Annotated in this window: 64 protein-coding genes (2 of these 64 running past the window's edge); 18 read left to right on the forward strand and 46 right to left on the reverse strand. The window is 48.5% G+C overall.

Annotated elements, in window-relative coordinates; translation table 11 throughout:
- The 14 genes from HPS57_RS08495 to HPS57_RS08560 all read right to left on the reverse strand — a co-directional run.
- On the reverse strand, positions 1-614 hold the 5' portion of the coding sequence (locus HPS57_RS08495) for a glycoside hydrolase family protein (RefSeq protein ID WP_172182133.1). It extends 1,456 nt beyond the left edge of the window; the window shows 614 of its 2,070 coding nt (coding positions 1-614); the start codon lies at positions 612-614; its stop codon lies off the left edge, out of view.
- Positions 615-808: 194 nt separating this feature from the next.
- On the reverse strand, positions 809-1,747 hold the full coding sequence (locus tag HPS57_RS08500; RefSeq protein ID WP_172181993.1) for a hypothetical protein: 939 nt from the start codon (positions 1,745-1,747) through the stop codon (positions 809-811).
- Between the two features lie 28 nt (positions 1,748-1,775).
- Positions 1,776-3,041, reverse strand: a complete 1,266-nt coding sequence (locus HPS57_RS08505; protein ID WP_172182135.1) for a glycoside hydrolase family 5 protein — start codon at positions 3,039-3,041, stop codon at positions 1,776-1,778.
- A gap of 134 nt (positions 3,042-3,175) precedes the next feature.
- Positions 3,176-5,326, reverse strand: coding sequence for an endo-1,4-beta-xylanase (locus tag HPS57_RS08510; protein WP_172182137.1), 2,151 nt, complete (start codon positions 5,324-5,326; stop codon positions 3,176-3,178).
- Positions 5,327-5,342: 16 nt separating this feature from the next.
- On the reverse strand, positions 5,343-6,374 hold the full coding sequence (locus HPS57_RS08515) for a DUF5627 domain-containing protein (RefSeq protein WP_253946515.1): 1,032 nt from the start codon (positions 6,372-6,374) through the stop codon (positions 5,343-5,345).
- Positions 6,375-6,419: 45 nt separating this feature from the next.
- Complete coding sequence (locus tag HPS57_RS08520; protein ID WP_172182139.1) at positions 6,420-8,222, reverse strand: RagB/SusD family nutrient uptake outer membrane protein; 1,803 nt, start codon at positions 8,220-8,222, stop codon at positions 6,420-6,422.
- Between the two features lie 41 nt (positions 8,223-8,263).
- The gene (locus HPS57_RS08525; RefSeq protein ID WP_172182404.1) at positions 8,264-11,053 is read right to left on the reverse strand and encodes a SusC/RagA family TonB-linked outer membrane protein; all 2,790 of its coding nucleotides are present in this window, start codon (positions 11,051-11,053) and stop codon (positions 8,264-8,266) included.
- 192 nt (positions 11,054-11,245) lie between these two features.
- Positions 11,246-13,195, reverse strand: a complete 1,950-nt coding sequence (locus HPS57_RS08530) for a RagB/SusD family nutrient uptake outer membrane protein (protein ID WP_172182141.1) — start codon at positions 13,193-13,195, stop codon at positions 11,246-11,248.
- A gap of 32 nt (positions 13,196-13,227) precedes the next feature.
- Complete coding sequence (locus HPS57_RS08535) at positions 13,228-16,329, reverse strand: SusC/RagA family TonB-linked outer membrane protein (protein WP_172182406.1); 3,102 nt, start codon at positions 16,327-16,329, stop codon at positions 13,228-13,230.
- Positions 16,330-17,754: 1,425 nt separating this feature from the next.
- Entirely contained in the window at positions 17,755-21,792 is a 4,038-nt protein-coding gene (locus HPS57_RS08540) for a hybrid sensor histidine kinase/response regulator transcription factor (protein WP_172182143.1), read from the reverse strand.
- Positions 21,793-22,032: 240 nt separating this feature from the next.
- Positions 22,033-23,364, reverse strand: coding sequence for a sialate O-acetylesterase (locus HPS57_RS08545; protein WP_172182145.1), 1,332 nt, complete (start codon positions 23,362-23,364; stop codon positions 22,033-22,035).
- Between the two features lie 24 nt (positions 23,365-23,388).
- Positions 23,389-25,878, reverse strand: coding sequence for a family 43 glycosylhydrolase (locus HPS57_RS08550; RefSeq protein ID WP_216653393.1), 2,490 nt, complete (start codon positions 25,876-25,878; stop codon positions 23,389-23,391).
- Between the two features lie 369 nt (positions 25,879-26,247).
- Positions 26,248-27,666, reverse strand: a complete 1,419-nt coding sequence (locus HPS57_RS08555; RefSeq protein ID WP_172182147.1) for a hypothetical protein — start codon at positions 27,664-27,666, stop codon at positions 26,248-26,250.
- Between the two features lie 24 nt (positions 27,667-27,690).
- Positions 27,691-30,456, reverse strand: coding sequence for a TonB-dependent receptor domain-containing protein (locus HPS57_RS08560; RefSeq protein ID WP_172182149.1), 2,766 nt, complete (start codon positions 30,454-30,456; stop codon positions 27,691-27,693).
- Between the two features lie 800 nt (positions 30,457-31,256).
- Here HPS57_RS08560 and HPS57_RS08565 point away from each other — a divergent pair.
- A complete protein-coding gene (locus HPS57_RS08565; RefSeq protein WP_172182151.1) occupies positions 31,257-32,459 on the forward strand; it encodes an ATP-binding protein in 1,203 nt (400 codons plus the stop codon).
- A 171-nt stretch (positions 32,460-32,630) separates the two neighbouring features.
- On the opposite strand, the gene HPS57_RS08570 is transcribed toward HPS57_RS08565, so the two are convergent.
- The 7 genes from HPS57_RS08570 to HPS57_RS08600 all read right to left on the reverse strand — a co-directional run bounded on the left by HPS57_RS08570 (position 32,631) and on the right by HPS57_RS08600 (position 52,796).
- Positions 32,631-34,670, reverse strand: a complete 2,040-nt coding sequence (locus HPS57_RS08570) for a leucine-rich repeat domain-containing protein (protein ID WP_172182153.1) — start codon at positions 34,668-34,670, stop codon at positions 32,631-32,633.
- Between the two features lie 807 nt (positions 34,671-35,477).
- Positions 35,478-39,692: a beta-d-glucuronidase/beta-L-arabinofuranosidase gene (locus tag HPS57_RS08575; RefSeq protein ID WP_172182155.1), complete on the reverse strand. Its 4,215-nt coding sequence runs from the start codon at positions 39,690-39,692 to the stop codon at positions 35,478-35,480.
- Between the two features lie 114 nt (positions 39,693-39,806).
- A complete protein-coding gene (locus tag HPS57_RS08580; protein WP_172182157.1) occupies positions 39,807-42,647 on the reverse strand; it encodes an alpha-d-galacturonidase in 2,841 nt (946 codons plus the stop codon).
- Between the two features lie 283 nt (positions 42,648-42,930).
- Positions 42,931-47,001, reverse strand: a complete 4,071-nt coding sequence (locus HPS57_RS08585; RefSeq protein WP_253946518.1) for a family 78 glycoside hydrolase catalytic domain — start codon at positions 46,999-47,001, stop codon at positions 42,931-42,933.
- 75 nt (positions 47,002-47,076) lie between these two features.
- Positions 47,077-48,852 carry an exo-alpha-sialidase gene (locus tag HPS57_RS08590; protein ID WP_172182159.1) on the reverse strand — a complete coding sequence of 592 codons (1,776 nt, stop codon included), beginning with the start codon at positions 48,850-48,852 and terminating at the stop codon, positions 47,077-47,079.
- Positions 48,853-48,855: 3 nt separating this feature from the next.
- Complete coding sequence (locus tag HPS57_RS08595) at positions 48,856-50,331, reverse strand: glycoside hydrolase family 140 protein (protein ID WP_172182161.1); 1,476 nt, start codon at positions 50,329-50,331, stop codon at positions 48,856-48,858.
- 2 nt (positions 50,332-50,333) lie between these two features.
- Complete coding sequence (locus HPS57_RS08600) at positions 50,334-52,796, reverse strand: glycosyl hydrolase family 95 catalytic domain-containing protein (protein WP_172182163.1); 2,463 nt, start codon at positions 52,794-52,796, stop codon at positions 50,334-50,336.
- 489 nt (positions 52,797-53,285) lie between these two features.
- On the opposite strand from HPS57_RS08600, the gene HPS57_RS08605 reads away from it, so the two are divergent.
- The 3 genes from HPS57_RS08605 (at position 53,286) to HPS57_RS08615 (ending at position 55,004) form a co-directional block, all read left to right on the forward strand.
- On the forward strand, positions 53,286-53,624 hold the full coding sequence (locus tag HPS57_RS08605) for a HipA N-terminal domain-containing protein (protein ID WP_172182165.1): 339 nt from the start codon (positions 53,286-53,288) through the stop codon (positions 53,622-53,624).
- The gene (locus tag HPS57_RS08610) at positions 53,617-54,552 is read left to right on the forward strand and encodes a HipA domain-containing protein (protein WP_172182167.1); all 936 of its coding nucleotides are present in this window, start codon (positions 53,617-53,619) and stop codon (positions 54,550-54,552) included. The genes HPS57_RS08605 and HPS57_RS08610 overlap by 8 nt, the downstream gene beginning before the upstream one ends.
- 188 nt (positions 54,553-54,740) lie before the next feature.
- The gene (locus tag HPS57_RS08615; protein WP_172182169.1) at positions 54,741-55,004 is read left to right on the forward strand and encodes a hypothetical protein; all 264 of its coding nucleotides are present in this window, start codon (positions 54,741-54,743) and stop codon (positions 55,002-55,004) included.
- 94 nt (positions 55,005-55,098) lie between these two features.
- Here the strand turns inward: HPS57_RS08615 and HPS57_RS08620 are convergent, their stop codons facing one another.
- From HPS57_RS08620 to HPS57_RS08660, 9 genes are all read right to left on the reverse strand, one after another.
- Positions 55,099-55,533: a hypothetical protein gene (locus HPS57_RS08620; RefSeq protein ID WP_172182171.1), complete on the reverse strand. Its 435-nt coding sequence runs from the start codon at positions 55,531-55,533 to the stop codon at positions 55,099-55,101.
- Between the two features lie 537 nt (positions 55,534-56,070).
- Complete coding sequence (locus HPS57_RS08625) at positions 56,071-59,163, reverse strand: beta-glucosidase (protein WP_172182173.1); 3,093 nt, start codon at positions 59,161-59,163, stop codon at positions 56,071-56,073.
- A 358-nt stretch (positions 59,164-59,521) separates the two neighbouring features.
- Entirely contained in the window at positions 59,522-62,545 is a 3,024-nt protein-coding gene (locus tag HPS57_RS08630; protein WP_172182175.1) for a helix-turn-helix domain-containing protein, read from the reverse strand.
- 24 nt (positions 62,546-62,569) lie between these two features.
- Positions 62,570-64,066 carry a xylulokinase gene (locus tag HPS57_RS08635; RefSeq protein ID WP_172182177.1) on the reverse strand — a complete coding sequence of 499 codons (1,497 nt, stop codon included), beginning with the start codon at positions 64,064-64,066 and terminating at the stop codon, positions 62,570-62,572.
- Positions 64,067-64,227: 161 nt separating this feature from the next.
- Positions 64,228-65,787, reverse strand: a complete 1,560-nt coding sequence (locus HPS57_RS08640; RefSeq protein ID WP_172182179.1) for an ATP-binding protein — start codon at positions 65,785-65,787, stop codon at positions 64,228-64,230.
- A 654-nt stretch (positions 65,788-66,441) separates the two neighbouring features.
- On the reverse strand, positions 66,442-68,631 hold the full coding sequence (locus HPS57_RS08645) for a TonB-dependent receptor (RefSeq protein WP_172182181.1): 2,190 nt from the start codon (positions 68,629-68,631) through the stop codon (positions 66,442-66,444).
- Positions 68,632-68,750: 119 nt separating this feature from the next.
- Entirely contained in the window at positions 68,751-69,479 is a 729-nt protein-coding gene (locus HPS57_RS08650; RefSeq protein ID WP_172182183.1) for a helix-turn-helix domain-containing protein, read from the reverse strand.
- A gap of 46 nt (positions 69,480-69,525) precedes the next feature.
- On the reverse strand, positions 69,526-70,800 hold the full coding sequence (locus tag HPS57_RS08655; protein WP_172182185.1) for an SH3 domain-containing protein: 1,275 nt from the start codon (positions 70,798-70,800) through the stop codon (positions 69,526-69,528).
- Positions 70,801-70,921: 121 nt separating this feature from the next.
- Entirely contained in the window at positions 70,922-71,206 is a 285-nt protein-coding gene (locus HPS57_RS08660) for a PDDEXK nuclease domain-containing protein (RefSeq protein ID WP_172182187.1), read from the reverse strand.
- A gap of 534 nt (positions 71,207-71,740) precedes the next feature.
- Between HPS57_RS08660 and HPS57_RS08665 the strand changes: the two genes are divergently transcribed.
- On the forward strand, positions 71,741-72,847 hold the full coding sequence (locus HPS57_RS08665) for an AAA family ATPase (RefSeq protein ID WP_172182189.1): 1,107 nt from the start codon (positions 71,741-71,743) through the stop codon (positions 72,845-72,847).
- On the forward strand, positions 72,844-73,539 hold the full coding sequence (locus tag HPS57_RS08670) for a hypothetical protein (protein WP_172182191.1): 696 nt from the start codon (positions 72,844-72,846) through the stop codon (positions 73,537-73,539). Before HPS57_RS08665 ends, HPS57_RS08670 begins: the two co-directional genes overlap by 4 nt.
- 265 nt (positions 73,540-73,804) lie before the next feature.
- Here the strand turns inward: HPS57_RS08670 and HPS57_RS08675 are convergent, their stop codons facing one another.
- The gene (locus HPS57_RS08675) at positions 73,805-74,650 is read right to left on the reverse strand and encodes a PDDEXK nuclease domain-containing protein (protein WP_172182193.1); all 846 of its coding nucleotides are present in this window, start codon (positions 74,648-74,650) and stop codon (positions 73,805-73,807) included.
- Positions 74,651-75,004: 354 nt separating this feature from the next.
- Between HPS57_RS08675 and HPS57_RS08680 the strand changes: the two genes are divergently transcribed.
- The 9 genes from HPS57_RS08680 (at position 75,005) to HPS57_RS08720 (ending at position 87,314) form a co-directional block, all read left to right on the forward strand.
- Positions 75,005-76,252, forward strand: a complete 1,248-nt coding sequence (locus HPS57_RS08680; protein WP_172182197.1) for an efflux RND transporter periplasmic adaptor subunit — start codon at positions 75,005-75,007, stop codon at positions 76,250-76,252.
- Positions 76,253-76,271: 19 nt separating this feature from the next.
- Positions 76,272-77,570 (forward strand): ABC transporter permease, encoded by a 1,299-nt coding sequence (locus tag HPS57_RS08685; RefSeq protein ID WP_172182201.1) that lies wholly within the window; start codon positions 76,272-76,274, stop codon positions 77,568-77,570.
- A 24-nt stretch (positions 77,571-77,594) separates the two neighbouring features.
- Positions 77,595-78,899 (forward strand): ABC transporter permease, encoded by a 1,305-nt coding sequence (locus HPS57_RS08690; protein WP_172182204.1) that lies wholly within the window; start codon positions 77,595-77,597, stop codon positions 78,897-78,899.
- A 37-nt stretch (positions 78,900-78,936) separates the two neighbouring features.
- A complete protein-coding gene (locus tag HPS57_RS08695) occupies positions 78,937-79,608 on the forward strand; it encodes an ABC transporter ATP-binding protein (RefSeq protein ID WP_216653394.1) in 672 nt (223 codons plus the stop codon).
- A gap of 31 nt (positions 79,609-79,639) precedes the next feature.
- Positions 79,640-80,929 carry an ABC transporter permease gene (locus HPS57_RS08700; RefSeq protein WP_172182206.1) on the forward strand — a complete coding sequence of 430 codons (1,290 nt, stop codon included), beginning with the start codon at positions 79,640-79,642 and terminating at the stop codon, positions 80,927-80,929.
- Between the two features lie 9 nt (positions 80,930-80,938).
- Positions 80,939-82,177: an ABC transporter permease gene (locus tag HPS57_RS08705; protein WP_172182209.1), complete on the forward strand. Its 1,239-nt coding sequence runs from the start codon at positions 80,939-80,941 to the stop codon at positions 82,175-82,177.
- 191 nt (positions 82,178-82,368) lie between these two features.
- Positions 82,369-83,862: a TolC family protein gene (locus HPS57_RS08710; RefSeq protein ID WP_172182213.1), complete on the forward strand. Its 1,494-nt coding sequence runs from the start codon at positions 82,369-82,371 to the stop codon at positions 83,860-83,862.
- Between the two features lie 711 nt (positions 83,863-84,573).
- On the forward strand, positions 84,574-85,884 hold the full coding sequence (locus HPS57_RS08715) for a sigma-54-dependent transcriptional regulator (RefSeq protein ID WP_172182216.1): 1,311 nt from the start codon (positions 84,574-84,576) through the stop codon (positions 85,882-85,884).
- A gap of 284 nt (positions 85,885-86,168) precedes the next feature.
- Positions 86,169-87,314, forward strand: coding sequence for a sensor histidine kinase (locus HPS57_RS08720; RefSeq protein ID WP_253946519.1), 1,146 nt, complete (start codon positions 86,169-86,171; stop codon positions 87,312-87,314).
- Between the two features lie 187 nt (positions 87,315-87,501).
- Here HPS57_RS08720 and HPS57_RS08725 read toward each other — a convergent pair whose 3' ends face one another.
- From HPS57_RS08725 to ybiA, 3 genes are all read right to left on the reverse strand, one after another.
- A complete protein-coding gene (locus tag HPS57_RS08725) occupies positions 87,502-88,830 on the reverse strand; it encodes a family 43 glycosylhydrolase (RefSeq protein ID WP_172182220.1) in 1,329 nt (442 codons plus the stop codon).
- Positions 88,831-89,060: 230 nt separating this feature from the next.
- Positions 89,061-91,136, reverse strand: coding sequence for a TlpA family protein disulfide reductase (locus tag HPS57_RS08730; RefSeq protein WP_172182223.1), 2,076 nt, complete (start codon positions 91,134-91,136; stop codon positions 89,061-89,063).
- 84 nt (positions 91,137-91,220) lie between these two features.
- A complete protein-coding gene (ybiA, locus tag HPS57_RS08735; RefSeq protein WP_172182225.1) occupies positions 91,221-91,763 on the reverse strand; it encodes a riboflavin biosynthesis intermediates N-glycosidase in 543 nt (180 codons plus the stop codon).
- Between the two features lie 228 nt (positions 91,764-91,991).
- Here ybiA and HPS57_RS08740 point away from each other — a divergent pair, with 228 nt between their 5' ends.
- Positions 91,992-92,738, forward strand: coding sequence for an SDR family NAD(P)-dependent oxidoreductase (locus HPS57_RS08740; RefSeq protein ID WP_172182228.1), 747 nt, complete (start codon positions 91,992-91,994; stop codon positions 92,736-92,738).
- An 8-nt stretch (positions 92,739-92,746) separates the two neighbouring features.
- Here HPS57_RS08740 and HPS57_RS08745 read toward each other — a convergent pair whose 3' ends face one another.
- Positions 92,747-92,914 (reverse strand): hypothetical protein, encoded by a 168-nt coding sequence (locus HPS57_RS08745; protein ID WP_172182231.1) that lies wholly within the window; start codon positions 92,912-92,914, stop codon positions 92,747-92,749.
- Between the two features lie 92 nt (positions 92,915-93,006).
- Here HPS57_RS08745 and HPS57_RS08750 point away from each other — a divergent pair, with 92 nt between their 5' ends.
- Together HPS57_RS08750 and serB are read left to right on the forward strand one after the other, a co-directional pair.
- Positions 93,007-93,996 (forward strand): Rpn family recombination-promoting nuclease/putative transposase, encoded by a 990-nt coding sequence (locus tag HPS57_RS08750; protein ID WP_172182233.1) that lies wholly within the window; start codon positions 93,007-93,009, stop codon positions 93,994-93,996.
- Positions 93,997-94,079: 83 nt separating this feature from the next.
- Positions 94,080-95,312, forward strand: a complete 1,233-nt coding sequence (serB, locus tag HPS57_RS08755) for a phosphoserine phosphatase SerB (protein WP_172182235.1) — start codon at positions 94,080-94,082, stop codon at positions 95,310-95,312.
- A gap of 130 nt (positions 95,313-95,442) precedes the next feature.
- On the opposite strand, the gene HPS57_RS08760 is transcribed toward serB, so the two are convergent.
- The 11 genes from HPS57_RS08760 to rpoB all read right to left on the reverse strand — a co-directional run.
- Positions 95,443-97,407, reverse strand: a complete 1,965-nt coding sequence (locus tag HPS57_RS08760; protein WP_172182237.1) for an Omp28-related outer membrane protein — start codon at positions 97,405-97,407, stop codon at positions 95,443-95,445.
- A gap of 50 nt (positions 97,408-97,457) precedes the next feature.
- Entirely contained in the window at positions 97,458-98,162 is a 705-nt protein-coding gene (locus HPS57_RS08765) for a T9SS type A sorting domain-containing protein (protein WP_172182239.1), read from the reverse strand.
- 11 nt (positions 98,163-98,173) lie between these two features.
- On the reverse strand, positions 98,174-98,989 hold the full coding sequence (locus HPS57_RS08770) for an Omp28 family outer membrane lipoprotein (protein WP_172182241.1): 816 nt from the start codon (positions 98,987-98,989) through the stop codon (positions 98,174-98,176).
- A 6-nt stretch (positions 98,990-98,995) separates the two neighbouring features.
- Positions 98,996-100,642, reverse strand: coding sequence for a DUF6029 family protein (locus HPS57_RS08775; RefSeq protein WP_172182243.1), 1,647 nt, complete (start codon positions 100,640-100,642; stop codon positions 98,996-98,998).
- Positions 100,643-100,671: 29 nt separating this feature from the next.
- The gene (locus HPS57_RS08780; RefSeq protein ID WP_172182414.1) at positions 100,672-101,163 is read right to left on the reverse strand and encodes a TlpA family protein disulfide reductase; all 492 of its coding nucleotides are present in this window, start codon (positions 101,161-101,163) and stop codon (positions 100,672-100,674) included.
- A gap of 90 nt (positions 101,164-101,253) precedes the next feature.
- Positions 101,254-102,519: a hypothetical protein gene (locus tag HPS57_RS08785; RefSeq protein ID WP_172182245.1), complete on the reverse strand. Its 1,266-nt coding sequence runs from the start codon at positions 102,517-102,519 to the stop codon at positions 101,254-101,256.
- 684 nt (positions 102,520-103,203) lie between these two features.
- Positions 103,204-104,178: a 5-dehydro-4-deoxy-D-glucuronate isomerase gene (kduI, locus tag HPS57_RS08790; RefSeq protein ID WP_172182247.1), complete on the reverse strand. Its 975-nt coding sequence runs from the start codon at positions 104,176-104,178 to the stop codon at positions 103,204-103,206.
- 126 nt (positions 104,179-104,304) lie between these two features.
- Positions 104,305-105,681 carry a PTS galactitol transporter subunit IIC gene (locus tag HPS57_RS08795; RefSeq protein WP_172182249.1) on the reverse strand — a complete coding sequence of 459 codons (1,377 nt, stop codon included), beginning with the start codon at positions 105,679-105,681 and terminating at the stop codon, positions 104,305-104,307.
- A gap of 92 nt (positions 105,682-105,773) precedes the next feature.
- A complete protein-coding gene (locus HPS57_RS08800; RefSeq protein ID WP_172182251.1) occupies positions 105,774-107,021 on the reverse strand; it encodes a DUF4861 domain-containing protein in 1,248 nt (415 codons plus the stop codon).
- A 181-nt stretch (positions 107,022-107,202) separates the two neighbouring features.
- Positions 107,203-111,543, reverse strand: coding sequence for a DNA-directed RNA polymerase subunit beta' (gene rpoC, locus HPS57_RS08805; RefSeq protein ID WP_172182253.1), 4,341 nt, complete (start codon positions 111,541-111,543; stop codon positions 107,203-107,205).
- 91 nt (positions 111,544-111,634) lie between these two features.
- Positions 111,635-115,343 carry the 3' portion of a DNA-directed RNA polymerase subunit beta gene (gene rpoB / locus HPS57_RS08810; RefSeq protein WP_172182255.1) on the reverse strand. Its footprint extends 104 nt past the window's final position, so 3,709 of the gene's 3,813 nt are visible here — the last part of the coding sequence; the start codon falls outside the window, past its right edge; its stop codon occupies positions 111,635-111,637.

A 115,343-nucleotide genomic window follows, 5' to 3' on the forward strand; every position in this document is an offset into this window, starting at 1 on the left:
GCGCGGAAGCCCTTGTCGTAGTCAGGGTCTTTTGTGTCCTCTATCTGTTCTACATAGACAGAAGGGTCAAAACCTATGAAGCTGCCGTCGAGAGTCTTCTGTCCGTCCTTTGTCATGTTAATCGGAGTGAACGGACCGTCAGGGCGGTCGCCTTTGCAGACCATAGCCTCACGCCCCCAACCGCGTGAGTGTGGGTAGAGGTAGTAAGTCTTCTTGCCATCCTTTCCCTTCACGCATACAAGGTCGGGAGCATACATCACGTCCCACTGGTTGTTGATGCTGTAAGTGAAAATCGGGCCGTCGTCACGCCATTGGCTGAGGTCTTCCACCGGTGCTGACCACGCGCGGATGTCCGGACCGCAATAGCTGTCGTAGCGCACATCATGCGAACCGATGATGTAGACACGGTACTTGCCGGGATTGTCCGGGTCTTCAAACACTCTTGGCTCACCGTCCGGCACATGCTCCCACAATGGCAGATAAGGGTTGCCGGTGCTATGGAAAACATACTTATTGCCTTGGTTTGGCACCTTGCCGTCAGCGGCAGATGCCGGCAACGACGCTCCACAGAGTGCAGCTGCCAAGAGAGCGTTACATAATAGTTTTACATTCATAATTTATATATTGAGTTTGGTTTCATTCTGACTTAAGAAACCGTACCATCAGACCGCAAACGGCAGTCGCTCGCAGACCTCCGGCTTTAGGTTTCAAAGAGAGACGTTTCCTCACGGAAGCGTCTCTCATGACATGCTGCTATTGGCAAAAGCATTATAAGGACTATTACAAACAGCATGACTAAATAATCCAACTACCTGATGATTTTTTTGCCGTTCTTGATGAGTATGCCCTTTGCATTGTCCGCAACACGCTGACCGGCGAGGTTGTAGACAGCATCAACAGTTGCATTTGCATCAGTATTTACAGAGCTGATTGAAGTAGATCCACCCTTGACATAAGCTGTCACGCTTGCCACATCAAGAACGAGAGGAAGTTCTTCGGCTGGATTTTCTCCTGCATACTGGAGAACAATCTCTTTTATGGTTTCACCACTTGCACAATCCTGTGTGAGGTCAACTGTATACGTTGTTTCTCCTGCAGGAAGCCCCTTGTACATAGTCTTTTCAGAAGTAGTCACCACAAGATTTATCAAGACAGCAGGAATAGGGGCATTTGTAGTAAGAACGATCTTCTCCACCTCTTTGCCTTCAACGCCCTGACAAGCAACAGAGCCCCACTTGTCCTTGACATACTTGATGACACCACTTGTTACAGGAGTCACCACCTCGGCAGACCATGACTGTGGCATCTCGTAATTTGTTTGTTTCCTCTTACCGTCCTTGTCTATAAGGTTGCAAGCGATAATCTCAACCTTTCCGACATCAGGGATGTTGCAAGCCTGAAGACCAATCTTATTGATTGTCTCCACTCCATCAGGAACAAAACCTTCCAAAGTAGTTGTCCCTTGTGCAAAACCACCTCTCCAATAAGCATCGTTAATGCAGAACTGAAGTTTCTCGACGGGAGTGTCCGCACTGACAACAACCTCGTAGGAAGGATAGTCTGCCACGTTGAACGGCTCTGTAATCAGGTTGACCATCGCATACGCATTCGTGTAGTTAAACTCGACATTGCCTGTCAGGACAGCCTGCAGTTCGGCATTCCATTTCTGAACAAGAGACAATTTTGTCTGTGCGTTAACTGTCACAGCTGCAAGAAGCAGCACCATTGAAAGTAAATTCTTTTTCATGAGTAGTTTGATTATTTAGGTTAAACAACTATTTCTGTTCGGCATATTCCTTGAACCAGTGGTACATCTGCCATGGACATGCCTCCGGGTCATTGAGGAATGTGTAGCTGCCTTCTGTGCCTGGCTCTTCCTTGAAGTTGGCAAGGTCTTCCGATGTTGTTGTGAAGTAAAGCCATGAGACGTTGCCAGACTCATCGGCAATCTTCTTGAAGTTCGCACCGAAGCCCATGCCGCCGGCTGTGCCTGTGATGCCTTTGCCCCATGTATGCTTATAATGTGCCGGTGCCCAGTCAATCTCTGTGACCATGATAGGGTTTGTCTTTGCCACGCAGCCTACGAGGTCATCCCAGCCTGCCTTGAATTCACCATAGCCCTTTGTCGCAACACCACCGCCTTCGCCGGTGTCACCCTCACTGTCTGAGCCGTACCAGCCCGGATAGCAATGAACAGCGAAACCGAAATTGTTGTCCTTGATAGGATGAGCGACATAGCCCTGATAGTTCTGCTGCCAGCACTGTCCCGGCACCCAAATCACATTGGCTTTCGCACCATTGTTACGTATCACGTCGATAACCTCCTGGAAGAACTTTGTGGCATCAGCCTTGTTTGCTGCCGGCTGCCAGTGGTCTCCGCACACGTTGACCGGCTCGTTGGCAAGCTCAAACATGATGTCGGAATTGTTCTTCACAAACTCATGGTTGGAAACATAGCCCCACACCTGCTTGAGATACTGATGGTAGGAGTCATTCAAATCTATTCTCTCAGGGCATACTCCCGGCGGGCGCATAACGACATAGCAGCCTTTAGAGATGTAGTACTTAGCCATTGCAAGGAACACTTCATCGAAATATTTCTTGAAACGCTCCATACTGAAAGCTGAGATGTCCGCCTCTGTACCGTCTGTCTTCTGTCCCGGTATGTTGCTCCAATACGGATCCATGTGCAGACGGACAAAATTCAGTTTCCAGCCTGCCTTCAGGATTCCGTCAAAGATGTTCTGCTTGTAATTGAGACATGCCTTCACGTCATAATTATCCCACGTGTACTGGTCAAAATAAGGCGAATAAGTGTCAGTGAAGCCATGGAGATTGACTGTCTTGCCTGACTGATCAGCAAGGAAGCGTCCCTGCACAGACAGTTGTGGCAGTGCCCCAATGGATACTTCCGGAATTTCCGGTCCTTTAGGTAACTGTGGATTCTTAGGTGCACTGCCCTGCATGAAGTCCGCCTCATACTTTGAGCAGGAGGCAAGCGCCAGACATGCAGCAATAACGCAATATAAGATTTTTTTCATTTGATAGTTATATTTATACTGTGGTTATAGGTTTACGGTTGTAGGTTATTGGGGTAAGGTGGCAGTGGCTATGGATTGTCAGGATAATCACCAAACCTTCAACCAATAACCCAAGACCTACAACCGTCAAAGAATTATTTTCCGCTCAGACCGTCAGCATAGCCTGCATAAGTATGCTTGCGGTGATAGTTGATGTCCCATGCTCCGATAGGCTCACCTGCACGCCATCCGGAGTTGGCAGGGCTGTCGGTCAAGCCCCATACGCAGATGCCCCACTGCTGCTCGACAGGGATTATCTCGAGATACTTCTGGACAATCCACTTGTAGAACGCAGCCATCTTGTGGTGCTGTTCCTCAGTGACATTCTCAGTCTTGATGCCTTCACCGAAAGCCTTCGGCACAATACCCATATCCAGCTCGGAAACGCGGATGAGCTTGCCTGAAGCTGCAAGGATGCGGAACATGTTTTCTATAGATTCCTCCTGTCGCTTCTGGTCATTCTCGTCAAGCATGAACGAAACGTGCATCTGTGTGCCGATACCGTCAATCTTCGCGCCGGCATCCTCCCATTTCTTAATCCAGTTGACCATACTCTTCACTTTCTTGTTGCCATCCCACCAAGACTCGAGGTTGTAGTCATTGATGAACAACTTGAGTTCTTCAGGATTGCCGCCTGCCTCTTCGAAGTATTTGCGTGCCTTCTTCTCGGCGAGGACAACGAAATCAATATCGCCAAGGATGTCCTGCCAATAGAAGTTATCGCCCTTCACACCGTTGTCGTCAGGATTGTCGGCGTGCTGCAGCGCATAGTTGCCCTGACCATCGTCACCGGCACCACCGATAGGCTCGTTGACAAGATCCCATGCTTTGACTCTGCCTTCAGTAGCATTCATCATGCCCTTAATCCAGTTGTCCATAGCCTGTGTGAGAGCTTCCTTCTTCTCTTCAGGAGTGAGAGGGATGGAGTTAGCAGATTTCTCATAGTAAACTTTGAGGTCATCAATCCAAAGTTGACCGGCATATTGACCGACATTCAAGTTGATATTAGAGCGTGCATCTGTCGGAGTGATTGAGAGGTTAACCTCTTTCCAATCTGTCGTCACATTGACATTTCCTGCACCAGACCATCCCGGAGACTCATAGGATAGTCCGAAAGAACCTGCCACAGAGCCTTTTACCTTCATTGAGATTTTGTAAGCAACATCAGGTGCATAGCCGGCAATCAGCTGTGGCTGTACATCCCAAGGATTCGCAGCTGCAGAAGGGTTGTCGATAAGCATGCACTTAGAGCCGTCAGGACCTCCGTCAACAATAGAGAACTTATCTGCACCGTTACCTCCCGGCAGTTTTCCGTCATCAAATGTGTATTCCACCATATTAACCGGGATTGTGATTGCAGGAGCACTTTTATAGTATACGGTATAGTCATCAATGTAAATTTCCCCTGCAAAAGCACCGATGTTCAAGAGAAGGCGTTTTGCGTTGTCACCATTACATATTGTACGCACTGTGACATCCTTCCAATCAGTTGTGAAATTAATTGGTTCGAAATCACCACATCCTGCGTAATTGTCTGGATTCTGGAGAGCCGCGGAGATTGAGCCTTCAGCAGACCCCTTGATTCGCATCTTGAGAAAATACTCCTTACCATTCTCGTAGACATAGCCTGTCTCACAGTTAACCTGTGCCTCCCAAGGATTAGCCTGCTTTGGGTTATTGATAATCATCACACCGTTTTCTACGGTACGCGTATGGTCGTTACCCCATCCTCCGAGAGACACACCATCTGAAAAATCGGTTGTGAAGACATTGGTAGGAATGTTATCATCAGGGTCTACGTCCAGCTCCTTATCCGCCATAAGGCTTGTCAGGTACTTGATGTTCTGCTGTGAGTGCCATACGAGAGTATGTCCGTAAGGCAGAAGACCTGCACCGACAGCATTGTCGGTGAAGTCTTTTACTGTAGAGAAATTCATCACACCCTTGTCATCCACCACTGATGCATACTTGAAGGCATTGCCTGTCACTACCTCATCGAAGTTGGAGACTGCAAGAGCATAGACAAGTTGTTTCTGGTTGAACTCCGAAGCCGGAACTGCGCCCGCCAACTTGAAGTTGGGATATTTGGCACGGTCCACGTATGTCTTCAGATGGTCGTAACTGTTGAGATACTCATATTCTTCTCCCTGGTTTGGGTTAGCGGTTGTGAATACCTCATATTTATCGTCTGCACAGGACATCATTGTCATTGCTGCCAGTGCATATAATACATGTATCTTTTTCATACGTTTTCAGAGTTTTTTATTTTTTGTAAACCGGAGAGAATGTGCCGGCACCATTGCCACGACGCTGCCATACAAGAGTGTCCTCTGTTGCCACTTGTACACCACCGAAGTCTACATTATATTTCAGATACAATCCGTCGCGGTCTTTGTTGCCCCATGCCTTTATCTCTGCCTTGTCCTTATACTCACCGTTGCCTGTTGCGGTCACACCCTGTGTGTTGGAAGAGATTGTGCACTTCTTGTCATCACCGAATGTGAGCAGCAACTCGCATTTATGGATTGTACCGTCAGAGAGTTTCACCTCAACCGGGCAAGTAACACTGTTGAGAGACTTTGTCGTTGTGGCATAGACCTCATCTTTCTCCACATTCTCCTTATGGCGGATGTTGGTTGTTGTTGTACCATTCACGGTTATTAAGTCTTTACCGCGACGGAGCCAGTAAGCATGGTAAGGGTTGATGTACTTCACGCAGTAGAGCACATAGTCCTGTGGCAGGACTTTCCATGCGGAAACATCTGTGCGTGCCGGTGTCTCACCTGCATTGAACGGAGTTCCGGCAAGGATGCGGCTAGCACCAACCTGGTCGGTCATGCGCAGAGGTATCACGTATGACGCTGTCAGAGCCTCCGGGTCAGCGAAAAATGCGTCAGTGAACTGAACATTCACGCGTCCCATGAATGAGCCGCCGTAATCAAGAGTGTTTGTTGACAGTGAGTAGTAGTTCTGCGGCATTGGCTTTACCGGAGTGACGCCATCCTCGAAATACAGTTTGTCGCACAGGCTCTCGTCAACAGTGACGTTCACCTTTATGTCGCCACCATTGTATGAGCCGCCCATTGTAGAGATAATCTGGCATTTGTGCTGATTGTCCATATCATTAAGCCCACCCTCGTCATATCCAAGGATGAGGGTACGCACAGGATACTGTTCAGCGAAATATACTGAAGTTCCGCCCTCGTAGTCCGCAAATTTCTGGTCACCGTTCTCACAAGCGGCAAGAGAAAGCATCAGCGAAGCGAGTCCCATATATAAAATATTCTTTTTCATAAACATTTTTTCTATTAGAGGTTTTCAATTTTAATTTACCACAACTTATTCCCAGCCTTTGTTCTGTTCAAGAGCACTCCATTTGAGAATCTCAGAATAAGGAATCGGGCCGAAGTACATATACTCCTTGTATTTGCGCTCTTCCACAGAAGGAAGGACAACATACTGCAGTTGCTCATTAGCCTTGCTCACCTCCATACCGCGTGCTGTTTCGTTGAGCTTGCTGAAAGGAACATCCCAACGGCGAAGGTCATAGAAGCGTTGGTTCTCGAAGCAGAGTTCCAGACGGCGCTCGTTACGGATAAGCTCACGCATCTTGAGTTGGTCATTCTTGCACTCCTCAAGATAAGCGTCGCCATTGTCCAAGCCAATGCCTGCACGCTTGCGGAGAGCCTGCACCACTTCGTAAGCCGAGTAGCCGTGGCGCTTGTCCATAGGACCATAAGCCTCGTTGGCAGCCTCTGCAAATGCAAGGAACAACTCTGTATAGCGGATACGTGCATCATAGTGGTAAACCTTTGTTGAGTTGGAAGGGTTAAGGTTCACGTCTGAGCGAAGCATCTTACGGAGATAGTAGCCCGTACGTGTTGACTTTCCGTTCTCCTTGTTCACTACGTCACTGTTTGTGCCGTAAGTGCCGGTGATGATTTCCTTCTTCTCTGCGCCGTAGTCTTTCACACCATTATATATAATGTATGCAGCGAAACGCGGGTCACGTCCTTCATAAGGATTAGCCTGGTCATATCCGCCTCTGTTAGCAGCGTCATCGATAGGATAACCATTCTTCATCGGGAAAGCGTCAACAAGGTTCTGTGTAGGGTTAACAAGACCGTTGCCATAGAGTGACGGAGCATAGTTTTCTTGCTCGATGTCGTTGCTCTCGCCTTTTGAGCCACGCCAGATGATTTCTTTCGGGTCTTCCTCACGCTTCAGATTGTTCATCTCCTGTATATTGTCGTACCATGTCCATCCGTTGTCAGACATTCCTGACACACCACCGATATGGTCAAGGACTGTAGCAGCTGCCTTGGCAGCATCCTCGTAAGTGTAACCTGACTGCTGGCTGTAGGCAGGGCTGGCAGCAAACAACAGAACCTGTGCGCGGATAGCCTCAACGATTTTGCCGTTGACCTTTCCTGCAAGGTGGCTGCCGAAAGCACGGTTGTACTCACCCATGTCAGCACCGATGGCAGCATATTTTGCAGGCACCTGGCTATTGCTTGTTATGTCACGATCCTCATACTGGAGAAGTTCCAGGGCTCTGTCGCAATCTTCAACTATGGATTTCACGCAATCAGCAAACGGTGCGCGTGCTATGTTGAAGTCTGTGTTCGCATCCTGGTATACCGGATGAATCTGCACACCCATCAGTGCACCACCGGCTGTATATCCGGAATGAGCACGGAGCAGATAGTACATGTTAAGTGCGCGCAGTCCATAGCTCTCGCCAAGGAAATGGTCGCGGAACATGATTCTCAGTGACTCAGAGTCCGCCCATTTCACTTTATCTGCGTTCTCAATCATGATGTTGCAGTACTGTATTGCGCTGTAACGGCTCTGCCACTGTGACATCGGGTCATTGTTTGATGCCCATGAGCCTGTCGCCATACGGCTGAAGGAGTTTGTCGCCACATTACTTACAGCATCATCCGTCGCCATGTCCGAACCCGGCTTACTGCTGTAAGGCAGGAGCATGTATGCGTTGGCAATGATACCCTGTGCGAACGTAGGCTCTTGATACATTGCATCAATGTCACGCTGGTTTTCGATAGCAGGGTCAAAAAGGTCGTCGCAAGCTGTCAGGGCAGGCAGCAACGCTGCTGCTATGATTATATTTCTTATCTTCATTGCGAATTACAATTTATAGTTGGTTCTGTTATGATTTTCCCTTAGAATGTCATCTTCACACCCATGTTGTAGAATCTTGTCTGTGGTGCAGAACCGACATTCATCTCAAGTATCTTGCGCTCAGGAGCTATGGTCAGGAGGTTGCTGCCGCTGATGTATGCGGAGACACCCTTAATCCATGTGTTCTGGAACAGATTGTTTGCGAAATCGTAAGTCAGCTGGACTTTTGACAATCGCAGTGCGTCTGTGCTGTAGAGCCAATATGTAGATGTTGTGTTGTTATTGGCACCGTCCTGAGTTGTCAGACGAGGGTAAGTGGCTGTGGCAGCAGTCTCTTCTGTCCAAGCTCCGCGAACAACCTCTGAATACTTGTTCTCGCCGGAAATCCAGTAGTAAGAGTTGTTCTTCACGCCTTTGCCGCCCCATCCGCCTGTGGCGAGGACAAACAATGTGAATCCTTTCCACTTAGCAGACAAGTTGACACCGATGGTGTAAGGAGAGCCGTACCATCCGCCCTTGCCGAGACAAATCTGGTCCTTAGTGTCGATGATTCCATCATTGTTCTGATCCTTGTACTTAAGATCACCCTTCTTAATGTTTCCGCTCAATGCTGCCTGTGAAGGAGAGTTAAGCACATCCTCAGGACTTGTGAAGTAGCCGATGCACTCATATCCCCAGATAGCGTCCAGAGGTTTGCCCTGACGGTACTGATAAGTATCAGAGAAAGAAGAGTCATCACGCTTTGTAGCCTCTGTATTATAATATGTGAAGTTGGCTCCTGCCATGAATTCAACCTCGCCAAACTTCTCCTTATAGTTCACAGAGATGTCAAAACCGTTGCGCTTGTCATTGTCATAGTTGACGTATGGAATGAAAGATGCTTCCGGCCAGTATGTGAACATGTAGTTAGGGTACATGTTTGTAGGTCTGATTACCTTGCCATTGAGCGTGCTTGTAAACCAAGAGAGGTCAGCAGTGAGCCTATTGTCAAGCATTGACGCACGAAGATTCACAGAGAACTCCTTACGCTTCAGGAATGTGAGGTTCTCGTTAGCACCACGGTTGACTATTGCAGGGTTAAGGCTGATGCCGTCACGCCATCCCCACCATGCGCTGCTGTTCTGTGTGTAAGAGCCTGAATACATGTAGTACTCATCGATACCGAGGTCAGTGTTCAACTGGCTAAGGCTGGCACTGAGCATAAGGTCGTTGAAGATGCTGCCCTCCATAAATTTCTCCTTCGCAATGTTCCATCCCAAAGTCATTGAAGGTGACAACGCTTCACGATGCCCCTCGGCAAGCTTTGCCGAATGGATTGCTGCCATACCGAATGTAGCGAAATACTTCTTGGCATAGTCGTAAGACAGGTTCAGACCAAGGTTGGCATTGCTTGTACGGTGGTACTCTCCCGACACAGTCTGCTGGTAGCCATTTGCAAGCAGCATTGCACTCACGTTATGCACCCCACCGAATGTACGTGCATAGTCAAAATGAGCATTGAAATTGATTGTCTGTGTGTCAGCTGACCCACTGATATTCTGTGTAGCAGTTCTTTCGTCAAGACCATACTTTTCAAGTCCGACAATCACCTCCTTGCCACCATAGCTGCTCCATATCGGTGAATATGTAGCATAGCTATTGTTATACGATGTGGTGTAAGAAGTGGCGTAATCCACTGCGAACATCGTGTGAAAAGACAGACCTTTCACCAATTTGTCAAGGCTGAAATCCAAACCCACATCAAAGGTGAAGTTACGGCTTGTGTACTTCGCATTGCCGGCAGCGTAATAATTTCCGAACATGTTGGTCATGTCATTCTGAGTACCACCGAGGAAGCAACCATTGAAGATATTCTCGGAAGAGCCAAGCATTTCCCAAACGGAAGATGCGTTAGGGTCAATCAAGCTCGTAGGGATGAGCGGAGCCACACGGTTAGGGCGGAAAGAAGCCGCTGCTTCCCAATAGCTGCCGCCATTCGCAGAGCGTGAATCATAGAACGATGCCGTTGTGTTGACATAAGCAGAGATGTCATCATTGAGGCGCATATCCACATTACCACGCACATTCAGACGCTGTGTGAAATTGTCCGCAGCCTCTCCGAACTTGAAATAATCGCCGGCACGCTCATAGCCTATGTTTGCATAGTATGTCGCGAACTTTCCGCCACCCTCTATCTCCGCAGTGGCATTGGTAGTGTTTTTCACCTTGCCGATATATTCGCCGGAATAGAAATTCACATCCGGATAACGGTAAGGATTGAGTCCGCTGCCATAGTTATAGATGTCTGTCGCGGAGTAAAGGTCACCAAGACCATCATTCTGACGTGCCTTATTGTAATAAGTCATGTACTCTGCTGCGCTGAGGTATGTAGGGAAGCTCTTTGCCACATCCCATCCTGTGTTAGCCCTCACATTGATGCGCATGTCACCGCGCTGTCCGCGCTTTGTGGTGATAAGCACCACACCATTCGCACCTTTGGAGCCATAGAGCACAACAGCCTGTGCACCTTTCATGAACGTGATGGTCTCAATCTCGTCAGTCTTCACATTGTTGGCACTGCGTGGCACACCGTCAACAAGAATCAGCGCATCACTGTATCCCCACAATGAGGCACCGTTCCAGCCACCGACGTATCCCTGCATGTTGTCCATGCTGTAAGTGGTGAAGTTCTTCTTTGTCAGTTCCTTTACATCTACCACAGACACGCCGCCAAGCAAGTCGTCCTTTTCCACCTCGCGGAAAGCCACATGCACCTTCTTGCCATCTTCATCGGTAGTGGCAGCCTCTTCGCCGTTCTGTGCATAGGTCAGTATCGGCGATGCGGCAAGCATTGCGCAGAGGAACGTTTTCGCTAAGCCAAATGAGCAGAGCGAAACCTTTTTCGGCTCTGCCATGGCGAGAAAAGGTCGGGTGGAACCCAGATATTTTGTATGTATATGTTTCATTGTTGTTTTGTTTTTATGATTAATGATTCGTCAAGCCTTAAGAACGGCTTTTTTCATTTATCATTTGCCATTAATGTGTTACCATCCCTCATTCTGTCCGAATCCCTCGTAGATGTTGACAACAGACTCCGGCAATGGCAGCCAGTAATGCTTAATACTGTATCGGCGGGTGAGTATGGTCTCCTCTTTCCATCCTGTCACAGTAGCATCGCGTGGGTCATTCTCCTCAAACCATGCTCTGTCAGTGCCGTTACGGTAGAACTCCTGTGAAGTCTTTGTGTTGTATGGCGCAACGGTAAGCAGGAGCCAGCGCTGCAAGTCGTTCCAGCGGAAACCCTCAAAGGCAAGCTCGCAAGCACGCTCACGGCGAACCTCATCCATGAACAGCCTTGGGTCGGCAGTGTACTTCTCGTTGACAGGTTTCACACCTACGCGGTCACGAAGCACATTGATAGCCTCCTCTGCAGTTTTTGAGAATGTAGCGGACTTTGTCTTTGCTCCGCCAATAGCGGCACATGCCTCTGCATACATCAGGTACAGGTCTGCCACACGCATATATGGGAGGTTACAGTGGAGACTGTGTCCCCAGCCATAATAGTCATCAAACTCGTTGCACTGGTGAGGTACAAGTTTCTGGCAGTAGTAGCCTGTACGGCTGCCAAGTGATATGTCACGTGTGGAACCACCGGTGTAGAGATTGCAGTATTCCTCTTCCTTGCGCACATCGCTTGCAGGCACAGAGGAGCTGATGTACTTGAATCCATCGAAGATGATGTCATGATAGAAGCGTGGGTCACGGTCCTTGAACGGTTGTGTTTCATCGAAGCCTGAATCCGGGTCATCGAGTGGCAGTCCGTTTGCCATTCCGTAAGCATAGTTTATATAGTTTGCTGTCGGGAGATGAATGACCTTATCGTGGCCTACAACGTTGTTAATCTTGGTGCCCCATGTCTTGGAGAAGTTCCAGTTTGACGCGTTAGGCGACATTGACGGGTTTCTGAACATAGCCTCGGTAGAGCCCGGAATCTGCCAGTTCTGGTTCACTGTGTAGAAGATGTCCGAATAGCAGGAAGGTGCGCCGGATGAACGCTCGTGATTATAGACATTGGTGTAGTCGAACTTTGCCAAAGCATAAGGAGTCTGTCCCCCTTCAATCAGTGCCAGGACTTCTCCAAGAGCATCTGCAGCACGCTGTGCATATTCCTTGTTATAGTCATAAGTATGCGCACCGTCAGTTGACGCACCATTCTCCATCAGTGGTGATGACGCCCACAGCAGGACTTTGCCAAGATAGCCAAGTGCAGTAGCCTTTGTCAGACGCAAGCCGTTCTTTCCGAGAGTCTTCTGTCCTACGAGTGTCTTGTCCCAGTCGTTAGGAAGGAGGTCGGCAGCCTTGCGGAAGTCTGCTGCACACTTGTCGGCACACTCCTGGAAAGAGAGTCTCGGGTAGCGCATTTCCTCCAATGGGTCAAGTGCTTTCTCAATATATGGCAGACCGCCAAAGAACTGCATCAGTTCCTCATACCACCATGCGCGGAAGAAATAGAGCTGTCCGGCAATGATGTCCTTCTCCTCCTGGCTGCCCACAAGCTTGTCAAGGTTCTCAAGTCCGAGGTTAGCCTTGCGGATGCAGTACCATGCACCCTGCCACAGAGGGTGGCGTCCACGGTGGTCCTTGTCACCGGTAAGTGTAGGGTCGAACCTGTCGCCGTCCCAAAGGAACGACTGGTTGTTGGAGTACCAGTTGCGGTAGTCACCATTATCGAAATAGCGTGTCACAAGACCGTCACCAAGACCGGCGTTCATGATTTCGTCATCACCCCAGTTGAATGACACACAGTAGTTGTGCTTCTCCTTGTCAGGAATTGTGTTGTAGATTTCCTCAATGAATCCCTGGAAATTGTTGAAATTCTTGAAGGATATGGCAGGGTCGAGCGTTGCTTGCTCGTCCTTCTCCAAATAGTCGGTGCAGGAGCCGAAGGTCAGCGTCATTCCGAATATTATCGCATAAAAGATATTCTTTTTCATATATATGCTTTCTTTCTATTATTATATATGTATTAGAAATTCACACGCATGCCCAAGTTAACACGCTTGACCATAGGGTAAGCACCCTGTGAGCCCCATCCTGAGTAGTTGCTCTCACGGTCGTCAGGCAGACGTGACCACATCCAGAGGTTGTTGCCGTTGAGATAAACGCGGAGACCATCAAGTCCGAGGTTCTTGACCCACTTCTGGCTGAATGTGTATGCTATTTCAGCATTCTTGAGTCGGATGAAGCTGCCGTCGTAGAGGTAGCGTGTGCCACGTGCATATCCCGGCATGTTGTTTGTCCAACGTGAAGCAGGGATGTCTGCCGTTGTTGCTTCTGCTGCCGACCACCATGTGCCCTGGTCGAACGCAACGTTCATCTGTCCTCCAAAGTCTGTAAGGGTAACATCACGTGTCACGTTAGTCACACCGTAGAACTGCACGAAGCAGCTGAAGCCCTTATAGTCGAAACCAAGTGTGAGGTTGTAAGTGTTCTCCGGAGAACCGGTGTAACCGTAAGGAGCCTGGTCGTTAAGGTCCACCACGCCGTCGCCGTTAAAGTCAACGATGTAGTAGTCACCCGGCAGGCGCTGGTCGTTGCTGACATCAAACTTAGGAGCACCGATGAGTTCGTCATAAGTGCCGATGAATCCGCCGTCAATGTAAGTCTTTGTCTGTCCGATGGCATAGCCCGCATTCTTACGGTGTGCCTGGAGCAGGGCTGCATCATCATAAACAAGAATCTTGTTCTTGGCATGAGTCATGTTGGCATCTGCCCAAAGGCGCATGCTGTTAGGGAACACCTTGTTGAATCGCAAGGCAATCTCGTAGCCCTTTGACTCCACAGAACCGAGGTTTGCCGGTACAGGAGTAGCTCCAAAATAGATAGGGACAGCACGTTGCTTGCCACCGATGATGACATCGTCACGCTTGTCCTTGAAGATATCCACGCTACCTCTGATCAGTCCGTCAAGGAAAGAGAAGTCGGCACCGTAGTTCCATTTCTTCACTGTCTCCCAATGGATGTCAGGGTTACCGACAGATTTTTCTCTATAGAAATGGTAAGGGCTGTCGCCACGTGTGACATCCAAAGATGTTGCTTTGTCGCTGAGATATTTCCAATCATCCATGTACATCCAGCGTTCGTTGTAGCTGTCGTCACCGATTTCACCGTAGCTGACGCGGAACTTCAGCATGTCAACGTATTTCTTGATCGGCTGCCAGAACTTCTCTTCGGAGATGGTGTAGCCGATAGCCCCTGAATTGAAGAATGCGAAGCGGTAGTCGCTGGAGAACTTCTCAGAGCCGTTGTAAGCACCGTTGTACTCTGCGAAATAGCGTCCGCCGAAGTTGTAGGTCACACGGAAAGCCCAGTCCTCACGACGGCGGGCAATCTCGCTGCCTGTTGCATACTCGTCACGTGCGAACACTCCCATCGCCGTAACGTCATGCTGTCCGAACTTGCGTGCATAGTTGACCTGTGCCTGGTATCTGAGTTTGCGAAGTGTGCTCCAGTTCTGCACCTCACCGCCTTCTGTAGCCCATGTCACAGGCTGTGCGAAGTCAAACTTGTTGTTCTGCTCATAAGGAGACTTATGCTGCAGGATACCTGTCACAGGGTCTACCCAAGTGTGCTGCGCGTCATTGTTCTTGTCGTTGACACCGCGCTTCCACTCCTTGAAGTTGTTATCCCAGGAAATCATGGCGTTTGCGCTCAAGCCCTTGGTGATGAAATCAAGTTTCTGGTCGATGGTGAAGTCGGTGTTGATACGTGTGATGGTATTCTTGTTCACACCACCGACAGAAATTATTTCCGCAGAGTTGGAAACGTTTGTACTCTTTGGGTAATAGCCCCATCCGCCGTCACTGTAGACAGGGAGGAACACGTCAGGAGCAATATTGTAGGCACCTGCCCACTGCTGTGCAACGCTCCAATCGGAGGAACTGCTGGCGTCTGTATTATTATAAGGTGTCTTCTGCATACCTGTGCTTCCTGCAAGGTTGACTTTGAAGACTGTTGTCTTCGTGATGTTGAAGTCAAGGTTGCTTCGCACGTTCAGACGGTTGTAGGAGTAACCGCCGTCGTAGCCACGGTTGTTAGGATAGACACGGAAAAGGTCGCCCTCGTTATGGAAGTCGACACTGGCGAAATACTTGACCAGCTTTGTACCACCGCTGACATTGACGTTGGCATTGTAAGCCATGGCTGTGCTCTTGAAGAGAGCGTCCTGCCAATCGACGTTAGGGTAGCGCTCGTACTCCTCCAATGTGCTTTGGCCACGGTAGTGGTTGATGAAGCTCTGTGGGAGGATGTCTGCCCAGGAGTCAGGAGTGGCGTTAAGCTCGTTGCCAATGGCAGTGTTACGACGCATCATGGCATCGTAGGCATCATATTTGTTAGGGAGCTTTGAGACAATCTTCATTGTCGCCTGCGCTGTGGCAGTGATTCTTGCACGGCCTTCCTCACCACGCTTTGTTGTCACGAGGATGACACCGTTGGCACCCTTGACACCGTAAACGGCTGTTGCGGAAGCATCCTTCAATACGGAGATGGAGGCCACGGAACTGATGTCCACAGAACTCATAGGACGCTCGACACCGTCGACAAGGACAAGTGGGGAGTTGTTGTTCCATGATGTACCGCCACGGATGACAATCTGTGGCTCCTCTTCACCCGGCATGCCTGATGACTGTGTGGTCACCACGCCCGGAAGGTTACCGGTCAGCGCAGCACCGATGTCTGAGACACCACCTGCACGCTCCAGGACTTTGCCCGTAGTCTGAGTGATGGCACCCACAACCGATGCCTTCTTCTGCTGTCCGAAACCTACGACAACTGCTTCCTCAAGCATGTTGACGTCGTCCTCAAGTGTAATTTCCAGAGGCTTGCCCCCTCCTTTTGCCACTTTCACGTCTTTTGTCTTCATACCGACGTAAGAGACTACCAGGACAGATTTGTCACTGGGAACAGAAAGAGAGAAATTACCGTCGAAGTCTGTCACTGTCGCTGTCGTCGGCTGACCTTTGACTGCCACTGTCGCGCCAATCAAACCTTCGCCTTTGACATCAACAACATGACCGTCCACCTTGATGCCCTGCGCCTGCACAACCAATGCTGTGCAGATGAGCATCATCGTGAAAGCCGCTCTTGCAAGAAACCGACTTTTGTCGCTTGCAAAAGCAAGAATTTCTTTTGCATTTTTCATCTGTTTGTTGTTTGTTAAAGTTAAATAGTTTTATCGAATAAATTTAGTTCCAATGATGTGTTGGAAATCCCTGTTAGGTTTTATGGGCACAAATTTATACAATATTTAAGGAAGAGTCCTTATGCTATGTTACACATACATTGCCGTATGTTACATTTTGCAAAAAAGCCCTGAAACACGCGCTTTCTACGAGATATTTGTTACATGCGGTATCATTGTTTTTATATTAAAACTGTATAAAAAAGCATGGAGGCAAGTCTATAAAACAAACAATTCATGTTAAAAATGTAAAACCGACACTATTAATAAAAGAGCGGTTTTGGCGAGCTTTTTTTGAAAGTTGGTAGCGCTTTGAGAGAGAATCCTGCGCAGTTGAGACGCTTGCTTTTAAGCACTGTGAAATGCAGAAAAACAATCATGAGTCACCGCCTTACGGTACAGGCTGTCTCATCGCAATCAGCGTAAATCTGCGAAATCAGCGTGGTGGAACCACACTCTTTTATGCTACCTGTCTCATCTCAGAGCACTCTATATCATATATAAAGGAGTGTGGCGCTGCCACACAAGTTGTCACACTGATTATTAGCCCCATCGCTAAAGCGAGGGGTTACCATAAGGGCTGTGGCTCCGCCACACTTGGTGAGATATTCCATAGCGCGTTTCGGCATGAACAGGTGCCTGATGTGGCTCCGCCACACTTGGTGAAGAGAAATTCGGCAAGACTACTGTATGCATTTCGCACATTATCCACACCCGTACGAAATCTTGCAGCCCCACAAAAAAACAGCATGAGTTTTCTAATGTCCTATTTATCATAATAAGGAGAACGGCATGGGAAAGAGGCGTTTTTTACGGTTAAGACGCTTGCTTATAGCTGTTTTCACATTGTTTTTGGCAGAAAAAGAGCCGAAAAGGCCATGCTATGCACTGCAAAAAGCTACCTTCCGGAAGGAAAAAGGTTATCTTTTGCCATGCAAACTGTAACCTTTTACAAGAACCATGTTAAAAAGCAGTCGCTTATAAACGTACAAAACTCTGAATGACAAACACTTACGCAAACTCGAAAATTCTACGATTTTCGAAGCATCAGAATATTTTTTTTATTTCTATGCAATTTCTATGACAGTTTTCTGGCATGAGTTTTCCTATAAACAAGTGTTCAAAGCATTCTCGCTGTCAATCAGATTCTTTATCAGAACAAGACTCATAGAACAAACATAAAAGACAGTGCTGTGCAAAGAAAATCCTCTGAATCCGCATTAATCCGCATAAGCCCATATAAGCAAAACGGGCAGGAGCAGCAACAAAATGTCACTGTTCCTGCCCGGAAAAGATAATCGTCAAGGGGCATCATTCCTTTTGGTGCTCCGCCATATACTGGCGCGGAGACACGCCATACACCTTCTTGAACATTGTGGAGAAAGAGGTGGCGTTGCCGAATCCGCAGGCATACACGACGGTGGTGATGTTGCAGTTCTTCTGCGCCAACAGGTGTGCAGCCTTCTTCAGGCGTATGTTGCGGATGAACTCCTGCGGGCTCTGGCCTGTCTGCTCCTTCATCTTCCGATAAAGATGCACACGGCTGAGACCTACCTCGGCGGCAAGACCTTCCACACTCATGCTGTCGTTTGTCAGGTTGGCGTTGATGACTTTGACCACTCGTTCCATGAGTTGCTCATCGGCAGACAGCATCTTCACGTCGTCAATCTTCTTCTCGCTGATGTCTGTATTGAATTTCGTCTGCAGCACCTTCCGCGTGTTGAGGAGATTGATGATAGTGTTCCTGAGCACATCAAGATTGAACGGCTTCGTAAGATAAGCGTCGACACCTGTGGAAAGTCCTGTGACCATGTCCTCGTCACGCGTCTTTGCAGTGAGCATGATGATAGGGATATGGCGCAGATTGACATCGCCCTTGATGGCTGCGCACAGCTCCGTGCCGTCCATTTCCGGCATCATCACATCGGTAATCAACAGCTGCGGGCCTTTCCTCTTCACCAGCGTGAGGGCTTCCTTGCCATTAGCGCATCCGATGATGTTGTAGCCGTCGCCCAGTTCCTGCGTCAAGAACCGTCGTATCTCATCGTCATCCTCGGCGATGACTATCGTCGGCACTTTGTCGGAGGATGTGGCATTTGGCTGCTGTTCCTCTGTTATTTCCTGAGAATCAGAGATTTCCTTATAGGGGGGGGTAATTTTTTCTTCGGTCATTTCCTCTTGGATGATGTCTTCAGGCTTTATATGCTCACATCCCATAGGTATTGCAATGACAAACGTGCAGCCCTCGCTGTCCACGTTGTTGTGCGCCGTAATCCTGCCTCCGTGCTGCTCGACAATGGCACGTGCGACATCAAGTCCGATGCCTGTACCTGCCTTGCTGCCATTGGAGTCGGACGCCACCTGATAGAAACGCTCAAAGATTTTTTCCATCTCCGCCTCCGGAATCTTCTCGCCGTCATCCCAAACGCTGATGCGGCACTCCTTGTCGTCATGTTCCACGCAGACGGCAATGTTTCCACCTGTCTTTGTGTACTTGAACGCATTGGACACGATGTTCATCAGGACGGTGTCAAAATGCTTGCGGTCGACCCACACCGGAATCGTGTCGGCATCGCTCTCGAACTTCACGGTGATGTCCTTCACCTTGGCGTGCTGCTCGAAGAAGCCCATCACATCCTTGACCATGGCAACCATGTCCGTCTCGCGGAAGCGCATGACCATCATTCCCTTGTCTATCTTCCGGAGGTCCATCATCTGGTTGACAAGACCGAGAATGCGGTCAACATTCCTGCGGATTGTCACCAGCATGTTGTGCTTGTAGGCGTCGTTCTCCTGCTTTATCAGCTGTTCCAGTGGGGAGACGATGAGCGTCATAGGGGTGCGGATGTCATGGCCGAGGTTTATGAAGAACTTGAGCTTCTGCTCTGTCATCTCTTCGGCATGTATGTGTTCCTGCAGGCGCAGCTCGTTCTTGTGGCGGCGTTGCAGCATGCGTATGTAGAAGATTGCCAAGGCAAAGACGAAAATGGCGTAGCACACCTTCGCCGTGGTGGAGAAGTACCATACCGGGTGGACTCTCACGGTGAACTCCTTGATGTCGGAAAGTGTGCCATTGTCCTCGGCACGGATTTGGAAACGGTAGGTCCCGGGCTGGAAATTACGCAGCTCCATGGAGTTTTCCCCTCGTGGCAGACGCTCCCATTTGTTGTCGTTTATCCTGTAAAGGAACACCATTCCTTCCGGATTGTCGTAGGTCAGTGTAGAGAGGGATATGGTGAAACTGTTGTCATCATAGTTGAGGTCGAAGTTGTCAGACTGGGATGCCATCCTCTCTGTTATGACATAGCTGCCTGACTTGTCACCGGGAGAGATTATCTTGTCGCCAAGGGAGAATGCGCTTATGAACACATCAGGCTTTACTTTCCTGCGCTTGATGTCGGCAGGATTGAACCACACGATGCCATGTATTCCTCCGAAACAGAGCATATTGTTCCATGAACAGCTTACACGCTTGCTGAATTCATCGCCAAGAAGTCCGTCGCCGGCATAGTAGTTCTCTATGTTCCAGCTGCCGGGCGTTATGCAGCTCATGCCATGCAGTGTGCTCACCCATGCTCTGCCGCTTCTGTCAAACTGTATTGAGGCGGCATTGTTGTCAGCGAGGTTGTCTTTGGAGGAGAGGAAGCGGACACTGTTGTCCTTGGAGAGTATATGCACACCGTTTTCGGTACACACCCAGATATTTCCAAGTTTGTCTTCTGCGATGTCAAATATTTCCTCTGCAACGAACATCGAGTCTGTCCCGACAGTCCTTATCCACCGCTCCGACAAGAGGTCCATGCAGGAGAGTCCCGACGCAGTGCCCACATAAAGGTGTCTGCCGTCAGAGGAAAGGCATAACCTCTTGACATAGTTGTTGCACAATGTCTCGCCGTTGCCCTCCACAGTGCGGAATTCCCTGACCTCCTGTGTTTTCATGTCAAAGCATTTCAGTCCATCACCAAGCGTTCCTATCCAAAGTTTCCCCTTGCCGTCCAAGAGTATGTCAAAGACGGAATGTCCCCTGCCCATCGTGCATGGCAACTGATGATAAGTTCCGGTGCTACGGTCTATCCATCCTGCACCGCGGACATAGGATGCCACCCACAGTCGTCCCGCCTCGTCTTCTGTCATGGAAAGGACGGCAGGAGGCACCAACTTATTGTCGAAATGCTTCAAAAGTGCGCCGGAATGGTCGAGTTCGTAGATTCCGCCACCATCAGTCGACACCCAGATGTGTGAATCTCTCGTGATGCAAACGGCAGCGACGGCAGCGTCACCGATAGTGTTATATGGACCGTTGCACTGCCCTTGGTAGCGGAAAGGAGCAGCCTCCTTGCGGTGCATATACACACCTTTCTGGTACATGGCGCACCAGAAGTTTCCCTCACGGTCAAGGATCATGGACTTAATCTTCGCACGATGGAGGTCAATGTCCTTGTTGTATGCCTTTGAAATCTCTATGGCATCCGATGAAGGGTTATACTTCACCACTCCCATACCATCAGTGCCCATGAGGATGCTGCCGTCCGCACATTCCATCAATGTGTTCACACCGATATGCGCTGTACAACCGACACTGCGGAAAACCTTCTCCCGTGGCGTCAGACGATAGATGCCGTTGCTCAGAGTGCTCACATATATATCGCCGTTCTTTGCCACGAGAATGTACGAGAGCGCTGTGGAACCGCCTCCTGCCATAAGATAGCGTTGCACCTTCCCACCCTTTGCAGCGTAGATTTCATTGGCTTCGGTGACCATCCACAACCGCCCGCTATTGTCCTCTGCGAAGCCTTTCACGCTGGCGATGCCACGCACAGAGGCGAAAACTCGTGAGACTTTCCCATCTTTGCCGATGCGGAACACACCATGGGAGTCTGAGACTCCGCCATAGAGAGTGCCGTCCTTGGCGAGAAAAAGCTGTGTAATGTATTTGGAGACAGGCTCCCCCGTGGTATAAGCGGCGTTCACAAACTTGCCGTCCTTTATGTACTGCAGTCCGCGGCTTGTTCCCACATATATGCGTCCATTGGGCATCTGGTTGATGCAGTTGACTTGGTTGGAAAGCAAGCTGCCGTCACTGCCGTCAGCCTTCAGTATGCGGAAATCATAGCCATTGTATATATTCAGTCCATTGCTCGTAGATATCCATATAAAGCCTCGCTTGTCCTGCATGATATGATTGACCATTGCCGTGGACAACTGAGAGCCGCCTCCACAAAAAAAGCGTCCTGTCTGTCCGAAGGCAGGCATGACACAGCATAACGTTATTGCAGCCAACAACGCAACATATAGTTTTTGAAACAGTGCTTTTACAGATAGTGCTATGCGTAGGTTTTCCATCATCATCTCGATTAACACTGCAAAAGTAATATTTTTGTCACAAACCACCAAACATTTATGTTAAAAAATCCATTTTCTCCCTTTCCTTTTTTTCTTGGAGGATTGCGTTTCTTGACAGCCCTACGGCTCTTTGGCACTCATTGCTTAGATTATTTTTGCATTTGCTCGTCATACATGACAGAAAAACATACCGTCGGAAGCCGCAAGCAGTGTGTCACTGCCAAGCGGCCGCCGACGGTACGCCAACTAACGTCCGACAGAGTAAGGATCGGTGTTTGTCACAAACACCTGCTTGATTTTCACAGGCTTGCCGCCCTGACTCCAGAAGCCGATGCGGTGGATGCGGGCAGTGTTAAGCGTCTCGATACCGGTCTGCTTGCCGTTTTCGACGACAGGCTTCATCATGCCGTCCAGTTCTGCCACAATCAGTTTGTCGCTTCCGAACTCACGGCTGTAAGGCTGCGCCCAATAATCTTCGGTGTCAAAGATGCGGAGCATTGCTCCTGCTTCCTGAGGCTCTTGCAGTTCCGCAACGATGTACTTGTAGCCGGAAAGGTCTACCGGCTTTGCGAACTCCCACCCTCCGAAGCCATACTTGCCTGCGGTGAATGTCTTTGTGGCTGCATCAAAAGTACCTGATTCCCAAATAGAAGGGTTAAACTTTGAGAAATCGAGCACAAGGTCGCCCTTGCCCGGCTTTGGTTCCGGCACGAAAGGTTTCTCTTCGGAATATTTCACAATAGGATTCTTTACGCCCATTCTGTCGAGCATCGCTACGGCATAGCGGCATCCAAGGACTCGGTAAGCATGAGGAGTAAAGTGCAGACCGTCGCCTTTCTGCTCAAGATTCTTTGAGGAGACGACACTTGCAGTAGGGATTGTCTCAGGCAGACGGTCGATGATGGGATTCATTGAGCCGCACACGCCGCCCATTTCCGTAGTCACCACCTCGCCGGCTATCAACGGCACGTCCTTGGCTTTGAGTCCCAAGTCCTTGAGGATGTCCTCATACACTTTCTTCACTTTGACGGGCCACTGCCGGTCGCCGGTGTTTGAGCAGCCTTGATGAAGCAGGATTCCCTTTATGACACCGTCACGCTGCGCTTTCTTCGCACACTCGATAAGGCGGTCATAAGGCCGGTTGTCATAAGCAGACATGAATCCGCGGAACCAGTCTGCTTCCTTAACGACGGTCGAAGGGTCATAGTCCTTGTCAAGATGCTCTATCTTGCAGCCGCCGATCGCCACCATGACGACACCAAGCTGCTCGTCTTTCGGCATATTGTCAAGCATTGTCCTGCCGAACCAATCGACAGGTGTAAGTCCTGTCCCCTGGCGCACCAACGGCGGAACGGCGGTGTACCACTCCCCTTTTGTGCGCTGCGGATTGGTGTAATCCACAGCTGCCATCATGCGGAAACGCTCAGGGACATTAGTCCTGTCGACAGGTTCTATCTGCGCACTGCCTTCCATATTCGACTGTCCTATACACAGATAGATATGGAATTTCGGATTCTGTGCGAAAGCTGCCAATGCCGTCACTCCCGCAACAAGTGTCATAATTGCCTTGCGTAACATAATTATCGGTTGTTTGTTATGACATTATTTAAACAGATGTGGCACAAATTGGCGGAAGCATCTGCGCCATGTGAGCCATTCATGGTGAGTTCCCTGTGACTCATAGAACTCCACATCGATGCCGAGGGCTTTGAGTTCCTTTGCCATTTTCTCTGTTCCGAAATTCTCTTCTGAGCCACAGCCCATGAACATGTACTTCATCTCACTGTTGAACTTCTTCGCGTCAGAGAATATTCCGTTGAAACAGGTCTTCACATCCACACCGAACAGCGCACCGCTGAACGTGCCGAGATAAGCGAACTTGTCCATGTTCGGCAACACTGTGTGGAATGTCTGGTGACCTCCCCATGACAGTCCTGCCATTGCACGGTAGTTGCGGTCGGTCTTTGTGCGGAAAGTCTTGTCTATCATTGGTATAAGGTCTTTCAGGATGACATCATAGAATGATGCGCCATACATGTCGCGCTCCTTGTTGACATCATATCCTTTGCGTGGCACAAACGGTGCTTTCACGTCACCGCTCTCCATTACGACAATCATCGGAACACACTCTCCGGAGGCTATCAGGTTGTCCATAATATGCTGCATGCACCCCTGCTTGCTCCAACCTGTCTCGTCTTCGCCCATGCCATGCTGCAGATAGAGCACTGGATAGCGTTTCTTTCCTTTCTCATACTCCGCCGGAGTGTAGACCATTGCACGGCGGAAAGCCTGCTGACTGTCTGAATAATAGGAGACAGAGCGCACTTGTCCATGGGCGATGCCCTGCTGCGGGCGGTAGTAATCGCCTTCTTTTCCCTCGGGAACCTCTATTCCGCCAGCTTCACGGCAGCAGCCGAAGAAGGTCTCACTGGCAGGGTCAACGACAGAAACACCGTCAATATTGAGGAAATAATAGTGGAATCCGACAACCAAAGGGTCGGTCATTGCAGTGAAATTGCCGTCTGCATCCTTCTCCATAGGATACTTCTTGCCACAGATGTCAACCATCATACTGCTGCATTGCGGTGCATGCACACGGAAGTGCGCACGGTTTTCTTTGTCAACACGCGGATATTCATTGCCCGGAATAGTGTATATCCCCAGTGTCGTTCCTGCAAGGTCAGTCTGCTTCTTCTCTGCAATCTCCCACCAATCGAAGTTGAAGAGCTTAACTCCCTTGCGGCCTTTGAACACAAAATAGACATCATGAATGCCTGAAACCTTCCCTGTTATGTCAGCAGAATATGTCTGCCAGTTTTCCCAACCGCCTGTAGTACCCACGGCGAGTGTGGCGATCTGCTTTCCGCCTATGCTGTCAAGATGAACCTCAAGTGTGCCTCCACGGAGTGCGGAAGCAAGGGAAGCCTTGAAACACATAGGCTTATTTGTGCCGTTAACGGAGAAATCCACCTCACGCACCTTTATATAATCGCCGTTGTGAATGTCAGAAACATAGACTCCGGTACGCTTGTTCTGCTCTGTTTTCACACCTTCACTGAATGCTATTGTCTCAGCCTCAACACGTTGGAAAGGATTGAGCGTGCCGACAGGCTTCACACCCTCGCGTGTGGCATTGATGATTGGGAATGTGCCGTCAGGATTATACTTGAATTCCTCCACAGCAACGCTTCTCGCAAAGCCGCCGCCTTTAGGCAACCAACCTGTATGGTAGAAGAAATAGGAATGTCCCTTGAAATCCGTAACACCACAGTGGTTTGTAAACGAGCCTGTGTTTTGCAAAGGCATAATCTTGCCAACGCGCTTCCAAGGTCCTACAGGTGTATCTGACTGAGAATAAGCTATATGTTCAGGAATGCCACCGGCAGCGTAGAGCATGAAATACTTGTTGTTGCGCTTCATAACCCACGGTCCTTCCGTGTACGCTGTCCTTCCCCTCTTCTCATCCTTAGCCAAAGGCGTGTTAGGCAGTTTGCCGAAGCCTTCAACAGTCATATCAATCTTCTGCACCTCTCCGTCGAAGGAAATCATATCCTTGTTGAGCTTCACATAATAAACGCGCGGATTGCCCCAATAGAGATATGCCTGACCGTCATCATCTATAAACACAGTAGGGTCAATATAGTCCCAGCTGCCGTCGGCAAGCGGTTTGCCGATAGCGTCACGGAACGGACCTGTCGGCGAATCGCCCACAGCGACACCTATCGCCATCGTCCCTGAGAGCTTTGAGTGCAGAGGGACATAGAAATAAAACTTGCCGTCGCGCTCTATGCACTGTGGTGCCCACGCACGGTCGTCACCCCAAGAGAAATCCTCAATCGCCAACGGTGAGCCGTGATCAGTCCAGTTTACCATGTCCGCAGATGAATAGACGCGCCACTCCTGCATCCAGAAGAAGTCCGCATTGTCCTCATCGTGACCTGTGTAAAGATACACACGCCCATTGTGCACCATCGGTGCCGGGTCGGTTGTGAAGCATGTCTGTATGATAGGGTTTTGTGCCTTCGCACCGAAAGCCGTCATAAGAAACATGCCTGCGAGAAATCCTCGCCTGATTGTCATTTTCTTGTTCATTGCTGTTGTATATAGTTTGGTTTTTCTGTCTTGGCATGCAAAATTAGTATAATTTCGTAATATAACATCTTTATTTTGTTACATTCTTTTTGCATGACGTAACATATTGCTGTAACAATAGTGCCAAGCCGTAAATTTTCGCATACTACACCGAAGAATTTTACACAATATCCCCCGAATCACCCTTCAGCAACTATACTGGCAATGGACAATATAACATAAATATTGGACAATTTACACTATTGTAATATCCCCATTTCCTTTCCTCTTTCAGAAACACAGAAACACGCGAAACAAAAAAGACATAAAAGCCGGCTTCATATTTGCAAGAGCTGTCTTTTATGTCTTTATCGGTTTATGGCAGGAACACTACTCAAAAGCGGTAGCGTGGCTGTCAACAACAAGTCTGTTCAGATTATATTTTATGGTCACTGTCCTGTCAGTGGCATCAACAGTGTAAGCATCCATACCATATTGCTCTGTCGGCAGATAGGCAGGGATATATGCCTTGATGAACATTGCGACATCAACATCAGGATACCTGTTTTTCACCTTTGCCGCCTCAACCTCACATAAAGGCAGGCGCATTCCGAGGTCTGAGAAGCGGCGTCCCTCGGCAAAGAAGACTTCCTGACGAAGCAGATAGACCAACTCCAAGAAATCCTTGCCAAAAGCATTACGCATACGGTCGGCATCGACAGAAGTGCCACTGACAGCCGGAACTGTTATCAAGCCTTTTGAGCGGTTGAGCACAAGGCCCTCTATGAACTTATCCTCACTTGACGCCCTGACTTTCCAATCGGAAGTGTTGAGGTTCACCACTGTGCCGTCAGTGGCATTCGCCTCACGCATCTCCAAATCATCCTCAAATGATTGTGCGCCACGGCTCATGACAAGACGGAAGAAATCGTCCATCAAATCCTTCTTGAACCCCTCAACCGCTGCGCCATCCGCCGCACTGCACTCCGCAAGGATAAGATAATCCTCCTCTGCCTTGGCATAAGCTATGCGCTGGGATTCTGCCGACTGCTGATACTTAGGGTCAAGGAAATCAAGGCGTGGCAATGGTTCCCACCAGTTTGCACTGAACGAGCGGTCCTTGATATTGCTCACCACACCGTTGGCCTCATCAAAATCAACCATGGCGCAGAATGTCTTGTCATAGGACAAAGCCTTCTCAGCATTCTCCTTTGCAGCAGTCCTGTTGCCAAGCCTGTGATACGCTCTGGCAAGCAATGTATGGCAGACAGGCTTGAAGGAAGCGAGCCTTACTTTTGCATTTGCCTCCTCAAGCACCTCCACTGCCTTGCGCAAATGCTCCTGCCACACCATGGGGCGTCCGTTTTCCTCCATAGGCAAGGCGACAAAATTCTCGCCTGCAAGAATGTAGGAATATGCCCAAGCCGTATATATGTCGGCAAGTTGTTCGTCGGTAGGAGTGTCGTGCGCTGCAATGGTGTTAAGGGCGTAGAGTGACATTTCACGGAGTTTCCCTACATGGCGCTGCAGATTCTCGACATCAATGTCCGTATATTGGATGTTCGGCTTGTCGAACTCACGGTTTGAACGCGAGTAGACATTGCGGTAATTGTCTGTCGCCACATCAAGCAATTCCGCAAAACTACCGACAGCAAGCGCCATCTCCTTGTTTATGCCGTTCACCCAATAGGTCATCGGCTTGTCCACTTCAAGGAATTCATCGGCAGACATTTCCGGAGAATCCGGTGTACATGAACTCATTAATGCTGTCACAAGAAACAGGGCGGAAAGAATGATATATTGTTTCATAAGAGTATTTTTTGTTTTTATTTGTCAGAAATTCACTTTCACAGAGCCAACAAACTGGCGCGGGCTTGTATATGAGCCATAAACGATACCGGCAACGGATGCGCCTCCATAGGAAGCTGCATCGGAAAGGCAGGCCTCAGGGTCAACCTCTGCCTTGGTGAACGAGAAAGGATTATAGCATGTGAATCCCAATGTGAGACTCTTGGCTATACGCTTCAACCTGAACTTGTAGGTCATGCCTATCGTGCGCACCTTCAGATAGTCCGCCTTCTCCACAAAACAGCTTGTGAAGTTTGTCCATACATCTTTGTGTGTACTTCCTTCCGGCAGCCAGTCTTCGTTCACACAGACATCCTTAGCACCATAACGCCAGCGGAAATGACGGTCAAGCTCATAGACATGTCCGCCAAGCTGATAGTCGGCATTCGCAAAGAATGAGAATCCTTTATAGTCCACATTCAATGCCAGCGAACCGTAAACATCAGGAAGAGTAGAACCCAGGTCGGACAAAGATTCTGTGTGACTGTAAGAGCCGTCATCGTTGCACACAACCTTGTTGCCACGGAGGAAACCTATCGGCTTCCCTTCCTCGACAATGTTCTGTATAAGGGCCTCATTGGCAAACGTGCCGACACCGAAGGCTGTCTCACCGCCTGTCGAAAGCACCTTGTTGTCCAGAGTGTTCAGCGATGCTTGGAAACGGGCTTTCAAGTCTTTTGTCTGCAAAAAGTCTGATGCGACAATGAACTCAAAGCCACGGTTCCGGATTTTGCCGATGTTGGCAAGATATGTTGACGACTGTCCGGATGAAGGGGCGGAATGCACTGAAAACAGCGCATCATGTGTGACTGCATTATAGTATGCAACTCCCAACTGCAGATAGCCGTTTGCCCACTCACTGTTGAAGCCTGCCTCAAAGGAGTGCTTCTTCTCAGGACGCAGGTCAGGATTGCCATACTGGCCGTATTCCGCTGTGATGCCGTCAAGATACTGACCAAACTGCACTGTCTTCTGATAGGCAAATGCCGGCGGATAGTTGCCTGCCACACCATAGTTGGCATAGAAGCGCAACGAACCGAGGATGCCTGAGGATGCCAATGATTCCATGAATTTCTCGGATGAAAGCATATAGGACAGTCCCACTTTGGGATACCACTGCCAGCCCACATTCTCGCCAAAGCCGGTGTTGAAATCGGCACGAAGCCCCAAGTCAAGATAATATTTATCACGGAATCCGATGTTCTCCTGCAAATAAGCTCCGTAATTATACAACGTGGAACGGTCTCTTTCCTCATAGGTGCGGTTACTGTCGTCAACCGACTTCACACCATCCTCCACGCCAACAGCCTGTTCGTAAGCCTGGCGGTCGTGGTTGCTGAAACACTGGAATCCTGCGGAAGAGACAACGCTGAACAAGTCATCATGATAGTACTTGTGCTGGGCGTTGAGTTCAAATGTCGTGCTTGTGAACTTCCTTTCATAAGCGGAAATGTTGCCGACAGCTATCGGACCGTTATACTGCACCGCCTTTATAAGCTCGTTGGTGATTACATTCTTCACACCCTCGTAACGGTAGTCCAGACCAAAGATGCCTTTCACGACAAGGTTCTGCATAGGCTTGTACTTCAGCTCGTGCGACATCTGGAAACGGTTGATGTCCGCACGCTTGTCCTGAAGCCTCTCCGAAGTAAAGATGAAATCCTTGAATTTCCGGTAAGCAGTACCGTCCATAGCGTCAATGTCACTGAGGAAAGGGACATTCTCGCCATTCTCTCCCACATAGCTCATGGAGGATGCCGCACCGCATTCCGTAAGCCACAGACCGGAATAATAGCCTTCGTTGCCGTTACGGCTGCGCAAATAGTCATTATGGACAAAGCCCAGCGAGTTGCTGTAAGTGAGATTTTTCAGGATGTCAAGATGAGAACCGAAACGGGCATCGTACTTGTGCGACTTGTTGTTGTCGGCAATAATAATGCCGTCATTAGAACTTGCGGAAGCTCCGAAACTCCAACCGCCTGACTTTCCGCCGCCATCAAGCGCCACGCGGTAACGCTGCATAAGACCGGTTTGGTTCAGCAGTTCTTTCGTACGGTTGAAATGATAAAACTGCCCATTGGCCTCTTCCCAGCCGATTTGAGCCTCAACCATTGCGTTCAACTTGCCTTCGCCACCTTTCTTCGTGAAAATCTGAATCACGCCATTGGCAGCATCAGAGCCATAAAGGGTAGTTGCTGCACCGCCATTGACATATTCCACCCTCTCGATATTCTCCATGGGAATGTCGGAAAGCGAACCTGATGCCGAAGCGGCACGGACGCCCTGCTCATTGAGCTTTTGGGAAAGTCCCGTGGCGGTGTTGCTGTTGTCGATGCGGACACCGTCGACATAAATGACAGGGGTCGAGTTGATCTGCACACTTGACAGTCCGCGGCTCCTTACCATGGAAGCGGCTCCCGGCTGTCCGTTGGAAAGATTAATCTGCATGTTGGGCACAACAGCCTGCAGCATCATGTCAAGGCGGTTATTGTTTGCCTTCCCTATGTCATGCGCCTTGATTGTGAAGACATTGGTCGACAAGCGGCGCTTCCGGATAGCACCTCCCTGCCCTGTCACCACAACCTCACCCAGCTCCTTGCTCCAACGGGCAGAGTCGGCCTCAGTGTCAAGCCGCTCATGACTGACAGCATAATTGTTAAACACTCTTGTGGCAGCATTGGCTTCACGCCATGCCACAACATTAAGAGACAATGCCACGCATGGCAATGCCAAGAAGATTCTCTTCTTCATTCAAAAAAATCGTTAAGCAGAAAAAGATGCGCTACGGATTTACTGTGCAGCGTCAAAAATTTCCAGTGAATAAATTGATAAATTAAAGTGATTTATCAGTGTACCACTTGAAATTTCCAAGTCAAACGGACCTTCGGCTATCGCAGGTTGGAAGAGTGATAACACCTAGGCAGACATGCGCACATCTCTGCCGATGTTTTTAAAAGTATGCTCTTTTTTCAGGTGCAAAGGTAATGATATTTTTCTTAAAATACGCAATACCCTGACTCCTATTTTGCATTTTTTTGCAAAAACACCATGCAAGCCACACGCCCGCAATCCGTGTTCAACACTTCATCCCACACACCAACCGTGTACAATAAAACATAAGAAAACAGACCATTGCCACCATATTCCCACCAGCGCGCTAACCGCCTATAAGACAATAGATTACAAAGAAACAACCTTGACATATTGATATGCTTTGCAAAAGGTAACACTTTACCTTGCGAAAGGTAACCTTTCACCATGCAAACCGTAACACTTGACTTAGTGAAAGGTAACCTTTTGTTTTGTCTTTTTTGTCATCCAAGATATTTATGAAATCAGGGACATCTTATTATATTTGTACAATATCTTCCTCATATTTATCCCGAAGATTCATACAGGCAATATAAATCCACCTATATTTTTCATGTATAAGTGAAAAATACGATAAATTTACATCTTTTTCTTGTATAAATGAAAAAAACAACAAAATCCGCATCTTTTTCTTGTATAAGTGAAAAAAAACATTTACCTTTGCCTTCAAAAAGAAATATATGCAACTGATTATTCGAAAACGATATGTTGATTTGATACTTAATTACCTTGGTAAAGGTCTGATAATTGTATTGACAGGGCAGCGACGCGTAGGCAAAAGTTGTATTTTGCAATGCGTTGAGAGACATATCATGCAACATGAGAAAGAAGCCAATATCATATCTATAAACAAGGAGTATGCTGAATTCAGCAACATAAAATATGATAGCGATTTGAACGAGTTCATCAACAACAGACTGAAAACTGACAACAAGAACTATCTTTTCATTGACGAGGTGCAGGATATTTCTGGTTTTGAAAACTCCCTACGCAATTTCCATGCAAAAGGTTCATGTGACATTGTTGTTACCGGAAGCAACGCAAAAATGCTATCAGGAGAATTGGCGACTTACCTCTCCGGCAGATACATTGAAGTGCACATACAAAGCCTTGACTACCGTGAATTCCTGACATTCCATAATCTTCAGAACAGTGATGAGAGCTTGCTGAAATATCTTTCTTTTGGAGGACTGCCACAATTGGCTCATATCGGACTGGACAATCACAGAATGGTCACATCCTACCTTAACGACATTTACAACACTGTTGTCATGAAAGATGTCATCAGCAGGGAGAGCATTCGCAATGTCAGATTCCTTAATGACCTCGTCAGATTTGTAAGCGACAACATTGGCAAGAACATCTCCGCTAACAGCATAAGCAAATTCATGAAGTCGCAGAACCAGACAATCTCACCGACACTGACAGCGAATTACCTGAGATTCCTGTGCAACGCCTACATCATAAATTGCTCCAAACGGTTCGACATTCATGGGAAAAGACTGTTTGAGACTAATGAGAAATATTATTTTGAGGACATAGGTCTCAGGAACTCTTTAATTGGAATCAACCTGCGCAATGACATTGAGAAACTTCTGGAGAATGTCGTCTACCTTAATCTATGTGCCAATGGATATAATGTAACAATAGGACAGCTGCTCAACGGTGAAATAGATTTTGTTGCAGAGAAAAACGGCAAATGCCTATATATACAGGTCTGCTATCTCTTGTCAACGGAAGAAACCATCGAAAGAGAATTCGGGAACTTGCGCAGGATAAAGGACGATTTCCCGAAAATCGTAGTGTGCATGGATAATCTGGCAGCAAATGGGAATTACCAAGGCATCGAATGCATACATATACGTGATTTCCTGATGTCCTGACAACGGCTTCCACAAATGGCGCGAAGCAGATCATCTTGCTCCAAACACAGAAAAAAAATATTTATTGGACAAAACTTATCTTTCACATAACAACAGGCTCAGCAGGAAACCATATTGGATTTTCTGCTGAGCCTGTTGTTATGTGCAGACAGATGCTGCTGCACAGCAAGTTTACTTCACCATAATCTTCTTGCCGTTGACAATGTACAATCCGGAAGGGAGGGCATTGACCTCTGCCTTGCTCGCTGCCTCCTTGACAAGAGTGCCTTGGAGGTCGTAGACATTGAAGAGGCTATCAGCAGAAGTGGATGTCTCCACACTCTCTACCGATGTGCTGAAATCGTATGCCTCTATGGTGGAGAATTTCATCCATACATCAGCATATTTGTATCTCATCAATGCTCCATGGTTCACATAGAGTGTGCAACTGCTGTAAATTGGTTGGAAGAACACATTCTGGCTGTTACATACCGGTGGTGTCATAGGGGAGACATAGAGCCTCTTTAATGCACGGCAGTTAGAGAATGCCATATCATAAATGTCTGTCACAGAATTTCCGATTGTTACATCAGTGAGACTTGAGCATAAAGTGAATGCGCTTCCACCGATAGTTTTCACGGAATTAGGGATGACTATGGATGTTAAACCGGAGCAGCTATGGAACGCCCCGTCACCGATAGTCTCCAAAGAATTGGGGAGCGTTATGGATGTGAGGCCTGAGCACCGCTGGAATGCACCCATACCAATAGTTACCACAGATTCAGGGATTATCACTTTTTTAAGTCCCTTACAATTGTTGAATGCACCATTTGGAAGTTCTGCAACAGAGTTCCCTATTACAACATCAGCAAGTCCGGTGCAGCTATTGAATACACTTTCACCGAGGGTTTTCACAGAGTTAGGGATTATTATGGATGTAAGACCGGAACAGTTAGAAAACGCTCCATCACCAATAGATTCCACAGAGTTAGGTATTTCCAAGGAAACAAGACTACTGCAGCTTGCGAATGCACCCATGCCAATAGTTGTCACTGATTCCGGAATTGTTATTGATGTCAGTTTCTGGCAGCCTGCAAATGTTTCGTAATCAATGTTTTTTAGGGAATTAGAGATTGTGACGGATTTAAGACCTACACAACCTACAAATGCACTCATACCAATAGTTTCAACAGAATTAGGGATTATCACAGACTCAAGTCTTACGCAACTATCGAATGCACTCATACCAATAGTTTTCACAGAATTAGGGATTGTTACGGAGGTCAGACTTGAACATCTTGTGAATGCATTGGCTGCAATAGTTGTCACTGAACTTGGGATAACGTATTCAGAAGAGGTTCTGCCGCCGGGACAAACTTCTAATGTTGTCTTGTCCTTGTTGTACATCACACCGTCCACCGAACAGTAGTTAGGATTATCCTTATCCACAGTTATTGACTTGATGCTGCTACTTATAAGTGCTCCAGGAGATATTTGAGCCACAGAGCTTGGGATGATTATCCCCGTGATTGTTTTGCAGCTAACAAACACCGATGCCCAAATGTCTGTCACAGTATTTGGTATTGTGTATGTCTCTGTCTTGTTGTAACCGTCGGGGAACAGCACCAACTGAGTTTTCTCCTTATTCAGAACCACACCATCCACTGAGCAGTAATTCAGATTATCCTTGTCCACATTCACTTCTGCAAGGGAAGAAGAGTACATGAATGCATCCGAGTTTAGACCAGTCAAAGAAGCCGGAAGGGTTATGGATGTGAGTTCTTTACTGCCACCAAACGAACAGCAGCCAATCCTTTCTACCGAATTACCCAAGGTCACGCTTGCCAATGCTGTACAGCCGTTAAACGCATAGTTTTTAACATTTGTCACAGAGTTGGGAATTGTAACACTTGTCAATGCTGTACAATTGGCAAACGCACCTTTTCCAATGACTGTCAAAGAATTGGGGAGTGTTATGGAACTGAGTTCTCCGCAATTGAGGAATGCCTCCGACAATATTTCTGTCACAGAATATGCTGTGCCGTCATATTCCACTGTCGCAGGAATCACAACATCGCCACTGTAACTTACTTCTCCCCTTGTCACCATTAAGGTGTTTGGGGCATCGGGTGATTTGAAATAGTAGATGCCATTCACCTCAAAGTCATAGGCAAAGAGAGTCTGGCAACACACAATGAGCATAGCCAATAAGAGTTGTCTTAGTCGTCTCATAATCATAAAGTTTTAATCAGTTTAGAATATTCGTCCTGCTCCCAACAAGCGAAAAGAAATAAAAAAGTTGGTTTTCTCAATGGCATAGATACAAAAAAGTGTGGGAGTCCTTGCTGCCCGTCCCACACCTTGAGGCTGTCGCATTGCCCATCACAGTAGAACGAGCAACGCCGAAGCCCACACCGATATGTTAATACACAACCTATTGCACATGTTTTTACGCGTGCACAACAGGCATGGAAAGTGTACAACACACCCATAGGGCGTCACCGCTGCATTGTTCTTGACGAGAAATTGGAGGTTGCGACATTCCGAATTGTCAAGCCCAAGCGCTAAGTTACGCTCTTCAATAAATATGCGCCCACCCTCATCCTTTTGCAGACTTCAGCCTTTTCGTTGTAGAAAGACTTCCACAGCATAGCAGACACGGTAGGTTCTGCAAAATTAAGAAATAACAATGAGATAACCAAATTTTCAGACAAAGAAATTTAATGTGCACGATAAATACTGATAGCCATAATGGCATAATCACCCAAAATCCGTATTAATCAGCATGAGGAATCTTTTATCATGCGGATTTAGAAATTTTATGCAGTTAATCAGCTACATTTTTTTATTGCTACATACCCCCATTCATACCCCTATAAAATTTGCATTCGCTTGTGAAATGTTATACCTTTGCAACACATTGTTAGTAAACAAGCGTTCTTTGAAATATTTGCCATAAAACCAAAAACAGAAAAGGCCGCCCATAAAGGGCAGCCTTGTTCTATACATTATATTATATAGTCATTATTTCTGACAGAGTCATTGCACCTCAAGATACTCAAACTCGACAGGGGTTGCGCCGACGATTGGTTTCTTTGTGCTGGGCACAAGGAGCTGTACCTGATAGTTTCCGGCGTTGATCTGTGTTCCTGTTGTCGTGGAAACGAGCTTGAACTTCTTAGGAGTTGTAGGGAATTTCATCTCACGGTCGACAAGGACTGCGCCCTTTTGGTCGACAATGCGGAGCTGTGCCGTTACAGGTGCACCCACATTCTTGTAGCGGAAGCGCAGGGCATACTCGCGTGCTACACCGGGAGTGATGATGAACTCCTTCTTCTTGTTGAGAGTGTAGCGTGATGCTGGGAAAGCCTCTTCCTCTGCAGGGAGCATGGATTTCGGCAGTTTCTCCACACGGTCGTTGTCTGTTTTCTGCCAGAAACCCGCCTCACTCTTGTCGGCAAGCGGCTTGACGGAAGCGTCCGATGTGCGCACTGCAATCGCTGAGATGACAGCCTGACCTGCCTTTACTTCAGGGAATGAGATTGTCAGTTTGCCGCCTTTCACCTCTGCCTCAACAGTCTTGCGGAACGCTCCTGCATGACCAGCCTCTGCCCAAAGGTCTATGTCCTCAACCTTTACCTCGCCATTGACGGCAACGGAGAAGAGTCGCTGACCGTCACAGTCAGTCTTCAGTCCGCCACCAAGTCCGAGCCATGGCTCTGCGAAATAAAGCTCAACTGTGTATTTCCCGTCAGGGAGAGGGAAATCATAACTGAGTTTGTGGCGTCCGAAGCGGAATGTTTGGAAGAGATTCCAGTCCTTTGTGCCGTGGATAGGTTCTGCTATGCTGCCCTGGGAAGCACGCACGCCATCCCATGACTTGCCGTAAGTGAGATTGTCACCCTGCCATTTGTTGCCGAAAGAGTCTGTGTAGCTGTCACCGCCACAGTTGAGTCGGAGGACATAGTTCTGTCCCTCGGCAGGCTGAAGGCTTACCGGGTGCATGTCGGCTGCTACAGGTACAATGTCAGAACCCTTGTAGAGCTTGGCGAATCCCGGTGCTTCAGGCAGTCCGTCAAGGAGGATGATGTCCTCGGCGACAGCCTTTCCGCCACGGAAACCTACAGCGCGGAGCACATTATACTTAATAAGGCGGTGCTCCCAAAGCATGTGCGTGCCTGGTTTGCGTGCGTTGCGCTTTCTTCCAAGGTACTCGCTATCGTCGGCACTATTGTAGAGACGCACACTGTCGCAGTTGGAATAGACAGCGATGTCTGTGCGGCGCGCACCGGTTTTCTTGAAGCGATCTGCCCATGTATGGCTGTTGATGTAGACCATAGGGTCAACATCAGGAGACACGTAGTTGGACCTGTACATATAATAAACATCAGCCGGCTGTTCCCAAGAAGTGAGAAGTCCCTTGTAGTTCACCGGTCCTATCTTGTCAGCCATGCGGTAAGCACCGTCCGGCTGCACACGTCCCGGATTGTCATGTGTGGCGAAAATCCACTGATAATGTCCGCAGACACTGTCGCGTGCTTCCTCGGCGAGGCGCACTTTTGTCTCAAGAAGGTCTGTCGCACGCTCCTCGCTGTAAGACTTTTCCTTACGGAGGGAATCAACAGTAGCCTCACTGTGCAAGCCGATTGTGCGCCATGCGCCATACTCACCGTTAAGAAGCTGGTTAGGCTGCTTGAGTTCTTTGTCGTAGTTGAGTGCCGTTCCGCCGTATGTTCCGCTCCAATTCTGTATGACATTCCAATCGGACCCCTCACCACCATTGCATGTTGTGACAGGGCGACGGGCAGGGTCAAGTTCCTTGATTATCGCAGTGCATTCCTCCGCAAAGTCTTTTGGAAGAGTGGATTCGTTCTGCAATCCCCACATGACTACCGACGGAGAGTTGCGGCGTTCCTTGATGTATTGGCGCAACAAAGTCTTGAAATTCTCACGGAACTGTGGCGTGTCGTACCAAATGTGTGCGGAGAACTGGCTCCAGAAGAGCAGACCTTCCTTATCAGCCAACTGCTGATAGAGGAGGTTATGTGGCTGATGAGCCTCACGGTAGGCATTGAAACCCGCCTGACGGATGAGTTTCATGCGTGACTCTATCTGCTCATTGCTGAATGCATGGCTGTTGCCGAAGAGATGGTCATAGTCGCATGTGCCATTGATGAACACAGGTTTGCCATTCAGATAGAAGCGGTTGTCACCGTCATTGCGCATCAGAGGCCATGAGAAATTACGTATGCCGTAAGCTGTCTCCACCTGGTCGGTGGTCTTGCCGTTACGCTTAACCATGGAAACCACCTTATAAAGATAAGGGTCTTCCTGTGACCACAGTGTCGCATCGGTTACCTTTGCCTGCTGGCGCACGGTCTTTGTCTCACCCGGTTTGAGGGTAATCTTGTCTGTACAACGGAAGACACGCTTGCCGGAAGCCATGTTAAAGTTGTTGACAACCTCAAATTCTGCAACGGTAGTGCCGTAGTTCTTCACCTCCGTCTCTATGAAAACAGAGTCGCAAACGTCATTGTTCCATACATGGACACCAAACGGTTCGATGCGCACCTCATCTGTCTCGACAAGGCTGACAGGACGATAGATACCGAAAGGCTGCGAGCCTTCGGAGAAGCCCCATTCGGAAGAGCAGCCACCACATACCCAAGGCATGTCGGTGATGAGCTCAGGATGGTCGCAAAGGACTGTCAGACTGTTGTCGCCATCCTTGATGCAGTCGGTGATGTCAAGAGTGTAGGTCAGTCTTCCTACCGGTCGGCGGTCAAACTTTTTGCCATTGACTATCACTGTAGCATAAGAGCCGAGACCTTCGAAATAGAGGAAATAACGCTTTCCCTGCACACGTGTGGCACGGAAAGTCTTCTCATAAAGCGCAGAGCCGTGAAGGTTTCCATGCTTCTTCTGGCTGTATCCGTAATAGTCATCCCAGTTGTGTGGGACATTGCCCTGCCACACTTTGCCCTTCGCAGCAGCGTCAGTGGCAGTGAGGAGGGTTGATTTCCACCCTTCTGAGAGTGAGGTTATGGTGCGCTTTGCCTTACGCTGCGGAGCAGGGAATGCCACATCAGACTTGCCCATCGGGCGTGATGTGGCAAGCGCGATGCCACGCTGGCCGTCGTTGTTTACGGCACAATAGAAGTGGTAAACCACACCGTCATGCTTCAGCACATAGCTCTTGTGGGCAAACATCTCGTCATACTGCTTTGTAGGCCATACCAAGTCCTGTCCGTCCCAGTCTTGCCAATGAACCAAATCACGGGAAACGGAGAATGTGTTGAAGGCGTTGTACTTCCTCTCCGGGCTGAAAGCGGAGAAGTAGAACATTACATACAGTGGCTGTTCCTTGCCATTCACCGCTGTGGATGATGAAGAGTTCCTCTCCTGTTCCCACTTGGTAAAGTCGACGATCTGCGCATCGCCGGTAATGATTCCCGGTGCTTCGTGGGTGAAGACAGGATTGCCGGCATAGCGTTCCCATTTCTTCATGTCGTTGGAGAGTGCTATTCCGATGCGCTCAGCCTTCAGATTGTTCTCAGGATTTATGCCGCCTGCGTTGTAGAACATCACAAAACGCTTGCCGAAAGTCTTGCGCTTGTCCTCATAGATGGTGGACTTGTACTGTATGAGTTTCTCCCACCACTGTGCTCCCTTGTCATTGATGTGAAGGAGAGGCTTGTCAAGTGACTGCCATTCATGTGCCGTTGTGATGGAAGTGTCGATGCCGTCCTTCAACGCAACGTCGGTCCATGCCTTGCCGATGAACAGCGGTGCGCGGACTCCTTCGTAGCCTGTGCCCTCGCCACCTATATATGTCATCCAGTGCTTGCCCTTATATGTTCGCATACGGTAGTCACCGTTCCAGTCCCAATCGATGAGAGCCGGGAAACCGCCTCGCTGGTTCATGTCCCATCCGCTGTCCTTATAATCAAGGATGCAACCAAGGGTGCGCCAATGGAGCAAGTCATCACTTTCGCTCAACCACGTGGTATAGCCACGTCCGTCAAGTCCGCCGGAACCGTTGTAGATGACATAAGTCATATACCACTTGTTGCCTTCACGGTAGACAGTAGGGCAGTCTATCTTATGCCCGTTGTCCTTCGGTGCAACGACCATACCGTATTTGTATGGCGATTTCACCTCATTATAGATATCCGTCATGACCTCCTTGGAGACTTTCTGCGCCATGGCAGAAAGGGACAAGAATGACAGAACCGTCAAAAGTATATGTTTCATTTTCCTTAAAATATATTTTTCAGATTGCTTTTCTCCCTGCAACACAACTGCAGGGCTTATACAATGAACAGCGGGACAAGGCTTTCCACCCTGTCCCACTGCATGGATTCGTTATCAATAGAACAGCCAGTCGATGGAGCTGTCTGCACCTGAAAGACCTGCATCGCGAGGGTTAATCTTGTCGGAGGTGTAGCCAAGAATGACAAGGAATCCCTTCGGCAGCTGCAGGCGGTGCTTGCCGGGAGCGAAGTTGTAAGGATGGACATTCACCTGTGGCATGCCATTGATGCGCAATGCCGAGGTGAAGCATGGGTCCTGCTGTCCGTACTCGCTGGCAGTGGCGTCAATCTCCAGTTTCGGAGCACGTGCATACTTGCGCTGGTCGTCACGGAAATAGCCAACAAGGAGCGTCACCGGCTTGTCGCAAGAGAACTCAACAACAGTGCCTTCGTTACGCTGTACTTTGGAAGAGAACACATAAGCCTGCATTCCTTCGAGTTCCTTGCCATAGTCGGTGATGACGGAATCAAGATCATTGAACAATTTTGCCCCCTTCTCCACCTTTACAGTCTTCACATCACCTGCCAGGACAACCTTCGCATTACGCAATGGTTTTATTTCCTGCTTCTTGACTCCTGCAGAAGGAGATTTGAGCTGTGCAATGTTCTTCTTGAGGTTTGCAAGCTCCTCTTCGTACTTAGGAAGCAGTTCGCTCCAATGCTTCATCTTGCCGTCGTCTCCTGCAATAGGCACACGACGCATGGAAGTCTGCATACTGTTGGCATAGTGGTAGGTCTTGTTTGTTATTGCAACAAGACGGCGATAATGCTCCAGACCTTCTTCAAGGAGTGGCACAGCCTTGTCAAGCTCTGAGATATCGTTTGTGTACTTGTAGTTAAGCACATGCTCGCAGGCACGAACCTTCAGACCGAAAGCATAGGCAAACTCACGGTAACTGTGAATATCGTTCTTCAGACGCTCAAACTCGGCATTGTTCTTGCCGATGTTCTTGCCGGCAGCCTCTATTGCCTTGACAGCCTTGTCACCATGATCCATGCACTGACGGACGATGTCAAGAGGCAGTTCGCCCACATGTTCCTTGACATTCAGTTTAGGATTGACATTGTCAGGGAAGTTGGTATTGATAGGCAATGGCGCGTTATGTTCTTTTGCAACATATTCTATGAGCTTCTCACCGTCAGGTCCGCAGCTCTCGTAGAAGCCCGGATAGACGGTGTATTTGTAAGGGTTGACAAGCTGCGAACAGAACATTCCGAGGAGGAGTGTCTGACGGTTGCCCTCGGTAATGCCGAAACGGCGCAGGAGCTTCGGAGCGATTTCACCGCTCTCCTCCAATGCTTCACGGATGCGTGCTGCATTCTCAGCTGTTGTGCCGTAAGTGTTTGCGAGGGTGTCATCCCAGAAAACAATCTCCTCATTGCGGTCACGGTGGCAGTTCCAAGCATAGCGTCCCCATGCGGAGTACCACATCCAGTCGCGGTCAAGCTGCTTCTGGCGTGAACCGTCGGCAAGTTTGTCAGCAGTGTAAGGCCAGTCCCAATACGACGCCTGCGGGTAAAGGTGCAGGGCATTGGCGTTATGTGCGTTGTGCATAGCGTTCACTGTCTTCTGTATGAAGTCAGGAGAAGACCAGCGGAAAGGCTCCAGATTGGCAAGAATGTGTACGTTTGCGATGTGTGTAGAGCCAAGAGCGGCAAGGGCACGATGGGTTTCTCCCCAAGGACCTTGCGGTGTGTAGGTTGTCAGAGACTCACCGTTGTACTTGTTCATCGTGTAGAGGTTCTTGTACAAAGGCAGCGAAGCCTCCATGACCATTTTGCAGTCTGTGTCGTGGGCACGCAGGAGAATCGGCGGTTCGTCTGTCCTTCCGAGAGTCTTCAAACCGTCCTTAACGGCAGGGATGATGGTCTTTGTCATCCATTCCACGTCATCCTCGTATGTGCTCATCGCCTCACCAAGACACACAAGGAGTCCCACATTAGGGTAATTCTCAATGAAAGCCTGAATGGACTTGTGGGTATAGTCCTGAATCAACGGTGTGATAGGACGGTGGCGATCCTGAGTCTTTATGCCGTAATGCTCGGCAAAAGGCTTGGAGACAAGGATGTTGTAGAACATCTGTATCACAAAGATACCGCGCTTGTCTGCCTCATTGGTAAGGAAGGCAAACACCTCCTTGTTCTTCTCAAACGTGGCATCATCGACCTCTACGGCAAAAGGATAATCCTTCAGCTTAACCAAAGATGCGAAAGGATGTCCGTTCCAAAGATAGACAGAGTTCATGCGGTTCTCGACAAGCATGTCAAGATAGTCAATCCAATGCTGCTTGTCGTAGAACCAAGGGAAGAGCTCCGGAGTGTAAGGATACTCATAGACCATGCGTCCGGGCAGGAGATAAGGCTTCTGCACACCGATACATCCGCCGCGGAGCACCATTTCCGGAGCGTCCTTTATCTGTCCCGGAAGGTCTGTTATGCCATGCTTCTTAATCTGCTCGGCAAGCTCTCCGCAGCCGTAGATGCATCCTGTGCCGTCGTTACCGACAACAGTGATGCGCGCTTTCAAACCGCGCTGCTTGCTGCCGAGGGTTACTGAGGTAATGGTGAAACCCTCCTTCTTTGTTATGAAGGAATCGATTTGCTCGACAGGATAGCCTTTACGGCGGTCCTTTTTCATTTGTTTCTCGCGCGCAGCAAGTTCAGCCTTGGCATCAGCGACCATGCCAAGCGTAATACGGTGCTCCGCTTTCTTGTCTTCTTTGCCATTGGCAGTGACGACAACGGTAAAACCTTGCTGCCGGAGCTTCTTCTGCAAATATTCCGCAGCATAGGTCACACGATTGCCCGCACCTTTCGGTGTCACGATGTTCACGCTCTCTGCCATAGTGAACAGGGAGAACATGAGCAGGGAAATGGTTGTGATAATGTTTCTCATATAATGATTTTCTTATTTTGGTTAGTTGTTCTTGTTTGCCATTTGCATGAAATAAAGCAAAAATAATTCACGCAAGGCACCACTCACACTTATAACTACCTTTCATACAACCGGTTAGCAACAGACTGACGAAAGGTAACGTTTTGTATGACCAAAGGTAACACTTTACACGGTGAAAGGTAACCTTTTAGATAGTAAAGTGTTACCTTTGGTTTGCCGATTGGTCAGCCGTGCCTTTTCATACTGACACAGCTGACCAAAAAATCTCTCCAGAAGGAGGATGTTAAGGGTTAAGCACAACACGCTTATATGCCACACGCTGGCGACGCCATGTATAGATGCAGTGCAGCGAACCGTCCTTGCCTTCGATGATGGCAGGGTAAGAATACTGGCTTATCGGTGAGTCCTCCAATGTGATAAAGTGCTTCCAGTTGACACCATCCTCAGAGATTGCAAGTGAGCATGGGGTGCGCGGACCTTTCGGAGTGCCCGGAAATGTGGAGAAGTTGTTATAGATAAGCACGTGACGGCCGTCCTTCAGTGTCACGGCATCTGTGCCCGACTGGTTCTGAGGGACATCAAGCAATGTGACTTTCGTCCATGTATCACCGTTGTCACTGCTGTATGTGGACGCAAGTTTGCCATTGCGTGTGCGACCGACAGCCTGCAAACGACCGTCCTTCAGTCGCAGGATAGACGGCTGAATGCAGTAAATCGGCTGCGGTTTATGCTCCTTCACTGTATCGTTTGTTATCAGTGTGCCGTCCGGATTCATATCCTGAGTGAGGATAGACATCTCACGCTCTATCGGTCCGACATACTTCCACTTGCCTGTCTTGAGGTCCATTATCTCGAAATGGAACTTCCATCCGCCATTGCCCTCTGTACTTGAAGGGCATACAAGGCGACCGGCGATAATCTCAGGTTTGTTCTTAACCGGTCCGATGAACCCGCGGTCAAGCGGTTTACGCTCAGACCATGTCTTGCCACCATCCTTACTCTTCACAATCCAACCAGTCCAGTCAGCAACGGAAAGACCAATCTTGAAGAACAGCCAAAGCTCGCCTGAAGGCATTTCGAAGAGCACAGGATTCCAGCAAGCCTTACGACGATAATCCTTCAAGGCACCTTCGGCAACTGCTTTGTCTGCAACCGGAGTAACAGTCTTTGCAGGTTTCTTGCCTGCCCACTCCTCTTCCTGCTCGTCATCGGCAGACTTGGTGGAGACAGGGGCTTTCTTTGCGGAATAGAAATAGTTCGGCGCGAGTTTCAAAGCCTCGGCAAGTTTGATGTAGCCCTTGGTTGCAGGAGTGGATTTCTCATTGATTCCTGCAATTTCAGCGTCCTCTGTGCCGAGACGGAAGACACCGTCGGCAGCGAGGACAGGCTCACTCCACTTGTCAGAACCTTTTGCCTTGCGCTGTGTCCAGATACAAACATCAGGATTGCGCTCCTTTGTTCCACCGAAATATGTAGCCACGAGGTCACCGTTTTTCAGTTCAACGATGGACGCAGAATGACACTCCGGAAAATCTGTTTGTGCATAGACAAACTCGGAGTCGACAATCTTGGCATTCTGTGTGGCAGGGCTGTCAAGTGTCGGACGTGTGTTGTTGTTCATCAGATTGAACTTGCTATCGAAGGTATATTCACCCGAGCCGATAGTCTTAACTGTGCCATCCGGGAGGTAAACATCAGCAGTGGTGTTCGCAGGAATCTCCACCTGCCAGCGCACCTTCTCAAGGTCTTTCTCCCATTTTGATACAACCTTGCCGTAAGGTGTGTTGTATGACATGTCGACATTATCAAGTTCCTGAATCTCAAAGTTAGGACGGAGCGTGATGTGCTTGTATGCCACAGAGCCTTCTGCATTGCGCAGACCGCCAAGATGCTGATAGCACCATGGCAGGAGGTCACCAAGGAGCATTACATGGTTGCCGGAATTCATGGCAGGATTAGCCTTGTCGCCATTCCAAAGTTCCCAAATCGTTGTCGCTCCGTTCTCTACCATATATCCCCATGAAGGATATGTGCGGTTTGTGGCGAGGAGATAAGCCACGTCGGCATAACCGTTCTCGGAAAGACCGCGCATCAGCCATGAGATACCAATAACACCGCAAGAGATATGTCCCTTATTCTTTGTGATGACATCAGTGACAAGATTCTTCACAACCTCTTCCTTACAGTCGTCTGGAACAATACCGAGAGCGAGCGGAAGAAGATTGGCTGTTGAGGTGTTGTTACCGTAGAATACGCTGTCAGGGAACAATACATGTCCCGGGCGTGGAGATGTGCCGCGCTTAACGGTAAGGAATCTCTTGTTGAAAGCCTCTGTCATCTTCTTTTCAAGGTCGGCATAAGTCTGCTTGTCGGCGGAAAGCCCCTGTATTTCCGCAAACTCCTGCATAAGGCGGAGGTTACGAATCATGTAGGCTGTGGATATGAGTGCCCCGTTTGTCTTACGGGTCTCGTCTTTCGCATGGATAAGTTTCAGATCCTCAGGTGGCACACACCAGTCGCCATAATAGTCTTTTGTGATGATATAGTCCTCCATATAATCCTCAAAGACATGGTTCATCCATTTCTTGATATATGGATAAGAGTCAATGATTGGCTGCTTGTTGCCAAACTGGCGATAGAGCATTTCGCACCCGAAAGGCAGTGCGGAAGGCCATGTGACATCATCATTGTAGTATGTCCAATATGCCGGAGCGACATCGCAGAACACACCGTCATAACGCTGTGTCTCATAAATGTCACGCATCCACTTAGAGTAAAGACGCTCGTTTCCAAAGAGGAATGACTCGCCAAGGCTGCCTACGGTGTGGTCGCCAAGCCATGGCTGACGTTCATTGCGCTGAGGACAATCGAGTGGGAAGCCTTTATAGTTGGAGATGATTCCCCACCATGCGTTCTTATATACATTATTCAATACATTGTTGCTTGTGGAGAAGTTGCCTGTGAACTCCAGTCTGTCAGCCACCGCTTGTGCCTCAAGGTCTGTAGCGGCAAGGCTCTTCATACCTTTCACCTCCACAAAACGGAAACCGTGGTAAGAGAAAACGGAGTGCCAAGGCGTGCCGTTCTCTTTGCCTGAACAGATGTATTTGTCCTCTGTTTCTGCATCACGGAGATTCTTGATATACAGGTCGCCATTCTCATCCAAACGCTCCGCATACTTTATTTTTATTGTATCACCGGCATTACCACGCATGTTCATCTGCACCCAGCCTGCCATGTTCTGACCGAAGTCCACGATATAAGTGCCACGTTCGGTCTTCTTCACGCTAACAGGTTTGATGTGGTGTGTGATAGTCATATTTGGTGCAGTCTGTCCATGAAGCTCACCGATAGGAAGGGTTGCACGCTCCGGCTTCTCCCATGATGAGTCATCATAGCCCACACAGCTCCATTTGCCAAGGTCTTTGCGTGCGTCATAGACCTCTCCGTCATACTCATTATTGGAACGGATAGGGCCTTCTGCAGTGATTTTCCATTTCTCTGAAGAGCCGAACTTCTGCTGTGTGCCGTCCGTGTACTCGACAATGATTGTCATACGGCATGTCGGCAAACCAAGGAACGGTATCTTGTAATGCTTATGGTAGCGTGGCGGAACAGTCCTGCCGTTGCCAAGAATGACACCCATACATGCCTTTCCTCCTGTTGTTGTGGAAGATGCGAGGCTCTTTGTGATGTCGAATGTGTTGTAGATTATTGAACGGCGTGTGTCTGTCTGAGCAGGAGCGAGGACATCAGTACCTTGTCTTTCACCATTTACATAGAACTCATAGAGTCCCAATACACCGACGTATGCCGTGGCACGTTTTACGGTTTTTGCAGGGTTGAGCTCAATTTCACCACGTAGATAGCGTGCATTGACACGTGTCTTGTAGCCCAACGACTCTCCTTCAAGCAAATGGTCGATACCTACCCATCGTCCTGCCCAATGGCTGTCGGCAGTCAGTCCGATACCGAACTCCTGCGGTTCTGCCCAATCGGTAGTACCATTGTTGGTCTTAACCTGTACAGTCCAGAAGCAACGCTGATTGTCTTTCAATGCCTTTCCGGCATAGTTTATCCAAATAGACTCGTCACTCTGTACCATACCGCTATCCCAAAGGTCTGCCCTACCCTCTTTGAGGAGTTCAGGAGCAGACGCCACCATGATGCGGTAAGCTGTCTGCATGGTGTTTTTCTTTGCCTCGGTAAGCTGCCAAGAGAAGCGCGGAGTGTGCGTAGGAAGTCCTAACGGGTTCTCCATATTCTCCGTTACAAGGCGCACAGCCTTGGGCTTTGCCATGGCAAAAGTCAATGAGAATAACGCCAATATGGCGATAATGATTCTTTTGTTCATAAAAGATTAGTGGTATATTGATTATGTTTTTATTTCCTAATAAAGTGTGTTTTGTTTCCCAAATTACCAAGAGAACTATTTTCCTTCATTAAGGATAGCACTGTTGATGCCTTGTTTGTTTGAGCCGTCAAGTACACCGTCATTGAAACGGTAAGCCTCAACCTGCATGCCGACCTTGTCATATTCCCATGTGTACATGTTCGCAACAGCACCTGTAAGGCGTACTCCGACAAGGTCACGTGGCTCCGGAAGCAAGTCCCAGCGGCTTATCAGGCGCACCATACCGTTAGGACGGTAGTGTGACCAACGTGCAGTGTTGTCGTCCTTACGCACCCATTCCCACACTTTTGTGCCATCCTCACGCCACAAAGTCTCTGTTCCGACCTTCTTGCCGTCCTTGTATGTCACCTCATACTGTTTCTGTCCGTTAGGATAAGTGTAGCTTTTCTTGCCATTAAGGACATAGTATCCGGACTTCGCAAGTGGAGTAAGTGCGGACTGCTTGCCATAAACGGAGCCTTCAGCATCCTTTGCCGTGACGATGTCGCTGTCAATCCACGCCTCGTTAAACTCGATTTCAAGTCCCGGATAGTTGGTTGTTGTGAGGACATGGATAAGACCGTCATGTCCCTGACGCATAGTAACATAACCCAACGAAGGGTGTGTCACACGGTGATGCTGCGGAAGAGTGATTGGCAAAGTCTTGAATTTCCATGTCTTGCCGTTATCACGTGATATGGCAACGAAGCACTCATTGCCGTTCTTCCACCCTTTCGGCGGAGCGATTTTCTTCTTGTGCATATAGGAGTCACCCACAATACAGAGTGCTCCTGACTGTAGACGGATGATGCAAGGGCGTTGTGCCGTGCCTGCCGGAGGGAAAGGTGATGGTGTGCCTTTTGACCATGTAGCCCCCCAATCGTGAGAGATGTTCTGCGGATTCCAACCATTAATGCTGTTATTCTTGCCTCCTGCGGAAAGCAACGTGCCATTATCGTCCAGCATAACAATAGTGGAATGACGGCTGTCTGTGCGTCCTCCCATGTCGTGCCATGTCACACCGCCGTCCTGACTGCTGAGAAGGAAACTCTGTGCGCCTTTTCCGTCAAGGACAACAAAGAGTTCTCCCTTCTTGTTCTTGAACGCATTGGACACAGGCTGTGCAGTGTACTGTTCCAATTTCTTGTCCATTTGCGGAACTGAGAATGTCCATGTAGCACCATTATCCGTTGATTTCATTATGCGGAAAGGCACATAATCGGTCATTCCTCTGCCACCGCCGAAGAACCAAAGCGTGTCCTTGTCAGTGAGCAGCAGAGCCGACTGGTCATTGCCTCCATAAGTGGTGAAGAGCAGTTCCGGCATATCCCATTCGTCACAGCCATAGCGACGGCGGCACTGGACAAACGTTGTACAGGTGTCTGCCTCCGCCTTTCCTGTCGGAGTGGAGAAATAAACTGCAAGAATATCGCCGTTAGGAAGCACCTCCATGCCTGCGGAATGCAGGTGAGTGTACACTCCCCAATCAAGTCCGACCTTCTCGCCCTGCTCGGTAGGGGTGTAGCATGACGGCACAGGGAGCGCCATACGCACATTATAATAAGGTGTATTTCCTGCATTAGTGACAGGAGCCGGCTTGCCTTGGTTAACGCACTGCTGCGTGAAAGGCACAATATCGCGCTTCGCAATCTCAAAGACAGCCTGTCCGTCCGCATCTCCCACGGCAGCCATATTGGCACCGGCTGTTATGTTAGCACCCACCACAGTGTACTTGTGCTGTGGAAAAGCAGATTGGGCAGAGGCTGCAACAGCCCCTGCCACAAACATTATTGACAATATTTCTTTCTTCATTTCTTACTCATTAAGGTCTCTGAGATTCTTCCAGTCGCTCTGCTCCGGAATGATTGTCATGTCCGGTTTGAGATATTCCTTCTTAGCATCAAAGGCGATGAGTACACCGTCATTGACACCTTCGTGAGAGGATGCCGGACGGAAAGTCTGGATTTTGTCAGCCACCTCACCTATATATTCCAGATGACCTGTTGCTGCATCCATCCAGAAAACTTTCTTTGCCTTGCCGGAAATGGTGCGGAGGTCTATCTTCATGTCACGTCCTGTATAGTTGTAGACCATAAGATAGTCCTTGCCACGTGTGGCGATGAGACGGTTATACTGTTTTCCGTTCTCACCTGAAATGACCTTCTGGTCAGGGACACGCTCAAAGTATGGGAAGGTCAGCATGAGTCTTTTCACATACTGCATCTGTGAGAAGCCGGGGTCTTTCATTGCCTGATACCATGTCTTCACATCACCGGCATCACCATAGCTTGTGCCGTAACCCGGCTTCAGGAACTGCATAATGGCATTGTGACCATAAGTATGTCCGAAACTTCCTGCGAACACTGACCAGTAGGCATAACGGCGCACATCACAGTCAAGCCAACGCTTCTCATTCGCATCGTGCAGTCCCTGAGGAATATCCTCATAGGAAGGCTCTGCATCAATGACAGGCTTGATAGGTTTGTAAGCCCAAGTTGAGTCAACATACATCCAGTTATCCTCCTCGGTGTTGTCAGGAATAGGATAATCCTTGTTGCCCATGCGCTGTCCGTAACGACGGTGTCCGGACTGGAACATGTGGAAATCAAGCCACGGTGCTTTTGCAAACCACTTTGCACTGGTGTAGCGTCCACGCGGATGATAGGTCATAAGGTGGTTCTTGTCGATAGACTTGATTGTTGTGGCGAGAGTGTTCCACACATCAGCATTGATGTCTCCCTGGATATCACCACCGATAATCCACACGATGTTCGGTGAGTTCTTGTAACGGTTGGCAAGGAATGTGCCGTACTTGACAGCATCTTCCTTGGAAAGAAGACCTGCCTTCACAAGACCGCCCCAGATACACACCATACCTATATATATACCTTCATGCTCCGCCTGCTTGACGATGTAGTCCATGTGGTCCCAATAACCATAAACGCCTTTCTTGTCAATGTTCTGGAAATTCCAACCGTCTATGTTGGACATCTGTCCGTAATGGTTATAGGCAGGCACACCGTCAATGACCTGGATCTGCACCATATTGTATCCTGCCTCACGCACACGCTGCAGATAATAGGCAGCCTCGGCGCGGTCGGTACGTTCAGGAAGCAGCCATCCTGTCTCACCGAGCCAGAAGAACGGCGCACCATTCTCATGCTGCAGGAAGCGTGAGTTCTGTGAGACTTTAAGTTTTCCGTTATCCCATGGTTTCTTGTTGCCTTCAGCAGAGGCAGTCCCTGCCACAAGGGCAAGGAAGAGTGTTGATAGAGCAATAATCTTTTTCATTGTCAGTTCTTTATTGTAATCATTTGGTTAGCAGTTGTCTTTACATCGTAAACATAAGTCTTCGGCATGTTCACCGGATTGAGTTTCACCTCCGAATTGTTCTTTGTCTCGAGAGTGACAGGCACTTTGAAGAGTGGATTCGGGTTCTGCCCCTTGGCACTCTTCAGGCCTTTTCCCTTCACAGGATAAGCAGTTCTCACACGGAGGTTTCCTCCTATTGTAGAGCGTATCTTACAAGAAGTGATGCGTCCGTCCTTCCATGCAAGTTCCTCGATAACGAATCCGCCACGGCAACGAATACCGGTCACTTTGCCTTCATTCCATACAGAAGGTACGGCAGGCAACAGATAGACTGCTCCGTCATGGCTCTGCACAAGCATTTCCGCTATACCTGCGGTGCAACCGAAGTTTCCGTCAATCTGGAACGGTGGATGTGCATCGAAGAGATTGCCATAAGTTCCGCCCTTCTTCTTGTTCTTTCCATAAGCAACAAACTTATCATCAGTGAGTTTAAGCTGCTCCTTTATGAGCTTGTAGGCGTGCTCTCCGTCCAGCATACGTGCCCAAAGGCAGACTTTCCAGCCCATGGACCAACCGGTGGAAGGGTCACCGCGATGAATCAGTGATGTGCGTGCGGCATCGAAAAGCTCAGGGGTGCGCAACGGAGAAATGGAAGTTCCCGGATAGAGTCCGTAGAGGTGGCTGACATGACGGTGGTCATCCTTCGGATTATCCCAGTCCTGCGCCCACTCCTGCAGCTGTCCCCACTTGCCTATTGTGCCGGGAGTCAGCAGCTTTGTGCGCTCAAGATAGCGTGCTGCAAGGTCGGCATCGACACCGAGAATAGCCGCTGCCTGTGCCACCTCACCAAAGATTTCTGCCACAAGCTGGTTGTCCATAGTACATCCGGAAGCAATGTTCTTAGTGCCTTTGTCGGCAGGATGAAGATTCTCCGGCGATACGGAAGGACAGATGACAAGATAGCCGGTGTTTGGGTCTTTGACAAGAAGCTCATCTACAAACTGTGCCGCGCCCTTCATTATAGGATAATATTCCTTCAGGAATTCCTTATCGCCTGTGAACAAATAGTGGTTCCACAGATGCTGGCAGAGCCATGGGCCGCCTGTCATCCACAGTCCTGAAGCAGCACGGTCGACAGGACCTGTGATGCGCCAGATGTCGGTGTTGTGATGAAGCACCCATCCTCCGACACCGTACATTGTCTTTGCGGTTGCCGCACCGGTAGTGCTGACATCCTTTATCAAGCAGAACAACGGGCCGTTAAGTTCGGTAAGGTTTGTTACCTCTGACGGCCAATAATTCATTTCAAGATTTATGTTGCAGGTGTATTTGCTGTCCCATGACGGCAGGAGCTTGTCATTCCAGATGCCCTGAAGGTTTGCAGGCTGTCCGCCCGGCTGTGAAGAGCAGATAAGGAGATAGCGTCCGAAAGCGTAGTAAGTGCCTACAAGATAATTGTCATTGTTCTTTGCAAACTGCTCCACACGCTGTGATGTGGTCAGATGACTGAACTTGTCCGGACCGAGCCACAGCTTGGAGCGGTTCATGAACTGCCGGAAATAAGCGACATGAGCCTTTTTGTCCGCCTCATAGTCGTCAGCCATTGCCTTGCGCAAATAAGCCTTGCACTTCGCAGCCTCATCACCGCTGATGTCGTTGTAGTTCACAAAATTCGTTGCTATACTAACGTAAACAATCGCCTCGTCAGCACCTTCCACACAGATGATGCCGTCGCGTGACACGGACTTTCCGCCCTTTGCCTGCACGGCAAGCCTGCCTTGGAACTTGATCTTGCCTTTCAGTGCCTCATGGGTAGGTGTGACACCTTCGAGAGACACTTCCCTGCCGTCACTCTTGATAATCACATCATGGTGAGGTGACGACAGATTGGCATTAAATGTTATGCAGCCCGGCTTGGAAGCGGTAAGGCGCACCTTGATGACATTGTCAGTAAATGAGGTAAGTGCCTCACGCTTGTAGCGCACACCGTTGACAGTGTACTGCGTGACAGCTATCGCCGAATCAAGCGAGAGATAACGCTCATAGTCGGTGTATCCGGCATGCCCCGGAGTGGAGATTGTCAAATCGCCGAAAGTCTGGTAAGGCATACCGTTGTTGCTGCCTGACATCAGATGCTCATCAGCCAGCTGCTGTGCCTCGGCAAACTTACCTGCAAAGACAAGGCTTTGAACTTTCTTGTACCATTCTTTGGAAGTTTTGTTGGCGTTGGTGTTAGGCTGTCCCGCCCAGATAGTCTCCTCGTTAAGCTGCAGACGCTCCGTTGTAGGAATGCCATAGACCATCGCTCCAAGACGGCTGTTGCCAAGCGGCAACGCCTCTGTCCACACCTCTGCCGGTGAATTGTACCACAAACGGTACTGCTGCGCGCTCGCCGTGAGCGTGCAGAGCATTGTAAATACCAATGCTATAATGCTTTTTCTCATTCAGATGTTAGTTTGGGTTAGTGTTGCAAAGTTACAAAATAAATTTTAAATATCAAACCTTATCGCACATTATTTTATGGATTTAGTGGGACTTAGCCAAAAAGAGGGATATTGGCAGAGTGAAATTGTAAATAAAAATATGGTAAATCTGTCAAAGAACGCTATAATCAAACACTTGGTTGTGATTACGGATGCAAAGTTAATATATTTCACAAGCGATTCCAAATTTTATAGGGGTATCATTAGGGGTATATAGCAGAAAAGCATAATAATCACACTCGAAATTATACCCTTTATGATATAATTTCATGAAAACACGAACATTTTATACCCTTTGTGGTATAATTTGAAATATTTATAGTATCTTTGCATAAGACAAGCTGCACCTTGGCAACTTGGAACAAGTTCCATTGCATAACGTCCGGACAAGGTGAACCTGCTCCTCGATTTCTTCAATTACGAAATGGTTGCAACTGAAAAACAAAGGCTATGAGAAGCGCAAACATATTCTATAAAGACCTGCTGGCAGGCACTCTTATTGAAAATGACGAAGGATACATATTCAAATATTCAACAGAATACCTGACATCAAAAGGCGCAAAAGCAATAAGTCTTACACTGCCACTACAGGAAGAAGCATACAAAAGCCATGTCTTGTTCCCATTCTTCGACGGTCTGATTCTGGAAGGATGGCTGCTTGATGTTGCACTGAGAAGCATGGACATAAGCATACTCGACAGAATGTCGCTGCTACTCACATGCTGCAAAGATTGCATAGGGGCTGTAAGCGTTGTACAAACAGAAGGAAAGGAGGACGAAAATGCATAAATGCCTATATTGCTACCGTGAGCTGAAAGAAGGAGAAAGAGACATGCACGAAGAATGCATAAGAAAATTCTTCGGTGCGGGTTCAATTCCAACCATGGAATACACAACAGACGAGCTTGACAAGCTGGCACAGCACATAATACAAGAGCAGACATCACTGACCGGAGTGCAACCGAAACTGTCGCTGAACCTCACCACACACGAAGGCTGCAAGCGCCTTACCATAGTAGGGTTATGGGGTGACTACATCTGCAAGCCACAGACTTCCGCCTATGAAATGATGCCTGAGGTGGAAGACCTTACCATGCACCTTGCAGAAGCAGCAAATATCGAAGTTGTGCCACATACTCTTATGCGCATGGCTGACAACAGTATCTGCTATCTGACCAAGCGCATTGACCGCAAACCGCATGGCGAAAAGATAGCAATGGAAGACATGTGCCAACTCATGGAAAGGCTCACAGAATACAAATACAAAAGCAGTTACGAACAGGTTGGCAAAACTATCCTGAAATATTCGTCTGTTCCAAAAATGGATGTGACAAATTTCTTTGAACTGGTGCTATTCTCTTGGCTGACAGGTAATAACGATATGCACCTGAAAAATTTTTCCTTGTACGAGCCGGAAGAAGGAATGATCCGCCTGACACCTGCTTACGACTTGCTGAATGCTGCGATAATCAATCCCAAAGACCATGAGGAACTGGCACTGTCCCTCAACGGAAGGAAAAGCAAAATCAAAAAAGATGACTTCATAAAGGCTGCCGAAACTATCGGAATCCCTGCAACCATCATTATGCGTCTTTTCAGCAAATACATCAAACTCCAACCTGTTTTTGAAGCAGTCATCCGACAATCGTTCCTCTCTGATGAACTGCAGGACAAGTATATAAACCTCTTGGCAAATCGTATTGACAGACTGCGATAAGTGAAAGCAATATTCCACGCTTTGAAACCAAAACATCACATTAACATTCTCCGTTGGCTCAGGAGGCACTAAAACGCTTCCGTGCGGTGAAGCGAGGTCAGCCCCAAACGCTATGGGTGGTATGCACATGTAGAAACAGCAACATCATCGAAATTATAGTCAAACAAAATTGATTTGCGAAAACACTCATGCCTTATTGTAAACATTTCCATGCAAAGTGTGGCGGAGCCACAGCCCTTACGGTAACCTCCGGCTTTAGCCGTGAGGACTGTAAAGCAACTCAAACGCTGTGTGGTGGAACCACACTCCTTTATGCAGAGCACACAGACGGCACGAACCTCAACAATCCACTTTCATACGCTTGTGCGAAGATGAATCATAAAAGAGTGTGGCGCTGCCACACGTTATGTATGGACTACTTCATATCCGCAGGGCTGAAGCCCGCGCCATAAGGGCTGTGGCTCCGCCACACTTTGCATGGAAATGTTTACAATAAGGCATGAGTGTTTTCACAAATCAATTTTGTTTGACTATAAAAAAACTGTTTCATATATCATCAAATATATTATGAAGAGTACTTTTATGTCGATAGATACATTTCCAGTCTGTTACCGATCCCCAGAATTTCTCGGAATCAATTTTCGACCAATCGTTTTTTTCACCTTCTGAATTAAAGGTAGAGCATGCTAAACATGAGGAATAGTAGTCGTACACATAATATACATCCTCTCCTTTCCAGTTACCTTTAATTGCTGCCACTTCTCTTGGATCGTCAAGTGGTCCCATACCGTCGATAAATTCCGAAAGCCATACGGGAAGGTCTCCGTTTTCAATATCCTGTTTAGGGGTATTTTTAATAGCCTTACGGACTATTTCTACCGGATCAGTAACCGTATTTTCCGTTCTTTCTTCGGCAGAGCATCCGGCTAATACGAGACTCAGAACAAACAAGATTGTTTTTGCAAATAAATTGATTTTCATAGGCTGATTGTTTTTAATTAATAGGTAATAGTTTAGAGAAATGGACAGAAGTTATGAAATGGTTTAAGTGATAACGTTGGGTCAATCCTTGCCCCCAAATCAATACCGCTGTACCAACATTTTGCTGTAAATTTAATGAATAATTTAGAAATATCCAAATATATTGAGCCAAATTAACAATACTTTAACATAGGCAAATCTTAACTTATAGCTATATTAGCATAACACTTTTCATCCGACGGAGGATTACCATAGGGAAGGCAAAAGAAGACATTACATCCGGAGATGACACTTTACGTTGCCAAGGGTAATCTTTCACCGGACAAAAGGTAACACTTTACCATGCAAAAGGTAACCTTTCGCAGTGTGAAAGGTTACCTTTTGCCACACCTTGTCTTAGCAAAAGATAAGACATTGTATATCAACAGATTAGCAAAATACAATTTCTCACAAAAAGTACTCCCCTCATTTCCTCGCTGAAAGCGGGAGAAATGAAGGGAGAGAACGGATTAAAAAATATATCAAACAACCTTTCCGTTATTTTTTTATGTACTTGTAGCCATTGAGGATGTAGACACCTTCAGGCAGTTTGTCATAGTCAGATGCGGAGCAGACATAAGCTCCCATGACAGTATAGACATGGTCGGTCTTGGCAAGCTGGCTACTGTTGGAGATGACAGGGAACTTGTCAATGTTTGTGGAGATGTAGGAATCCTCGGCAATACCTGCCTGTGCATTTAGCGAAACCTTCTTCGCATTCTCGTCGGCGGAGTTCGTTGCCACTTCAAGTGTCACGGTGCAGGCAGGAACTTGGAAGTTATGGGCATCCGTATTGTAGTATGCGAGGCTGCGGTATGACACAGGAATCTCCGCTTTCACTGTCTCTCCGGCTTTCACCTCCACACGCTTGAAGCCAACAAGACGCTTGTTAAGGTTGCCATAGCAGCTGTTTCCGCCGAAGGTAGCGTAAACCTGCACCACCTCAGCACCGTCGCGCTTGCCTGTGTTCTTGACGTTCACAGTGACAACAGCGTCACCACTTGTCTTGCTGATTGACGCCATGTTAAGGACAGGTGTCTCGTATTCAAACGTTGTGTAGGACAGTCCGTAGCCGAAAGGATACATCGGCTTCTCCGCCTGGCACGGGTTTTTCGCGCCCTTGCCATAGTACATGTAGGTGTAGCCCCAATCATCGATGTTGTACTCCATCATACCCTTGCGCTTGAACTCGGAGAAATTCTTTGCAGAAGGGTTCTCGCTCGGCAGTTCCTCGATACTGTTGTACCATGTCGAGGTGAGTTTTCCGCCTGGGTTTATGTCACCGTAGATGGCGTCACAAATCGCCTGTCCCTGAGCCTGTCCTCCGTACCAAGCCTCCATAATGGCAGGAAGATTAGCCTTTGCCCATGAGATATCTACGGACGAACCTGTCTCAAGCACAAGGACTGTGTTAGGGTTGGCTGCATAAAGTGCCTGCAGCACCTCATCCTGATTACCCGGAAGGGTGAGCTGCCAGCGGTCGTGCGACTCTGTGCCTGTGGCATGGTCGGCAGGTTTGTCGAAGTTTGTGCCGCCGATGAATATCACAACATCGGCGCGCTTGGCAACATCCACGGCACGCTGTATCATGGCTGCGGTGGCTTTTTCATTGACATTGGCGGATGTCTTGCAGAGGTAGAGCGGGCCTTGTGTCTCCTCTGACGGAATCTGCGGACTGTTCGGGTTGGTGAATTTGAATGACTGGTAGTTGCCGCAATAGCTGTTTGTGCCAGAGAACTTCACATAAAGGTCATGCACACCGTTAACGACAGCCGGGTCGACAGATGCCGTGACCGTTGTCCATGTCGTCCAACCACCTGTGTCCTTGTTGCTTACAGTGAGGAATGGCTTGCTGTCCTTGGAGTCAAGGCAGAAGCTGACAGTGCCCAGACCGCTGCTCTTCGCACCGCAAACCATTGAGAAATCCGTGCATCCTGCCTCACCGAAATTGACTTTCTCGTAAAGGAAGATGTCGCCCGGAGCTGTGTTTTCAAGGTTTCCTGCTCCTTTGTCATTACTGTCTTCACCACGCTTTGAGACAACCGCCTTGTCAAACGGCACGGCAGGGATGTCGCCTGTGCGTGCCTTTTCAAGCTCAAAACCGAGTTTCTTTGTGAATGCCTCATACGGCGTTGTCGTATAGGTCGGTGTGCCGGAGTAGTCGCCGAGCATGACAGCGTCGGCATAAGGACCGATGAGAGCCACCTTCTTGTCTGTGGAAATAGGGAGCAGACCACCCTCATTCTTCAGCAATGTCATGGACTCCTGTGCCGCTTTAAGTGCCAAAGCACGGTTTTTCTCGCTTTCGAGGGTGTTGTCTATCGGGTAAGTGTAGTTGTCAAACTCACCGAGGGCGAAACGGGTTTCAAGCACGCGCACCACGGCTGTATCGATGTCTTCCTCTGTAAGATTGATGTAACTTGGATTAGCATTCACGACTGTCGTCTGCTTTCTGTCCTTTATCGGATAGTCCTTCTCCAATGCACGGAAAGCAGGGTCAGTGGCATTCATCGCCGCACGCTGGAGCACGGAAGAGTTGTTCATGAACTCACAGTTAGTGTCGCACCCAGCCTTTATGGCGAGTGTGGCGGCACGCGCCTCCATTACCGGCTGAATCTGTGTCGGCAGGGAAGCATAAGGGTTGTGTATGGCACTGAATTCCTTGCCTCTGTTGATTTCTCCGTCTGCCGTATAGCCGCCGAAATAGAGATGTTTTGTGTCACGGTAAATGCAGGACAGTCCGGCACAGTCGGACACAACATAGCCGTTGAAGCCCCACTCTTTGCGGAGAATGTCGGTGAGGAGCATCCTGTTTCCGGCACATGGCAGACCGCCATGAGCATCTTTACAGCCGGCGTTGGCAGCGTCTTTCTCGTTGATGTCTGTGGAAATGGCGTTGTAGGCAGCCATTATGGACTTCACACCGGCATTCTTCACAGTCATTTCAAATGCCGGAAGATAGTATTCGCGCATGTTCTTCTCGGTCACGAACGATGTCGTCGACTGTCGTCCCTGCTCATAGTTGTTTGCGGCAAAGTGCTTTGCACAGGCGATAATCTTATAATAAGGTGTCTCAGGAGTAAGTTCTCCTTGGAATCCTTTGACAAACTCCACGGCAAGAACGCCTGTGAGGAATGGGTCTTCACCATAGTTTTCCTCCTCACGTCCCCAACGCGGGTCGCGCGACATGTTGATTGTCGGTGACCAGTAGTTGAGTCCTTTGCCTTTGTTTATGTGGTAGATGCGAGCCTCATCGGAGGTCGCGCTGGCACAGTCATAGATGAGTTGAGGGTCCCAAGTGGCAGACATGCCCTTGGATTCCGGGAAAGATGTTGCCGGTCCGGAGCGTGCCACACCGTGAATAGCCTCGTTCCAATACTGGTAGGACGGCAGGATTGTGACACCGTTGCGCCTTATCGGTTCGCTGACATTATTGCCGAGCTGGTCGACTTTCTCACGGAGTGTCAGTTCCTTGCAGAGCAGTTTCGCACGTTCATAGAAGCTCAACGATGTGTCCATCCATGGGAAATCGTCTGCGGAGGCTGACATGGCAACAGCCAGGAATGCAGCAAGAATGGTTTTCTTTTTCATTGTTGGTATAATAGTTTAGTTGTGGATAGTTTTTTAGTTCTGATTCTTCATGTTACAAAATTAGTGATTACAGAAATATAAAACAGGGTACAAACTGACGCAAACAGAGGAGAAAGGAGGGTTTTCGCATGGAAAACAAGTGTTTTTACTCTATTATCAGCGGAAATCACGGTAATTATTTTTTGTATATACCGAAGAAAAATATTGCTCTAAGAACCCAAAGAATAAAAAGAAACTATTGCTTCGCCTTTGCAAATTCGACCTGCATAGGAAAGAAAGTTTCTTTTAATTCTTTGGGTTCTTAGAGCAACCAACTGCTTTGAGGGACACTGCCATAGGGGCAAGTGGCTGCCGCAGACTATTCCACTGTGCTGCTTTCCGGGCACGATGGCTCTTCCTTCGCAGTCTTACGGTACTCGGAAGGGGACATTCCGGTGTGCTTCTTGAAGCATTTTCCGAAATATTTCGGGTCGGCGAAGCCTACTTTATAGGCTATCTGCGAGAACGGTTCGCGTGTGCCTTTGATAAGGTCTTCCGCCCTCTGCATGCGCACATGGCGGAGGAAATCGGCAGGAGACATGTCGGCAATCTCCTTTATGCGCTCATAAAACACTGTGCGCGACATCTTCAATTCCGAAGCCATATTGTCCACACGGAGGTCGGAATCGGAGATATTCTCCTCTATATAGGCAAGCAACTTGTCCATAAACACCTTGTTCTCATCGATGAATTCGGGCGTTTTCAACAGGAAGCGCACCTTTCCTGCGTCAGCCTGCTCCACAGCTTCTTCCGTGATTTCCACCTTCTTGCGACGCATATAGTAGATCATTCCGTACACGATGCAGAACAAAAGGCACAGCACGCACAATGTCCTACCCCACCAACTCTCGAAGAATGTCGGTTCGGCATAGATGTCTATCGACTTGACATTATCCATCCAGACTCCGTCGCTGTTGGTGCTTTTGACATAGAGTTTATGGCTGCCGGCAGGGAAATTGGTGAATGAGGCACTGTTGCTGCCACGGCGTATGTAGGTCCAATGGCCGTCATCAAGACGGTAAGCATAGCGGATTCCGCTGTTCTCGGCGTAGTCAAGTGCTGAGAAATAGACTGTCAATGTGCGTTTATCGACACTGACTTCCAGATGTCCGATGTTAAGCAACGGCTTCATTCCCTCATTGTCGTGATAGTCTATTGCCGTGAACACTATGGACGGACAGTAGTTGCTCCGCTTCATCTGCCGTGGCAGGAATGAGAGTGTGCCGCCCTCCACAGCAAGGATTATCCTGTCGGTCTTGGCATCGTGGGACGGCAAAGCCTCTGTAATGTTGACATCGCCAAGGTCATCTGCACCGTATTCCGTGACATTCCCGCTCTTGTCAAGACGGAAAATGCGGGAGTCGCCGACCATCCACAGATTGTCATCATTGTCACATACAAGTCCTTGCACTGTCTGTTCGTTCTGCTTGTTGACCTCCTTGAACTTCAGACCGTCGGCAAGCAGGTTCTTGGATGCAAGCAACTGGCAGCCACCGCCAAGTGTTGCGACATAGATTCTGCCGTCCTTCATCCTGCATGTCTGCATGACATCGCTGCTCAGAAGTGAGTTCCTGTCGTTGTTCTCGTGGCAAGAAGTGTAAAAACGGGTGGGAGCCCCATATGTGAATTTGTCAGAGAAGGTCACCAATCCACCTGTTGTTGAGACAATGACAACACCATCCGGTGTCACATCTATGCGTCTCACCTTGCTATGTTTGGACATGTCCCAGGCAAGGTTTCCATTCTTAGCGTTCTCAATGCTCCATATTCCACCGAGGGTGATGATATTGAGACCGCCGTCGAATGTGGCGACGAGTATGCGCCCGCGTGTGTCTTCACAGATGTCATAGATGTTGTCACTGCTGATAGAATACTTGTCGTTTTTATCACAAACGAAATGGGTAAGATTCCCGTTAGGCCATCTGAGATATAGACCATCACCCTTTGTACCTATCCACAGCCTGCCCTGACTGTCACGATAGAGTGTATAGATGCCTTTTTTTGCACGAAACTCGAAATCCGCACCATACAGTTGTCCGTCGTAAGAGCCTGTAAGGACTGCACCTGACTTATCCTGCAGGACAGCACGCGTCTCGCTGTTGTCGGCACGTTTGCTGAGACAGACATTGGTTGTCATAAAATTCACCAACGCAAGGTTATGCGGACAGATTGCCCAGAGATTCCCCTGATGGTCACTGTAGTAACGCCTGATGCGCGGCATGACATGCTTCAAGCCGTTAACCGCCACAAGCGGATAAGGAACAAGTGCCCCTGTACGCTCGTCAAAATAGGCAAAAGTGCCTTCCGTCGGCACAACCCATACTACTCCATTACTGTCTTCATGGAACAAAGGGGTTTCCGAATGCGTCTCCTTGTCTGTATCCGGCAATGTGGCATTAAGCCATTTCACATTGGCTTCCTGAGCATTGATGTCCACAAGAGCCACTCCCGGAGCAGCCGTAAAGCACCACAGACGGTGCTTGGAGTCAACAAAGATTTTCAGAACCTCCGCAGAACCGCTGCCGGAATCTTGCACCGGGATACACCGTTCCTTGCCATTACGTGTGTCAAGCACCACCACTCCTGCATCGGTAGCCATGGCTATGCGGTTCCGGTCAATAGGGATGCAGGAGTTCACGTGCCTTCCTTTGCGTGGTTCAAGCCATGTCTTGCCGTTCATCACATGGACATAGTCGTAGCATTCCTTTGAGAAGAGTTTGCCGTCGCAGTACGTTCCGTTTGTCGTAAAGCACCATTCGCGGCCTTTTTCGTCAAGGCACACCTTATTGAAACGCCCTGAAAACGTGAATTTCTCTATTGCCTTGCTACCGGGGATCAGTGAGTCTGTCAGCCGGTAATGCGCATTTCCGTGGCACACCACCCACGTATGGCCGTTGGAAAGAGGGTATATCTTGCGCACGCGGACAGGCTTATTTGTGCCATTTGCGCCTTGTTGCTTTTCAAAGGAAGCAATTATGGCTGACACATCAATATATTCGCACTTATGACTGTCGAAAAGGAAGGCTTGATTTGTATAGGTAACAATCCACAGATTGCCATTATGTCCGTGGGCGATATGGCTCAGGTGGTTTGTAGGCAATACTGTTTTGCCCGGCACATTACGGAATGTGGTGAACTGGTATCCGTCATAACATGACAGTCCGTTCCACGAAATCATCCATGCCAGGTTGTCCGTGGAATGCACAAGTCCGGAGATCACTCCTGCCGGCAGTCCGTCTTCCGTTCCGAAAATGCGCACTTTACAACGCGGCTGCGCCATTGCCGCCACGGAAATCAGTGACAGCAACAGCACAGCCTGTATGGTTGTAATGATGTGTTTCAAAGTAGTATTAGAGATATTTCTTGCTTATTTTCCTGCCAAAGCAACCTTCCAGCGCTCGTATGCAGCCTTGTATGCGGCAGCCTCTGCCTCCGGTTTCTCTGTCGCAATGTGCTTCAGAGTCTTGAAAGCGTCGTCACTGTCCTTATAGATTCCTGCACCGATGCCTGCGCCATAGGCAGCACCGACACTGCCGTCTGTCTCATACAGCTCGATTGTCGCTCCTGTAACGGCGGCAAGAGTGCGGCGGAACAGCGGTGAGAGGAAGAGGTTTGCATGACCTGCCTTGATGGTCTTGATGTCCATTCCCATCTGTGCCATGATCTCCATGCCATAGGCGAAGGAGAAAGCGATGCCTTCCTGTGCAGCACGGAGCATGTGCGCCTTGGTATGGATGTTGAAGTTTATGCCGTGAACAGACGCTCCCCGATTCTCATTCTGCAGCACACGCTCCGCTCCATTGCCGAAAGGAATGACGCTAAGTCCCTCTGCTCCGACAGGAACAGACTCTGCAAGGTCGTTCATTTCGCTATAGGAAATGCCCTCAGGAGCGACTGTGCGCTTCATCCAAGCATTCAGAATGCCGGTGCCGTTGATACAGAGAAGCACGCCAAGACGGGTGTCCGGCTGGTTATGGTTGACATGCGCGAAAGTGTTGACACGTGATTTCGGGTCGTAGTTCACCTCACCGAGCACGCCATATACCACGCCCGATGTTCCTCCTGTTGCCGCTATCTCGCCCGGTTTCATGACATTCAAGGAGAGAGCATTGTTAGGCTGGTCGCCGCCACGATAGGAAATCGGTGTGCCTTCAGGGATTCCGAGTTCATCGGCGATAGCCTTGCAGACACGTGACTGCACGGAGAATGTCGGCACAATCTCCGCAATGATGTCGTCAGAGAAGCCGAAATGGCTCATCACATCACGTGAAACTTCATTGTTCTTGAAGTCCCAGAACATTCCTTCCGACAGACCTGAGACGGTTGTTTTCTTGCCTCCGCCGGAGAGACGCATAGCGATATAGTCGCCCGGAAGCATGATTTTGTCGATGTTCTTATATAGTTCAGGCTCGTTTTCCTTAACCCATGCGAGTTTGGCAGCAGTGAAATTGCCGGGAGAGTTAAGCAGATGACCGAGGCATTTCTCACCTCCGATAGCCTCGAAGGCAGCGTTTCCGTAAGGCACGGCACGTCCGTCGCACCAGATTATTGACGGGCGCAAAGGCTTTCCGTCCTTATCCACACATACAAGTCCGTGCATCTGGTAGGAGATGCCTATCGCTGCGACTGCCGCCAATGGGGATTCTCCACCGATTTTCTCACAGACACGCTGAGTTGCGGCACACAGCTCGTCCCACCACATCTCAGGTTCTTGCTCTGCCCATCCTGCCTCTTTGGAGATGATTGGTGCCTCCTGGTCAGGATATTGCGCACTTGCCACTGTCTTTCCTGTCGCTGCGTCGACGACAGAAGCCTTTACCGAAGATGTCCCGATGTCATATCCGAGGAGATATTTCTTTTCCATAAGTTATTATAGATTTGTTGTTTGTATGGTTTTAATCATTATTTCTTAAGCAAGCTAACGGAACGTCAATGCATCCTTTCATGGCAGACGCATTGACATTCCGTTAGCAAAATTAATAATAAGTTCTGAATAATACAAATTTTATGGGCAGAATTTCAATGTTATGCCGCATCTTGTTCGTTTATCTGCCAACTTGTTATTCCGCGCTCTTTTGTGCTGAACGCTATGCCGATGCTGACGATTGGCAGGTTGAGAAGTGAGAAGCGTGCCGGATAATCCTTCAAATCTATCTGTCGCACAGCCTCTTCGCTTGGCGTGTCAATCTTTGTTTCTATCAGATAAAGCTTGCCGAAGAGCTTCATGACAAGGTCTACACGACCGTCGGAAGTGTGCACTTCCACATCACCGTAGCCGCCAAAGAGCGAGAATATGACGTAGAGCATTTGTTGCCAGTGCCCCTCATAATTAATGTTATCACAATAAGGAACTGTCTTGAAGAACTTCTGCAAGAGTTGCAAAGCTCCCTCCATATCGTTCTGATAGAATGCGCGGACAAGGCGGTTGATTGTCATATTCGTATCGGACGATTGTATATAGTTTGGCAGCAATGCCTTCATAAGCCCAATGCGCACCTCGTTGTTCGGGATGTCAAGTGTGTACAGGTCGAACAGTTCGGAGTAGTCTTTTATGGTGACATATCCGCTTTGGTACATCAACGGCATGATTGAGCGCATTGTCTCCACAGGAGCGTCAAAGTCATCTGCGGTCGCTTCGATTCTTGAGCCTATCTCTGACGGCAGAGTGTTGTATTTCCTCATCATCTCTATGAGGTAGGTCGGAGTGCCGGAACTGAACCAATAGTTGCCTATCTGCATACGATTAAAGCAGGTCAGAAGGCTGAACGGGTTGAAGATGTCAGGCGAAACGGAAGAGAAATGGTAACCGTCATAGTTGTATGTCAGTCGTTCTATGGCTTCTTCACGGCAGACTTTCATCTTCTCTGCCAGCATATCTATGTCCTGACTCATGTCAGTGAGCAGTTCTTCTTTTGTGATTCCGCAAATGCCGGCGAATCTGTCCCACATCGTGATGTTGTCGATGTTGTTCAATTCGGAGAAGATACTGAGTTGCGAGAACTTGGTTATTCCGGTGAAGAACACGAAGCGCAGATATGGGTCGCAAGCCTTCAGAGGACTGTAGAACGCTCGCATTATGTGGCGAAGGTTCATCAGTCTGTCGCCCTCGTGTGCCACATCAAGCAAGGGAGCGTCATATTCATCGATAATCACAACCACCTGTTTGCCGGTCTTATGGTACGCTGCCTCAATCAAATCATCAAGATACGAGAATGTTGGCATTCTCTCCGTGCCATAAATGCCTTCATATCTGCGCATCTGACGCAACAGATAGTCCCGCAACTGCGCCTCGTCCATGTGCTTGTCCTTGCTCATGTCGAAATGCAGCACAGGATATTGCTCCCATTCTATCTCAAGATTCGCAATCTTCAGCCCCTCGAAAAGTTCTTTGCGTCCTTCAAAATAGCAATGCAAAGTACTCGCAAGCAGCGACTTGCCAAAACGACGCGGACGACCGAGAAATACATATTTGGAATTTCCGTTCGCCAAGTCATACACGTATTCTGTCTTGTCTATGTACAAGTAACCTTTCGTTCTTATTTCCTCAAACGACTGTATTCCGATTGGATATCTGTGCTTCTCCATACTCTTGCTTGCTTTTTATTCCGCCACAAATATACGACTTTTTGCCGACATAGGCAAATTTGCATTCTCTTTTTTTGCGCCTTAACCTTATGAATTAACGTGAGTTCGACGAATTATCTATTATCCGACGAAACAAAAAAATGCTATCCAAAGAAGCGTAAAACGGTGCTTTGTTATCGGAAATATGTCGGCTGAACAGATACATATACCAACGACTTATGTTAAAAATGTCAACGACTTATGTTAAAAGCGGCGAAAAATCTTTACAAACGAAAGCAATGGGTTTTCTAATCATTTTTGTTCAAAAACTGTGAAAACACGTCTTTTTAAGGGAAAAATGTTGCTTTCCTGACCCATTCCTATTGAAACATAAAGCAAAAGCTATCACTTTACCCTGCAAAAGCTATTGAAAAGTATTGCCATTCGATAGCTTTTGCAGGGTAAAGTGATAGCTTTTGCCATGTAAAGTGTCACCTTTTGCAGTCAGAAAGGGCAACAATCAGCATACGAAGAAAACTATCACATTGATTATCAACACACTACAAAAACCATAAAATCCACGCGATATTTCGGTTTTCCATGTGTGATTTTAGTTTTATGCGACTATTTATGTTAAAAAAGGTGTGAGTTGTCTAATCCCCACTTGCCTCTACCCTACTCATGCTTCATCACACCGGCGTCAGTCTTCCGTGGTCGGAGGATGCGCTCTGCCTCAGCAAATTTCCTGCCACGGGACAGACTGACATTCAACTGCAAGGTGAGTTTGTTGCCCATATCGCCGCTGAACACACGGAGATTCCTATGGAGATTGCGGTTCAGAAGCTCTATGTCGTTCACCACAACATCCTTGCGAAACGGGTTCTGCCAATGGAGTGCAAGGTTGAAAATACGGTTGAAACGGTAGGAAGCGGACAGGGATGTCGTGGTGCAGCCCTTTGATTTCGTCTCTCCTTCAAGGAAACTCCAGCCGTTTCCGGCAAAGGCGGAAAGTGTAAGCCTGCCAAGATAAGCATTCACCTGCGCACTGTACATCAGCGAAGTGTAGGTATGCGTGTAGTCATCCCCGAAGTTCCAGCAGCGTGACACTGTCCCGTAAAGCGACACATCGAGCTTTTCGGCAATGAGATGCAGGGTGGTATTGTCACCGATAAGCATCATACGGATAGAACCTTGGTTACGCCTTGTGAACAGAAACTGTGTCGTGCCGTCATCAAGAGTGTTACGGGTGATGTCCTGCATAATGGTGTTTTTCCTGTAATAAAGGTACATGCCGTAGAGCTGCGACTCCACTTTCTTGCCGGCAAACGACAGCATAAGGTTGTGCTCATTACGGTTGTCGGGCTTCAAAGCGGGATTGCCGACGGTCATTTCCTTTATCACGCCCGACGGCAAAGGCACTGTTTCGTCGGTTGTCACCACATCGTTCAGGAACATGTTCCTCGGTGCGTGGATAGACAATTCATAATTGTAACGCACGAAAAAGGCAGGCGAGAACCTGTAACTCAGCATCACGACAGGGCGAGGCAGCGTGTAGCGGAACGACTCGTCGCCCTGAGTGTAGCGCTTTTGTGCCAGTCCCATGCCGGCTTTCCAACCAAGTTTGCCTAACGAACCGCGCAACTGTGCATAGCCATAAACCTCCGATTGGCGCATCAGGGGCGAGTTGTCGACATTGCCGGAGTAATCGTTGCTGATACGGTCACGGCTGTATTGCAGCCCAGCCGACAGTGTGAAAGGCTTCAAACGGTTCTCATAGAGCACCTCACCGCTCACGGAACGCATCTTTCCTCGCACACTGTAAGCATATTCTTCGACATCTTCGCGCCGATAATCATAACGGCTGCCGACATACGCCGCATTGGCATTGACGGTCAATGTCTGCTTGTGCGGAAGGTTGACATTGAAGTACACATCCAACTGTGGTGACTCATCACGGTCACGAACATTGGTGACAACATTGTCAACGCCCACCGGTGTCGTCATTTCCCTAATGCGCTTTGCCTTTGGAGCGTGGGCGAACGCACCGGAGAGAGTCACATTAAACTGGTATTTTCCTTCATCTGCAAGACTGTATCTGAGTCGCATCGTGCCGTCAATGCCTTTGTCAGGATTGGAAAGGTCTTTGGCAAAGGCAGTGTACTCAGTACCGTCAGCAAGCGTGTAGGTCGTTGTTTTCTCCACTATCGCACCATCGCTGTAACGCAATCCGCAACCGTAATCCAAGGAAATCTCACTCTTTCCACGGTTGAAGCGTGCGAAAACGTTCTGCGAACCACGCAGGCAGGTCAGCGATTGCGTGAGTTCTCCGCCGATTGCATATCCGCTTGTCGGTCGCACAACATTAATGTTTATGACATAAGCGACATCCTTGCCGTAGCGCAATCCCGGCTCGCGGATGAAGTCAACAGACTTGACTGTCGCCATTTCCAGAGCCAAAAGGTCCTGGGAGGTGGCGACAATGTCGTTGATGCGTATCTGCACACTGCCGAGAATGTCAGGGGACTTTATTTCTTTTGTCACCTCATCGACAGAGATTCCCGGCAAGGCGAGGGTTTTAAGGAGGGAATAACCTGTGGCGGAAGCCTCCAACTGCCTGCGTGTTGGGAAGATTCGCTGACCGTTTTCGGTGTTCACGACCCTGTGCCCCTGCACCGTCACCTCCCCTATTTCTATCGGTTCTTTTACGGAAACGGTGTCGGAAGGTTCCTGTGCCGATAACGGTTCGGACATAAAAACAAAGCATAACAACACTACTCCCGCCATGCTTCGCCAGCAGGAAAACGCTTGCCGGAATGCCAATGTGGCAAGCGCAGGATTAATAAAGTCAAATAAATAAAAGCCCATATCTTTGCATTTGTAATTTGTTTGCAGTGCAAAGGTATGGGCTTTTCATGTTTTATGTGTGGAAAACTGTCTGACATTTGCCTGACATTATTCCTGACAAAAAGCTAACAACCTGTCTTTCAGTCATAAGAAGACTTATCTTTCAGCACATAGGCACGCCCTCTGTCCGACTCTATGTGCAGGTTTCCGTACTGTTCTATGATAGGTTTTATCCTTCGGACAAGCGTATAGAGCGTGTCACTCGCATCCGGTTTCTTTGGCCAAAGGTCAGCGCAAATCTGCTCTTTCGGCAGTCGGTGGGCATCGGAAAGTAAGAACATTTCCATCAGACGGTGCTGCATAGGTGTGAAGCGAATCTCCTCTTTCTCCGCAGTATAGAAGCGTTTGCGTGTCAAATCGTATGACAAACCTCCAAAGCAGACCACATCCTCCGCCGCATTTGCTGTCACTAAAGGATGCCGTCGGCGATGCCACAGCACCCCAACCGTCCACACTGCCGTCAGCAACAGCAGCACTGCCGTCATTCTTTGGTCAGACATCCGCAGCACGGTGAGGAACGGACAGCAGGCGTCCGCTTCAAGAACGGTGGCGTGACGGTCACCTATCCTGACCATTCTCACAGAGATTGCCGCCGTGTCCCTTATCTCCGCAATGGCGATATTGCTGCGGTAAGCATGGATTGTGTCGGGAGTTATGACATCGCTCTGCTGCTGTTTTAACGCTACGGCAAGTGCCCTGTCCGCCTCATGTTGCAGGCACGCGCTCTGATTCTCATAGCTGCAATAGCTTGAGAACAGCGCACTGAGAAGCAGAACAAGGAATACTGTTATTGAAAGGTATGGTTTCATTATATGTTAGTTTTGGTTTATCGGTTCTATACTCTTGTTCTTTTCCTCACTGCCCAACAGGGCTCCATCGCATCAAGTCCTCACGGACATAACCCACACGGTCACCATAGCCAAGCTTATACCAGCCTTTCTCAAAGCCAAGGCATGGGTAGGAATCCGGCACATAGCCTTCCTCAGACTCTATCGTCCCAAGTTTCGGACTCGCTGTTGACGGTCGTTGACGGACATTGATTGTACCAAAGTCTCTTGCGAAAAGGAAACCGTTGCCTTTTTCTGCCGAGAAATTGACAACACGTGCGCCGGCTTTCGGCACAAGACCATAGTCCTGAACCGCCACAAGATAGTTATCGCCGCTTTCTCCAATGTAACGGCTGACAGAACCGTTTCCCCAGATAACGACATCAGCGGATGTCGCCCAACGTTCGTCAGGCGTAAGCAAATCGGCGGAAACGATACTCATTTCTGCCGTCGGACGGAAGTTTTTAGAATGCCATTCAAGTGTCGCGCCACCGGCAAGGTTGGCGAAAAGGTAATGTCCTTGGTATTTCATGGAAACGGGAATGACAAACCCTTTGCCTTCGGTGATTACAAACGGGGCATCCCTGAACATTGAATCGGCAAGGCACAGGTCAACAGGAGCATCGGATTTCAGCCTCAACGTGAAGTCGTCCACCTGTCCGTTAGCCCACCGCGTGGCAGGAGTGAGCCGGTAAGGTATCTCGAAGCTGCATGCGACATTGTAGCTCATGCGGTAACGGTAAGTATGGTGCACGATGTTCTTCCCGGGAAGAAAGCGAGCAGGGAAATAGTAAGCGTAGGCGAAAGATGTGAGACTGTCAAGTTCAGGATTATAGACAGCATCCTCATAAGGCAGGATACTGTCCGCAACCTCCCCATATCCCTTCCATTTCGCAGCATCAAGCGGAGTGAAATCGGTGGTGTGCACACCATCAACCCAGCCTGTTGCAACAATGCCGTTTGTATGCTCCGACCGTTCACCGTTCATCATCACCGTGAAATCATGTATGAACGGATGCCCACCTTCACGCCTCAGCGGCTCCATTGTGTTATATGGCGAGGAAGCCTCAAATGCCATTGTCACGGTCTTTTCTTCTCCATTGTTTAAGAACTCGTAAAAGACATCGACACGCGCAAAGCTGTCCTTACCGACAGTGATTGTGAGAATCTCCTTTGACACGGCAACATCGGTTTCCTTCACAGGCACAAGGAAATTCCCACTTGTGAAGTAAACACCATCGTTGGCATATCCGCGAGCTATCGCCAAAGCGACAAACAACGCTGTAATCATCAGCCTTTTCATACGCTCCTTATATTGATTTCCTATGCAAAGATACACAATTATTCATAAAAAAGCCACCACCCTGCACAAAAAAATGATTTATCTGCGTTTGATAGTCTGCACTGAAATTTATCAAAGGCTATTATTTTGCATTGTTCAGTTCTTTCCCAACCAATCTTACTCTTGCCTGAAGTTCTTCTGCCGATGGAAGCAGACTCATCTCATTCACAACATTTACATTATCATACGACGCCACTCCCATCGGAGTATGGACTCCTCTGAATGCCCACCGCACATCTGTTTCGTCTTTATCACTGCATATCAACAGCCCTATTGTTGGATTGTCATCCGCACCTTTCAGCAATTCATCAACTGCGCTGACATAATAATTCAACTTGCCGGCATACTCCGGTTCAATTGCTTGCATAAATTGTCATAATCTGCATGAGAGACTGTTGGGTCTCACAGATTTACCAGATTTTTAACAACAAATTGAAAAGATTACACAGATTCTCACGGGGGTGTTTGGCAAAGAATTTGCACGAAAAACAAATCCGCAAATTACAGAACTCAAAGAAAAAAAGAATCCGTGCCATCTGCGTAATCTACGTCACCGTTATTTACAAGTGTAAAGAGCCTCCAACAACAATTTCAGCAAGAACATATCTTTTTCTCATACTCCTCATGGCTGAAAAGATGCATAGAGAATAAATAAACGTATCAGGCTGGGCATTCCAAAGAGTACAGACACCAGCACCATATCAGACAAAAGAATAGCAATGATACAGCACAAAATCAACCGAAGGTAAAGGAAAACTGAAATTTTCTACATCGGTTGTAGAGTTTTTCAAATATTTTGTGTAACTTTGCAAACGAAATTACACTTGCGGGTTGGCTCTTTATTGGATAATCGTTCCACTAAATAGTAAAGTACTGATGAATCGATCAAATTTTAATAGCGATGAGAATCAAAAGTGTCACATATATTGACCATCTAACAGGGTGGAATATCAAAAATCTAAGTCTTAATTATCTGACCCTTTTGGTTGGAGCGTCAGGAGTGGGTAAAACAAAAATCCTGCGCGCCATTCTAAATATATCAGGCATCGCAAGAGGTGAATCTTATAATGGAGTGGAATGGAGTATTTCGTGTGAGCATGATTCTGTCAACTATGTTTGGAGCGGACAGTTTGATTCAATTGCTGAGGATGATGTCAACTTTTTCGAGAAAGGCGATAACGGTTACAAGATTTTAAGAGAATCTCTCATTTGCAATTCTAAAACCGTCATCGCAAGAAATGCAGACAAATTGTTTTTTCAAGGAGAAGAAACCGTAAAACTTGATGTCACTCAAAGTGCTATTGTATTGCTCAAAGAGGAATCAGCTATCAAACCTATCGCATCGGCATTTATGCAGATTTACAAGCTGGAAAATGCAAATGTAGGCATCAGGGTATCTCCATATGTCAGCCAAAAACGTGAACAGCTAAAGGATATTATAGCGATACATGATAGCAGAGTCCTCTTGCCTGTTGAGAAATTATTTGTGCTTCATAAGAATGGTTTCCATCAATTTCAGGAAATCAAACGCATCTTTATGGATATTTTCCCCCTTGTTGAGGATATAGATTTCACAAAGGAACGGTTCTTCGATGGAACCGTGATTCCACTCCTTAAGATAAAAGAGAAGGGTGTTTCTTCGTGGATTATGCAGGATGAGATTTCCACCGGTATGTTCCGTACCATCTCTCAGATCACCATCCTTGTCCTTGCTCAGGATGGTGATGTTATCCTTATTGATGAGTTCGAAAATGGATTGGGGGTCAATTGTATTGACCAATTGGCCGAACAGATTATTGATCCAGAGAAAAATGTGCAGATTATCTTGACCAGTCATCATCCTTACATTATAAATAATATTCCTTTCAAGCGTTGGAAGATTGTTACTCGCGAAAATAGTGATGTCTGTGTGCAATCTGCTGCAGAACTCAAAATCGGAGAGCATTCCAAACACGAAGCGTTTATGCAGTTGATTCAGACCAAAGCATTTAAGACCGGCAGGAAATGAATGCATACATTATTGTTGAGGGGGACAAGACAGAACTTTCTGTTTACCCGGCTTGGATGTCGATTATTGCACCCAATATGCATCAGCTAGAACATGCTGAGGATTTGACGGATGATTCCTATTATCTCTTCTCTGGTCAAGGTCAGCCTAGTGTATTCCAACATGTAGCAGGTGCCATAAAGGATATAAATGCTATAAATGCTTCTGGCGTTCATAAATACGATTTTCTGCTTGTTTGTGTAGATACAGAGGATGAATCAAGGGAGTATATTGAGCAGCAGATTGACAAATACAATCAGCAGGAAGGGGTGATGCTGACTGATGCACAACTTGTCATTTTCGAACAAAAGGTATGTATGGAAACATGGTTCATTGGTAATCGCAGGGTTTTTAAAACAAATCCTTCGGGAAATGTTATGGTTCAATATCTCCGCTACTACAATGCTAGGGTCAACAATCCCGAAGAGATGGGAGCATATGATGAGGAGCGATTCACCAAGGCGCAATTTCACCTCCGCTATCTCAAGGAGATGCTGAAAGAGCGAAATATCAAATATGAGAAGAGTGCTACCAGCGAAATTTGCAAAAAGTCATACCTCGATGAAATTATCAAGCGATATGAAGAAACACACCACCTTCAGAGCTTTGGCTCATGGTATGAATTTGTCAAGAGCAAACTGGCTAAAATCTGATCATTAAAAGTGTTCTGTTCAAATAATTGCGTAACCTATTGTACAGTTCTATCAGATGAACGGAATTATTATGCCCAGTTTTGGAGATAGGACAGGGCAAAATCTTGAATTTCATTAGACAATAAAACGATGACATGTTTTATTTTTAGAAGGAATATAAGTAATTATATGCTTACATTGATGCTAGCATGTAAAATCAATGTTGCCTACCTTTCAATTTGTCCTCAAAAATAACGGTACACATCATGCAAATTAATTTTATGGACTAACTTATGTGATAGAACAGCATGTCGATGCGACGAGAGCGTCCATTCACAACAAGTTCCTTCTGTCTTCCAACAAATGCGAACCCTGTACCGAGTTCAAGCAAGAAGCGAGTGATGTTCTGCTCAAGAGCAGACTCCAACTGTTCTTCCTGATAATGTTCGGGAACTGTCACGAAACTGAAGTCATAGTTTTCCTTTGTTATTTCCTGTGCAAGCCTGCTTTGAGACTCCGACAGAAACTTTGGAGAGTTTGTGAGTGCCTTTCCTTGCTTTCCGTAAAGCCCTGCCTTCAATGAATTTGACAAAGCTTGGCGACTCCAACCACGCACGACGCACTCTTTCAGATAAAAAACAGCCTCATCCAATGACTTGCATTTTGAGATGATTTCTATCTGATGCCGCCACGGAACTAACCCAAGCACTTTTGGGAAATCACCATCTTCCAATTCTGTCCCAACTTGGGGCAGTCTCACAAACAATTCATTTTCAGCATTTCCCAATTCTGCCCCAAGCCGGGACAGTTTGTCTTTAGCTTCCAAAGTAGAAAAATACAAATACCATTGCTTCATCCTCCATACATTGCGACTGCTGAATCCCTTGTCATTCGGGAATGCCTCCTGCAAGTCAAAGCTCAGTTGCTCCACAACACCTGTACCCCAATGTTCCTCCGCCTTGCGAACTACCAAGTCGCGTCCTATGCTCCAATTAAACCGGAGTTTTTCTATATTGACTTTTATCGCAGCCTTTATCTGTGCAGAGTAATACCGCCGCTTGATGTCAGAGAACCAAGCGACATAGTCACAGTCTATTTTGAAATCCTTGACTCTTGCAATATATGGTTTCATGGGAGCATCGTGATTCTTTTCCATATTCAAAGTTTATAGGCATTTTTCACCGTTTCCGTATGTCAATGGTTTTTATTATTCCTCACAAAGTTACATAATCTTATCAAAAGGCATGCATATTTCATGAAGAATTTTGATTTATTTGCGTTTGAGACCCCTTCTCTGTCAATGACACAAACTATCTGAAAACACAGCAACCAACTGTCCGCTTTCGGACACAAGGTATTTATTACCGTACACAAGAGCACGGTAACCGGCATTGATTATCAAGCATTTGCATGTTTGGCATGGTTTTAGCGATAATAAACAGCGTAAAAACAAACAAACGAACAAACATAAAAAACAAAAAGAAATATGGACAGAGAAATTCCAAAGAAAGAGATTCTGATGCGGAAAAGGAAGAGCCTCATCAAAGCGGCGGCAGTCGTTCTGGCGGCAATCATCGCGGTTGTCTGCATCATGCAGGCATTCAGGAGCAGCGTCTACATGCGTGACCTTGCCGTGAGCGATGTGGACAAGGGCACGATAGAGGTGAGCGTCACGGCATCGGGACGCGTAACAGCCTTCGACGAGATTATCAATTCGCCAGTGTCAACGCGCATCCTTGAGGTGCTTATGCAGGAGGGCGACAGCGTCAATGTCGGCACAGTGCTCATGCGTCTTGACCTTGACAAAGCGGAGACAGACTACCAGAACGCCGCCGACCAAAGCGAGATGCAGCGTCTGGAGATGAGCAAACTGAAGGTGAACAACACCACACAGCTCAACAATCTTGAGATGCAGGTGAAGGTTTCGGAGATGAAGGTAAACCGACTTGCCACCAATGTGCGCAACGAGCGTTACCTTGACAGTCTCGGAAGCGGCACAACCGACAAGGTGCGAGAGGCGGAACTTGCCTACAAGACTGCACTTCTGGAACTTGAACAGCTCCGCCAACAGCTCCGCAACGAGAAGCGTGTGAAGCATGCCGATGAAAAACTGAAGTCGCTGGAGTGTGACATTTCCGACAAGAACCTTGGCAACATGCGCCGCACACTTGCCGACGCACAAATCCGTTCGCCACGCAAAGCGGTGGTGACCTACATTAATAATAATGTGGGAGCTATGGTCAACCAAGGCGAGAAGGTGGCGGTGGTCAGCGACCTGAGCCACTTCAAGGTGGAGGCGAGCATAGCCGACGCATACAGTGAGCAGCTTGGCATCGGCGGAAGAGTAATCGTGCGCATCGGCAGCGACAAGCTGGAGGGTTCCATCGCATCCATAACTCCGACATCAAAGGACGGCACAATCAATTTCACCGTGCGCCTTGACAACCCGAGCCATAAGCGCCTGAGGGCGGGACTTAAGACTGATGTCTACGTTATGAACTCCGTGAAGGACAATGTCATGCGCATAAAGAACGGCTCTTACTACATCGGACAGGGCGACTACGAGCTCTTTGTCTTCGACGGCGACGGCGAGTTGCGCAAGCAGAAAGTAAAGTTAGGTGACTCAAACTACGACTATGTCGAGGTCATAAGCGGACTGAAACCCGGCGACCGTGTGGTGGTCAGCGACATGAAGGAATACCAAGGGAAAAACAAACTGAAGGTGAAGAAATAACAACCAAACACAAGACAATATGCGACAAGCATTCAACCTACTCAAGCAGCACAAGCTGTTCAGCGGGATTTACATCCTCGGAACAGCCTTGACCATCGCAATGACGATGACGATGTTCATAATCTTCTATGTGAAGTTCGGGCCTATCTATCCTGAACAGCACCGCGACCGTATGCTTGTCGTAGGACCTCTTAAACGCTATCCTAAGGGACAGCCGGAGAATTACAACATCCCTATGGGACATTCCGTTAGGTTTGCCAACGAATATCTTGCCAAGTTGTCTCATGTGGAGGCTATCGCTACCGTTAATTCCGATTATGGGAAACAAGAGGTTTCCATATCGGACGAGCGTAAGACAGATGCCGTGGTTACTGCAACAAATGAAGGCTTTTGGCGCGTTTTTGGTTTTAATTTCATCGCAGGACACCCTTATTCACGCAAGGATGTGGCGAGTCATGCGAAAGTCGCTGTCGTCTGCCGTTCCTTGGCGCAAGAGTTTTGGGCAACAACTGATGCTGTCGGGCGCACGCTCACAGTGCGTGACTCTGTCCAAGTGAAAGTCGTCGGAGTCGTTGACGACTGCTCTCTGGCTGCCACATCATGCTACTCGCAGATATGGATTCCTATGCAAGAAAGTGACACTACCATCCCTAAGTTTTGGGAGAGCAATCATTTAGGTGGCTGCAAGACCTACCTTCTTTGTGACAAAAAGAGAAACATTCCGCTCATACAACAGGAGGCGGAGAGCATGCTGGCACGTATCAACAAGGCTGACAAGAAAGATGAATACTCGTTAATGGGACAGCCTGACACGTTTGCAAAAAGTGTTTTACGTACAGACTACACCAAAGATGTTGATGTCAACGGCATTATTCGCGGCTTCCTTTACATACTTTTGACTGTCCTTATTATCCCTTCGCTCAACCTTAGTGGCATGATCAGCAGCCGGATGAACAGCCGTCTGCCCGAGCTTGGCATACGAAAGGCGTACGGAGCGAGCAATCGGCAGTTGCTTTTCCAAGTGCTGAATGAGAATTTTCTGCTCACTGCGGCCGGCAGTGTGGCAGGATTGGTGCTGAGTCTTATAATTGTCTATACATGTAGCGAATGGGTGCTGATCCTATTTGACGGCAAATTCTCTGTTTGGACTTATTCCGGAGTAGAAACGATGGTAACTCCCGACATGCTGTTCAACCCATGGGTGCTTGTTGCGACAGTGTCGGTCTGCCTTGTGCTCAACACTGCAAGTGCACTGATTCCGGCATGGATAGCGTTGCGGAAGACAATCATAGAGAGCATTCTTGGAAATGAAAAATAAAGAAACTGATAAGGATAAGGCGTTATGAAACTATTATTTCACCAAATATGGAACCAGAGAAAACTGAACAGTTGGATATTCCTCGAACTGCTCATTGTCAGCTGCTTCCTTTGGATAACCATTGACCCTCTGTTTGTCATCGTGTCAAACCGGGCGATACCTACGGGCATGAATTTGGACAGGGTCTACTATGTGAGATTGGATATGGCAGAGAATATCCCGCAAGACATTGAATACAAAAAGATAGTTGATATGTTTCACCATGAACTGAACACAGTAAAGGAGCTGCCTGAGATAGAGGATTTCTGTGTGATGGATGAAAGTAGTGAGATTTGTGGCAGAATGTGGAACGGCGCACAAATGTTTAGTGACACGACAGACATAGCAAAAGACAAGGAGGACAGAACATCAAAATATGTCCACGGCCAGTCATTCTCCTTTCCTGCCAATTATGGGGATTTATGCCAACTCTATGGCATGACCGATGCTGTCAGCGGGAAACCTTTTGTGCTTCCTAAGAATGCAGGAGGAAAGGTTGTGATTTCGGAGAGCGCAGCCAAACTCTTTTTTGGCAAGACAAATGTCGTTGGCAGAAGCTATTACCATGGCAACAAGAAGCAAGTTGAAGTGTGCGGCGTTGTGAAGGACATAAAATACTCATCGTTTTCGCAGCCTTATCCTACAGAAATCGAGGTGACTCAGGAGGTTGACCACAACAGATATATGTATGAGTTGGGCTTCCGGCTGAAGGAAGGTGTTGACAGCAAGGAGTTCAAACGACGCTTTGAGAAGGATGTCATGCCAAAGATGAAAACGGAAGTGTTCAGCTGTAGCGGCTTGTATGATGTTGATGAGAATATTCAGCTAAGGAACAAATTCAGCGGCCATATCAATAAAATGCGACTGCAATCCGTACTTATCGGTTTCGCACTGTTAAGCATTTTCCTTGGCATGCTGGGCACATTCTGGATGCGTTGCAACGCCCGTCGTGCCGAAATAGGGCTGATGCGCAGCATAGGAGCATCGAAAAGGAACATAACAAACCGTTGCTTGCTGGAGGCTGCCATACTTACCACGATAGCATTCGTGTTGATTGTCCCTGTCATGTATCTTTATGCTGATGCCAATGGGTTCTATATGATTGATGAAAAGTTGATTGAGAACGGACAGCTCAGTACGGACTACCCGCAAAACAGGTTCGGAAGTCATTTCGCATTGGTCACGACAATAACCTATGTTGTGCTGCTTGGCATATCATTGCTTGGCACATATATCCCCGCAACTCTTGCCGCCCGAATGCAGCCGGCTGATGTGTTGAAGGATGAATAAAACAGCAAATAACAAATCAAACAAAACAAATACAATTATGGAAATCATCAAATTAGAGCGTGTAAACAAAATCTACCGCACAGACGAAATCGAGACTCAGGCATTGGAGAACGTTAACATAGAGATTGAGAAAGGCGAGTTTCTCAGCATCATGGGACCTTCCGGCTGCGGCAAGTCCACATTGCTTAACATCATGGGACTGCTTGACACTCCTACATCGGGAACCATAACCATTAACGGAACCAACATTGCAGGAATGTCCGACAAGCAACTGGCACAGTTCCGTAACAAGACATTGGGCTTCGTGTTCCAGTCTTTCCACCTCATTCAGTCGCTTAACGTGATTGACAATGTGCAGCTGCCACTGCTCTACCGCAATGTCTCTGCATCCGAACGTGAGACTTTGGCACGCAAAGTCCTGGAGCGTGTGGGCATGACCCACCGCATCCACCACATGCCGAGCCAGCTTTCAGGCGGACAGTGCCAGCGTGTGGCGATAGCACGCGCCATCGTCGGAAACCCTGAGATTATCCTTGCCGATGAGCCGACAGGCAACCTTGACTCCAAAATGGGTGCGGAGGTGATGCAGCTGCTCCACCAGCTCAACAAGGAGGACGGACGCACCATCATCATGGTGACCCACAATGAGCAGCAGGCAGAGCAGACCGACCGCACCATAAGGTTCTTTGACGGCCGTCAGGTGCAGTAAACACACACATCACAACAAACAAGGAACAGCAATGAAGCAACTTATAAAACAAACCATAAACCAACTGCGCCAGCAGCCTGTCATCTCTGCGGTGACCATCATAGGCACGGCACTGAGCATCATGCTCATCATGATTGTCGTGATGATGCAACAGGTCAAGGTGGCGCCATTCGCACCGGAGAGCAACCGCGACAGGATGCTGCACTATCCATTCTGCTCTATCCTGCACACTGACATGGAGAACAGTGAGAGCAATCATCCTTGCACTGAGGACATGCTTAAGCAACTTTTCAAGCCGATGGACATACCGGAGGCGGTGACAATCTATACACACTGCACTGAAGCCATGGCTATCGGCGTTGCCGGACAGCCGAACATCAAGGTGAATGTCCGTGAGACTGACGGCGACTATTTCAAAGTCTTTGACTTCCGGTTCCTTGCAGGGCAGGCGGCTTTCGCTGACTTTGACAACGGCAGACCGGTGGTCATCCTCTCTGAAAGCACAGCCCGCAAAGTATTCAACACCATTGAAGGCGTTGTGGGGCGTGAGGTGAACATCAATTACATGCCTTACAAGGTTGTGGGCATCGTCAGCAATGTCAGCACCTTGGCAGACAATGCCTATGCTGAGGCGTGGGCGCCATACAAGGCAAACGATGCAACAATGAATAGTACGTTCAATAATGGAACCGGCGGTATATTTTCTGCAACAATCCTGGCAAAAAGCCGTGACGACTTTGACGCCATCCGTCAGGATTATGAGAAGCGTCTTGCCACTTTCAATGAAGGGTGGAGCAAAATCAATTGCAAGGTAATCTCTCGCGGCAGACCATACGATCAGGAAAGCTATTCCATACAGGTGGGTGCGAACAATGAGCCGGATGTGGAGGCAGAACGTATGTTCAGGTGGATTATTTATGCCATATTGCTTATTGTCCCTGCCATAAATCTTACAAGCATGACGCAGAGCCGCATGCGCCAGAGAGTGAGTGAGATAGGAGTGAGACGCGCCTTCGGCTGCACACGCCGGCAGGTGATGAGCCAGGTAATCAACGAGAATCTCATCGTGACCATCATCGGCGGCGCGATCGGAGTGCTGCTCGGAATCATCGCCGCGTATCTGTTGACAAACATCATCTTTGCTCCTGACTGGAGCATCGTGGGCACAGCACCAACGGTTAATCCGGAAATGCTCATACAGCCTTCAACCATAATCCTTGCACTTGTGTTCTGCTTCGTGCTCAATCTGCTGAGCAGCGGACTGCCGGCGCTGTGGGCTTCAAGGGTGAATATTGTAAACGCGTTAAACAAAAGGAAGTAAAATAAGACTATGACAAAGAAACTTTTCACACAGATGCGCAACGAATGGCGCTCTAATGTATGGCTTGCCATTGAGCTGCTTATAATAAGTTTGCTGTTATGGTTTGTGTTCATGTCGCTCTGTACAAAGTTAGATATATACCTGCGTCCGCTGGGATTCGATGCCAATCATTGCTACAAGCTGTCAATGGGAATGGTGAACAGCAAGAGCACCGAGGCAAAGGACTACCAAAGCAAACGCGAAGTGAACGACGATGTGGAGGAACTTGTCGAGCGCCTGCGCCATTATGAAGGCATCGAGGCGGTAAGTCTGTCCTACTGTTCTCATCCTTACAACAGCAGCAACAACTGGAATCCGTTCAAGATTGACACAATGACAGTGAACAGTGTCCACAGGCAAATCACGCCGGACTTCATCAAAGTGTTCCGCTACGAGGGGGCTAACGGCGAGACTCCCGAGCAGTTGGCGGAGAAAGTCAACACCGGCGGGCTTTTTGTTTCCGAGAATTTCCTTGACATATATGGCAAGGACATAAAGGAATATGTGGACAAGGAAATGATAAGCACTTTTGATTCCACATGGCGTCCAAAGATTGCCGGTGTCTTCAAGACCGTCCGTTACAGTGACTTTGACGGTGGGCACTCCAGCCGTTCATTCTTGCGAAAGCCGGAATGGAGGTTCGGCAACGATGCCGAGCTCTGCATCCGCGTGAAGCCGGAGGCTGACAATGGGTTCATGGAAAGGTTTGTCAAGGACAAGGAGAAGCGCTTCCGCGTGGGAGGACTGTACATTACAGACATAAAATCGTTTAAGGACATCCGCACCGCTTTTCACCAAAGCGACTACAATTCTCTTCGCAACACAGTAACGATAGCAGTGTTCCTCCTGCTCAACATCTTCCTCGGACTCTTCGGAACATTCTGGTTCCGCACACAGTATCGACGCACGGAGATAGCATTGCACAAGGCTTTGGGCGCGACCAACGGCGATGTGTTCCTGCGACTTGTCTGTGAAGGACTGTGTGTACTGCTTGCCATTGTGCCGTTTACCTTGGCAATCACATTCGCACTGTACCACTATGACCTGCTCCTGTCCGATTCTTCAGCGTATGTAGACACAGGGAAGATGGTGGCAGTCAGCGGAATCATCTCGTTCCTTGTCATAGCATTGGTGATTATCGTCGGAATCTATTTCCCGGCACGCAAGGCGATGGATGTCAACCCTGCCGAGGCTTTGCGTGACGAATAGGAGGAAGTGAAAAAAAGGACTCGCCGGGGGCATTTTCCCAATGTAGCACATCGAGCGTCTCTATGTGGCACATTGAGCACCTCAATGTAGCACATCGGGAATCTCAATGTAATACATCGGGAAAGTGTAGCAAGCACTTGTTCCTGCACCATGCGGAAATGTATAAAAAACAACCAAACAATTCTACGATTATGAAGCAATTAATAGTTATAAATAAAAGGACATTAGGATTAATTGCATGTGCCTGGCTGTGCGTGAGCATAGCCGGCGCACAATCTCGCAGTCTGTCACTCGAAGAGGCTATCTCTTTGGCAAGGAAGCAGAGCGTTGATGCCTCTGTGGCACTCAACGAACTGAAGACGGCGTATTGGGAGTACCGCACATACAAGGCGAACCTTCTGCCGGAGATGAACTTCTCTGCCAGTCTGCCTGACTACCGGAAGGCGTACAGTGCTTACCAGCAGGATGACGGCTCATATACTTATGTGCGCAACAATTATCTGAACATGCAGGGCGAACTGAGCATCGACCAGAACATCTGGCTGACGGGAGGCAAACTGTCCATAGCGACCTCACTGGATTTCATGAAGCAGCTTGACGGGACAAAGGACCGCCGCTACATGTCGCTGCCATTGGCTATCACTCTGCAGCAGCCTGTCTTCGGTGTGAACTCTATAAAATGGGACCGCCGCATAGAGCCTGTGCGCTATCAGGAGGCGAAGGCGGCGTTCATTTCTGCCACGGAGGATGTGACAATAAAGACAATAGACTATTACTTCAACCTTCTTCTTGCAGGCGAGAACGTGGGAATCGCTGAACAGAACCTGCGCAATGCCGAGAAACTTTATGAGGTGGCGAAGGCTAAGAGGGAGATGGGACAGATAAGTAAGAACGACCTTCTGCAAATGGAGCTTAATGTGCTTGACGCGCGTTCCTCGCTGACGGGCTACGAGAGTGCAAGGAAGAGTTCGATGTTCCGCCTGCAATCGTTCCTCGGACTGGAGGACAACGAGCAGATTGTGCCTGTCGTTCCCGACACTCTTCAGGCGATAGAGCTGAGTTATGGCGAGGTAAGGGAGAAGGCGCTGCGGAACAACTCTTTCGTGCATAACATACGCCGCCGGCAGTTGGAGGCGGACTATGCTGTGGCAAAGGCGCGCGGCAACTTGCGCCAGGTGACACTCTTCGCACAGGTCGGTTTCACCGGCACTGCCCGTGATGCCGGCGATGCTTACCGCAATCTGAAGGACAACCAGGTGGTGCAGTTAGGCGTGAAAGTGCCGCTGCTTGATTGGGGCAAGCGGCGCGGAAAGGTGAAGGTGGCGCAGAGCAACAGGGAGGTGACACTGAGCCGGCTGAAAAAGGAGACCATGGAGTTCAATCAGAACCTATTCATCCTTGTCGAACAGTTCAACAAGCAGCAGGAACAGCTGGACATCGCCAACCGTGCCGACGAGATAGCTCGCAAGAGGTACGACACAAACGTTGAGACTTACATGATTGGCAAAATCTCCACTCTTGACCTCAACGACTCGCAGACGACAAAGGACGAGGCACGGCGCAAGCACCTGACCGAGATGTTCTACTATTGGTACTACCTCTATCAGATACGCAGCCTCACCCTGTGGGATTGGCATCACAACACCGGCATCGATGCCGATTTCGAGAAGATTGTCAAAGAATGAGTTGTCGCTCGAAGAATAAAAGAGTTTAGTATCTCGAAGAACTAAAAGAAACAAAAGAATTTCTCCTTCGTGGAACATGAGCAAGACCACAAAAAGGCGAAGCGGATTCTTTTTCTTCTTTTATTTCTTAGAGCAACTCTCAACTTAGATAAATACCCTCGAAGAATACAAAGAAACAAAAGAATTCCTCCTTTGCGAAACATGAGCAAACCATACATATAGAAATAACAAAAACATCTCAGAAAGTGTGGCGGAGCCACAGCCCTCATAGTAACCTCCGGCTTCAGCCGTGAGGTCTCCGATAGTCCACACATAACGTGTGGCAGCGCCACACTCCTTTATGTCGGACATAGGATAGCACGAGCCTATCATAACGCACTATCTGAGTATACATAAAGGAGTGTGGTTCCACCACACAACGTTTGAGCGACTTTGTAACCCTCACGGCTGAAGCCGGAGGTTAGCATAAGGGCTGTGGCTCCGCCACACTTTCTGCAATATTTTTGCTGTATGGATAATATTGCAAAAACAAAGCGGATTCTTTCCGATACAAAGCATACAAAAAGGCGAAGCGGATTCTTTTGTTTCTTTCCTTTCTTCGAGACACTCCCCTCTTGGAGGAACACCAGCAGTGGTTTTCCACAGTATGATGATAACCAAAAAACATAGTATTTCCTTGCGTGCCTTGGATATTTTTATTAATTTTGCTGTATGATTCTGATAATTGACGATGACAGCGCGATACGCGCCTCACTGAGCCTTATGCTGAAACGCAGCCACCACCAAACAATCACGGCAGCCTCGCCAAAGGAGGCAATGGAGATTGTGAGGGAAAGGGATCTGCGACTGATAATGATGGACATGAACTTCTCCTACGCCACTTCCGGCGACGAAGGACTGACGCTGCTGAAGCAGGTGAAGCTGTTCCGTCCGCATGTGCCGGTCATCCTCATGACGGCGTGGGGCAGCATCGACCTTGCCGTGAAGGGTATGCAGGCCGGAGCGTTCGACTTCATCACCAAGCCATGGAACAACGTTGTCCTCATGCAACGCATAGAGACTGCGCTGGAAATGAGCGCAATGACCGCCGGCAAAGAGAAAGAAAATGCGGAAGAGGACTTTGACCGCAGCTTCATAATCGGTGAGAGCCGCGGGCTCATGGAAGCGATAGAGACCGCACGCCGCATAAGCAAGACCAACGCCGCCGTGCTCATAACGGGCGAGAGCGGCACAGGCAAGGAACTCATTGCGGAACTTATCCACCGCAACAGCCGGCGGAAGGACTCTCCGTTTGTGAAAGTGAACCTTGGCGGTGTGTCACAGTCATTGTTCGAGAGCGAGATGTTCGGACACAAGAAAGGGGCGTTCACCGATGCCGTAAACGACCGTAAGGGACGCTTCGAAATGGCTGACGGCGGCACGATTTTCCTTGACGAGATAGGCGAGCTGGACCTCTCGTGCCAAGTGAAACTGCTGAGAGTCTTGCAGGAACAGCAGTTTGAACCGCTTGGCGACAGCCGCACACGGCAGGTGGACATACGCATAGTGAGTGCGACAAACGCCGATTTGGCACAGATGGTGAACGACAAGAGTTTCCGCGAAGACCTGTTCTACCGCATCAACCTTATCACCATCCACCTCCCACCGCTGCGCGAAAGGCGTGAGGACATCCCGCTTCTCGTCAGGCATTTTGCAGCGGATGCAGCAAAGAGGAACGGCATAGCGCCGGCAGAATTCCCGGAAGAGACCATGCAGAGGTTTGCCGCCCTGCCCTATCCCGGCAACATCCGTGAGCTGAAGAACCTTGTGGAGCGTGTGGTGCTGGTGGGCGAAAGTGTCCTTGACGACATCACACTAACGTCTTTGCCGGAACAGTCAACGGGACTTCACGACATGGAACGCCAAGCCGTAGAGACTGCCTTGCGGAAATGTGAGGGCAACATCTCACAGGCTGCGGAGCTCCTCGGCATAAGCCGCCCTGCCCTCTACCGCCGAATGGAGAAGTATGGCATCAGCAAATAAGCCCTGTCCCTCAACGTCATCATGGCTCAACGAGGTTATGGCTCTAAGAACCAAAAGAAACAAAAGAAATTTTTCCTTATATGCACATCAACAGCTCATACTGTTGCAGAAAAGCACATCAGAGGTTGTGGCAGAGCCACACTTTCTAACAGATTCTCATTTGGGAAAGCATCTTGCAAAGGTGAAGCGCGTTCTTTTCCTTCTTTGAGTTCTTAGAGCCATGACCTCTTAGAGAAAACCACTCACCTTCGAGCAACACCAAGCAAAACAAAAAGACAAAGCCTATGTGGTATGCCATTGGAACAATAGCAGCAATCAACGCACTTATTCTCACCTATTACTATTTCAAAGTATGGAAACCCATGCGCACCATTGCCAACGGCATCGACCTTCTGCACGAGCAGGACTTCAGCAGCCGTCTTGCGCCCGTGGGCGAAAAGCATGCCGACAGGCTTGTGGCGATGTTCAACGAGATGATGGACAGCCTGAAGAATGAGCACCTGAAGCTGGAGGAGCAGAACTTCTTCCTCACCCAACTGATAAAGGTTTCGCCGATGGGCGTGGTGGTCTACGACTACGACGGCAACGAGACCATGCGCAACGCTGCTGCGGAACGCCTGCTGACAGAGGGAGGAAGCACACTGCAACGTGAGCTAACCGGCATGAGGCGTGGCGAGGAAACGACAATAAGGTTGAGCAACTCACAGACTTACCGCTGCTTCCGCATGTCGTTCACCGACCGTGGCTTTGCCCGGCAGTTCCTGCTGATAGAAAGCCTGACGGAAGAAGTACTGGCCACCGAACGGCATGCATACGAGAAGGTCATACGCATGATTGCCCACGAGGTGAACAACACCATGGCGGGCGTGGGCTCAATACTCGACACACTGCAGGAGCTAAGCAACGAGGAGGAGAAAGAGCTCATGGCGGTGTGCGTCGACCGCTGCCACTCCATGAGCCGTTTCATCACACGCTTCGCCGATGTGGTGAAGATTCCGGAGGCTGTAACCAAAGACACGGAGATACGCTCGTTCATCCTGAGCCGCAGCAAATTCCTTGAGTCGCTATGCTCTCCGCGCAACATACGCCTTGTTTTCCGTCTTGGTTATGACAACATCACCGCCCCTATCGACGAGTCTTTGTTTGAGCAAGTGCTCACCAACATCGTGAAAAACTCGGCGGAGAGCATCGGACAGGACGGCACAATAACAATCAGTCTTGAAGGGCGCACCCTCGAAATCACTGACAACGGCCACGGCATAAGTCCCGAAGTGGAACAGAAACTCTTCTCTCCGTTCTTCTCCACAAAGCCCGACGGACAAGGCATAGGACTGATTTTCGTGCGCGATGTGCTGCGCAAACATCATTTCCGCTTCTCCCTCCACACCGACCAACAGGACGGACTCACTCACTTCACGATACATCTTTAGCCTTATCACACGCAACATGGTATATCATAACGTATCATGTTGTATCTCAACGTATTAACAGCAACAAAACAAAAGGTAACACTTTGCATTGCAAAAGGTTACCTTTGACATAGTAAAAGGTAACACTTGACCGTGCCAAGTGTTACCTTTCGTTTTGCCACCAATACCTCCGGCAGTTCTTCCTCTGTCAATACACCTCCACCGCATCTATGCGCACATAAGTGCCGGTAGTGCCATAGACATTGCCTTTCTTGTCGCTCCAGTTTGATTTCAAGCCTGTTACCTCTATCTCCAGACGGTACGCGCCTTTCGGCAGACGAGGACTGACATAGCGGATACCGTCAGCCGGCACCTTGCTGTAAAAGTCTATCAGCTGCCTGTGGCGTTCATTCCCTTTGTTGTCAACTATCCTCACCAATGCGTATCCGCCGTCATTTGCCGTGCGGCCTTTTACGATTATACGGTTGTTTTTCTTTAGTTTGAGGGACAAAACTTTCACCGCGCCCTGCTCGCAGGACTGCCAATCCAACGGTTTCCTTATACCTGCAAGCTCCACAGCCTGACCGGTGAAAGGATTCCACACCTCTTTGTATTCCGGAATGGACAACCGTCCGTCCTTTGCTTGGATAGGCAGCCACACCTGAGTGGCAGCAGACCGCTGACGTGGGAAAGACCACCTGTCGCCCATATACATGTAACTCGTTGAGCCATTTTGCTTTACAGGAAGCACAAAGGAGCATTGGGAGTTGTAGGTGAGAGAGCCTTTCGGACAGAATTCTCCACGATAAGTCCAAGGGCCTGACAGGCTGGTGGCGGTGAAATACATGTTGTCATTGCGCTCCCAACTGGTGGTGTGAGACGACAACCAATAGTAGATGCCGTCCTTCTTCATCATGGCAGGCGATTCGCCCACACCCTTCTGTCCGCTTATGATGCACGAGTCGAGGGAGTGGAAATCCTCGCTGAAACGGTAGATGCTGCCGTGGTGCACAAGAAGATAGGCTCTGCCGTCGTCATCCGCAAACGAACCGATGTCCCAACGCCTTATCGGATTGCCTTTGTAGAGCAATGGCCCGCGGTACGTGTATTCGCCGTTCACGGTGGGACTTGTGGCATAGACCACGCACGGGTCTTTGTACCGCCTGTCGTCAGAATGCGCTATCATCACAAACTCCCCTGTCGTCGGGCAGCGCAACACCTTCGGACGCTCGCCGATGCGCATAGGCCCAAGCCGTCCGTCCTTCTGCATAGGCAGGGCGATACGTTCAAACTGCCAGTCCGTAAGGTTGTCTGACGAATAGCAGCTGAAGCCGTTGAAGACATTGGCACTGTCGGTTTTGCTCTCTCCGAACATGTAGTAACGCCCATTGTCATAGATGATGTTCACGCCATGTGCGTTCACCGTGCTGTCGCGCCGGTCATACCATGGCACGCCGTTGATCACCGCCGCCTTCTGCGCAAAAGATGCAACTGCTGCCACAAACATACAGGAAAGGATATAGATTTTTCTTTTCATATTGATAGTTTACTTTATGCAAAGGTAATATATTTCTATGAATTATCGGATGTTTTCTGCAAGATTGATTTATAAAAAAGTTATGAATTTAGGCATATCACCACTGTTTTTATGCCTACTTTATAAGCTATTACAGCCTGTACCACAGTTTTTTTACCCTTGGTACACAACTTTGTGGACCACAAAATTGTGTACCAAGATAAAACAATGACTATGGCAATGATATGCAACTACACAAATTTATATGCAAACACAGTCTTCACATATTCTATGAAATGAGATAAAAGGAGACCTCTCATTTTATGAAAGGTCTCTTTTTGCATGGCCAATCGCATACCGGCACGGCACTCGAGAGCCTTGTCAATGGCAGAGTGTATCTCATCAGCGCGGTAACCGGTGCATTTATAGACATAGCGTCCGGTCTTGTCGATGACGAGATAGGACGGCCAGCCGGTGAAACCGAACTTTGCAAACAGTTCATGCGACTGCTTCGGAGTCATGCGGTAGTGGTCGCCGTCCATGCCGCTCGCCATGTTGCGCCAAGTGTCTTCGGGCGATTTGTCGTCCGTCAGGTAAATGAATTTCACGCCTTTATCCTTGTATTTCGCCTTCATTCCGCTGCTGTCAAACTGCTTTATGGCATGGCGGCATGGACCGCACCATGTGCCCCAGAAATCTACCATAATGACTTTTCCCTCGTATGCCTTGCAGATGTCGGCGAGGAAGTGCTCGCCGTCGGTTGATGGCGTCTCGTAGATAGTGAAGTTGTTTTCCTTCTTGCGTTCCTCCAATGTTTGGCGGAGCTTCTCGTTCTTCTCCGTATAATATTCGCGTATCACTGGATTGCTGAGTTTCGCCAGCATCTCATCGGTCAGAGGAGTGTCGGTCTCCAGCACACGGCTTGCCTCGGCTGCTTCTATGCCGTCGAACAGCGCGCCTTTATCTGTGCCTAAATGTGTTGTGCGATATTCATTCGCATACTGTTTTATTTGAGCTTTAAGAGCCTCAATTTCTTCGGAGGCAATAGTCTCGCCGACCTTTTGCTTCTCATTTATCGGCTCTGACAACTTTTTCATTCTTTCCACAAATAACGAATCGGAGAAATGAGCAAACTCAAAAGAGTTTATCACACTGTCGAACTCTCCGCTATATGCCATCATCATGTTGTTGGTGTCCAGTTCCTTGTGCATCAGGATATTCTCGTTGCCCATCCTTGCACCCTGTCCGATATATGAGGCAGGATATTGTACGTTTTGTATGACAACAGCACGTTCATGCAGCCTCATCACCTGCTTGGCACGCTCGCCAATGCGCAATGTGTCTATGGCTTTCATTTTCTTGTCCGTCCATTCTTTCCGCTGCTTCAGGAACTCCTCCACACTGATTGTCTGCCCTTTCTTAGGCAGTGGCATACGGTTCCACATCACCATACGCGCCTCCGGGGTAGTGATTCCATTGTTGACATCCGCCAGCGGACCTTGACAGTGCAGACTGTTAAGGTCCGGCACGGCGGTACGGTTTCTCACATTCACATACCGGCTTCCGTCCATACGATGAGCGTTTTCCGTCAGGTCAAGTGTCACACGGCAGGTGTCGCCCTCCGTCAAGACAAGCATGCCGTACCAGTTGCCTATGTACGCATAAACACTTTGGTGGGTGGCGTACATAGGCACATCAACGCAGAATGAGCCGTCGGGCGCGATGTCGATGTAAAACTCCCTTGCACTCCAGTCTATGGCAGAACGCAAGAAGCCTTTAATCTCCATGTTCATTTCCGGACGGTAGCCTACGATGCGTCCCGCCAATGTACCTTTTCCGTTACGCCATTCGGGCATTGCGAGCGGCTCTTTGCTCTCGGTTATATCGTTATATTCTGTGATTTTCCCTTTCTTCCTCTTGCCGGTAGATATGCCCCAAATCTGGAAATCCCCTTTCGCTGTACCTTCAAGGAAATCAAACTCGCTCACTTTAGGGTCGATCGGCTCAAACACAAGTGCAAACTTCCTTGTGCCTGTCGAATCGACTTTCTCTCGCGCATCCGGTCTCAGGTTCTGCGTTCCTTTCAGCACATATTTCTTTCCGCCAGCCTGCAGCCAGCTCCCTTTGGCTATTATGAACCACCAACCCGGATTTGAATAGTATGTGCAGCGCATCACAGTGGCAGTGTCGCTCAGTTCCAGTTGGTCAATCTGCAGCTGCGGAGTTGTTGACACATCATACCATGGGTTCTTCACCACTTTCGCTTTTGCACTTAGCTGTGTCGTCACAGCTATCATTGCGATTAACAACAATAAGATTTTTCTCATAAGATAGTAATATGTTAGTTTTGCACTGTAAAAAGAGACACCTAAAGCTCTTTTTACAGTAAATGTTTTCTGTGGTGGCATATTTCACATTGTCTCTTTTTCCCTAAGCAATCCACGCACCTCCATAAGTGCGAACCCAAGGAGGTTTTCCCCTTTCCACAGCTTAGGGGCGCAGGCATCAGGATTATTGGCATCAAGACCGATGCCCCAAATCTTATCGTAAGGGCTTGCCTCAACGAGGACTTTGTCACCGGTGGAGAGGAGAAAGTCGCGGAGTTCCGGATTTTGTCCAAACTTATGGAGGTTGCCATTCACAACAACTTGTGACTTTTCCATGTCCCAAAGACGGGCATCGAAATCCTTGACCACACGCCCAAGTTTCTTTATTTCCCGTGGGTCGTCAGTGGCAAGAATCTGCTCACGAACCTCATTGTCACCCATAAGGCGCGCCTTTTCCGCCATCATATACTGCTCTGTGGATGAGTACATCTGACCGTCAACCCCAAACTTGCATGGATACCACTGGCTGAAACATGCCTTTGTCACCACGTTAGGAGCGGAGCGATGTCCCCAGAAGAAGATGTATTCATGAGGACTGGAACAGGAAATGAGGTCTTCTTTTGTCATAATGTTACTTTATTAATTTGATTCATTGTGATTATGACGCAAAAATACTGTATTTTCCTGACATATCAAAATTTTATCAAAGAAACATGACATATTATGCAAAAAGTCTATAATAATATTCCTTCACCAGCTGCGCCGAAGGTACTACCGCTCGGAAAACACAAATAAAATTTGGTTTTCTCTCGACTTATTCGTACCTTTGTCCAAAGTTATGAAAATATCCGGGACATGAACATAAAAACAAACAAGAAGGCTGTAATCATTGGAGCGACCTCCGGCATAGGTATGGAGGTGGCAAAACTATTGGCACAACAAGGTTGGGAAATAGGCGTTGCCGGACGACGCATAGAGCGGTTACGGCAGTTGCAACAGGAGAGTCCTCGGATTATGGCGATAAAGGAAATCGACATCACTGATGAGGATGCACCAAAGTTGCTGGAGGAACTTATCGCTGAATTGGGAGGCATGAACCTTTATTTCCACAGTTCGGGCATAGGATACCAAAATGTCGCACTTGATGCTGACAAAGAAATGGCAATCGTTGCCACGAATGGCATGGGATTCACACGTATGGCGACGGCGGCTTTCAACTATTTTGCCGCTCATCCTGAACGCAAAGGGCATATCGCTGTGATAAGCAGCATAGCAGGAACAAAAGGGCTTGGCGCATCCCCTGCCTATTCCTCAACAAAGCGTTTCCAAAGCCATTACATGGAATGTCTTGGGCAACTGGCGCATATCCGTGGGCTTGACATTGCATTCACCGACATTCGTCCGGGCTTTGTCACCACAGAACTGATAGAAGGCTGCAATTATCCTATGCTGATGGATGCTACGAAGGTGGCACGCAAGATTGTCTCCGCCATAAGCAAGAAGAAGCACAGCATAGTCATTGATTGGCGCTACCGTATCCTTGTCTTCCTTTGGCAGCTTGTCCCCGGGTGGCTGTGGAGGCGATTGAAGATAAAGAGCTGACGCTGCATTTATAAAAAAATGTCCGCAATTTCTTTGTACAATGAAATAAAAAGGCTATCTTTGCATAAGATAAGCTGCACCTCAGCAATAAAAGCAAGCTCTTGCTGCATTCGGTTGGCATTATCTTTGCATAAGATAAGCTGCACCTCAGCAATAAAAGCAAGCTCTTGCTGCATTCGGTTGGCATTATCTTTGCATAAGATAAGCTGCACTTCGGCAAACTATATTGCTTTATCCTTTTACAAAAAAATATAATTCTTAGACGCTTATGGCACCATTCGTTGAAGAGGCAAAATACATTAATCCGTATACTGATTTCGGTTTTAAATTGCTGTTTGGCACAGAATGCAACAAGGAATTTCTCATAGAATTCCTTAACGCACTGCTGCCTATGGAGCAGAAAATACAAGACATCACATATCTCAATCCCGAACAACTTGGCGACACAGCAGCGGAAAGAAAATCTGTTTTCGATGTTTACTGTCATTGCGATGACGGAAGCTATGTTATTGTGGAGATGCAAAGAGCGCCACAAGCGTTCTTCAAGGACAGATGTGTCTACTACTCATCCTTCCCTATACGCCATCAAGGAAAGAAAAGTCAGTGGGACTATAAACTGTCCGCCGTCTATACTGTCGGTGTACTTGACTTTAAGTTTGATGACGATGAGGAATACTATCACCATGAGGTGCAACTGGTTGACAAGGCTACAGGCGAGGTGTTCTATGACAAACTGACATATGTCTTCCTTGAAATGCCTAAGTTCAAAAAGGACATCAACGACTGTGAGACTATCATGGACAAGTGGCTTTTTGTCCTGAAGAACATGGCACGCCTGCTTGACCGTCCTATAGAATTGCAGGAGCGTGTCTTTGAGCGTCTCTTCCGCACGGCAGAGATTGCCAAGATGTCACGCGAAGAACTTTTCAGTTACGAAGAGAGTTTGAAGAACTATCGTGATTGGAGAAGCACTCTTGACAAAGCCGCGGATGAAGGGCACTCCATAGGACTTGCCATCGGACTTGAGAAGGGATTTGAAAAAGGAAGAGCGGAAGGACTTGAGAAAGGACGTGAAGAAGGTAGAGCGGAAGGAAGAGCGGAAGGAAGAGCGGAAGGAAGAGCGGAAGGAAGAGCGGAAGGAAGAGCAGAAGGAGTGCGCGCCACTGCCATTCAAATGCTGTCATTGGGTCTTGACCATGAAACAATATCAAAAGTATCAGGACTAACAATTGAAGAAATAAAAACATTAGACAAATAAACAACAATTATACAAGCTTACAACAAAGGGTAATTATTGGAGGCAGAATCTCTGATAATTATCCTTTACACATCATCTAACCTATGGAACAGAAAATAAACCAAGAAGAACAGATACTCATAAGAATCACAGGTCAGGACCGTCCGGGACTCACTGCGTCGGTCATGGGAATATTGGCGAAGTATGGTGCACAAATCCTTGACATCGGACAGGCTGACATCCACAGCACACTGTCACTGGGCATCCTCATCAGGACTGACGAGACACTTTCCGGACAGGTGATGAAGGAACTGCTCTTCAAGGCAACAGAACTGAACGTGAACATCAGATTCTCACCTGTGACTGATGAAGAGTATGAGGATTGGGTAGGCAGACAGGGAAAGAACCGATACATCCTCACACTTGTCGGCAGGCAACTAACCGCACGACAGATTGAAGCTGCTGCAAAAGTAATTGCCGGACAGGGGCTTAACATCGACTCCATACTGCGCCTTTCAGGACGTGTAAGCATGAAAACTCCATGCAAGAACTCTCGCGCCTGCATAGAGTTCTCGCTCCGTGGCACTCCGAAAGACCGTTCTGCCATGCAAGGCGAACTGATGCAGCTCTCGGCAGACATGGAGATAGACTTCTCCTTCCAGCATGATGACATGTACCGCCGAATGCGCCGACTGATATGCTTCGACATGGACTCCACTCTCATACAGACGGAGTGCATCGACGAACTTGCTGCGCGTGCAGGCGTTGGCGACAAAGTGAAGGAAATCACCGAGCGTGCCATGCGTGGCGAAATAGACTTCAAAGAGAGTTTCACAGAGCGTGTGGCTCTGCTCAAAGGTCTTGACGCTTCAGTAATGCAGGATATTGCCGACAACCTCCCTATTACAGAAGGTGTGGACCGTCTGATGTCTGTCCTGAAGCGTTGTGGATACAAGATTGCCATACTTAGCGGAGGATTCACATTCTTCGGGGAGCATCTGCAAAGACGCTACGGCATCGATTATGTCTATGCCAACGAACTTGAAATCGGCAGTGACGGAAAACTCACAGGCCGTTATGTCGGTGAGATTGTCGACGGTCATCGCAAAGCAGAGCTTCTGCGCCTTATAGCACAAGTGGAAAAGGTGAACATCGCACAGAGTATTGCAGTCGGCGACGGAGCCAACGACCTCCCGATGCTTAGTGAGGCCGGCCTCGGCATTGCTTTCCATGCCAAGCCGCGTGTTGTGGCAAACGCAAAACAGAGCATCAACACCATAGGCATTGATGGCGTGCTCTATTTCCTTGGATTCAAGGACAGTTATCTGGGAGAATAATAATTGTTGCCGGAAACAGGCAACAATTCCGGAAAACTCTCAACAACCCAATTTATTATAATATGAATCAGGGTGTGCCGTGATTATTTCATCAACGACACACCCTGATTTTATTTATTGCCAATCACTATTACTTGACAATCTCCTTGACAATGCTTCCGTCAGAGAGTTTGATAATGTTCAAGCCCTTCTTTGGAGATGTCAGACGGCTACCGTCAGCACTGTAGCGCGCCACTTCCTTGACATCAGCACTGCTTCCTGCAACATTCTCAATGCCTGTGGTAGTTGCATCCTTAACAGCAGCAGTCTCTGTGTTTGTCACCCACAGTTTGTCATAGAGGTTCTCATTGGCCGGCTTACGGCTGATGAATGCCACAACGTGCATTTTATCCTTATTCCATGTACTGTTGAGAGTGGCACTGTAAGTGTTCTCATAATTGCTGCCCCTCATCTTTATTGCATCACCATAAGGATGAGTCAGGACCTTGCGCAGTACGTTGTCATGAGTGAAGTTTGTTATCCACCTGCCCTGATTGAGCTGCTTGGAAACAAGACCATCCTCTGTAAGATAAACAGTCAGAGCAGCATTGTTGCCAACAAACTGTGCGAATGTTTCAAGAGTTTCTCCCGATACTGTTATGTCAAGTTTACGTGTTGCCTCATCATACTTTGTGTCAAGCTTGATAGAAGCCAGCGCAGGAATCTCATTTGTGTAGTCAATAATAGAACTGAGATATTCCACAGCATAATCGGTATAACTTGGGGCAAAGCCAAGACTTATCGCCAAAGCATCTTCTCCCGGCAGAAGCACACGGTTGAAAGAAGCACTTGGGAAACCCATTGTCTGGAATCCGGCAATATAGTCACCTTCCTCTATGGTGTAAATGTCTTTTCCTGACTGCATATCACCATGGACGGAAACCCATGCTATGTCGTCACGTTTGGTAACAAGCTTCTCAAGAACATTGATACCAAGCGGGCAATATGTGCAATACTGTGATGTGAAGTGCTCCAGAAGCTGCTTTTGGCGTGGCAGGCTCTCTGCATATACATTGAATGGCACAGCAACTGTATTTCCTGTTGTCACAGCCTCACCATTAATTTCTTTCACATAAAGTGAGACATTATGCTCTCCAACTGTTGCGTCAGCAGGTATGTCCAGCATTCCCTCGAAAGCCATAGCGTTGTCTTCAAAAGCCGGATTGGCATTTGGAATTGTCTCAACTTCCTTGCCGTCAAGAGCAACTCCCAAAGTGAAACTTGCCGGAGTTTCCTTGCCTTCGCTAAATATTGTGGCTGCATAAGAAAGCTGCTTGCCCGGCTTGACAAACGGTACAGAATACATATTCCCAAGCTGAAGGTCGTGAAGTGGGAAGCCTTCCTCTTTTTCAACGATACACTGCACACTGAGATTACCATAGCTCTCAGCACCAATGTTATACCAACCTGTTCCCTGCCCCAAGTTGCCATATACGAATGTCGGCCAAGCTGCAGTTCCGGCATTCACGAAAGACAATGGGAAACAGGCATCATCGTAATACTGTCCGTCATTGGTGTTGACCTGAGTGTACTCAAATCCGACAACGTATGCCTCCAATCCCTTCGCATCAATGACATAAGGAGTTGTCAGCTCGACAGTGTTCCAGCCTGCCACAGTATTCTCCACATCCTGAGAAACAAGAGCAGCACCGAAACTACCGTCCGGATAGAACGGATAGATGAACACACGTGAAGCACCTACCGGACAGCAAAGACCGAAACGGATGCTCTTAATCGTTGCACCATTAAACTTGCTGCCTTCTGTGATAGGCAGATATGTTGCCGCCATCAGTTTACCAGGATACTTTGGAAGTCCTATACCGTTTGTTGCAATGTCATCAGTGGCATAGTTTCCGTATATCATCTCGTTGTCAGCAAGCTGAACCTTTTTCGGAGCTTTCCTCTTGCCGGGCATCTCCGCCTTTAGCACCCCCGTTTTCTGTCTCTCGACGATTCCGGTTTCAGCCTTCATAGCCTTGAATCCGGAAACCTTCTGCGCGCTTACACCGCCTGCAATAAGCAGGACAGCAGCCAATGCGAGTAGAGTTTTTCTCATATTCATTTCCTTTCTTTTATAATTAATTGATTAGTATATATATGCTGCACTTATTTCACAACCTTTTTCATGCCGACACGCTTGCCGTCCTTCACAGCCTCCAGCAAGTATGTTCCTGAAGCAAGCCCCTGCACAACGGTATTGTCAGCACCCTTGACAACAGTCTTTCCTGTGATGTCGTATACATTGAAAGAAGCTGTTCCGTCAGCTGTAACACCGCTGATAGCAGTCTTGTCGCCATAGATACAGTTAACTGTCACCTCCGGGCCATAAGCCTTGAAAGCATACTTGAAGTTAGGGAACTTGCCGCTTCTTGTCATGACTTTGAGCTTAACAGCGATGGTAGCAGTACCGTACTGTCCCTCTCCTGCCGGAATCCACTCTGTCGCGAGGTCTTTTTTAGCATTTGCCGCAATATTACCGTTTCCGGTTGTAAATGATCCTGTCACACCGGAGATGCACTCCTGTGGGAAGCAAACCTGAAAACTGCCGTTTGGAAGGCTCTTTACAGATACTTCCGCAGCCAAATAAGCCTCAGCATTGGTTGTGTTCTCCACCGACAGGCCTGTAGAAATAAAGAACCCTTCACCAAATGGGTCTTCTGTGATTTCGGAAACATTGATTGTGCTTCCATTGGCAACCGGATTTCCGTTTGCATCCACAAAGCGGAAAGTGTTGTCAATCTCTTGTGCCTGCATGCCTGCTGCCATGACAGACAAGAGCACTGTAACAACGAATTTCAATTTCTTTCTCATTATTGTTTTGATTATTCAGCCGGCTGTTCCGGCTCATTGTTTATCAGTTTTGTTTTCGTAACCTGCTGCACACCGTTATCATTATAGATAAAAGCTACCACAGACATATTCTCCAGTTTCCATGCGCTGTCTATCGTTGCAGTCCTGCTGACACTGCGTGTCTCGCCTTCTGCAAGATTGAACTCTTCACCCCATGTGCCGTTCACAGCCATGCGAAAAACGTGGTTATGAATATAGTTGGCATTTGCAGAGCCGTCAGGCATAAGCTGCATGGCAACGATACCGTCCTCCACAAGCCATATCTGCAACATTCCGTCAACCTTCTCCGCACTGAGTGCACTGACATCAACCGTGAGTTCACGCGATGCCTCTTCATACGAGCAGGCGGCTTCGATAGCAACAATCGAAGTCTGCTGTATCTGTTCATATACAGCCGTCTGCCATTGGTCACTTGTGTATGTGCCACCGACACGCCCGACACGCCCTGCCGGCAATGATGGCGAACCTGCTGCAGCATAGTACTCGTCGCCTGTGGCTGTGCGCAGACCTGTCACCTTGCCATTGGAGTTCACTGCCAGCGGACCGCCGTGTATTCCCACGGCAATGACATTATCCTCACCATACTGCTCCTGCAACTGTGCTATAACATCTGCCGCATTAGGGCAGTTGATGCACCGCTGTCCCGTGAAATCCTCAAGCAGAACACATCGTTTGACCTCTGCAGGCTTTACATATATCAGTCTGTCATTCTCGCCCACCGTGTCGCAAGACGCAACAGAGAGGCAGACAGCACCTAACATTGCATATAATATATTCTTAATTTTCATCGCTTATCAGAAGTTATAGTTGTAGGAAATGGTGACACCCCTGCTTGCCGGGACATAACGGCATACTCCTCCCGAGCAGTTGAAGCCTTCACGTGTACGCCCGTATCCCAACTGTATGCGGTGTGAGTTCTTGTTGAAGGTCACCGAACCTTGGTAGTAGTGGATGTTTGTCTCGCCACAGTTATACTCATCAGAGACACTTATCATCCAGTTTGGCAGCAGCGACAATTCCAGCAGACCGAACATCCAGTCGCCAAGGTCTTCAGCAGTACTCAGATACTGCGCCTCGGCACGCAATGTCATCTTCTTGTTTATCTTGTACTTTCCTTCTGCCACAAAGATGTCGGAATGAATCATTCCTCCCTCGCCCTCTACCGCAGTCTTGTTGTAGAACTGGTTCATGTACATAAGGTTGAGAGTGAACGCGCGTGAGAGCTTCTTCTCTATCTGCATGTTCAAGTCCTGATAGTAAGTGTCCGAGCCCCATTTCCAGAACGACGACTCATATCCGTCACTGCCTGCAGCTCCTGTGCCGCTGACTGTGCGGTTGATAGAACGGATATACGAGAAATTGAGTTTCACGTTAGTTCCATACTTGCCGCCCAACAGTGTCTTGCGCTTGAATTTATAGCCCATTGTCGCCTGATAGGCCCATTCGCCGTTCGGGCGTGTGGCATAAGGATAGAGTGCAGCAAGAGCATAGGTGTGGTCCATGGCGAATGCCGGAAGATGATTGATAGTCGATGACAGTCCGTGCTCAGAGCGTGTACTGTTGAAAGACATATTGTCGCTGCGCTTTGCCTGTAACAGCAAGCTCATGCCGCTCTTGGAATAGGAAGCGGAGAGCATCGCCACATGGCCGTTACGGTATATATAGCCGTTGTCAAACGTTGGGTCCTGCGACTTCTGCGCATACTCGGCAAGCAGGCGCAGACCGCCATGCTGTAGCATTGCCCTAACATCAAAGGCATTGACATTGCGCGGAAGGTTGAGCTTATGGGTCGCGTCAACCATGATGTCGTCCTTGCCCTCGTGCTTGTTCACAAACGATGCTCCAAGCATAAGGTATGTGGAGTTGTCACGCAACGGCTTTATCCACTCGTCCAGATTAATCTCCACATCGCCTCCGGAGACAAGAGCGTCATTGTAGCTCCAATAGTTGCGCTGGACTCCGGTCAGGGCCTTCAGGGTCACGCCACGGAGAGGTCTGACCACAGCCCTTCCTCCTAAGAGCGAATTGTCTATGCCGAGACTGCGCTCCTCGTAGGTGCGCAGAATGAATCCGGAACCGAACTGCTCATAGAAATTGCCCAATGTCAGCTCAAAGTTCTCCGTATGCAGCTTCGCATAAATATTGCCAAGTCCCCATCCCTTGAAATCCGGCTCGAATCCCGGCAGCGGATGCTCCAGATACTCAAGCCTCAGCCCTGCATCGACATACTTGCTCTGCAGGTTCACATCGGCATAAGTGTTGGTAAGCAGGTCACCTTCATACTTGCCCGTGCCTATCTTCTCGTCATCCTGCGGTATAAGGATATCGCTCTGTATGCTTCCCGTGACAACAACCTTCTTGTCACGGTTCTCCTGTGCCACGGATGAAACAGAGAGGCATACGGCAGCAATGAGTAATATGCTTCTTGTGTATAATCTCATCAGTATTGTTTTTCTGTGTTTCAAGGTTTTCATTTGCCAACAAGCTCCCTCACCTTCTCAATGAGTTCTGCCTCAGCGCCGTCCGTGTAGCCGTTATGCTTGTACACAATATTGCCCTTGCCGTCCACTATCAGCGTGTATGGAATCATCTGTATTCCAAGCGCACGCTTCAGGTCGCCGTTAGGGTCAAGGAGCACTTCGTAAGGCCATCCGTTCTCATCCACAAGAGGCTTTACCTTATGAATGTTCTGTGCCTGGTCGATAGATACGGCAATGAGCTTCACGCCGGTCTCCTCCTGCCATTCCTCATACACTTCGTTGATGGCTTTCAGCTCACGGTTGCATGGCTTGCACCATGTGGCGAAGAAATCAATGATAAACGGTTTCCCGTTGTTTGACAGTGTGTCTGTCCTGACAGTCTTTCCGTCCATACTCTTCAAGGTCACGGCAGGGAGCTGGGCAGCAGCCTCGTTAATCATGCCTGCAAGTGCCAAAATTGTTGCGAGAATAATTCTTTTCATCATGCTTTCATTAAAAAAAATATCCACAGGCGGCATACCGCAATACATGCCGCCTGTGCTTTTGTCTGTAAGAATAATCAGATTATATCATCACTTGATGACCTTACGTGTTGAAACTTTGCCGTTCTTCACTGTCTTGACCACATACACGCCCTTGTTGCATGCAGCACCGGCAGGAACAGCCTTACCTGTGAGGTCGTACATGGAGGTCACACTCTCGCCGGTCTCTGTCTCAGCAGCGTCGATGGCTGTTGATTCTGCTGTCGTGTCGATGACATAGCTCTCAAAATCTCCTGCACCTGTAACACCGAAGCCTATTATGTATTTTCCGTCAGGAGTGATGTCCACCGGAGTGTTTGCCATAAGGTCATAATCCTCAAGTGCCTTCAGTTTGCATACATTGCGAAGCAGTTTCGGCTGGCTTTCGCCTGCTTTCCATATCAGTCCCTCACGGCCTACCATTCCAAAAACAGATGTATAGCCAAGCATTGTGCCGTCATTGGTTATGCGGCCAGTCTCCACAGCCTGGTTTGCCTCAATGCTTTCCGTACCGTCGATGACAGCAATCTCCATCTGCTTTGTCTCGAGATTAAAGCGTGCCATGCGCACCTCACTGTAATCCCAGTCGCCACCCCACAGCTCAACCTGAAGCGCAACCCACTTGCCGTTGGCACTGATGCCGGTTGGATAGAACATTGTGTAAGGACGCTCCGCCGTATATTCCATGCCATCGTTGAAATAGTCCTTGCAAACCATGTCCAGCACATACTTGCCGTCATCGCCAAGATGCCAGACAATGAAGGGATAAACAGCCATGTTGTCAACGACAAATCCAATGACAGTCTTGCCGTCGGCTGAGATGTCAATAGCCTGTGTGCCGTTCACCTCGAAACCTATCTCCTCCGTGGTCGGTTCGGTAAGAGCAATAATCTCACCGTTTTTCCACACACAGGCGTGGGACATGTATGACTCATTGAACACACATCCGGCAACAACTGTGCCGTCAGCATTGATGCTTCTTGCCAGCGACATCGGATAGCCTTCTGCCAAAGGAAGCTTTGCTATCTTGCCATCGATACCGAATGTGGCGCCCTCATCACCTGTACTTACAGATGCCACACCATTGTCGGCAACGCCTTCGGCAGAACCCTCAGGGAGATTCTCGGCGTCCTCGACAACCTTGTCATTCTGCCAGTCCCATATAAAAGAGCTATAAGCTTCTGAATTCCCTGACACATACTTGCCATTGTCTGATATGGCAAGTGCCTGATATCCTCCGGGAAGAATCTTTATAGTTTGTGAAGAAACCATTGTCGCAAACAGTGCTGCGACAGACAGAGTAAAGATTTTTTTCATAAAGAATTGTTTTAATTAAATATTTTAAGTAGCTTTTTTATCCCAATTTGTAAGTTTAACTAACATTTATCTTACGAAACATTGCTTTTCAATAACTTTTTGCAAAAGTAAACCTTTTTTTTCGGGGGGGGGTAATTTTTTGCATATTTTTACGTTTGATTAACATTGTGTTTCGTATTAGAAAAAAATCTTAACCAACCTTAACGCTACACCTTATTCTGCACAGTTTCTTTACAGCATCATAAAGATTTGCGATGCAGGCATTCTTGTTCTCCTCCGTATGGGCAAGGCTTGCCTCATCAAAAGATTGGGTGAAGAAGAAACGAAAGGTAACACTTCATACTGCAAAAGGTAACACTTTGTACTGTAAAAGGTAACACTTTGTACTGCAAAAGGTAACACTTTGTACTGCAAAAGGTAACACTTTGTACTGCAAAAGGTAACCTTTCGCCAGGTCAAGTGTTACCTTTTGCCTGTTCGCCAATTATTGGTGTACGGAGCATTGCACAGAAAAATAGGGGCAACCAAGATTCTTAATATTCATCGGATAAGCACCGAACCCGACAGAATCACAACAAAACAATCAAAGGCAATATCAACAGAACTGCCATTATACAACAAAAAGCCTCCAAACGGAATTCCCGTTTGGAGGCTTTTATCATAATCATCAAATGGAGAAATGAATTACAGGATGTCGATTACAGGGACAACATCCTTGTCGTTGTACTCGAGGTTCTCGCCTGCCATACCCCAGATGAAGGTGTAGTAGTAAGTGCCTGCAGCTGCGTGGATAGACCACTCAGGTGACATGATGGCCTGCTCATTGTGGAGCCATACGTTACGGGACTCCTGCGGCTGGCCCATAACGTGGTCGATGGTCTGTCCTTCAGGAAGGTTGAAGTAGTAGTAAGCCTCGATACGGCGGCCGTGGGTGTGAGGAGGCATGGTGTTCCATACAGCACCCGGCTCAAGCTGTGTGAGACCCATCTGAAGCTGGCAAGGGCCTTCCTCCAGTGCGTCACGGACGATGAGCTTGTAGATTGTGCGTGCGTTAGCCTCTTCCTTTGTTCCCACAGGTCCCCAGACAGCTGCCTTGAGAGAGCCTTTGCGACCGTCGAGGGTCACCCACTGTGTCTTGTAGTTGCGGTGGGCAGTTGCGGAATTAAGATAGAACTTTGCAGGGTTCTTTGGGTCTTTGGAGCGGAAAACAACGCTCTTGTTGATGTCCTTGTCTTTGCCTATGTGTCCGCGGCCAACGTAGAGAGCCTCCTTTGGACCGAGGACATATTCCTTGCCGTCAACGAGTACGGAGCCTGTGCCCTGTCCGCAGTTGATGATGCCAAGCTCGCGGTTGTAAAGGAAGTATGGCTCTTTGATTGTCTTGTCGACGGAGAGTCCGAGAGCCGGGAAGTTCTCGAGTTTGAGTTCTTTGTTCACAGGCATTGCACCGCCGAAGATGAAGCGGTCGTACTGTGAATAAGTGAGGTTGATTTCGTCAGCTGCCATGACCTTCTCCATAACGAAACGCTCGCGGAGGGTCTTGGTGTCATAGTGCTTCACATCCTCAGGATGACAAGCTGTCTGGAAATAAACATTCTGCTGGGCAGAAGCGCCGAGTGCCATAACGGCAAGAGCGGCTGTCAAGAGAGTTTTTTTCATGTTTTATAATTTAGTTGGTATTATGTGTTTTGGGATGTCAGTTTTGACAATAGTGACAATAGTGACAGAGCTGACACTACTGACACTACTGTCAATATTGACAGAACTGTCAAAACTGACAATTATTTATTTCTTGTTTATACGCATATAGTTCCATGCAACGAGAGCAAGAGTAAGGGCGGTAAGGATTGCCGCACCGATATAACCGAGGAACTTGTTGCAAGCATAGATAAGCATTGACAATGGGCTTGACGCGAAGTCGAGAGCACCGGCCTGGAAACCTTCCGGCACTGCCACGGACGCGTCCTCAGGATGAGCCATGGCAACAGAATGAGCTGCGGAGGTGAAATCGCCTGCCATCCATGTGACGAAGTAGAGTCCTATGCCTACGACTACAAGGCCTACGATGAATGAGCGGAGGACATTGCCGTTGGTGTATGGGAGTATCATTACAAACACATAGAACATTCCGGCGAGTGATGCCAACGGCAGGAACTGGTTGCCCGGAAGGACAACGGCAAGGACGAGGGTCACAGGGATGAGGAGGAGTGACACCACGAGGGTTGTAGGATGACCAATGACAAGTGCAGGGGACATACCGATGTAGAGTTCCTTGTCTGCTCCGAACTTCTTTGCGATAAGTTCACGTGTTGCGTCAGAGATTGGTTTCAGACCTTCAATGAAGAGTGATGTGATACGTGGGATAAGCTCCATAACAGCACCCATCTTGATGCCAAGTCCCAAAGTTGCAGGGATGTTGTCGACAACTTCGTTCCAGTCCTTGCATGCAAGGCAGCCGATGATTATACCGATAATCACACCGAGGAAGAGAGGCTCACCGAAGAGACCGAACTTCTTCTTCATACCTTCGGAGTCGATGTTCACCTTGTTGATGCCCGGCACATAGTCAAGCCCCTTGTTGATGACAACGGCGAAAGGCATGAAGCCTTGGCAGAATGGCTGTGGAATGGAGATACCTTCCATGCCCGGATAGAACTTCTGGAATTTCTTAGCTGTGAGGTCAGCAAGCACAAGTGTGATTATGTAGCAGATGATGGCCGCGAAGAAGCCCCATGCGATGGAGTCGGTCATGAAATAAACGACTGCACCGATGAACGCAAAGTGCCAGTAGTTCCATAGGTCGATGTTCACGGTGCGTGTGCAGCCAAGGAGCAGGAGCACAAGGTTCACACCAAGGCAGACAGGTATGATGAACGAGCCTACGAGTGTGTTGTAGGCTACAGAGGCGGCGGCAGGCCAGCCCATGTCGAACACTTGAAGCTCAAGGCCGTAGATTTCCACCACCTTACCGAGGGCAGGACCAAGGCTTGAAGTGAGGAGGGCGGTGATAACTGAGAGTCCTACGAAACCGACTCCGACATAAAGGCCGCTTTTCAGTGCCTTGGAGAACTTGATACCGATACATACGCCAAGGATGGTGAAGATGACAGGCATCATCACCGCCGCGCCAAGACCGATAATGTAAGAGAATACTGATTCCATAAAGTATAGATGTAGTTTTTTGTGTTAGTTGCAAATGTCTGAATCCGATGCCTTATGCTTGGCAGCGACAGCTTTCCACTTGCATGGAAATGTTATTTTATCTCGACTTTCACAGGGTTATTGAGAGCCTTTCTCCAATCTTTAAGGTAAGAGAACCACTCGTCCTTGCCTGAGAATCCGAATGTCTCCATGTCACATGTCACCGCGAACCAATAGTGAAGGTTGTCGGTCTGTGTGCCGCAAACCTCAACATAAGCCTGATTGGGAATCTTCGGTGCAGGTGTTGCGTTCTTGTCTGTGAAATGGCTGTCACTCTTATAGTAAGGACTTGGGACGAAAATGCCCAGACCTACGGTATGAGTGTCATAGACTTTAGGATTGTTGCCGGCACATGCTGTTCCCCAGCATCCACGCAGTCCTGCCTTGTCGGAGAACTCCTCAGAGCCTTCCACAATGTCGACGATGCCTGTGGAGAGCGGTATGTCTGCCACGGTACGTGAGAATTTCACGTCCACCTGAACATCGCGGTGACCGGCATAGAGGGTGTATGTGGTGGTAATGCCAACAGGCTTGCAGCCTTTGTAAGGAAGCCAGCCTTTATTGGTTATGGCAAGGATGGTGCGTACCGGTCCTGTTGTGACAACGGTGTAGGTGCGTGTGCGGACATTCTCGAACATCACAGCGTTCTTGCCGTCCCAGCCATGAAGCGCGCCGCAGCCATAAGTCGTGCCTGTATAGAGCACATCATCGCCTGAGCCTGCCGCTTTCTGCTCCTTGGAAGGATAGAAATTTGTCTCGGCAATGTCGCAACGCAGCTGTTTGTGGCCATAATAGTCAAGGGACTGGCGGTGGTCAGCATAGACACGGAAGCCGACCATGTCGCTTTCCATCACCGGTCCGTGAGGGAAAATATACTGATAAGTGTTGCTTGTTCCCGGGCAGGTTACTGACTTCACCGGCAGGTGCTGAGGTTTGGATGCGGACTTGTTACGGTCTCTCATTGCCATTGCGCCGTAAGTCTTCATCTCATAGGTGCGTGGCTCACCTTCCGTGGAGAGGGTCACCGTGGCTGTAAGTTTCTCTTTTTTCTTCATGTCTGTGACAAAAGAAAGTTCATCAAACAGTCCGTCATCATTAAGGTCGTCCAACTGGCAAGGCACTTCCTTGCCGGCAATCATGACAACTGCCGAACGTACATCACTTGCCACCGGGACAACAACGGGAACAGCCTTACGCTCCATGGAGAGAGGATTGGCAAGGCGCACCGTTAGCTGCTTGTCCGCAGAAACGGAGATGGCAGCCGTTAAAACTGATAGTATTGTTAAAAATAGTCTGCTCATAGTCTTATTTTTAGATTCTCGGTCCAAGGACTATTCCATCAAGTTCCGAAGCCAATCCTGCATGTGAAAGCAGAACGTGTAACAGCTTGCAAAATGGAAAAATCCTATTATCACAAAGAAAAAAGCGGCAAGCAACGAGCCTTTTTGTGACTCGCTACCTACCACTTCTATGTCACTGTAATTATCTTTCTACTATGTCACGGTCAACGAAGTCGAGGACATTGCGCTTGTTTGCCTGCATGCGCTCATACTCCTCTTTGCTGCCGACAACAATCTTGTCGAACTCACGCAGACCTGTACCGGCAGGGATGAGGTGACCGGAGATAACGTTCTCCTTCATGCCGCCGAGGTAGTCGGACTTGCCACGGATAGCAGCCTCGTTGAGAACCTTTGTGGTCTCCTGGAATGATGCTGCTGACATGAAAGACTTGGTACCGAGAGCAGCACGTGTGATGCCCTGAAGAATCTGGGTTGATGTTGCAGGGATAGCTTCACGAACCTGTACCAGTCGCATGTCACGGCGCTTCAGACTTGAGTTCTCATCGCGCAGACGGCGTGCTGTGACAATCTGTCCCTTCTTGAGACTCTCAGAGTCACCGGCATCAACGACAACCTTCTTGCCCCAGATGCGGTCGTTCTCCTCACGGAAATCGAGTTTGTCGACAAGCTCCTGCTCGAGGAAGTTGGTATCGCCCGGCTCATCGATACGCACCTTGCGCATCATCTGGCGTACGATAATCTCGAAGTGCTTCTCGTTGATTTTCACACCCTGCAGACGGTAGACACCTTGAACCTCATTGACGATATACTCCTGAACAGCGGTAGGACCCTTGATGGCAAGGATGTCACCAGGAGTGATTACACCGTCAGACAACGGGGTTCCGGCACGCACAGCGTCATGCTCCTGCACAAGAATCTGCTTGGACTGTGAAATCATGTACTTGCGCTGGTCACCTGTCTTTGATGTCACAATGACCTCACGGTTACCACGGCGGATCTTGCCCATAGTCACCTCACCGTCGATTTCGGAAACGACAGCTGGGTTAGAAGGGTTGCGCGCCTCGAAGAGCTCCGTTACTCGTGGAAGACCACCGGTGATGTCACCGACCTTGGCAACACTGCGAGGAATCTTGACAAGAGTTGTACCTGTGGCTATCTTCTGACCGTCCTCTACCACAACGTGGCCATCACGTGGGAAATAGTAAGTTCCGAGCACCTCACCGTTCTTGTCTATGACATCACAGGTAGGAACCTGGTTGCGGTCCTTGGAGTCAATGATAATCTTCTCGGTAAGACCTGTTGTTTCATCGGTCTCCGCACGGAACGTCTTGCCTTCAATGACATCATTGAAACGAAGTGTACCTGCATACTCGGAAACGATGACAGCATTGAACGGGTCCCAACGTGCGATGACATCGCCCTTCTGGAGCACATCACCGTTCTTATAATAGAGTGAAGAACCGTAAGGAACGTTCTGGCTTGAGAGTGCAATGTTTGTGTTCGGGTCTACGAAGCGTACTTCGGCAAGACGTGAAACAACCATCTGGCAGTCGATGTCCTCACCGTCGTTTTCCTCACGGAACGGTACAGTACGAAGCTCGTCGAACTCTACGCGGACATTGCCCTTTGCTACGATTGTCGCATTAGCGGCAGCGTTACCTGCAACACCACCGGCGTGGAAAGTACGGAGAGTAAGCTGTGTTCCCGGCTCACCGATAGCCTGCGCGGCAATGACACCGACAGCCTCTCCCTTCTGAACCATCTTCGCAGTGGCAAGGTTACGGCCATAGCATTTCTTACATACGCCTGATTTTGACTCACAGGTGAGCACTGAGCGTATCTCAACAGACTCGACATCTGCGTTCTCTATTGCCTTGGCACGAGCCTCAGTGATTTCCTCTCCTGCAGGGCAAAGGATTTTGCCGGTATGAGGGTCAAGGACATCATGCACAGACACACGGCCGAGGATACGGCTTGAGAGGGATGCGATAATCTCATCACCGCTCTTCAGTGCTGTACAGTTAAGGCCACGGAGAGTACCGCAATCCTCCTCATTGATAATCACATCATGGGAAACATCCACAAGACGGCGTGTAAGGTAACCGGCATCGGCTGTCTTCATGGCGGTGTCGGCAAGACCCTTACGGGCACCGTGGGACGCGATGAAGTACTCCAGCACGGACATACCTTCCTTAAAGTTGGAAAGGATTGGGTTCTCAATAGTAGCACGGTCGTCAGCACCGGCCTTCTGAGGCTTTGCCATAAGTCCGCGGATACCTGACAGCTGCTTAATCTGGTCCTTTGAACCACGGGCACCGGAGTCAAGCATCATATATACGGCGTTGAATCCCTGGTCAGCCTCGGTCATCTCCTTCATCAGAATATCACCGATGTCATTGTTGACATGGGTCCATGTATTGATGACCTGATTGTAACGGTCCTGGTCAGTGATGAAGCCCATCTCGTAGTTCATCTGAATGTCCTTGACTGCTTCATTACCCTTGCGGATGATTTCTTCCTTCTCAGGTGGAATAATGATGTCGTCAAGGTTGAATGACAGACCGGCCTGGTATGCCATGCGGTAACCGAGGTTCTTGATTCCGTCAAGGAACTCGCAAGCCTTTGCGAAACCTACCTCCTTGATGACGTCAGCAATGATGTCACGGAGAGAGCCTTTGGAGATGACACTGTTGACATATCCCATCTCGTCAGGAATCATCTCATTGACAATCACACGTCCTACAGAAGTTTCTACGGTATGGCATACCTTCTTGCCGTCGACAACGTCGTTGACAACGACTTTCACCTGAGCATGGAGGTCAAGGCGCTTCTCGTTATAAGCGATGATAGCTTCCTCAGGACCATAGAAATACAGTCCTTCGCCCTTTGCTCCCGGACGAATCTTTGTGATATAGTAAAGACCGAGAACCATATCCTGTGATGGCACTGTGATAGGCGCGCCATTGGCAGGGTTAAGGATGTTATGGCTCTGGAGCATCAATATCTGAGCCTCAAGGACAGCCTCGTTGGACAGAGGAAGGTGGACAGCCATCTGGTCTCCGTCAAAGTCGGCATTGAACGCTGTACAAGCCAGTGGGTGGAGCTGGATAGCCTTACCCTCAATCATCTTTGGCTGGAACGCCTGGATACCAAGACGGTGAAGTGTCGGAGCACGGTTGAGGAGGACAGGGTGTCCTTTCATCACATTCTCGAGAATATCGAAGATAACAGGCTCACGGCGGTCAACAATACGTTTTGCTGACTTGACAGTCTTGACAATGCCACGCTCAATGAGCTTACGTATGATGAATGGCTTGTAAAGCTCGGCTGCCATGAGTTTTGGAAGACCGCACTCGCCCATTTTGAGTTCAGGACCTACGACGATAACAGAACGTGCAGAATAGTCGACACGCTTACCGAGAAGGTTCTGACGGAAACGACCCGCCTTACCTTTGAGAGAATCAGACAGAGATTTCAGAGGGCGGTTGCTTTCACTCTTAACGGCAGATGCCTTACGGCTGTTATCAAAGAGTGAGTCCACAGCTTCCTGGAGCATACGCTTCTCGTTGCGGAGAATCACTTCAGGTGCCTTTATCTCCAAAAGTCTCTTCAGACGATTATTACGGATAATGACACGACGATAAAGGTCATTAAGGTCTGATGTCGCAAAGCGTCCGCCATCCAATGGCACAAGCGGACGGAGTTCAGGAGGAGTGACAGGAAGAATCTTCAGAATCATCCACTCCGGACGGTTGATGTCCTTGCTTGTGCGGAATGCCTCGACAACCTGAAGGCGCTTCAGGGCCTCTGTCTTGCGCTGCTGTGAAGAGTCGCTGTTGGCGCGGTCACGCAGTTCGTAGGAGAGTGCGTCAAGGTCAAGACGCTGCAAGAGGTCGTAGACAGCCTCTGCACCCATCTTCACGATGAACTTGTTTGGATCATCATCAGGGAGCAGGTCATTCTCGTCTGCAAGGACTCCTGTGTCATAGAGGTTTGCCAATTCCTCCTCAGAAAGGAGGTCAAACTGGCGGTATACATGCTCTTCTGTAGTACGCTCGTCCTCATCGTTTCTTGGCCCAAGGATACCCGGCTGTATCACAACATACCGCTCATAATAGATTACCGCCTCCAGCTTCTTTGTAGGCATACCGAGGAGGTAGCCCATCTTGCTTGGGAGAGAACGGAAATACCAGATATGGGCAACAGGCACAACGAGTTCGATATGTCCAGAACGCTCACGGCGCACCTTCTTCTCTGTAACCTCTACACCGCAACGGTCGCAGACGATGCCACGATAGCGGATGCGCTTGTACTTTCCACAAGCACACTCGAAATCCTTTGTAGGACCGAATATGCGCTCGCAGAAGAGACCGTCACGCTCTGGCTTGTAGGTGCGGTAGTTGATTGTTTCAGGCTTGGTAACCTCACCGAACGAGTTCTCAAGGATTTCCTCTGGAGATGCTATACCAATGGTAATCTTGGTGAAATTGTTCTTTATCTTGTTTTCTTTCTTGAAAGCCATAGTTTCTTATTGAAAGTTGTTAGTCATAAGCCATACGCCATGGACTTTTGGCGGAATGCCACGCCATGGCAGATGGCCGTTAACTTCTTTATTAATCAAGCTTAATGCTGAGACCGAGACCGCGGAGCTCGTGGAGAAGGACATTGAGAGACTCCGGTATGCCCGGAGTTGGCAGGTTGTCTCCCTTGACAATCGCTTCATAAGAGCGGCTACGTCCGGTAACATCATCTGACTTGACTGTAAGAATCTCCTGGAGAACGTGTGATGCGCCGAATGCCTCGAGCGCCCAAACCTCCATCTCTCCGAATCGCTGGCCACCGAACTGTGCCTTACCGCCAAGTGGCTGCTGTGTGATGAGAGAGTAAGGACCGATTGAACGAGCGTGCATCTTGTCCTCAACCATGTGACCAAGCTTAAGGAAGTATGTTATACCCACTGTCGCCGGCTGGTCGAATCTCTCGCCTGTCTCACCATCATAGAGGTGGGTAGAGCAGTAACGTGGCAAACCTGCCTTGTCTGTCCACTCGTTGAGGTCATCAAGTCTTGCACCATCGAAAATAGGTGTCGCAAACTTAACGCCAAGACGCTTTCCTGCAGCACCGAGTACAGCCTCAAAGATCTGTCCAAGGTTCATACGAGAAGGTACACCCAGAGGGTTAAGCACAAGGTCAACAGGACGGCCGTCCTCAAGGAACGGCATATCTTCCTGACGCACAACCTTTGATACAATACCCTTGTTTCCGTGACGACCGGCAAGTTTGTCACCTACACCAATCTTACGCTTCTTAGCAATATAAACCTTTGCCATCTGAAGGATGCCTGATGGAAGTTCATCACCGATAGTGATAGCGAACTTACGGCGCTTGAGTTCTGCATCAAGAAGCTTGTACTTGCGGATATAGTTCATTATAAGCTTCTGGATAAGCAGATTAGTGTGCTCATCTTCTGTCCAATCGTTTGACTGTATACCGTCAAACTCAAGGTTTGCTATTGCTGTTGCTGTGAACTTGCTGCCCTTTGTGATGATTTCAGCACCTGTGTAATCCTTGACACCTTGTGAAGACTTGCCATCGGTGAGAGTAAGAATCTTGTCTATAAGAATCTCCTTGAGGTCATTGTTCTTTGCCTCATACTCTGCTTCAAGCTTCTGGAGCAGTACTTTGTCCTGCTTCTTTGACTCACGAGTCTTTATTGCACGTGAGAACAGCTTCTTGTCAATTACCACACCTGACAATGAAGGGTTTGCCTTAAGAGAAGAGTCCTTCACATCGCCGGCCTTGTCACCAAAGATAGCACGAAGAAGCTTTTCTTCCGGTGATGGGTCGCTTTCGCCCTTAGGGGAAATCTTGCCAATCATGATGTCACCCGGCTCTACGCGTGCACCGATGCGGATTATACCGTTATCGTCAAGATCCTTTGTTGCCTCTTCAGATACATTAGGGATGTCAGAAGTAAACTCTTCCATACCACGCTTTGTCTCACGGACATCAAGTGTGTACTCGTCAACATGTACAGAGGTCAGGACATCTTCGCGGACAATGCGCTCGTTGAGCACGATAGCATCCTCATAGTTATAACCCTTCCATGGCATGTATGCTACAAGGAGGTTGCGTCCAAGGGCAAGCTCACCATTCTCTGTTGCATAACCTTCCGTAAGGATGTCACCGGCCTTTACACGCTGTCCTTTCTCACAGATAGGACGAAGGTCGATAACCATGTTCTGGTTTGTACGGCGGAACTTTGGTATGCGGTATTCCTTGAGTGCAGGCTCAAAACTTACAAACTCTTCGTCTTCAGTGCGGTCGTAAAGGATACGTATTGTTGTGGCATCAACATACTCAATGACACCTTCACCTTCTGCGGTAATCATTGTGCGTGAGTCCTCACACACCTGCTTTTCAAGTCCGGTACCAACGATAGGCGCATCATTGTGAATCAATGGCACTGCCTGACGCATCATGTTACATCCCATCAACGCACGGTGACCGTCATCATGCTCAAGGAATGGGATAAGACCTGCTGATACAGAAGCGATCTGCTGTGGAGCGACATCCATAAGGTCCACCTGTGTAGGAGGCACAACTGGGAAGTCTGCATCCTGACGACACTTGACAACCTCACGGATGAATGTGCCATCGTCATTCAAAGGTGCGTTACCCTGTCCGATGATATGCTTCTCTTCTTCCTCAGCAGAGAGGTACACCACATTGGCATTGTCAAGGTCAACTATACCATTGCTGACCTTGCGGTATGGGGTCTCGATGAAACCAAGATCATTGATCTGGGCATACATACACAGAGAAGAGATAAGTCCGATGTTTGGACCTTCCGGACTCTCGATAGGACAGAGACGACCGTAGTGAGTATAGTGTACGTCACGAACCTCGAAACCGGCACGCTCACGTGAAAGACCACCGGGACCAAGGGCTGAGAGACGACGCTTGTGTGTCACCTCGGCAAGAGGGTTTGTCTGGTCCATGAACTGTGACAGTGGGTTTGTTCCGAAGAACGAGTTGATCACGCTTGCCATTGTCTTGGCATTGATGAGGTCTGTCGGAGTGAACACCTCATTGTCACGGACATTCATGCGCTCACGGATGGTACGGCTCATACGGGCAAGACCGATAGCGAACTGGTTTGCGAGCTGCTCACCGACAATCTTCACACGGCGGTTGGACAAGTGGTCAATATCATCCACACTCGCCTGGCTGTTGATAAGATTGATAAGGTACTTGATAATCTCTGTAATGTCCTCCTTCGTAAGGATGCGCACATCAATATCTGTATCAAGTCCGAGTTTCTTGTTGATACGGTAGCGGCCTACTTCGCCAAGGTCATAACGCTTGTCGGAGAAGAACAGGTTAAGGACAACCTCACGTGCAGATGCCTCGTCGGCAGGGTCTGCATTGCGGAGTTGGCGGTAGATGTAGTAAATAGCTTCCTTCTCAGAATTTGAGCTGTCCTTTGCAAGAGTATTGAATATGATAGAGTACTTGCTTGCATTTTCCTCATCCTTTGACAGAAGGATTGTTGCAACGCCACTATCAAGAATATCCTCTACATTATCCTCTGATACTACCGTTCCGCGCTCTATGATGACATCATTACGCTCTATGGAAACTACCTCACCGGTATCTTCGTCAGCATAATCCTCATACCAACTCTTCATTATATTGGCAGCAAGAGTGCGACCCATGCATTCCTTAAGATTCTTCTTGTTTACCTTAACTTCCTCAGCAAGATCGAAAATCTGAAGGATATCCTTATCCTTCTCGAAACCAATGGCACGGAGAAGTGTTGTCACAGGAAGCTTCTTCTTACGATCGATGTAAGCATACATCACGTTATTGATGTCTGTGGCGAACTCTATCCATGAGCCTTTGAACGGGATGATACGTGCACTGTAAAGCACAGTACCATTGGCATGGATGCCCTGACCGAAGAACACACCCGGAGAACGGTGCAACTGTGCAACGACAACGCGCTCGGCACCATTAATCACAAATGTGCCATTGCTTGTCATATATGGTATAGAGCCAAGGAACACATCCTGTATGAAAGTGCCGAAATCCTCATGGTCAGGGTCTGTACAATACAGCTTCATCTTTGCCTTAAGAGGCACGCAGTATGTCAGACCACGCTCAAGACACTCTTCTATGGTGTAACGTGGTGGGTCAATATAATAGTCCAAGAACTCAAGAACGAAATTGTTTCGTGTGTCCGTGATAGGGAAGTTCTCTGCAAACACCTTATACAGACCATCGTTCTTGCGCTCCTCCGGAGGAGTGTCAAGTTGTAGG

It is taken from the genome of Palleniella intestinalis (assembly GCF_013166595.1).
In the GTDB taxonomy this organism is placed as follows: Bacteria; Bacteroidota; Bacteroidia; order Bacteroidales; family Bacteroidaceae; genus Prevotella; species Prevotella intestinalis.

Coding starts and splice junctions, on each gene's coding strand:
- HPS57_RS08700 (WP_172182206.1), top strand. CDS start 79,640: ATGAAGCAACTTATAAAACAAACCATAAACCAACTGCGCCAGCAGCCT.
- HPS57_RS08540 (WP_172182143.1), bottom strand. CDS start 21,792: ATGATGATGGAAAACCTACGCATAGCACTATCTGTAAAAGCACTGTTT.
- HPS57_RS08795 (WP_172182249.1), bottom strand. CDS start 105,681: ATGGAATCAGTATTCTCTTACATTATCGGTCTTGGCGCGGCGGTGATG.
- HPS57_RS08675 (WP_172182193.1), bottom strand. CDS start 74,650: ATGAAACCATATATTGCAAGAGTCAAGGATTTCAAAATAGACTGTGAC.
- HPS57_RS08685 (WP_172182201.1), top strand. CDS start 76,272: ATGCGACAAGCATTCAACCTACTCAAGCAGCACAAGCTGTTCAGCGGG.
- HPS57_RS08625 (WP_172182173.1), bottom strand. CDS start 59,163: ATGAAAAAGAAAACCATTCTTGCTGCATTCCTGGCTGTTGCCATGTCA.
- HPS57_RS08555 (WP_172182147.1), bottom strand. CDS start 27,666: ATGAAACAATATATCATTCTTTCCGCCCTGTTTCTTGTGACAGCATTA.
- HPS57_RS08640 (WP_172182179.1), bottom strand. CDS start 65,787: ATGGAGAAGCACAGATATCCAATCGGAATACAGTCGTTTGAGGAAATA.
- HPS57_RS08505 (WP_172182135.1), bottom strand. CDS start 3,041: ATGAAAAAAATCTTATATTGCGTTATTGCTGCATGTCTGGCGCTTGCC.
- HPS57_RS08605 (WP_172182165.1), top strand. CDS start 53,286: ATGAGAAGCGCAAACATATTCTATAAAGACCTGCTGGCAGGCACTCTT.
- rpoC (WP_172182253.1), bottom strand. CDS start 111,543: ATGGCTTTCAAGAAAGAAAACAAGATAAAGAACAATTTCACCAAGATT.
- HPS57_RS08620 (WP_172182171.1), bottom strand. CDS start 55,533: ATGAAAATCAATTTATTTGCAAAAACAATCTTGTTTGTTCTGAGTCTC.
- HPS57_RS08740 (WP_172182228.1), top strand. CDS start 91,992: ATGAACATAAAAACAAACAAGAAGGCTGTAATCATTGGAGCGACCTCC.
- HPS57_RS08645 (WP_172182181.1), bottom strand. CDS start 68,631: ATGGGCTTTTATTTATTTGACTTTATTAATCCTGCGCTTGCCACATTG.
- HPS57_RS08500 (WP_172181993.1), bottom strand. CDS start 1,747: ATGAAAAAGAATTTACTTTCAATGGTGCTGCTTCTTGCAGCTGTGACA.
- HPS57_RS08585 (WP_253946518.1), bottom strand. CDS start 47,001: ATGAACAAAAGAATCATTATCGCCATATTGGCGTTATTCTCATTGACT.
- HPS57_RS08745 (WP_172182231.1), bottom strand. CDS start 92,914: ATGCAGCAAGAGCTTGCTTTTATTGCTGAGGTGCAGCTTATCTTATGC.
- HPS57_RS08750 (WP_172182233.1), top strand. CDS start 93,007: ATGGCACCATTCGTTGAAGAGGCAAAATACATTAATCCGTATACTGAT.
- HPS57_RS08680 (WP_172182197.1), top strand. CDS start 75,005: ATGGACAGAGAAATTCCAAAGAAAGAGATTCTGATGCGGAAAAGGAAG.
- HPS57_RS08615 (WP_172182169.1), top strand. CDS start 54,741: ATGCCTTATTGTAAACATTTCCATGCAAAGTGTGGCGGAGCCACAGCC.
- HPS57_RS08670 (WP_172182191.1), top strand. CDS start 72,844: ATGAATGCATACATTATTGTTGAGGGGGACAAGACAGAACTTTCTGTT.
- HPS57_RS08710 (WP_172182213.1), top strand. CDS start 82,369: ATGAAGCAATTAATAGTTATAAATAAAAGGACATTAGGATTAATTGCA.
- HPS57_RS08530 (WP_172182141.1), bottom strand. CDS start 13,195: ATGAAAAAGAATATCTTTTATGCGATAATATTCGGAATGACGCTGACC.
- HPS57_RS08580 (WP_172182157.1), bottom strand. CDS start 42,647: ATGAGAAACATTATCACAACCATTTCCCTGCTCATGTTCTCCCTGTTC.
- HPS57_RS08800 (WP_172182251.1), bottom strand. CDS start 107,021: ATGAGCAGACTATTTTTAACAATACTATCAGTTTTAACGGCTGCCATC.
- HPS57_RS08560 (WP_172182149.1), bottom strand. CDS start 30,456: ATGAAGAAGAGAATCTTCTTGGCATTGCCATGCGTGGCATTGTCTCTT.
- HPS57_RS08660 (WP_172182187.1), bottom strand. CDS start 71,206: ATGCAAGCAATTGAACCGGAGTATGCCGGCAAGTTGAATTATTATGTC.
- HPS57_RS08725 (WP_172182220.1), bottom strand. CDS start 88,830: ATGAAAAGAAAAATCTATATCCTTTCCTGTATGTTTGTGGCAGCAGTT.
- HPS57_RS08785 (WP_172182245.1), bottom strand. CDS start 102,519: ATGAAAAAAATCTTTACTCTGTCTGTCGCAGCACTGTTTGCGACAATG.
- HPS57_RS08610 (WP_172182167.1), top strand. CDS start 53,617: ATGCATAAATGCCTATATTGCTACCGTGAGCTGAAAGAAGGAGAAAGA.
- HPS57_RS08770 (WP_172182241.1), bottom strand. CDS start 98,989: ATGAAAATTAAGAATATATTATATGCAATGTTAGGTGCTGTCTGCCTC.
- HPS57_RS08760 (WP_172182237.1), bottom strand. CDS start 97,407: ATGAGAAAAACTCTACTCGCATTGGCTGCTGTCCTGCTTATTGCAGGC.
- HPS57_RS08600 (WP_172182163.1), bottom strand. CDS start 52,796: ATGAGAAAAAGCATTATAGCATTGGTATTTACAATGCTCTGCACGCTC.
- HPS57_RS08705 (WP_172182209.1), top strand. CDS start 80,939: ATGACAAAGAAACTTTTCACACAGATGCGCAACGAATGGCGCTCTAAT.
- HPS57_RS08525 (WP_172182404.1), bottom strand. CDS start 11,053: ATGCTTGCCGCATCGCCGATACTGACCTATGCACAGAACGGCGAAGAG.
- ybiA (WP_172182225.1), bottom strand. CDS start 91,763: ATGACAAAAGAAGACCTCATTTCCTGTTCCAGTCCTCATGAATACATC.
- HPS57_RS08575 (WP_172182155.1), bottom strand. CDS start 39,692: ATGAAACATATACTTTTGACGGTTCTGTCATTCTTGTCCCTTTCTGCC.
- HPS57_RS08520 (WP_172182139.1), bottom strand. CDS start 8,222: ATGAAGATAAGAAATATAATCATAGCAGCAGCGTTGCTGCCTGCCCTG.
- HPS57_RS08590 (WP_172182159.1), bottom strand. CDS start 48,852: ATGAAGAAAGAAATATTGTCAATAATGTTTGTGGCAGGGGCTGTTGCA.
- kduI (WP_172182247.1), bottom strand. CDS start 104,178: ATGAAAAAAACTCTCTTGACAGCCGCTCTTGCCGTTATGGCACTCGGC.
- HPS57_RS08535 (WP_172182406.1), bottom strand. CDS start 16,329: ATGCTCATCTGCACAGCATTGGTTGTGCAGGCGCAGGGCATCAAGGTG.
- HPS57_RS08570 (WP_172182153.1), bottom strand. CDS start 34,670: ATGAGACGACTAAGACAACTCTTATTGGCTATGCTCATTGTGTGTTGC.
- HPS57_RS08655 (WP_172182185.1), bottom strand. CDS start 70,800: ATGAAAAGGCTGATGATTACAGCGTTGTTTGTCGCTTTGGCGATAGCT.
- HPS57_RS08780 (WP_172182414.1), bottom strand. CDS start 101,163: ATGAAAAGAATTATTCTCGCAACAATTTTGGCACTTGCAGGCATGATT.
- HPS57_RS08720 (WP_253946519.1), top strand. CDS start 86,169: ATGTGGTATGCCATTGGAACAATAGCAGCAATCAACGCACTTATTCTC.
- HPS57_RS08510 (WP_172182137.1), bottom strand. CDS start 5,326: ATGAAAAAGATACATGTATTATATGCACTGGCAGCAATGACAATGATG.
- HPS57_RS08690 (WP_172182204.1), top strand. CDS start 77,595: ATGAAACTATTATTTCACCAAATATGGAACCAGAGAAAACTGAACAGT.
- serB (WP_172182235.1), top strand. CDS start 94,080: ATGGAACAGAAAATAAACCAAGAAGAACAGATACTCATAAGAATCACA.
- HPS57_RS08565 (WP_172182151.1), top strand. CDS start 31,257: ATGCAACTGATTATTCGAAAACGATATGTTGATTTGATACTTAATTAC.
- HPS57_RS08545 (WP_172182145.1), bottom strand. CDS start 23,364: ATGTTACGCAAGGCAATTATGACACTTGTTGCGGGAGTGACGGCATTG.
- HPS57_RS08715 (WP_172182216.1), top strand. CDS start 84,574: ATGATTCTGATAATTGACGATGACAGCGCGATACGCGCCTCACTGAGC.
- HPS57_RS08650 (WP_172182183.1), bottom strand. CDS start 69,479: ATGAAACCATACCTTTCAATAACAGTATTCCTTGTTCTGCTTCTCAGT.
- HPS57_RS08595 (WP_172182161.1), bottom strand. CDS start 50,331: ATGAAAAAGATTATTGCTCTATCAACACTCTTCCTTGCCCTTGTGGCA.
- HPS57_RS08775 (WP_172182243.1), bottom strand. CDS start 100,642: ATGAGATTATACACAAGAAGCATATTACTCATTGCTGCCGTATGCCTC.
- HPS57_RS08635 (WP_172182177.1), bottom strand. CDS start 64,066: ATGGAAAAGAAATATCTCCTCGGATATGACATCGGGACATCTTCGGTA.
- HPS57_RS08765 (WP_172182239.1), bottom strand. CDS start 98,162: ATGAGAAAGAAATTGAAATTCGTTGTTACAGTGCTCTTGTCTGTCATG.
- HPS57_RS08665 (WP_172182189.1), top strand. CDS start 71,741: ATGAGAATCAAAAGTGTCACATATATTGACCATCTAACAGGGTGGAAT.
- HPS57_RS08515 (WP_253946515.1), bottom strand. CDS start 6,374: ATGAAAAAGAATATTTTATATATGGGACTCGCTTCGCTGATGCTTTCT.
- HPS57_RS08695 (WP_216653394.1), top strand. CDS start 78,937: ATGGAAATCATCAAATTAGAGCGTGTAAACAAAATCTACCGCACAGAC.
- HPS57_RS08550 (WP_216653393.1), bottom strand. CDS start 25,878: ATGAACAAGAAAATGACAATCAGGCGAGGATTTCTCGCAGGCATGTTT.
- HPS57_RS08730 (WP_172182223.1), bottom strand. CDS start 91,136: ATGAGAAAAATCTTATTGTTGTTAATCGCAATGATAGCTGTGACGACA.